Source organism: Streptomyces sp. NPDC059002 (assembly GCF_042740435.1).
In the GTDB taxonomy this organism is placed as follows: Bacteria; Actinomycetota; Actinomycetes; order Streptomycetales; family Streptomycetaceae; genus Streptomyces.
Window position 1 is genome coordinate 1 of sequence record NZ_JBHYJI010000039.1, and the last position, 89371, is coordinate 89371.

The 89371-nt window shown below is 72.2% G+C and carries 61 protein-coding genes and 1 other RNA gene; 28 read left to right on the forward strand and 34 right to left on the reverse strand.

The window, feature by feature from the left end:
* Positions 1 to 104: 104 nt before the first annotated feature.
* The 6 genes from ACFWZ2_RS28940 to ACFWZ2_RS28965 all read right to left on the reverse strand — a co-directional run bounded on the left by ACFWZ2_RS28940 (position 105) and on the right by ACFWZ2_RS28965 (position 7004).
* Positions 105 to 386 (reverse strand): HU family DNA-binding protein, encoded by a 282-nt coding sequence (locus ACFWZ2_RS28940; protein ID WP_016645140.1) that lies wholly within the window; start codon positions 384 to 386, stop codon positions 105 to 107.
* Positions 387 to 618: 232 nt separating this feature from the next.
* Positions 619 to 2052, reverse strand: coding sequence for an NAD-dependent malic enzyme (locus tag ACFWZ2_RS28945; RefSeq protein ID WP_384550559.1), 1434 nt, complete (start codon positions 2050 to 2052; stop codon positions 619 to 621).
* Positions 2053 to 2441: 389 nt separating this feature from the next.
* Entirely contained in the window at positions 2442 to 4835 is a 2394-nt protein-coding gene (locus tag ACFWZ2_RS28950) for a HelD family protein (protein WP_384550561.1), read from the reverse strand.
* Between the two features lie 112 nt (positions 4836 to 4947).
* A complete protein-coding gene (locus ACFWZ2_RS28955) occupies positions 4948 to 5742 on the reverse strand; it encodes an anti-sigma factor family protein (protein ID WP_384550563.1) in 795 nt (264 codons plus the stop codon).
* Positions 5739 to 6314 (reverse strand): sigma-70 family RNA polymerase sigma factor, encoded by a 576-nt coding sequence (locus ACFWZ2_RS28960; RefSeq protein ID WP_384550565.1) that lies wholly within the window; start codon positions 6312 to 6314, stop codon positions 5739 to 5741. Before ACFWZ2_RS28960 ends, ACFWZ2_RS28955 begins: the two co-directional genes overlap by 4 nt.
* A gap of 102 nt (positions 6315 to 6416) precedes the next feature.
* Positions 6417 to 7004, reverse strand: a complete 588-nt coding sequence (locus ACFWZ2_RS28965) for a CGNR zinc finger domain-containing protein (RefSeq protein ID WP_384550567.1) — start codon at positions 7002 to 7004, stop codon at positions 6417 to 6419.
* 190 nt (positions 7005 to 7194) lie between these two features.
* On the opposite strand from ACFWZ2_RS28965, the gene ACFWZ2_RS28970 reads away from it, so the two are divergent.
* Positions 7195 to 7764, forward strand: coding sequence for a DUF1772 domain-containing protein (locus tag ACFWZ2_RS28970; protein WP_384550569.1), 570 nt, complete (start codon positions 7195 to 7197; stop codon positions 7762 to 7764).
* Here the strand turns inward: ACFWZ2_RS28970 and ACFWZ2_RS28975 are convergent.
* The 3 genes from ACFWZ2_RS28975 to ACFWZ2_RS28985 all read right to left on the reverse strand — a co-directional run bounded on the left by ACFWZ2_RS28975 (position 7716) and on the right by ACFWZ2_RS28985 (position 11144).
* Positions 7716 to 8858 (reverse strand): uroporphyrinogen-III synthase, encoded by a 1143-nt coding sequence (locus ACFWZ2_RS28975; RefSeq protein WP_384550571.1) that lies wholly within the window; start codon positions 8856 to 8858, stop codon positions 7716 to 7718. The two genes, ACFWZ2_RS28970 and ACFWZ2_RS28975, sit on opposite strands and share 49 nt — an antisense overlap.
* Positions 8859 to 9036: 178 nt before the next feature.
* Positions 9037 to 10380: a nitrate/nitrite transporter gene (locus ACFWZ2_RS28980; RefSeq protein ID WP_384550573.1), complete on the reverse strand. Its 1344-nt coding sequence runs from the start codon at positions 10378 to 10380 to the stop codon at positions 9037 to 9039.
* A gap of 152 nt (positions 10381 to 10532) precedes the next feature.
* Positions 10533 to 11144: a MarR family winged helix-turn-helix transcriptional regulator gene (locus tag ACFWZ2_RS28985; RefSeq protein ID WP_384550575.1), complete on the reverse strand. Its 612-nt coding sequence runs from the start codon at positions 11142 to 11144 to the stop codon at positions 10533 to 10535.
* A gap of 159 nt (positions 11145 to 11303) precedes the next feature.
* Between ACFWZ2_RS28985 and ACFWZ2_RS28990 the strand changes: the two genes are divergently transcribed.
* Positions 11304 to 12266 (forward strand): EamA family transporter, encoded by a 963-nt coding sequence (locus ACFWZ2_RS28990; protein ID WP_384550577.1) that lies wholly within the window; start codon positions 11304 to 11306, stop codon positions 12264 to 12266.
* A 67-nt stretch (positions 12267 to 12333) separates the two neighbouring features.
* Positions 12334 to 12978, forward strand: a complete 645-nt coding sequence (locus ACFWZ2_RS28995; RefSeq protein ID WP_384550579.1) for an NAD(P)-dependent oxidoreductase — start codon at positions 12334 to 12336, stop codon at positions 12976 to 12978.
* A 116-nt stretch (positions 12979 to 13094) separates the two neighbouring features.
* Here ACFWZ2_RS28995 and ACFWZ2_RS29000 read toward each other — a convergent pair whose 3' ends face one another.
* The 5 genes from ACFWZ2_RS29000 to ACFWZ2_RS29020 form a co-directional block, all read right to left on the reverse strand.
* On the reverse strand, positions 13095 to 13691 hold the full coding sequence (locus ACFWZ2_RS29000; protein ID WP_384550580.1) for a hypothetical protein: 597 nt from the start codon (positions 13689 to 13691) through the stop codon (positions 13095 to 13097).
* A 363-nt stretch (positions 13692 to 14054) separates the two neighbouring features.
* Entirely contained in the window at positions 14055 to 15242 is a 1188-nt protein-coding gene (locus ACFWZ2_RS29005) for an acyltransferase (RefSeq protein WP_384550582.1), read from the reverse strand.
* A gap of 41 nt (positions 15243 to 15283) precedes the next feature.
* Positions 15284 to 17488: a glycosyltransferase gene (locus tag ACFWZ2_RS29010; RefSeq protein WP_384550583.1), complete on the reverse strand. Its 2205-nt coding sequence runs from the start codon at positions 17486 to 17488 to the stop codon at positions 15284 to 15286.
* The gene (locus ACFWZ2_RS29015) at positions 17485 to 18180 is read right to left on the reverse strand and encodes a hypothetical protein (RefSeq protein WP_384550584.1); all 696 of its coding nucleotides are present in this window, start codon (positions 18178 to 18180) and stop codon (positions 17485 to 17487) included. Before ACFWZ2_RS29015 ends, ACFWZ2_RS29010 begins: the two co-directional genes overlap by 4 nt.
* 243 nt (positions 18181 to 18423) lie before the next feature.
* Complete coding sequence (locus tag ACFWZ2_RS29020; protein ID WP_384550586.1) at positions 18424 to 19407, reverse strand: LysR family transcriptional regulator; 984 nt, start codon at positions 19405 to 19407, stop codon at positions 18424 to 18426.
* Positions 19408 to 19490: 83 nt separating this feature from the next.
* Here ACFWZ2_RS29020 and ACFWZ2_RS29025 point away from each other — a divergent pair, with 83 nt between their 5' ends.
* On the forward strand, positions 19491 to 20756 hold the full coding sequence (locus ACFWZ2_RS29025) for an MFS transporter (RefSeq protein WP_384550588.1): 1266 nt from the start codon (positions 19491 to 19493) through the stop codon (positions 20754 to 20756).
* On the opposite strand, the gene dacB is transcribed toward ACFWZ2_RS29025, so the two are convergent.
* From dacB to ftsE, 6 genes are all read right to left on the reverse strand, one after another.
* Positions 20680 to 22281, reverse strand: coding sequence for a D-alanyl-D-alanine carboxypeptidase/D-alanyl-D-alanine-endopeptidase (gene dacB / locus ACFWZ2_RS29030; protein ID WP_384550590.1), 1602 nt, complete (start codon positions 22279 to 22281; stop codon positions 20680 to 20682). The genes ACFWZ2_RS29025 and dacB overlap by 77 nt on opposite strands.
* A 121-nt stretch (positions 22282 to 22402) precedes the next feature.
* Positions 22403 to 22772, reverse strand: a transfer-messenger RNA (tmRNA) gene (ssrA, locus tag ACFWZ2_RS29035).
* Positions 22773 to 22876: 104 nt separating this feature from the next.
* Positions 22877 to 23398 carry an SsrA-binding protein SmpB gene (gene smpB, locus ACFWZ2_RS29040; protein ID WP_384550592.1) on the reverse strand — a complete coding sequence of 174 codons (522 nt, stop codon included), beginning with the start codon at positions 23396 to 23398 and terminating at the stop codon, positions 22877 to 22879.
* An 18-nt stretch (positions 23399 to 23416) separates the two neighbouring features.
* Positions 23417 to 24613: a S41 family peptidase gene (locus ACFWZ2_RS29045; RefSeq protein WP_384550594.1), complete on the reverse strand. Its 1197-nt coding sequence runs from the start codon at positions 24611 to 24613 to the stop codon at positions 23417 to 23419.
* Between the two features lie 78 nt (positions 24614 to 24691).
* Entirely contained in the window at positions 24692 to 25609 is a 918-nt protein-coding gene (gene ftsX / locus ACFWZ2_RS29050) for a permease-like cell division protein FtsX (protein WP_384550596.1), read from the reverse strand.
* Positions 25610 to 25662: 53 nt separating this feature from the next.
* Positions 25663 to 26352, reverse strand: a complete 690-nt coding sequence (gene ftsE / locus ACFWZ2_RS29055) for a cell division ATP-binding protein FtsE (RefSeq protein WP_055699327.1) — start codon at positions 26350 to 26352, stop codon at positions 25663 to 25665.
* Between the two features lie 240 nt (positions 26353 to 26592).
* Here ftsE and ACFWZ2_RS29060 point away from each other — a divergent pair, with 240 nt between their 5' ends.
* Entirely contained in the window at positions 26593 to 26787 is a 195-nt protein-coding gene (locus ACFWZ2_RS29060; protein WP_384550598.1) for a hypothetical protein, read from the forward strand.
* Between the two features lie 146 nt (positions 26788 to 26933).
* Here the strand turns inward: ACFWZ2_RS29060 and ACFWZ2_RS29065 are convergent, their stop codons facing one another.
* The 4 genes from ACFWZ2_RS29065 to ACFWZ2_RS29080 form a co-directional block, all read right to left on the reverse strand.
* Positions 26934 to 27587 (reverse strand): LPXTG cell wall anchor domain-containing protein, encoded by a 654-nt coding sequence (locus ACFWZ2_RS29065; RefSeq protein WP_384550600.1) that lies wholly within the window; start codon positions 27585 to 27587, stop codon positions 26934 to 26936.
* Positions 27588 to 27876: 289 nt separating this feature from the next.
* On the reverse strand, positions 27877 to 28983 hold the full coding sequence (gene prfB / locus ACFWZ2_RS29070) for a peptide chain release factor 2 (protein WP_384550602.1): 1107 nt from the start codon (positions 28981 to 28983) through the stop codon (positions 27877 to 27879).
* A gap of 405 nt (positions 28984 to 29388) precedes the next feature.
* Entirely contained in the window at positions 29389 to 30630 is a 1242-nt protein-coding gene (locus ACFWZ2_RS29075; protein ID WP_384550605.1) for a serine/threonine-protein kinase, read from the reverse strand.
* Between the two features lie 153 nt (positions 30631 to 30783).
* On the reverse strand, positions 30784 to 32463 hold the full coding sequence (locus ACFWZ2_RS29080) for a protein kinase (protein ID WP_384550607.1): 1680 nt from the start codon (positions 32461 to 32463) through the stop codon (positions 30784 to 30786).
* Positions 32464 to 32899: 436 nt separating this feature from the next.
* Here ACFWZ2_RS29080 and ACFWZ2_RS29085 point away from each other — a divergent pair, with 436 nt between their 5' ends.
* The 12 genes from ACFWZ2_RS29085 to ACFWZ2_RS29140 all read left to right on the forward strand — a co-directional run bounded on the left by ACFWZ2_RS29085 (position 32900) and on the right by ACFWZ2_RS29140 (position 55694).
* Positions 32900 to 36280: an FHA domain-containing protein gene (locus ACFWZ2_RS29085; RefSeq protein ID WP_384550609.1), complete on the forward strand. Its 3381-nt coding sequence runs from the start codon at positions 32900 to 32902 to the stop codon at positions 36278 to 36280.
* 241 nt (positions 36281 to 36521) lie between these two features.
* Positions 36522 to 37913, forward strand: coding sequence for an ABC transporter substrate-binding protein (locus tag ACFWZ2_RS29090; protein ID WP_384550611.1), 1392 nt, complete (start codon positions 36522 to 36524; stop codon positions 37911 to 37913).
* Positions 37914 to 37917: 4 nt separating this feature from the next.
* A complete protein-coding gene (locus tag ACFWZ2_RS29095; protein ID WP_384550613.1) occupies positions 37918 to 39267 on the forward strand; it encodes a carbohydrate ABC transporter permease in 1350 nt (449 codons plus the stop codon).
* On the forward strand, positions 39264 to 40145 hold the full coding sequence (locus tag ACFWZ2_RS29100; protein WP_384550615.1) for a carbohydrate ABC transporter permease: 882 nt from the start codon (positions 39264 to 39266) through the stop codon (positions 40143 to 40145). The genes ACFWZ2_RS29095 and ACFWZ2_RS29100 overlap by 4 nt, the downstream gene beginning before the upstream one ends.
* 141 nt (positions 40146 to 40286) lie before the next feature.
* Complete coding sequence (locus tag ACFWZ2_RS29105; protein ID WP_384550617.1) at positions 40287 to 42533, forward strand: CDP-glycerol glycerophosphotransferase family protein; 2247 nt, start codon at positions 40287 to 40289, stop codon at positions 42531 to 42533.
* 46 nt (positions 42534 to 42579) lie between these two features.
* Positions 42580 to 44838, forward strand: coding sequence for a CDP-glycerol glycerophosphotransferase family protein (locus ACFWZ2_RS29110; protein ID WP_384550619.1), 2259 nt, complete (start codon positions 42580 to 42582; stop codon positions 44836 to 44838).
* A gap of 38 nt (positions 44839 to 44876) precedes the next feature.
* Positions 44877 to 46709 carry a hypothetical protein gene (locus ACFWZ2_RS29115; RefSeq protein WP_384550621.1) on the forward strand — a complete coding sequence of 611 codons (1833 nt, stop codon included), beginning with the start codon at positions 44877 to 44879 and terminating at the stop codon, positions 46707 to 46709.
* A gap of 47 nt (positions 46710 to 46756) precedes the next feature.
* The gene (locus ACFWZ2_RS29120) at positions 46757 to 48997 is read left to right on the forward strand and encodes a CDP-glycerol glycerophosphotransferase family protein (RefSeq protein WP_384550623.1); all 2241 of its coding nucleotides are present in this window, start codon (positions 46757 to 46759) and stop codon (positions 48995 to 48997) included.
* Entirely contained in the window at positions 48994 to 50748 is a 1755-nt protein-coding gene (locus tag ACFWZ2_RS29125) for a hypothetical protein (RefSeq protein ID WP_384550625.1), read from the forward strand. Before ACFWZ2_RS29120 ends, ACFWZ2_RS29125 begins: the two co-directional genes overlap by 4 nt.
* A 53-nt stretch (positions 50749 to 50801) precedes the next feature.
* The gene (locus ACFWZ2_RS29130; protein WP_384550627.1) at positions 50802 to 51731 is read left to right on the forward strand and encodes a class I SAM-dependent methyltransferase; all 930 of its coding nucleotides are present in this window, start codon (positions 50802 to 50804) and stop codon (positions 51729 to 51731) included.
* Positions 51732 to 51915: 184 nt separating this feature from the next.
* Entirely contained in the window at positions 51916 to 52878 is a 963-nt protein-coding gene (locus ACFWZ2_RS29135) for a hypothetical protein (protein ID WP_384550629.1), read from the forward strand.
* Positions 52875 to 55694, forward strand: a complete 2820-nt coding sequence (locus ACFWZ2_RS29140; RefSeq protein WP_384550631.1) for a stealth conserved region 3 domain-containing protein — start codon at positions 52875 to 52877, stop codon at positions 55692 to 55694. The genes ACFWZ2_RS29135 and ACFWZ2_RS29140 overlap by 4 nt, the downstream gene beginning before the upstream one ends.
* Here the strand turns inward: ACFWZ2_RS29140 and ACFWZ2_RS29145 are convergent.
* Positions 55682 to 57805: a CDP-glycerol glycerophosphotransferase family protein gene (locus ACFWZ2_RS29145; protein WP_384550633.1), complete on the reverse strand. Its 2124-nt coding sequence runs from the start codon at positions 57803 to 57805 to the stop codon at positions 55682 to 55684. The two genes, ACFWZ2_RS29140 and ACFWZ2_RS29145, sit on opposite strands and share 13 nt — an antisense overlap.
* Positions 57806 to 57954: 149 nt before the next feature.
* Here ACFWZ2_RS29145 and ACFWZ2_RS29150 point away from each other — a divergent pair, with 149 nt between their 5' ends.
* Positions 57955 to 61458, forward strand: a complete 3504-nt coding sequence (locus ACFWZ2_RS29150) for a CDP-glycerol glycerophosphotransferase family protein (RefSeq protein ID WP_384550635.1) — start codon at positions 57955 to 57957, stop codon at positions 61456 to 61458.
* A complete protein-coding gene (locus tag ACFWZ2_RS29155; protein WP_384550637.1) occupies positions 61455 to 62984 on the forward strand; it encodes a hypothetical protein in 1530 nt (509 codons plus the stop codon). The genes ACFWZ2_RS29150 and ACFWZ2_RS29155 overlap by 4 nt, the downstream gene beginning before the upstream one ends.
* Here the strand turns inward: ACFWZ2_RS29155 and ACFWZ2_RS29160 are convergent.
* Positions 62969 to 64603: a glycosyltransferase family 39 protein gene (locus ACFWZ2_RS29160; protein ID WP_384550639.1), complete on the reverse strand. Its 1635-nt coding sequence runs from the start codon at positions 64601 to 64603 to the stop codon at positions 62969 to 62971. The two genes, ACFWZ2_RS29155 and ACFWZ2_RS29160, sit on opposite strands and share 16 nt — an antisense overlap.
* 111 nt (positions 64604 to 64714) lie before the next feature.
* Between ACFWZ2_RS29160 and ACFWZ2_RS29165 the strand changes: the two genes are divergently transcribed.
* From ACFWZ2_RS29165 to ACFWZ2_RS29180, 4 genes are all read left to right on the forward strand, one after another.
* Positions 64715 to 66391, forward strand: a complete 1677-nt coding sequence (locus ACFWZ2_RS29165) for a glycosyltransferase family 2 protein (protein ID WP_384550641.1) — start codon at positions 64715 to 64717, stop codon at positions 66389 to 66391.
* Between the two features lie 74 nt (positions 66392 to 66465).
* The gene (galE, locus tag ACFWZ2_RS29170) at positions 66466 to 67440 is read left to right on the forward strand and encodes a UDP-glucose 4-epimerase GalE (protein ID WP_384550642.1); all 975 of its coding nucleotides are present in this window, start codon (positions 66466 to 66468) and stop codon (positions 67438 to 67440) included.
* A gap of 100 nt (positions 67441 to 67540) precedes the next feature.
* On the forward strand, positions 67541 to 68314 hold the full coding sequence (locus tag ACFWZ2_RS29175; protein ID WP_384550644.1) for an ABC transporter ATP-binding protein: 774 nt from the start codon (positions 67541 to 67543) through the stop codon (positions 68312 to 68314).
* Positions 68311 to 70914, forward strand: a complete 2604-nt coding sequence (locus tag ACFWZ2_RS29180; RefSeq protein ID WP_384550646.1) for an FtsX-like permease family protein — start codon at positions 68311 to 68313, stop codon at positions 70912 to 70914. Before ACFWZ2_RS29175 ends, ACFWZ2_RS29180 begins: the two co-directional genes overlap by 4 nt.
* A gap of 57 nt (positions 70915 to 70971) precedes the next feature.
* Here the strand turns inward: ACFWZ2_RS29180 and ACFWZ2_RS29185 are convergent, their stop codons facing one another.
* Entirely contained in the window at positions 70972 to 71616 is a 645-nt protein-coding gene (locus ACFWZ2_RS29185) for a response regulator transcription factor (RefSeq protein WP_384550648.1), read from the reverse strand.
* Positions 71604 to 72770, reverse strand: a complete 1167-nt coding sequence (locus ACFWZ2_RS29190) for a histidine kinase (protein ID WP_384550650.1) — start codon at positions 72768 to 72770, stop codon at positions 71604 to 71606. The genes ACFWZ2_RS29185 and ACFWZ2_RS29190 overlap by 13 nt, the downstream gene beginning before the upstream one ends.
* 195 nt (positions 72771 to 72965) lie before the next feature.
* Between ACFWZ2_RS29190 and ACFWZ2_RS29195 the strand changes: the two genes are divergently transcribed.
* The gene (locus ACFWZ2_RS29195) at positions 72966 to 73130 is read left to right on the forward strand and encodes a hypothetical protein (protein WP_384550652.1); all 165 of its coding nucleotides are present in this window, start codon (positions 72966 to 72968) and stop codon (positions 73128 to 73130) included.
* 37 nt (positions 73131 to 73167) lie between these two features.
* On the opposite strand, the gene ACFWZ2_RS29200 is transcribed toward ACFWZ2_RS29195, so the two are convergent.
* Entirely contained in the window at positions 73168 to 73800 is a 633-nt protein-coding gene (locus tag ACFWZ2_RS29200; RefSeq protein WP_384550654.1) for a TetR/AcrR family transcriptional regulator, read from the reverse strand.
* A gap of 116 nt (positions 73801 to 73916) precedes the next feature.
* Here ACFWZ2_RS29200 and ACFWZ2_RS29205 point away from each other — a divergent pair, with 116 nt between their 5' ends.
* A complete protein-coding gene (locus ACFWZ2_RS29205; protein ID WP_384550656.1) occupies positions 73917 to 74846 on the forward strand; it encodes an ABC transporter permease in 930 nt (309 codons plus the stop codon).
* A complete protein-coding gene (locus ACFWZ2_RS29210; protein WP_384550658.1) occupies positions 74839 to 75633 on the forward strand; it encodes an ABC transporter ATP-binding protein in 795 nt (264 codons plus the stop codon). Before ACFWZ2_RS29205 ends, ACFWZ2_RS29210 begins: the two co-directional genes overlap by 8 nt.
* A gap of 18 nt (positions 75634 to 75651) precedes the next feature.
* On the opposite strand, the gene ACFWZ2_RS29215 is transcribed toward ACFWZ2_RS29210, so the two are convergent.
* Together ACFWZ2_RS29215 and ACFWZ2_RS29220 are read right to left on the reverse strand one after the other, a co-directional pair.
* Entirely contained in the window at positions 75652 to 77934 is a 2283-nt protein-coding gene (locus ACFWZ2_RS29215) for a CDP-glycerol glycerophosphotransferase family protein (protein WP_384550660.1), read from the reverse strand.
* Between the two features lie 266 nt (positions 77935 to 78200).
* Complete coding sequence (locus tag ACFWZ2_RS29220) at positions 78201 to 83141, reverse strand: NAD-glutamate dehydrogenase (RefSeq protein ID WP_384550662.1); 4941 nt, start codon at positions 83139 to 83141, stop codon at positions 78201 to 78203.
* Positions 83142 to 83621: 480 nt separating this feature from the next.
* Here ACFWZ2_RS29220 and ACFWZ2_RS29225 point away from each other — a divergent pair, with 480 nt between their 5' ends.
* Positions 83622 to 84188 (forward strand): DJ-1/PfpI family protein, encoded by a 567-nt coding sequence (locus ACFWZ2_RS29225; RefSeq protein WP_384550663.1) that lies wholly within the window; start codon positions 83622 to 83624, stop codon positions 84186 to 84188.
* A gap of 361 nt (positions 84189 to 84549) precedes the next feature.
* Here ACFWZ2_RS29225 and ACFWZ2_RS29230 read toward each other — a convergent pair whose 3' ends face one another.
* The 3 genes from ACFWZ2_RS29230 to ACFWZ2_RS29240 form a co-directional block, all read right to left on the reverse strand.
* Positions 84550 to 86838 (reverse strand): ATP-binding protein, encoded by a 2289-nt coding sequence (locus ACFWZ2_RS29230; protein WP_384550664.1) that lies wholly within the window; start codon positions 86836 to 86838, stop codon positions 84550 to 84552.
* Between the two features lie 120 nt (positions 86839 to 86958).
* On the reverse strand, positions 86959 to 87630 hold the full coding sequence (locus tag ACFWZ2_RS29235) for an HAD family hydrolase (RefSeq protein WP_384550666.1): 672 nt from the start codon (positions 87628 to 87630) through the stop codon (positions 86959 to 86961).
* 320 nt (positions 87631 to 87950) lie between these two features.
* On the reverse strand, positions 87951 to 88457 hold the full coding sequence (locus ACFWZ2_RS29240; RefSeq protein ID WP_384550667.1) for a DUF6912 family protein: 507 nt from the start codon (positions 88455 to 88457) through the stop codon (positions 87951 to 87953).
* A gap of 348 nt (positions 88458 to 88805) precedes the next feature.
* On the opposite strand from ACFWZ2_RS29240, the gene ACFWZ2_RS29245 reads away from it, so the two are divergent.
* Positions 88806 to 89288, forward strand: coding sequence for an Rv3235 family protein (locus tag ACFWZ2_RS29245; protein WP_384550669.1), 483 nt, complete (start codon positions 88806 to 88808; stop codon positions 89286 to 89288).
* Positions 89289 to 89371 lie beyond the last annotated feature (83 nt).

Genomic DNA, 89371 nt, shown 5'->3' on the forward strand with positions numbered 1-89371 from the left:
CACGGGGGGGCTGTTGTCGCCTTCTTGGGGGTTTTGTCGCTTTGGGCCCCCCGCCGAGGGGGCGGCCCCCCCCCGGGTGACCGCCCCTTCCAGCTGCTAAAGGGTTACTTCCCCTTCGCCGCTTCCTTCAGCTTGGAACCAGCCGAAACCTTGACGCTGTAACCGGCCGGAATGTTGATCGGCTCGCCGGTCTGCGGGTTGCGGGCGGTGCGAGCGGCACGGTGGGTGCGCTCGAAGGTCAGGAAGCCGGGGATGGTGACCTTCTCGTCGCCCTTGGCAACGATCTCGCCGACGGTCTCGGCGAACGCGGCCAGCACGGCGTCGGCGTCCTTGCGGGTCACCTCGGCGCGGTCGGCCAGCGCGGCCACCAGCTCACTGCGGTTCATGTTTGTACTCCCGTGTTCTTTTGCCGTTGAGGCGTGATCGAAGCCGATGCTGCCAGGGTCCTCGGACAGTCCCCGGACCCGGGTCTTGCGTCAGACCCTCGCGCCCGATTACGCATCCTGCCCCCACCTGCGGCGGGAAAGCCAATCCAGCACCCTCCGAAGGGCCGCAAGGCTCATGGTCCGCCACCCTAAAGGGGCGTTTATGGCGTCGCGTCACACGACGCGCCGAGGGTCAGGCGGACGTGGGACCCGTCACAGCGGCCCCCGCGGCCTTCGCGGCGGTGCGCACGGCACCGGCGACGGCACCCGCGACCTTGTCGTTGAAGACGCTGGGGATGATGTAGTTCCGGTTCAGCTCGTCCTCGGCGACGACGTCCGCGAGGGCGCCCGCCGCGGCCAGCATCATCTCCGTGTTGACCGTACGCGACTGGGCGTCGAGCAGGCCGCGGAAGACGCCGGGGAAGACCAGGACGTTGTTGATCTGGTTCGGGAAGTCCGAGCGTCCGGTGGCCACAACTGCCGCTGTCTGGCGGGCGATTGCGGGGTCGACCTCGGGGTCCGGGTTCGCGAGCGCGAACACGATCGCGCCGTCCGCCATGGCCGCCACGTCGTCGCCGTTCAGCACGTTCGGGGCCGAGACGCCGATGAAGACGTCGGCGCCGACGACGGCCTCCTTGAGGGTGCCGGTGAGGCCCTCGGGGTTGGTGTTGTCGGCGATCCAGCGCAGCGGCGAGTCCGCGTCGGCGCCGACCAGGTCCTCGCGGTCGGCGTGCACGACGCCGTGGATGTCGGCCACGACGGCGTTCTTGACGCCCGCGGCGAGGAGCAGCTTGAGGATGGCCGTACCGGCCGCGCCGGCGCCCGACATGACCACGCGGACGTCCCCGATTCCCTTGCCCACCACGCGCAGGGCGTTGGTGAGGGCGGCCAGGACGACGATCGCGGTGCCGTGCTGGTCGTCGTGGAAGACGGGGATGTCGAGGGCCTCGCGCAGGCGTGCCTCGATCTCGAAGCAGCGGGGCGCGGAGATGTCCTCCAGGTTGATGCCCGCGAAGCCGGGGGCGATGGCCTTGACGATCTCGACGATGGCGTCGGTGTCCTGGGTGTCCAGGCAGAGCGGCCAGGCGTCGATGCCGGCGAAGCGCTTGAAGAGGGCCGCCTTGCCCTCCATGACCGGCAGCGCGGCCTTCGGGCCGATATTGCCGAGGCCGAGAACGGCCGATCCGTCCGTTACGACCGCAACGGAGTTGCGCTTGATGGTGAGGCGGCGTGCGTCCTCGGGGTTCTCGGCGATCGCCATGCAGACCCGGGCGACACCCGGGGTGTAGATCATGGAGAGGTCGTCACGGTTCCTGATGGGGTGCTTGGACGCCATCTCGATCTTGCCGCCGAGGTGCATCAGGAACGTACGGTCGGAGACCTTGCCGAGGGTGACGCCCTCGATGCCGCGCAGCTGCTCGACGATCTCGTCGGCGTGCGTCGTGGAGGTCGCCGCGATCGTGACGTCGATCCGGAGCTTCTCGTGGCCGGATGCCGTGACGTCGAGGCCGGTCACCGAGCCTCCGTGGGACTCGACGGCCGTGGTGATCTGGGAGACCGCGGTGCCGCTCGCGGGCACCTCCAACCGGACCGTGTTCGAGTAGGAGACGCTGGGCGCCGTTGCCATGGCCGACTTCCTCTGCTTTCACCTTGTAGCTCTTGCCGTCCGATGGTCGCACCTACCGCCGAGTACGTGGTAGCCGCCCCGGATTGAGAACGTTTTGTTCATCGGCCAGTGCGCTGCGTTTTTGGAAACTTGTTTCCACCATACGAGAAGTTGGGGCTTCGCGGAAGGGGCCTCCGGAAACACGGAAGAGGCCCACGTCACGGGGTGACGTGGGCCTCTCTCGTACGTTGATGACACCGACCCGCCATGCTCGCCTCGCGGCAAGTGGTCGCTCGTAGCGACGAAGGTTGGGCCCGGGGGCTTGGATCGGGCCGGTGCCACATCCAAGGTAACAAACGATCCCCGTAAGGCAATTCCCGTCCCTGCGGGCAAAAGTGTTCTCTCGACCGTCAGTCGCGCAGCAGGTCCGGGACGCCGTCCGCGTCGGGCTCGTCGCGCTCCCCGGAGAGGACCGTGAGCTGCTGCGTCGCGCGCGTCAGCGCCACGTACAGGACGCGCAGGCCCGCCGGGGACTCGTCCGCGATCTCCGCGGGCGAGACGACGACCGTCGCGTCGTACTCCAGGCCCTTGGCCTCCAGGCTGCCGAGCGCCACCACGCGCTCGCCGAGCCCGGCCAGCCAGCGCGCCGCCTGCTCGCGGCGGTTCATCGCCACCACGACGCCGACCGTGCCGTCGACCCGGTCGAGCAGCAGCGCCGCCTCCTCGCGCACCGAACGGCCGAGATCCCCCTCGCGTACGACGGAGAAACGGGGCTCCACACCGGTGGAGCGCACGGCCGATGGCGACACCGAACCGGGCATCGCGAGCGCCAGGACCTTGGCGGCCAGCTCCGCGATCTCGGCGGGATTGCGGTAGTTGACGGTCAGGGTGAAGCGGCGGCGCGGGCGGGTGCCGAGCGCCTCGTCGCGGGCCTCGCCCGCCTCGTCCGGGTCGGACCAGGAGGACTGGGCCGGGTCGCCCACCACGGTCCAGGTGGCGTGCCGGCCGCGGCGGCCGACCATGCGCCACTGCATGGGCGTGAGGTCCTGCGCCTCGTCGACGATGACGTGGGCGTACTCGGTGCGCTCGGCGGCGAGCCGTTCGGCGCGCTCGCGCTGGGACTCCTCGCGCTGCGGCATCAGCTCTTCGAGGCCCGTGAGCAGGTCGAGGGGGTCGAGGTCGCGCTTCTTCTTGGGGCGGTGCGGCGTGCCGAGGATCGCCTGCAGCTCGTCGAGCAGCGCCACGTCGTGCACGGAGAGGGCGTCGCGCTTGAGCGAGCGGGCGACCTTGCGGACCTCGCCGGGGTTCAGGACCCGGCGGGCCCAGCGGCCGAGGCGCTTCTCGTCGGCCATCGCCGAGAGCACGCCGCGCGGGGTGAGCTCGGGCCACCAGGCGTCCAGGAAGTGGATGAAGTCGTCCTCGGACGTGATGTCGTCGTCGAAGGAGGAGCGGAGCTCGGCGGCGAGTTCGGGGTCCGTGTGGCGGCCCGCGGATCCCGACTGGGACCACAGGGCGTCCAGGAGGAGCTTGCGGGCGCGCGGGCGCAGCAGGTTGACGGGGGCGGTGCCGCTGAGCGCGTTGCGGCGGATGCGGTTCAGGTGGTCGGCGTCGAGTTCCAGACGGCGCCCGAACGCGACGACGCGTAGGCGCGTGGGAACGGGGTTTTTCGCCTCGCCTTCGGCCTCGGGCTCGTCCTCGCCGAAGGCCAGTTGCTGCGTGCTCGCCATGCGCGGGTGCGGGTTCGCTGTGCCCACCCGTTCCGCCCCAGCGGAACTGCTGCCCACAGCGCTGTCGGTTCCCGCTTCCAGCGCGCCCCGTGCCGCCTTCCTCAGTACCTTCAGCATCCGCGAGGAACCCTTGGCGCGGGCCACCGCCGGGGAGTCGTAGACCGTGGCCTCCACGCCGTCGACCAGGGAGCCGACCGCGCGGATGGCGACCTGGCCCTCCTCGCCGAGGGAGGGGAGCACGCCTTCGGTGTAGGCGACCAGGAGCGGGGTGGGCGAGACGATGAGGATGCCGCCCGCGTACCGGCGGCGGTCCTGGTAGAGGAGGTAGGCCGCGCGGTGCAGCGCGACGGCGGTCTTGCCGGTGCCGGGGCCGCCCTCCACGTAGGTCACCGAGGCGGCGGGCGCGCGGATCACCATGTCCTGCTCGGCCTGGATGGACGCGACGATGTCCCGCATCGAGTGGCTGCGGGCCTGGCCGAGCGCGGCCATCAGCGCGCCGTCGCCGATCACCGGGAGCGTCTCGCCGTCGAGGAAGGCGGTGATCTCCGGGCGCATCAGGTCGTCCTCTACGCCGAGGACCTTGCGGCCCTTGGAGCGGATGACGCGGCGGCGCACGACCCGGCCGGGGTCGACCGGGGTCGAGCGGTAGAAGGGCGCGGCCGCGGGGGCCCGCCAGTCGATGACCAGCGGCGAGTAGTCCGCGTCGAGCACGCCGATGCGGCCGATGTGCAGGGTCTCGGCGATGTCGGCGGTGTTGTTCTCGCGGACGGCGCCCTCGGCGGGCTCGGTCGCGGTGTACGCGCCGTCGGGGCCCTTCTTGCCGTCCTTGCCCTGGAGCAGGTCGATGCGTCCGAAGAGGAAGTCCTCGAACTCGTTGTTGAGCCGGTTGAGATGGACCCCGGCGCGGAAGACCTGCGCGTCGCGCTCGGCGAGCGCGCCCGGCGTACCGACCTGGGAGCGCTTGGCAGCGTCGTTCATCAGGAACTCGGCCTCGTGGATCTTCTCCTCGAGACGTCGGTAGACCTGGTCGAGATGTTCCTGTTCGACGCTGATCTCGCGGTCGCGTACGTCGGCCACCGAGGCCCCTTTCAAGACGTGCTGCTCGCCCGTACTGAGCAGCCGTCCACCGTACGCGAAAGGGGCCCTTCTTGTGCACTTGTCGGGCGCGGCCGATTCCGCCCCGCGCCCGCTACACGTCCACCTTGACCAGCCGGTCGCCGTCGAAGGTGGTCACCTCGAAGTGGTCGATGTCGTTGCGGTCCATGGCCGCGCCCCCATGGACGTACAGGGGACTGCGCGCCCACTTGTTCGGGCTGTCCTTGATGCCGTAGCCCCACTTCGGCACCGACCAGGTGGACACGGTCTCCTTCTCGCCGTCCTTGCCGACCGCGATCAGCGAGCACTTGAGGGGGCCCTTGACGTTCTTCAGCTCCAGGACGGCGTGCGTGCCCCAGGCCTTCCGCTCCGTGCCGACCGTGGCGGTGACCTTCGTCGTCCGGTCGGTGGCCCGCGACTTCTCCTCCATGTGGTGGAAGAAGGCGTCCTCGGCGGGGCTCGACGGGTGCGGGTCGGCCGCGACCTCCTTGGTGGCGCCGTCGTCGGTCACCGCGAGGACCGTGAGCGGGCCCCCGACGATCAGCGCGGCCGCCGCGGCGACCAGGTACAGGCCGCGCCTGCGCCGGTGGTCGCGCTTGAGCGCCACCTCGTCGACGAGGCGTTCGGCAAGCCGCGGGCTCGGCCGCGCGGCGAGCTGTTCGCCGATCGCGGGTACGCCGCGCGGTCCGGGGAAGTCCGCGAGCGCGGCCAGCATCGGTTCCATGCCGGAGAACTCCTCCAGCTGGTGCTGGCAGACCTCGCACGTGGCGAGATGCACCTCGAACCGTGTCGCATCGGCGTCGTCCAGGATGCCGAGGGCGTAGGCGCCGACGGTCTCGTGGATGCTGTCGTCCTGCCGCGCGCCATGGCGGCCGTAGGACTCGGTCATGCCGTCACCCCCCGCTCCTCGAGCGCCAGCTTCATCGAGCGAAGCGCGTAGAAGACCCGCGAACGGACCGTGCCGCTGGGGATGCCCAGCGTCTCGGCCGCCTCATTGACCGTACGCCCTTTGAAGTAGGTCTCGACAAGTACCTCTCGGTGAGCGGGAGTCAGGTCCTCCAGCGCGTCCGAGAGCGTCATCAGCCACAGCGCCTTATCGATCTCGTCCTCCGCGGGGATGACCTCCAGCGGCGACGGATCGACCTCCTGCGGCCGGGCCTGCCGACTGCGGTGGCCGTCGATGACGATGCGCCGGGCGACCGTCACCAGCCAGGGGCGTACCGAACCGGTCGCCCGGTTGAGCTGACCGGCGTTCTTCCAGGCACGGATGAGCGTTTCCTGTACGACATCTTCGGCGCGCTGCCGGTCCCCCGCCACCAGGCGGAGCACATAGGCGAGAAGTGGACCCGCGTGCTCGCGATAGAGCGCACGCATCAACTCCTCGTCCGGGCCCGTGGGTTGACCGAGACGATGTCGGGGCGGCTGCGGGCGTTCATCGGCCACGGCGGAATCCTTGCGCACGCGTACCTCCGGTGTCCGCGCTTCGGGCGCGTCGGGCGGGTCTCACGACGGAGGTACGTAGCCGGGACGAGCCGTGTTCAACGCGCGGGAACGTCACTGCGGCTACGTCCGTGCGAGCGCCGCCCTGCGACGGTGCCGCGCCACCCGTTCCCGGTTGCCGCACACCTCGCTCGAACACCAGCGGCGGCGCCGCCCGCGCGACGAATCGAGGTACACGATGGGGCAGTTGTCGCCCTCGCACTGGCGCAGCAGCGCGCGGGACGCCGGGTCGGTGAGCAGCTCGACGGCGTCCCTGGCGACGGCGGCGACCAGCGCCGCGCAGCCGGGTTCCGCGCCGAGGACCCGGACCAGGGTGCCGTCCGCGGAGCGCACCGCGCGCGGGGCCGGCGGGGCGGTCGCGGCCAGCGCGTTGACCCGGTCGAGCGCGGCGTCGGCGGGCCGCCCCTCGATCTCGCCGTGCACCAACTGGGCTATGTGGTCGCGCAGTTCGCGGAAGGCGGCGAGCCACTGCGGGCCCGCGTCGGGCAGCCGCGCGGTCGCGGGGACCAGGCCCGCGCCGGTGAGCCAGGCGCGCAGCCGCGCCACCGAGTCGAGCCGTTCCACGGGGTGGTTCGTCGCCACGAGATCCAGGCAGCTACGCCCGGAGTCGAATCGGAGCTCGTACGGAGCCGGGGCCGTGCCCAACGCCATGCGCCTGTCACCGCCTTGGGGGTCACCGGTGAGTGAGTGCCGTTGCGTACCCCCTACAGTGCCCTTCCCCGGGCGGGTCCGGAACCCCTGCCACCGGCGAGACGGCCGCTTATGGCGGTGCGACGCGCGGCCATGGCCGGTGCCGCGCCCGGCCTGTTGACTCCTTCCCATGACACAGGAACGAGTTCCCATGACGCAGGAACGAGCGACGGCACGTCGGGGACGCGGCTCCGCCGGGGCGGTCCTGGGCATCGCGACGGTGGCCATGGGACTGATGGCGGGGACCTTCTACGCCTTCGCGTGCGCCGTGCTGCCCGCGCTCGCCCGCAGCGGGGACCGCGTCTACATCGAGGTCATGCAGCACATCAACGACGTCATCCAGAACCCCGTCTTCTTCGCGGGCTTCTTCGGGGCGCTCGTGTGCACCGCGCTGTCCGCGTGGCAGCTGCGCCGGACGCCGATGCGCCGGTGGGTGTTCGCGGCGCTGCTCGTGTACGCCGCCGCGTTCGTCCTCACATCGAGCGTGAACGTGCCCCTCAACGACGAACTCGCCGCCGCGGGCGACCCGGCGAGGATCGCCGATCCGGGCGCCGTGCGCGAGCGGTTCGAGGACGCGTGGGTGGCGTGGAACGCGGTGCGGGCCGTGCTCTGCACCGTCGCGTCCGGGCTCCTCGTGCGGGCGCTGGTACTGCTCGGCAGGGGCGGCGCGGGTCAGTCGGCGTACTTGGACCCGGCCGCCGGGTCGATCGCGAGCCGGTAGCCGCGCTTGACCACCGTCTGGATCAGATTGGGCGCGCCGAGTGCCGTACGCAGCCGGGCCATCGCCGTCTCCACCGCGTGCTCGTCGCTGCCCGACCCCGGCAGCGCGCGCAGCAGTTCGGCGCGGGCCACGACCCAGCCGGGGCGGCGCGCGAGGGCCCGCAGCAGCGCCATGCCCGCGGGCGGCACCGCCCGCAGCCCGTCGTCGACGAGGACCGCATGGCCGCGGATCTCCAGGCGGCGCCCGGCGATCGGCAACACCCGTGCGCGGGACGGCAGTTCCTGGCAGAGCAGCTGTACGAGCGGGCCGATCCTGAACCGCTCCGGCTGCACGGTGTCCACCCCGAGGGACTGCAACGGCAGCGCGGTGACGGGCCCCACGCACGCGGCGAGCACCTCGCGGCCCAGGGCGGCGAGCAGCTCGTCCTTCATGCCCCGGTCCTCGGCGCGGGCGAGCAGCGAGGCGGCGGCGGGCGCGCTGGTGAACGTCAACGCGTCCACGCCACGGCCGACCGTCGCGTCAAGGAGCCGGTCTACCGGCGCGAGGTCCTCCGGCGGCAGCCACCGGTAGACCGGCACCACCACGACCTCCGCTCCCCCGGCCCGCAGCGCCTCGACGAAGCCGGGCAGCGGCTCCCCGTGCAGCTGGAGCGCGACGCGCCGGCCGGCCACGCCCTGCCCGAGCAGCCGGTCGAGCACCTCCGCCATGGACTCCGACGAGGGCGACCACTCCTCGGTGAGCCCGGCGGCGCGCACGGCGCCCTTCACCTTCGGCCCGCGCGCGAGGAGTTCGACCCCGCGCAGACAGCGGAGCAGCGCCTCGCCGAGGCCCCAGCCGTCGGCGGCCGCCAGCCAGCCGCGGAAGCCGATCGCGGTGGTGGCGACCACGACGTCGGGCGCGTGGTCGATCAACTCCTTCGTCGCGGCGAGGAGTTCGCTGTCGTCGGCGAGCTGCACGATGCGCAGCGCGGGTGCGTGCAGGACGGTGGCGCCGCGCCGCTGGAGGAGCGCGCCGAGCTCGTCGGCGCGCCGGGCGGCGGTCACGCCGACGGTGAACCCGGCGAGCGGGTCGTTCGATGGAGTGGTCGCGTGCATGCTCTGCTCTCGTCCCGCCCGTAGTCCGTGGTGTGTCCGTCCCGCCCGTGGCTCGTGGTCGGCCCGCCCGCGGCCGGTCGCCCGGCGGACGTCCGAGCCTGTCAACGGCGCGTGACGGGCCCGGATCATGCCGATGTCCACGGTGTTACGTCACACCTCTTGCGTCCCACCTCCCATGTCACACCTCGGCGTAGCTGAGCTGCGGCTTCGCCTCCGTGCCCGCCTCGCCCCGCGCGGGGACCACGCCCCGGCGGCGAAGGTATACGGCCCATGTCACCACGGAGCACACGGCGTAGAAAACGAGGAAGGAGACGAACGCCCCGGTTCCCGAGCCCACCGTCTGGAAGGACTGCCGCAGCGCGAGGTTGATGCCGAGCCCGCCGAGCGCCCCGACGGCCCCGATGAGCCCCATCGACGCCCCGGAGAGCCGCCGCCCGTAGGCCGCGGCCGCTTCCCCCGCCAGCCCCTTGCTCTCGGCCTTCGCCTGGAAGATTCCCGGGATCATCTTGTACGTCGAGCCGTTGCCGAGCCCCGTGAGGACGAACAGCGCGATGAACGCGCCGACGAACAGGGGCAACGACTCCCGTACGGACGCGACCACCACCGCACCGGTGGCGGCCCCCATCCCCACGAAGTTCCACAGCGTGATGCGCGCCCCGCCGAGCCGGTCGGCGAGCCGCCCGCCCACCGGCCTGATCAGCGAGCCGAGCAGCGGCCCGATGAAGGTGACCTGCGCGGCCTCCAGCGGCGTGCGCCCGAACTGCGTCTGCAGCACGAGGCCGAAGGCGAAGCTGTACCCGATGAACGACCCGAACGTCCCCACATACAGAAGGGCCATGACCCAGGTGTGCGGGTCGCGCGCGGCGGCCTTGGCGGCACCCGTGTCATTGCGCACGGACGAAATGCTGTCCATGTACCGGAAGGCGCAGACGACGGAGACGAGGATGAACGGGATGTAGATCCCGAGCACCACCCGCGGCCCCCCGCTCGCCCCGATCACGGCAAGCCCCACGAGCTGCACCACCGGCACCCCGATGTTGCCGCCGCCCGCGTTGAGCCCCAGCGCCCACCCCTTCTCCCGCAGCGGGAAGAACGAGTTGATGTTGGTCATGCTGGACGCGAAGTTCCCCCCGCCGACCCCGGTCAGCAGGGCACACACCATGAACGTGGCGTACGACGTCCCCGGCTCCATGACGACGAAGGCGGCGACGGTGGGAAGCAGCAGCAGCGACGCGGCGACGACGGTCCAGTTGCGCCCCCCGAACCGGGCGACGGCAAACGTGTAGGGCACCCGCACGACGGCCCCCACCAGCGTCGCCATCGACACCAGGAAGAACTTCCCGGCCGGATCGATCCCGTACTCGGGCCCCATGAACAGGACCATCACCGACCACAGGCTCCAGACGGAGAACCCGATGTGCTCGGAAAGCACGGAGAACGCCAGATTCCGCCGGGCGACCCGCTCCCCTCCCTCCTCCTTCCAGAACCGCTCGTCCTCGGGGTCCCACCGCTCGATCCACATCACATGCCTCCACGGATAGTCCACGGGTAGCGGCTGATGTGCCCGAAGGTAGGGAGGGCGGGTTTCAGGGCTGTGGCGGGGAGTGACTGGCGGGGAACGTTGCTCTCACCCCGGAGGGGCGGGGGCGGTGAGGGGTCTCTCAGCCGCTCCGCTCACCCCAGGTGCGTGTCCCCCAACGACACCAGCAACCGCCGCAGCGCCCCGTCGAGTGCCGCGCGGTCGCCGGGGGTCAGGGCCGCCAGCATGCGTTCCTCGTTCGTGACGTGGGCGACGACCGCGCGGTCGACGAGGTCGAGGCCCGCATCGGTGAGGCGGACGCGGATGGCGCGGCGGTCGGTGGGGTCGGGGCGGCGTTCGATGAGGCCCTTGCGTTCCAGTTTGTCGAGGCGGTTGGTGATGGCGCCGGAGGTGACCATCGCCGTCTTGATGAGGCCGCCCGCGGTCAGCTCGTGCGGGGCGCCGACGCGGCGGAGCGTGGCGAGGACGTCGAACTCCGCGAACTCCAGGCCGTATTCGACGAAGACCTTCTTCATGCCCTTGCTCAGCAGGTGGTCGGCCCGCTTGATGCGGCCGACCAGGGCCATCGCGTCCAGGTGCGCGAGGTCGAGGTCCGGGCGCTCGCGGCGCCACTGACCGCGCAGCTCGTCTATGGCGTCGGATGCGTCGGATGCGTCGGTCGCGTCCGTGGCGTGCTCGGCGCCCACCACGCACACGACGTCCTCCGTACTCGTATCGGGCCGCTCTGCCGTCCCCTGCTCAGCCATTCCTGCACCTCTTCCTCGCCGGACTTCGCCGGACTTCACCGGACTTCACCGGAGCCAGATCTCTCAACGTTCAGATACTTGACGTTCGCAGATCTGGGGTCCATATTTATCTCAACGTTGAGAATAACAGCGTTCAGGGGAACAGCGAGGGGAAGCGTCATGTCCAGCAGTGCGAGCACCGGCACCAGCACCGGCACCACCTCCGTGGAGCGACCGGCCTCGGGACCGGCTCCGGCCCCCGGCCCCCGCACCTCCGTCAAGGCCGCCGCCGGCATCGCCGCGCTCGCCGCCATCGGCCCGGCGACCTGGGGCACCACCTACGTCACGACCACCGAACTGCTGCCCCCCGACCGGCCGTTGCTCGCCGCCGCCCTGCGCGCGCTGCCCGCGGGCCTCATCCTGCTCGCGCTCACCCGGCGCCTGCCGCGCGGCGACTGGTGGTGGAAGGCGGCCGTCCTCGGAGTGCTCAACTTCGGCGCGTTCTTCCCGCTCCTCTTCTTCGGCGCGTACCGCCTGCCCGGCGGCGTCGCCTCGACGATCAGCGCGGTCATGCCCCTGCTCGTGGCGGGCTTCGGGATCGGCGTGCTGAAGGTGCGGCCCACCCGCCGCACGCTGCTCGCGGGACTCGTCGGCGTCGCCGGTGTCGCCCTGCTCGTGCTGCGCGGCAGCGCGGCGGTCGACCTCGCGGGCATCGTGGCGATGCTGACCGCGACCACCCTGATGGCACTCGCCGTGGTCCTCAGCAAGCGCTGGGGCCGCCCCGAAGGGGTCTCGCTGCTGACGCTGACGGGCTGGCAACTGACCGCGGGCGGACTCGTGCTGGCCCCCATCGCCCTCACCGCGGAGGGCCTGCCCGACCACTTCACCGGCGCCAACATCGCCGGGTACGCCTACCTCGGCATCATCGGCACGGCCATCGCGTACGCCCTCTGGTTCCGCGGCATCGAACGCCTCCCCGCCTCCTCGGTCGCCTTCCTCGGCCTGACGAACCCGGTCGTCGCCACGCTCGCGGGCCTGGTGTTCCTGGGACAGACGCTGACCGTGTGGCAGCTGGGCGGCCTGGTCCTGGTCCTCGCGAGCGTGCTGCTCGGGCAGCAGCGCCGCGCGGCACAGCGCGCGTGACTCCGCCCGCTCCCCCTCTTCAACCCCACCGCCCCACCGCCCCGTTCACCCAGAAGGAGCCCACCCCATGCGCATCACCGTCTTCGGAGCAGCCGGAAACGCAGGCAGCCGCGTCGTCGCCGAGGCACTGTCCCGCGGTCACGAGGTCACGGCCGTGGTCCGCGACGCGGCCCGCTTCACGGAGCTGCACCCCGACGCCATGCACCGCACGGGGGACGCCGGGATCCCGGACGACGTAAGGAAGGTGAGCGAAGGACAGGACCTCGTCGTCAACGCCACAAGACCGGCCCCGGGCCGCGAGCACGAGCACCCCGTCATCACCACGTCGCTCCTCACCGGCCTCGCGGGCACGGGAATCCGCCTGCTGGTCATCGGCGGCGCGGGCAGCCTGACGGTCCCCGGCACGGCGGGGCGCGCGGCCATCGACGACCCGCGGTACGTCCCCGCGGCCTGGCGCCACATCGCCGCGGCGTCCAACGCCCAGTACGACGCCGTACGCACGACGGAGACGGACGTCCCCTGGACCTATCTGAGCCCCTCCGCCCTCTTCGAACCGGGCGCCCGCACCGGCACGTTCCGCCTCGGCAAGGACGAACTCCTGGTGGACGCGGCGGGCAACTCGTCGATCTCCATGGAGGACCTGGCGATCGCGCTCCTGGACGAGGCGGAGCGTCCGGCGCATCACCGGGGACGGTTCACGGTCGGGTACTGAGTCCCGCTCGCGCCCCGGACGCCCACGCCCCCGACCCTCGTGCCCCGGACGAGGAAGGGGGCGGTCGCGCGCCCGCCGGCGCACGACCGCCCCCTCACCCTGCTGGTGGCTGCCGCCTACTTCGCAGCGAACTTCCAGACGACCGGCTCGCCGTCCTCCTTCGCGGCCCAGTGGACCTCGAGGGACTTCGAACCCGCCGGGATCAGGTACGTCTCGCACAGGACGTGGCTCTCGCCCTGCTTCCAGCCCTCGAGGTCCAGCTTGTCCTCGCAGCCGGGCGCGTCCTCGGCCGCACCGATGAGGAGGCCGCCGCGGGTGCCGTCCGCGTAGATCTCCGTGGTGTCCGCGACGTCCGGGGTGTCCTTGAGCGGGGCGCCGCCCTTGTGCGTGTACTTCAGGTGGGCGACCGCGGGGACCATGCCCTTGGCCTTGCTCGGGTCCTGGACCAGCTTCTTGGTCTCGGCCTCGGTGCCGACGTCGATCTTCTGGGCGGCGACGTCGTAGGTGACGACGGCGTCGCCCTCCTTCACCTTCCCGGTGGTGCTGTCACCGGCCGCGAGGGCGGGGGCTTCCTTGGGCTTGGTCTGGGACTTGGGGGCGTCGGCCTTCTTGTCCTCGGACTTGTCGTCGTCACCGCCGCCGCAGGCGGTCAGCGCGAGGGCGAGCACGGCGACGGGCGCGGCGACGCGCAGCGCGGTCTTCTTGCAGAGCAAAACGATCTCCCGGCAGGTGTGGGGCCCCGCCGCATGACGTGCGGTGTTCCCACGCGTGCGGCCGGATGAGATCGCCAGCCTAGGAGGGGGCTGTGTATCGCGTCGAGGCCGTTACAGCCGCCAACCGCATGCACATTAGCGATAGTTACGTACGTCGCAGATATCGCCGAAGGGTTAGGGAGGTCGCGGTTCGCCTGAGCGAATCGAGCATCAAGGCACCGTCAGGCGCGGTCGAACCGCAACCACCCCTCACGCCCGAACTGCCGCCCATCCGCGGATATTTCCCCTCACCCCGCACCTCCTCCACCCCTCGTAACAGTTGCGCAACGCGTCGGTACGGTCACCACCCGCCACACACATCCTTCAGCGTGCGCGGAACCCCTTGCCCGCCTGCCCCGCCCCGTTCGGCCACAGCCGCGGCCCCCGCTTCGCCGCCAGGTCCTCGACCCAGCCCACGGCCACCACCATCAGGCCGGTCAACGGCCAGACCAGCAGCGTCATCCACAGCATGTACGTCGTGTCGAGCGCCGAGCTCCAGCGTTCGTCCCCCATGAACGGCAGGTCGTACGCCATGTCGATGACCGGCACCGTCGCCATGATGAGGACGTTGTGCCAGAGGTAGATCGTGACCGCCCTGTTGTTGGAGAGCGTCACCAGCTTGTCCCACCTGGCGAGCTTCCCCGGCAGCTCCTGCCACGACGGGGCGTAGGTGAGCAGGATGACCACGAAGCCGAGCGACCAGGTCGCCTGGGCCAGCGGAATGTCGTTCAAGTCCCAGCCGTCCGGACCGAGATGGCCCGAGGCCCACCACAGGCCGAACGCCATGATCAGGGCCGAGACCGACACCGCGAGATAGCGCGGGACACGGGCGAGCAGGCCGTCCTGGTGGGCGAAGCCGAGGACCCAGCAGCTGCCGTACACCGCGAAGTCCGAGACCGCGTTGCCCGTCTCGCCGGGGATCGTGACGAGGCCCGTGCCGACCACCGCGGTCAGCGCGAGCGGCGCGAGCAGCGTCGCCCACGGGAACCTGCGGAACGCCCGGAGGAGGAGGGGCGAGGCGATCACGAACCACAGGTACGCGCGGATGTACCAGAGCGGACCCGCCGCCTGCGCGGGCCAGGTGTCCTCCAGGAGGCCCGCCTTGTCGCCCAGGTGCCAGGGGAACGGCGGCGCGCCCACCGGGAACACGTAGGTGAGCAGGGACACCAGACCCCAGGTGCCGCCGTGGTCGGGGTCGTCGCCCACGCTCCAGCCGCCCGCGAAGAGCAGGAGGAGCACCGCGGCGCTGAACACCCACAGGGGAGGCAGGAGCCTGCGGATGCGTCCCCTGATCACTCCCCACGCGGGGCGCTTCAGGGAACGCGCCATCAGCGAGCCCGCCAGCGCGAACATCACGCCCATGGAAGGGAAGACGATCGTCAGCCAGGCCCACCCGAAGAGGTGGTAGACGACGACGCGGACGAGCGCGAGCGAGCGCAGGAGGTCCAGGTAGCGGTCCCTGCCGGGCTTCTTGGGAGCGGCGGCCCGGGCCGCGGGAGCTTCCGTCGGCATCTGCGGCAGCGGCCGCGTCCCACCGGGTACGTAACCGTGGCTCATGCGACGGGCCTCCGGTCATGGCCGCCCGTCCGCTGCCGCGGGATGGCACCGGGCGCCTCCACCACTCCCGTGCGCCGGAGCTTCTGCCAGCGAAGACGGCCTCCGGTGAGCGCGGTGATCCAGGACTGCAGCAGCACGACGTACATCAGCTGCCGGTAGAGGATCTGCTGGAGGGGCAGCGAGATCAGATGGGTCATCCGTTCGCGGTCGAGGCGGAAGGCGTACGCGGCGCACACCGCCTGGATCGCGAGGACGCCGAGCCACGCGGCGACGGTCTTCTGGGTGGGGCCGAAGACCAGGCCGTAGAGCAGGAACACGTCGATGAGCGGTGCCAGGAGCGGGGCGAGCACCATGAAGAGGGAGACCAGCGGCAGGCCGACCCGGCCGAAGCGGCCGGAAGGGCCGCCCTCGACCAGCGCGCGGCGGTGCTTCCAGATCGCCTGCATCGTGCCGTACGACCAGCGGTAGCGCTGGGACCACAGCTGCTGGACCGACTCCGGGGCCTCGGTCCACGCGCGCGCGTTCTCCGCGTACACGACCCGCCAGCCGTCCCGGTGCAGGGCCATCGTGATGTCGGTGTCCTCGGCGAGCGTGTCGTCGCTCATGCCGCCGACCCGTTCGAGGGCCGAGCGCCGGAACGCGCCGACCGCGCCGGGGATGGTCGGCATGCAGCGCAGCAGGTCGTACATCCGGCGGTCGAGGTTGAAGCCCATCACGTACTCGATGTGCTGCCAGGCGCCGATGAGCGAATCGCGGTTGCCCACCTTCGCGTTGCCCGCGACGGCGCCCACGCGCGGGTCGCCGAAGGGCTGCACCAGTTCGCGTACGGTCGACTGCTCGAAGACGGTGTCGCCGTCCATCATCACGACGATGTCGAAACGGGCGTTCATCAGGCCCCTGTTGAGGGCCGCGGGCTTGCCCGCGTTGTGCTGGCGCACGACGCGTACGTTCGGCAGGTGCAGGCCCTCCACGATGCGGGCGGTGCCGTCCGACGAGCCGTCGTCGATGACGATCACCTCGATGGGGTGGTCGCCCGCCATCAGTGAACGGACCGTCGCCTCGATGCACTTGGCCTCGTTGTACGCCGGGACGAGGACGGAGACCGGCTCCGTGACCTGCGGGCCCCACCGGAAGTCCCGCCTGCGCACCCGGCGGGCGTGCACCGCGGAGAGCAGCAGCATCAGGCCGAAGCGGGTGAAGACCAGGACGCCGATGACGGCGAGCGCCACGACGAGGCCGTCGGTGATGTGCTCCGAAGCGCCGACGAGGAAGATCCAGGCCTTGCCCTTCCACAGGTCGACGCCGGTGACCGGGGTGTGCGCGCTGGGTGCGTCGAGTGCCTCGGTGAGGTTCCCGAACTCGTAGCCCTTCTTCTGGAGTTGGGGCACGAAGCGGTCGAGCGCGGCGACGGTCTGCGAGCGGTCGCCGCCGGAGTCGTGCATGAGGACGACGGCGCCCTTGCCGCCCTGGGGCGTGGCCCTGCGGATGATCTCGTCGACGCCGGGGCGCTGCCAGTCCTCGCTGTCGGTGGTGTTGACGACGGTGAGGTAGCCGCGACCGCCGACGTACTTCGTCACCGGGTACGACTTGTCGTCCATCGCGTCCGCGAAGGACGAGTACGGCGGCCGGAACAGCGAGGTCCGGATGCCCGCGGCGCCCGCGAGCGCGAGCTGGTTCTGCGAGAGCTCCCAGTCGATGCGGCTCGTGGACTGGTAGGAGAGATCGGGGTGGTTGAAGGTGTGCAGGCCCACCTCGTGCCCCTCGTCGACCATGCGCCGGACGAGGTCGGGGTGGCGCGATGCCATGGTGCCGGTGACGAAGAAGACGCCGTGCGCGTGGTGTTCCTTCAGGACGTCGAGAACCTTGGGCGTCCACTCCGGGTCGGGCCCGTCGTCGAAGGTCAGGACGGCCTTGTGGTCGGGCACGCTCAGCGTGGTCTCGCGGCCGCCCCTGGTGTCGATGACCGGGCCGCCTTCAAGGATCTTCTCCGGTACGTGTGCGGTGGGCGCGGGCGGCCGGACGCGGTGGTCGGCGAGGATCTCGCTGTGCACGTACCCGCGCAGCATCAGCATCGCGAGCAGCGCGACGAGGAGCAGCGAGGGCAGCAGATACCGCATGGGCAGGCGGCGGCGCCGGGAAGCACTCGGGGCGTGACTGTTCCGGGAGCGGCCGGAACGGCCCCTGTTGGTACGGGAGTTCATCGCCGGGCGTCCCCCGACGAGGACTGGGCGCCCGAGGCGGACTGCGTGGCGGGAGAGGTGTATCCGACGGGGACCTCACCGCCACCACCGCCACCGCCGCCGTCGCCATTGCCGCCGTTGCCGCCCGGCTCCGGGCTCTGCGTGGGCGGGCCGGTGGGCGGGTCGGTCGGGGTGGTGGGATCCGGGTCCGGGTCCGTGGTGGCGCCGGTCGGGTCCGGGTCGGGACCGCCGTCGCCCGTCGGGCCGGGGCCGGGGTCGGGCCTGCCGTCGTCCGTGGGGTCGGGGTCGGCCGATGTGCCGGGCCTGCCGCCGGTGTCGCCGTCGGCCGAGGGGTCGGGACCGCCCGTGGCACCGGGCTCGGCCGTGCCTCCGGCCTCGTCCGTCCCGCCCGGCGAGGGTGTCGTACCGGACGACACGGACGGCGCGATGGCGTCCGCGGGGCGGTCGGGCGTGTCCACCTTGCTCGCGGGGCGGTCGTCGTCGGGGCCCTGCACCGGCAGCCAGGGAGCGCTGGAGTTCCCCGAGAGCAGGGTGCCGACGATGATCACGGCATAGACCGCGCAGGCGATGCCGACCACCATCCCGACGCGGCGGTATCTGCGGCCGCGGCGCCCCGTCTCGTCCACGAACACGGGACCCTCGGCGGCCGCGCCCGCCCCGTCCTGACCGGGTTCGGCGGGCAGGTCCGCCACCTGCCGTCCCAGTCCGTCGATCTGAACGGTGACCTCGTTCGGATCATGAGTGTGACCTGGAAGGTCATCTTCTCGCCACGTTTGCATGCGTACGCACAACCCCCCACATAACCGGCTTGGGTGCGCATACGACCCCGGGCGCCTGCCGTCCGAACCGGGCCCCCACCCGGTCCGAGCGCTCCCCTCATCACGCTGCGCCCGCGCCATGAACGTAGCGCCGACGGTGACAGGAGGAGCCCTCCGTCAGGTGCGACTCATCATGATGAGTGCATCCTTGGCGGGAACCCATCCATCCGAGGGCTTCTCCAGCCATCCTTCCTCCGCGGCAAGCTCCGCGGCAGCGGCGCGCAAAGCGGTAACTCCCGGATGAACCAGACTCTTTCGCCACACGAGCGACACGGGTGACAGCGGAACGGGGTCGACCAGCGGCCGCAGCACGGCGCCCGGCATGGCCGGAAAGCCCACCACGGCCAGGACCGGATTCCGCTTTTTGGCCATCAGCCGCCCGAACTCCTCGGCGCCGACGGCGAGCGGCGCGGGTGGCGCGATCTCGATGCCCCGCCCCTCGAAGAGCAGGGCCGCGAGATCGGTCCACTCCGGAGTACGGGGATTGCCCGCCCCCGCGTACACGCTCTCGCCCGCGAGCGCGGCCAGCGGCACCGCGTCGAGCGCCGTCAGCGGATGCCCGTCGGGCAGCAGCACCGCCATCGGCTCGTACCGCACGGGCTGCTGGTCGAGTCCGGCCCGCAGCGCCGGGTCGAGCCCCGCGAACCGCCCGAAGGAGACGTCGAGACGCCCGGCCGCCATCTCGGCGGCGGCGCCGGTGAGTCCGCTCTCGAACCGGGCCATCAGCTCGCAGTCCGGGGCGAGTTCACGGGCCCGCTCCAGGACGCGCCCCGAGATCAGCCCCGGGCTGTTCAGATCGACGAGCAGCGGCCGCGCCGCGCCCGTGAAGGCGGCGACCAGGTCCTCCTGCGCCGCGAGGACCCGGCGCGCGTACGGCAGCAGCCGCTCGCCGTCGGCGGTCGGCGTGACCTGCCGTGTCGTACGGACGAACAGCGCGACGCCCAACTCCCTCTCCAGGCGCCGCACATCACGGCTCAGCGCCTGCTGTGCGACATACAGCCGCCCGGCGGCCCGGGTGAAGTGCAGCTCCTCCGCGACCGCGACGAAGGCGCGCAGGAGTCGGGGGTCCACGTCACGGCGTACGACTGGCTCTGCGGTCATCGCAGGAACCTACAACGGAGGCGCGTGAATGGGCACCCAGAAGGTGTTGGACCCCGCCGAACACCCCAGGTGAGGCTGGGTCCATGCCCCGCGACACCTCCGGCCGCCCCCTCCGCAACCCCTACGCCCGGCTCTTCGCGATACCCGGCGCCACCGCGTTCACCGTCGGCAACCTCATCGCCCGCCTGCCCATGGGCATGTTCAGCGTGAGCGCCGTGATCATGATCTCCGGGGCCCGCGGTTCGTACGCCCTCGCAGGCGCCGTCACCGCGACGGGCCTCGCGGCGACCGCCGTCGTCGCGCCGTGGACCGCGCGGCTCGTGGACCGGCACGGGCAGGCGCGCGTCGCCGTCCCCGCCACCGCCTTCGCCGCGCTCGGCTCCCTCTCGCTGCTGCTCTGCGTGCGATACGGGGCACCCGACTGGACCCTGTTCGCCTCGTACGCCGCCACCGCCACGACACCCAACACGGGCGGCATGTCCCGGGCCCGCTGGGCGCATCTGCTCAAGGGGGACGACCAGGCGGTGCACACCGCCAACTGCTTCGAACAGGCCGCGGACGAGCTCTGCTTCATGCTCGGCCCGGTCCTCGCCGCCTTCCTCTGCGGCGCCCTCTTCCCCCAGGCGGGCACCCTGATCGGGGTGGTCCTGCTGCTGACCGGCGTGCTGGTCTTCGCCGCCCAGCGCGCGACGGAACCCCCGCCCCATGGACGTACGCACACGTCCTCCAAGGCGGCATCGCCCCTCCGCGCGCGCGGGATGCCCGCTCTCCTTGTCGCCTTCCTCGCCACCGGTGCCGTCTTCGGCTCCCTCGAAGTCGTCACGATCGCCTTCGCCGACGCACAGGGGCACAAGTCGGCGGCGGGCGCGGTGCTCGCCCTGCAGGCCGCCGGTTCCTGCGCGGCGGGCCTCGTCTACGGGGCCGCGAAACCACGTGGTCCGCTGGTCCGCCGCCATCTGCTGTGCGGGGCCGCGATGGCCGTCCTGATGACGCTGCCGCTGCTCGCCGTGACGGTCACCGACTCGCTGATCGCCCTCTCCGGAGCGCTGCTCGTCGCCGGGATGGCGACGGCGCCCACGATGGTCACCGGCATGACGCTCGTACAGCGGCGCACCCCCGAGGACCGGCTGAACGAGGGCATGACGCTCGCCGTGACCGGGCTCCTCGGGGGCATCGCGTGCGGCGCGGCGGGCGGCGGCTGGGCGGTGGAGCACCTGGGCACCGCCGCGGGCTACGGGGTGCCGGTGGCCGCCGCCTGCTGCGCCCTGCTGGTCAACAGCGTGCAGGCTTGCGCCACGCGCACTCGAGCGCGCCGTCCCGCTCGGCCCCGCGCGTCCAGCGGGGTCTGACCGGTACGGCCCTGTCCTCGGTCGAGGACGCGAGGGTCACCACGATCGCGTCCTCGACGGCCTTCACCGAAGAAGGCAGGTAGTTGTTGAGGATGATGCTGAAGACCAGTTCACGGCCGTTCTTGTCCTTCACGTAGCCGGACAGCGCGGACACGCCCGTCAACGACCCGACCTTCGCCCGGGCGTTGAGCGCCGCGGGGGTCCCGCACATCCGCGAACGCAGCGAGCCGCCGACGAGCTTGTCGGGGACGCAGGCCACCGACAGCGACGCGTACCAGTCGGCGAACCACGGCTCGCCCCGCACCGCGCGCAGCAGCTTCACGTACTGGTCGGCGGGGGCGAGGTTCTTGCGCGAAAGACCCGAACCGTCGACCTGGCGCAGCGTGCCCGGATCGACGCCGACGCTCTTCAGATAGCCGCCGATCGCCGTGATCCCGTCGCCCCAACTCCCGGGCCTGCCCGTCGCCTTGTACCCCATCGCCTTGGTCAGGGACTCCGCGTGCATGTTGTTCGACAGCTTCATGAACGGGATCAGGAGGTCCTTGAGCGCCATGGAGTCATGGCTCGCGAGCCGCCGCGCGCTCTTCGGCGCGGCGATCCCGGCCCGGGTCGGCCCCGCCACCCGCACGCCGTGCGCGGCCAGCGCGTCACGGAAGACGGCGGCCGCGTACCCGGTCGGCTCCCATACGGTGACCCACTCCTTGGTGGCGTCCCCGCCGACCGGGACGGTGCCGCTGACGGTGATGGTGTTCTCGCCGTGCCGCCGCTCCACGGCGATGGTGTCGTCGCCGCCCGCCGCGACGGTGCTCGCCCGCAGATCGATGTCCACGTAGTCGGTCTTCGGCGTCACGCTCACCCGCGGCGCGTCCCCGGCCCGCCGCCCGGGCGCGACCTCGACGATGACCGTCCCGGTGTCGTAGTCGGTGTCCGGCGCGACGCTCAGGGCGCTGATCTGCGCCGCGTAGTAGGACGACTCGTCGTCGCCGCCCCAGGTGTCGCCGATGCGCCGGTCGTCGAAGCGCGTGTCGTCGGCGACCAGCCGCCCCGAGACCTTCCTGATCCCCGACTCGGCGATCTCCGCGGCGAGTTGGTCGTAGTCCTTGGCGAGCGTCGTCGGATCCCCCGTGCCCCGCAGATACAGATCCCCCCGCAGCACCCGCCCCTGCCGCTCGCCGTCGGCCAGGACGTCCGTGGTGAACCGGTGCCCGGGACCGAGGAGTTCCATGGCCGCGGCCGAGGTCAGCATCTTGGTGCTGGAAGCGGGCACGAGCCGCCCGCTGGGCTGACGCCGGTAGAGCACCTCACCGGACCCGGCCTCGGCGATCACCACACTCGTCGCCGCACCGTCGAGGCGGGGATCCCCGAGAATGCCGTCGACGGCCTCGGGCAGCCCGCTGCGATCAGCGTCCGCCCCGGCCGGCGAACTCCACGAAAGAGTGGCCGCGACCACCCCGGCCACCACGGGCCAGATCCAGCGTCGACGCACGCGGACAGGAACAGGGACGCGTCTCACGGGTCTTCTCATGGCCCTGGAGCATCCCGGAAGACGGGCGAACACAACAGAGGCCCGAAGGTCGTTTCGACCTTCGGGCCTCTGTCTCACATGGGATGACGGTGTCCGGGGGCCAGGCCCCCGGAGTGACGCCTGGTGGAGATGGCGGGAATCGAACCCGCGTCCAACGGTGCGGAATCAGGGCTTCTCCGTGTGCAGTTCGCTGCGATTTTCTCGGCCCCGGTGATCACGCGAACAAGTCGCCGACGGGCCCAGTCACTGTTTGATTTCCTCCTAGGCCCCGTGACCGGGTCTAGAAGTTTAGTTCCCTAGCTGATGCCAGGATCCGGGTCGGGAACAGCCCCGGGCTGACACTTCGCAAGTCGCTACTTAGGCAGCGAGGGCGAAGGAATCGCGCTTGGTATCGGCGATTATTGGTTGCGACATATGGTTTACGAGATCATTGCCGCTTCCTCGACACGCTTCCCCTGCTTCGACATCCGCTGTCGAAACCGATCATCCCCATGTTGATTTTTCAAAGTGGGTCTTCGACCCGGCGCCCCTGCGGTGAGGGACGTCGTCCATCGTACGTGACCAACGCTGGACCATGCCAGCGTATTCCTGGCGGCTAGGCGATCCCCTGCCTGCGCCGTGCCGCCGAGATCGCGCGGTTCGTCTCGCGGGTGTCCTGCTTCTCGCGCAGCGTCTGCCGCTTGTCGTACTCCTTCTTGCCCTTCGCGAGGGCGATCTCGACCTTGACCCGGCTGTCCTTGAAGTACAGGGAGAGGGGCACGATCGTGTGACCCGTCTCCTGGGACTTCGACTCCAGCTTGTCGATCTCCGCCCGGTGCAGCAGGAGCTTGCGCTTCCGCGTGGCCGAGTGGTTGGTCCAGGTGCCCTGCACGTACTCCGGGACGTGGATGTTGTGCAGCCACGCCTCGCCGCCGTCGATGTGCACGAAGCCGTCCACCAGGGAGGCCCGGCCCATCCTCAGCGACTTGACCTCGGTGCCCATCAGGACGAGGCCGCACTCGTACGTGTCCAGGATGTGGTAGTCGTGCCGCGCCTTCTTGTTCTGCGCGATCATCTTCCGAGCGGGGGCCTTCTCATTGGCCTTGGCCGCCTTGCGCTTTACCTTTTCCTTCGCCATAGTGCGGCCATTTTCGCACTACGAGGGGGGTCCGAGGCCAGTCAATACTGTCTCGGCCCGGGCCTCGGCACCGTCCTCGACCTCCAGGTCGGGGGTGATGCCCTGCCCGTCGACCGCCCGCCCCGAAGGGGTGCGGTAGTGCCCGACGGTCAGCTCGGCGACCGAGCCGTCGGGGAGGCGGGTCGGCATCTGGACCGAGCCCTTGCCGAAGGTCCTCGATCCGACCACGACCGCGCGGCCGCGGTCCTGCAGGGCGCCCGTGAGGAGCTCGGCCGCGCTCATCGTCCCGCCGTCGACGAGCACGACCACGGGTCTGGCCGTGTCACCGCCCCGCTCGGCGTGCAGGGCCTTCTGCTCCCCGCGTACGTCGTACGTCGCCACGAGCCCGCCGTCGACCAGGGCGGACGCCGCGGTGACCGCTTCGGAGACCAGGCCGCCGGAGTTCCCCCGCAGGTCGAGCAGGACTCCGGCGCCCTCGGGGGCCGCACGGACCGCGGTCCGCACGGCCTCTCCGGAGCCCTTGGTGAACGCGGCGACCTTGATCAGGACGGCACCGCCCGCCAGCCCGGTGACCGTGACGGAGTCCGTGGAGAGCCGCGCCCTGTGCACCGTCCTGCTCCACGCGCGCGTGCCCCGCTCCATGCCGAGGACCACCGGAGTGCCCGCGCGGTCGCCGCGCAGCAGGGCGACGACCTCCGTGACGGGGCGGCCCGCGACGCGCTCGCCGTCGACGGAGCGCAGCCGGTCGCCCTCGCGGACACCGGCCTGGGCGGCGGGCCCGTCCTTCTGCACCCGGGAGACCTCGATCTGCCCGTCCGCCGCGCGCCGGGTCCACAGCCCGACGCCCGTGTACGCGCCGTCGAGGGCCTGCTCGAACTCCTGGTACTCGCCCGGGGAGTAGACCGATCCCCAGCGGTCCCCGCTGCGGCTGACGGCGTCCTCGGCGGCCTTCTTGCCGGACTTGCCGTCGGCCATCGCCTCCGCGGCGGCGTCGGTGGCTTCCTTCGCCGCGTCGGGGTCGCCCTCCGGGGGGCCCGCGACGTCCGAACGTACGGAAGGAGGGGAGGATTTCCGGCCTTCGTCCGCCGCGTCGCTCCAGGATCCGGTGGCCGCACCGGTGGCGAGGACGCTCGCGAAGACCAATGTCAGGGTCGCCCCGCGGCGGATGCGGCGGGGACGGGAGAACCGGTCGGCGAACCGGTCGGGGCCTGACATGACGGTGAGTCTAGGACAACGAAGGGCGCCGTACGGCTCGTTGAACCGTACGGCGCCCTGACGTGCTGGGGTCTCTTGTCACACCTTGAGGTACTTGCGCAACGCGAAGAACGCGGCGAGCGCGGGCATGAGGAGGCCGATCGCGAGGACCAGCGGCAGCTTCGCGAGCACGGCGTCCCAGCCGATGAAGTTGATCAGGTTGATCTTCTCGGACAGTTCGAGACCGTGGTCGATCATGAAGTACCGCCCGATGAGCAGCATTCCGCAGGCGACGGCGCCACCGATGAGGCCGGCGACGGCGGCCTCCATGATGAACGGCATCTGGATGTAGAAGCTGGACGCGCCGACGAGCCGCATGATGCCGGTTTCACGTCTGCGGCTGAACGCCGAGACGCGCACGGTGTTGACGATCAGCATCAGCGCGACGACGAGCATCAGCGCCATCACCGCCACGGCCGCCCAGTTCATGCCGTTGAGGAGCCCGAAGAGGTTGTCCAGATAGCCCTTCTGGTCCTGCACGGACTGCACACCGTCACGTCCGGAGAAGGCGGTCGCGACCACCTGGTACTTCTCCGGGTCCTTCAGCTTGATGCGGTACGACTCCTGCATCTGGTCCGGCGTGAGCGAGCTGGACAGCGGGGAGTCGCCGAACTGCTCCTTGTAGTGCTTGTACGCCTCGTCCGCCGACTCGTGCGTGACCGTGTCCACGACGGGCATCTTCTTCAGATCGCCGAGGATCTGGTCCTTCTGCTCGTTCGTGACGGCGCCCTTGGCGCACTTGGGGTCCTGCTCGGCGTCGGCCTTGTTGCACAGGAAGATCGAGACGTTGACCTTGTCGTACCAGTAGCCCTTCATCGTGCTCACCTGGTCACGCATGAGCAGCGAGCCGCCGAACAGGGCGAGTGAGAGCGCTACGGAGACGATGACCGCGAAGGTCATCGTGAGATTGCGGCGGAGACCGACGCCGATCTCCGACAGGACGAACTGGGCGCGCATGGCGGCCTTTCAGTGGATCAGGTGGAACAGACAGCGGTGCGGAATACGGGTCGTCAGTGCTGGTAGCCGTACACGCCGCGCGACTGGTCGCGGACGAGACGGCCCTTCTCCAGCTCGATGACCCGCTTGCGCATCTGGTCCACGATCTGCTGGTCGTGGGTGGCCATCACGACGGTGGTACCGGTCCGGTTGATCCGGTCGAGCAGCTTCATGATGCCGACGGAGGTCTGCGGGTCGAGGTTGCCGGTCGGCTCGTCGGCGATGAGCAGCTTCGGGCGGTTGACGAACGCGCGGGCGATCGCCACGCGTTGCTGCTCACCGCCGGAGAGCTCGCCGGGCATCCGGTCCTCCTTGCCGCCCAGGCCCACGAGATCGAGGACCTGGGGCACGGACTTGCGGATCTCACCGCGGGACTTGCCGATGACCTCCTGCGCGAAGGCCACGTTCTCGCCGACGGTCTTGTTGGGCAGGAGACGGAAGTCCTGGAAGACGGTGCCCAGCTGGCGACGCATGTGCGGCACCTTGAAGTTGGACAGGCGCGCGAGGTCCTTGCCCAGAACGTGCACCTGGCCGTGGCTGGTGCGCTCCTCGCGCAGGATCAGCCGCAGGAAAGTGGACTTTCCGGAGCCGGAGGATCCCACCAGGAAGACGAACTCGCCCTTCTCGATCTCGAGGGAGACGTCCCTGAGCGCGGGGCGGGTCTGCTTCGGGTAGGCCTTGGAGACGTTGTCGAATCGGATCACGGATGCACCACGGGTTGCCGGGGGTAGGTGTGCGTGACCATACGCGAAGCCGGTACGCCAGCGCAGTCGGCGTCCGGAGTTGCGCGGATTGTCTCGGAAGTGCCGGGGCATGTACCTGTCGGAAACCGTCGAGAGGGGGCGGGCCGCGCCGAAATCCGCGGAAGCTGGCACAGTGGTAGGGGGAACGATTGAGTTCCCCGTAGCGTTGGGCAGGCTGAGACTGTGCGGGAGGAGAAGCGCATGACCCTAGACCGGTTGGTATGCGCGAACTGCGCAGCGCCCGTGAGTGAAGGCCGCTGCCCCGTGTGCCGGGCCAATCGCGAGCGCCTGCAGCAGCAGGAAGGGCCCTTCGCGGGGCTCAATCCCGCGACATTGATAGCGCTGCTCGTGGTGCTGATCGCGGCGGTCGCGCTGCTCGCGCACCAGACCGCCTAGGAGCGGCACACAGAGAGTCACGCAGTCGGCACGCATCGTCGGCACAGGCACACGAAAGGGCCCGGAGCTTCGGAAAGCTCCGGGCCCTTCGTCGTACGTCGGTCACGTCGCGTACGCCGGGTACGCGACGCACGCCGTCACCCTTGTCAGGCAGCGGCGCCGCGGTTGCCGACGAGGCGCGGCAGGATGCGGAAGCCGATGCCGCCGGCGATCATCGTCGCGGCGCCGATCAGCAGGAAGGTGGTCTCGGCGGCACCGGTCTCGGCCAGCTCGCCCTTCTCACCCTTGTTGCCGCCCTGCTCGACCGGCTTGGAGCCGGTGTCGGTCAGGCTGTCCTTGCCCTTGCCCTGCTCGACGGGGGTGGAGCCGCCGCCGTCGGGGTCGGTGTCGTTGCCGCCGTTCCCGTTGCCCGGGTCACTCGGCTCCGAGGTGGGCGGGTTGGTCGGGTCCTCGGTGGGGTCCGTGGGGTCCGTCGGGTCCTCGGTCGGCTCCGTGGGCTCCTCGGTGGGCTCCGTCGGCTCCTCCGTGGGCTCGGTGGGCTCCTCGGTGGGCTCCGTCGGCTCGTCCGTGGGCTCGTCCGTCGGGATCACCGTGGGCTCGTCGGTGGGCTCGTCCTCGCCCGGAACGCCCACGTCCACACCGACACCGCTGTCGTCGGCGTGGGCACCGACGCCCACACCGCCGAGGTCCACGCCGACGTCGAGGGCCGAGGCGGCACCCGCGGCGGTCAGCGAGGCACCGGCGGCGATCACCGCACCGGCGGCTATCCGCGCGACACGGATCCGCGTCTTCTTGGTCATCTGGCTGCTACCCCCAGTAGCTGAATCGTCAGTGAGGCAGCGCCCGGGGCGGAATTCTGCGCGGTCGCCGGGGACGATCGATCGGCCCCCACCGCTCACACGCGCCCCAGAAATACGCATGCCGCGCGCTAGCCTTTCCACTTTTCACAGCAGCGTCAAGGTCGTTGCGTGCGCGATGTCCGATATCGGGGTAGTTGACCGTCGTACGGAGATGTGACTGTGACGTAAAAGGCAACTGCCGCCCAATGGGCGGCAGTTGCCTTGTCGATAAAGCCGCTCAGGGCGGTATTTACTTCTCCTGCTGCTTGCGCCAGCGAATTCCGGCTTCCAGGAAGCCGTCGATCTCGCCGTTGAAGACGGACTCCGGGTTGCCGACCTCGAACTCCGTACGGAGGTCCTTGACCATCTGGTACGGGTGCAGGACGTACGAACGCATCTGGTTGCCCCAGGAGTTGCCGCCGTCGCCCTTCAGGGCGTTCATCTTCTCCTGCTCCTCCTGGCGGCGGCGCTCGAGGAGCTTCGCCTGGAGGACGTTCATCGCGGTCGCCTTGTTCTGGATCTGCGAGCGCTCGTTCTGACAGGAGACGACGATGCCGGTCGGCAGGTGGGTCAGACGGACCGCGGAGTCCGTCGTGTTGACGCCCTGGCCGCCAGGGCCCGACGAGCGGTACACGTCGACGCGCAGCTCGCTCTCGTCGATCTCGATGTGGTCGGTCTGCTCGACGACCGGGAGGATCTCGACACCGGCGAACGACGTCTGACGGCGCCCCTGGTTGTCGAACGGCGAGATGCGCACGAGGCGGTGCGTGCCCTGCTCCACCGAGAGCGTGCCGTACGCGTACGGGGCCTGGACGGCGAAGGTGGTCGACTTGATGCCGGCCTCTTCCGCGTACGACGTCTCGTACAGCTCCGTCTTGTAGCCGTGCCGCTCCGCCCAGCGCAGATACATGCGCTGCAGCTTCTCCGCGAAGTCCGAGGCGTCGACGCCGCCGGCCTCCGCGCGAATGGTGACGACCGCCTCGCGGGAGTCGTACTCACCGGAGAGCAGCGTGCGTACTTCCATCTCGTCCAGCGCCTTCTTGACCGCCGTGAGCTCGGACTCCGCCTCGGCGCGGGTGTCCGGGTCGTCCTCCTCCTCGGCCATCTCGAACAGCACACCGAGGTCGTCGATACGTCCTCGCAGCGCCTCGGCCTTCCGCACCTCCGCCTGGAGGTGGCTCAGCTTGCTGGTGATCTTCTGCGCCGCCTCCGGGTCGTCCCACAGGGACGGCGCGGCCGCCTGCTCCTCGAGCACGGCGATATCGGCCCTCATCTTGTCGAGGTCCAGGACGGCCTCGATCGACTCCATGGTCGAGGAGAGGGACTTGAGCTCTTCGGAAACATCGACGACTGCCACGCCTCCAGCGTAACGGCTGCCGCAAGCGGGGCGGTCCCTGCGGGGCTGGGGCGGGGGCCTGGCTGGTCCGGTGCGGGCCGGTGGGTGCGTACCCTGTCCCGCCGCTTCGCGCCGGATGCTTCCCCAACCGCCCGCCCGATTGCCCGGCACCGGGCGGCACTGTAGGGACAGTGGGGCATCCGCCCCACCCGCCGGGGGTACCGGGAAGGACGGTGCGGGGCAACACGCACCAGCGAGCCGCAGACGAAGAGAGCGTCCGGTGCGGAGCAATCGGGCACCGACGGGCCGCAGGCGGAGAAAAGGGCCGGTGCCGGGCAATCGGGCGGGCGGGTGGGTGGGGGAGCATCCGGCGCGAAGCGGCGGGACGGGGTGCCCGTCGGCAGGCCGCAGGCGGGGGCAGGGAGGTTACGGGGCCGGAGGGGCCGAGTTGCCGCTGTCTGCGGGGGGCGCGTCCGCGTCGTCGCCGCTGGTGGCGGCCCACGTACCGATCCCCGCCGCGGCGACGAGCACGACCCCCGCGACCCCGAGCGTGACCCGGCGGCGCCGGGCCGAGGAGCGGTGCTTGGCGGAGCCGGGGCGGGCCGCCCCGGCGGCGCGCGGGGCGCGGGCCGTGCCGCGGGCGCCCCCGGCGAGCTCGTCGGGCCCGGGGACCCGCATGGAGGTGTGGGTGTCGCGGTTGGAGTCGGCGGACGCCGACCCCGGCACGAGGGGCACCGCACCCCGCCGGGGAGCGGCCTCGCGCGGCTCGGGTGCGGACTCCTCGTACGCCTCGTCGGCGGCCGCAGGCTCCGTGTCGGGTTCGTCGACGTCCAGCGGCGGCAGGCCCGCGACGAGCGGCAGCAGCTCCCGCAGGCGCGCGCCGAGCTCGGAGGCGCGCAGCCGGGACGCGGGGGCCTTGGCGAGGCACTGGACGAGGAGCTGCCACAGCTCCTCGGGGATGCCGGGGAGCGGGACCACCGTCTCGGTGACGTGACGGCGGAGAACCGCTCCCGGGTGGCCCCCGCCGAACGGCGTGAAGCCCGCGAGGAGTTCGTACAGGACCGTGGCGAGGGCGTAGATGTCGACGGCCGCGCGCGGCGGCAGGCCCTCGATGATCTCGGGGGCGAGATAGTCCGGGGTGCCGATGATCTTCGTGGCGCGGGTGCGGCGCGGGGAGTCGATGAGCTTGGCGACCCCGAAGTCCGTGAGGAGGGCGGGGTGCGCGCCGCCGGGGCCGAGGGGGCCCTGCATGTCCAGGAGTACGTTCTCGGGCTTGACGTCGCGGTGGACGATGCCCGCGGCGTGCGCGGCGGCGAGGCCGTCGGCGACGTCCGCGACGATGGCGACCGCGGCCTCGGGGGCGAGGCGGCGCTCGCGGTCGAGGCGGGTGCGCAGGTCCGTGCCGCGGACGAGGTCCATGACCAGGGCGAGGTCGTTGCCGTCGACGACGAGGTCGTGGACGCCCACCACGCGCGCGTGGTCGAGGCTGAGGAGCGCGGTGCGCTCCTGGACGAAGCGGCCGACGAGTTCCTGGTCGGAGGCCAGGTCCTCGCGCAGCAGCTTGATGGCGACGGGGCCCTCGGGTCCCTCGCCCAGCCACACCGTGCCGGCGCTGCCACGGCCCAGGATCTGGTGGGCGGTGTACCGGCTGCCGATCTTGCGCGTCAAGACTGCTCCTACGGATGCGTGTTGGCGACAAAACTACGCGGCCTTGCCGCCAACCTTCACTCCGGGAGCAGAAATCACTCTGCAGATGTCGACAAATCCCCAGAGCGGTCCGGGGATTGTCCGCCCCGATGCCCGCTCCGGGCCGAACGGGGCCTAGTTGCCGCCGATCCTGCCCATCCAGCCGCTGACCGTGTCGTACCAGTCCGTCAGCTGCTCCCAGTACCCCTTGGTCGTGCCGATCCAGTCCTGGAGCGGGCTGAATTCCCACACCAGCCAGCTCGCGACGAAGAGGATGACGATCACGAACAGGCAGCCCTTGAGGCAGCCGAGGCCCGGGATCTTCATCCGGTTGGCACTGCGCTGCCGCGGTTCGCGCGCGGGGCGCGGGGCGGGCTGCTGGGGCGGCTGCTGCTGCGGGGGCGCCGCGTAGTGCTGCGGCTGTGGCTGCTGCTGCGGGTGGTGGGGCTGTTGGGGCTGCTGGGGCGCGTACCCCTGCGGCGGGCGCTGCTGCCCGCGCGGCTGCTGCTGCGCGTACTGCTGCGGGCGCGGCGGCTGCTGCTGGGGGCGGGCGACCTGGCGCTGGGGGCGGCGGCGCAGCGGGTCCTGGTCGGGGTCCAGGTAGGCCTGGTACTGGGTCTGTTCGTTGCGGTCGCGGGCCGCCCGCATCTGGTTCTGCCAGGGGTGCGGGTCGTTCGGGTCGCCGCCGGGCGCGTTCTGCGGGACGGGCGGCATGACGGCCGTCGGGTCGGCGGCACCGCGGTTGTTCGGCAGTACGGAGGTGGGGTCGGCGTCGCCGGGACCGCCGGTGCTCTGCATGACGCTGGTCGCCGCGTTCGGGTCGTACGAACCCGCGTTGTTCGGGAGGACCTGGGTGGGGTCGGCGGCGCCCGGGGTCTCCGGGACGTGGGCGGGCGCCGGGTCCGGCATGAGCAGCGCGCCCACGCCCTCCGCGGCGGCGATCTGCGCCGGGGTGGAGTGCACGCCGACGCCCTCGGCGACGGCGCGCAGGCCGCGGGCGAGGTTCTCGGCGCTGGGGCGGCGGTCCGGGTTCTTGTCGAGGCAGCGCTCGATGACGGTCCACAGCGGGTCGGGGACGGTCGAGGGGCGGCGCGGCTCGGCGCTGAGGTGCTGGTGCAGGACTTCGAGCGCGGAGCCGCCGGCGAACGGCGGGCGCCCGGTGACCAGCTCGTACAGCAGGATGCCCGCGCCGTAGATGTCGACGGCGCTGGTCTGCGGACGGCCTTCGGCGGACTCCGGCGCGACGTACGCGGGCGTGCCGACGAATTCGTGGGTGCGGGTCAGGCCCGGGGAGTCCGCGAGGCGCGCGATGCCGAAGTCGGTGAGCATCGGGTGCATGCCCGCTGCTTCGTCGGAGTCCCACTTCAGCAGGACGTTCGCGGGCTTGAGGTCGCGGTGCACGACGCCGTCCGCGTGGCTCGCCGCGAGCGCGTCGGCGATCTGGGCGGTGAGCAGGGCGGCGGCGACCGGCGTGAACGGGCCGTTCTCGCGCAGGTAGCGGTGCAGGTCGGGGCCCTCGACGAGGTCCATGACCAGGGCGAGCAGATCGCCTTCGACGACCAGGTCACGCGTTCTGACGATGTTCTCGTGCGTCAGCCTGAGCAGGACGGACCGCTCCCTGAGGAAGCGCATCACGACGTCCGCGTCGTTGGCGAGCTCTTCCTTGAGGACCTTGATCGCGACGGTCTCGCCGGGCTGGCCCGGAACGGCCGCCTCGGCACCCGCGGTCTCCCGCTGGCGGGCTCGCCAGACGGTGCCCGTGGCGCCGCGCCCGAGCGGCTCCTCGAGCAGGTACTTGCTGCCTACCGGCCGCACGTCATGCGCTCCCTGCTGGTTCCTGGTGGTCCTTGGCGCTCCGGCCTCCGGCCGAAGGTGTTCCGACCCACTGTAGTGCCGCCGAACGGGGCACCGGCGGGTCGGATTCCGCCCGGCTGTTTCCTGCCGGAATCGTTCCGGATTCTTCCGGACGGCTGTTCGCAGGGAAGACGCTCAGCCGTGGCCATTGGTTGCCGAGTGGTCCCGAATTGACCTTCGCACGAGACCTCCGTCGAATATCCACAACGGTCCAAGCAGGCACTTTTCCGAGCAGAGGCGACCAATCAAGATCACTTACGGGTGGCCGCCGGGCGTGTTGTCAGTGGCAGGTGCGAGGATGCCTCCAGTACTGGCCGACGTGCCCGTGTGCGGTGGGGGGAATCACAGCGCGAGTCCCCGTGCCGGGCGCCCAGCGCAGAAGGGACCGCTGACGGCGATGCAGATCCGGCTGACCGTCCTCGGGCCGCGCAGCGGCCAGACCGAGCAGCAAGGCCGCCCCATGGCGGCGAGCGGGGTTCATGGCGCCTGTGACGTCCTGGTCACCGCGCCCGCGGGGACCGCGCTCGCGGCGGTGGCCTCGGGCCTCGCCACGGCCGTCGCGGGCAGCGACGCCCCCCTTGTGCTGTACGCGGACGCGGAGCGCCTCGACGCCCAGCGCTGCACGATCGGCGAGCCCCCCTTGATCGACGGCGCGGTGCTCTCCCTCGGCGCCCCCGCCGAGCCGGGTCCCGAACTGGCCGGTGCGGCCGCCCAGTTGCATGTGGTCGCGGGCCCGGACGCGGGCGGCGTCCATCTGCTGCACGGCGGCCAGATCCGCGTCGGCCGCTCCATGGAGGCCGACGTCCCGCTGGACGACCCCGACGTCTCCCGGCTGCACTGTGCGGTCACGCTCGCCGACGACGGCCGCGTCACGGTCACGGACCTCGGCTCCACGAACGGCACATCGGTGGACGGCAGGGAGGTCACGGGCCGCCCGGTCCGCCTCGCGCCCGGCTCCCTGCTGCGCATCGGCGAGTCCGCGCTCCGCCTCGCGGACGGCTGCCTGGACACGGGCCGCGGCACGGGCACCGGCGGCGCGCTCCCGACCGCCCCGGACGGCGAGGGGCACGTGCGCGTGCGGACCGCGGGAGCACCGGAGCGCGTCTCCCTGGAGCCGGTGCGCGCACCCGAGGGGCCCACCCACCACGCGTACGGCTCGGCGAGCTGGGGCGCGCCGGGCGAGGCGGGCCGGAGCGGGGCGTACGACGTCCAGGGGCCGCAGGGCATCCAGGGGGCACCCGGAGCGCACGGCGCACTTGGGGCGTACGGAAACCAGGCGTACGGAATCCAGGGGACTCAAGCGGCGCAGGGCGCCCACGAAGGACAGGGCGCGAGGGGCGTCCACGATGCGTACGGAGCCGTCGGTGCCCCCGGCCCCGGCGTCGTACCGCAGCAGGGCAGCGCGCCCGACGCCGAGCGCACCCGCACCGGGACCCCCGCGCGCGGGACGACCGTGCCGCGCGGACTGCGCAAGCGCGGCGGCCTCTCCGCCTGGGCCCGCCGCCTGACCGGAGGCCGCGAGACCGGTCAGGAACCGGACGTGTACGAGGAGTACGCGACGGAGGACGACGACCGCGCCGCCCCGCCCGCGCCCACCCCCGAAGAGCTCGCCGTGGCCGCCGCCGCGCGGACCCCCGAGTCCTGGCCCGACCCCGCCGCCCTGCTGCTCACGGCGCTCGGCCCGGGCCCTCGCCTCTGGGAGCGCGGCCCCGGCCACCCGGAGGCCCTCGCGGTCCGGCTCGGCACGGTCGACCGGGCCGCGCCCACCGACGGCGGCACCGGCGGCCTGCTGCCCGCCGTGCCCGTGACGGTCGGCCTGCGGGAGGCAGGGGCGCTCGGCCTCGCCGGGCCGAGGGAGCGGCTCACCGGCCTGGCCAGGGCCGTCGTCGCCCAGCTCGCCGCGCTGCACTCCCCCGACGCCCTGGAGATCGTGCTGATCAGCACGGACCGCGCGCGTGCCGCGGCGGAGCGGACCGCCGAGTGGGCCTGGCTCGGCTGGCTCCCCCATCTGCGGCCCACGCACGGCCAGGACTGCCGCCTCCTCCTCGCCTACGACCGCGACCAGGCCGCGGCGCGCACGGGCGAGCTGCTGCGCCGCCTGGACGACCGCATCGCCGACCAGCGGGCCGGTGCCGACGCCGCCTCCCCGGGGCCGTACACGGTGGTCGTCGTCGACGGCGACCCCGGTTCCGCCGGCCTGCGCGAGGCCACCGTGCGGCTCGCCGGTGAAGGCGCGCGGGCCGGGATCCATGTCGTGTGTCTCGCCGAGACCGTGGCCGCGTCCCCCGCCTCGCCGATCGCGGAGACCTACGAAGCGGCCTGCGCGGTGTCCCCCGCCTTCCGCGCGTGCGGTGCGATCGCGCTGCTCAGCGGCGATGTGGCGACCGCGCTGCGGCTGATGCGGACGGCCGGCGGGCGCCCCGCGGGGCACGGCACGGTCGCCGCCGTGGACGCGGTGTCCGCGGCCTGGGCCGAGCGGTTCGCGCGGGCCCTCGCCCCCCTGCGGACGGACGGCACGACCGGCGAGGGGCACGCGCGCGTGTCCGCGCCGCTGCCCCAAGCGGCCAGGCTGCTCGACGAGTTGGGGCTCGCGCGGGCCACGCCCGCCTCGCTGATGGCCCGGTGGGCCGCGGCCGCCGACGACCCCGAGGCGCTGGGCGGACGGGCCGTCGCCGTGCTCGGCGCCGGGCCGCGCGGTCCCGTCGTGGCCGACCTCGTATCGGACGGGCCGCATCTGCTCGCCGAGGGCCCCGGGGGCAGCGGACGCACCGAGCTGCTGCGCTCCGTCGCCGCGTCCCTGGCCGCCGCCGAGCGCCCCGACCGGCTCGGCATCGTGCTCGTCGACGGGCGGGACAGCGGCGGTGGCGGGGCCGAGCGGCAGGCCGCGGGGCTCGGTGTCTGCACGGACCTGCCGCATGTCACCACGCATCTGGTCGCCAACGACCCCGTACGGATGCGGGAGTTCGCACAGTCCCTGGCCGCCGAGCTGAAGCGCAGGGCCGAGCTGCTCGGCAGGCTCGGGTTCGCCGAGTGGCACACGCAGCGCGAGGTGTCGGGGCGGATGGTGGCGCAGCGGGCGTCGTCCGGCGGGGCGGCCGGTGGCGCGGGCGCGCCTGGTGCGACCAGCGCGTCCGGTGCGACCAACACGTCCGGCGCAGGCGTCGTCGTGCCCGCCCAGGTCTCCGACGGGGACCTCGACCCGCCCTCCAGTTCCACGCTGCGGCTGCGGCCCGCCGCCGCGCGGCAGCGAATCGAGCCGGGGCCGCCGCTGCCCCGGCTCGTGGTGCTCGTCGACGACTTCGACGCGCTCCTGTCGCCCGCGCTCGGCTCCCCCGGGCGGCCCGCCGCCGGGTCGGTCGTCCGCGCCCTGGAAGCGGTCGCGCGGGACGGGGAGCGGCTCGGCGTACATCTCGTGGTGGCCACGGGGCGCAGCGAGCGGATGCCGGAGACCGAGTTGGGGCGGCGGGCGTCGCTCCGTGTCGTCCTCGACACGGTGGCCGCCGGGCCCGAGGAGCCCGCGCCGGGGCGGGGCGAGCTGCTGTCGCCGGACGGGCGCGGCACCGCCTTCCAGGCCGGGCGGGTGACCGGGCGGATTCCCCGTACGGCGACGCTGCGGCCCACGGTCGTACCCCTGGAGTGGGAGCGGATGGGCGATCCACCCGCGCGGCGGCCCGTGCGGGAACTGGGCAATGGGCCCACGGACCTGGCCCTGCTGGCCAGCGCGTTGGAGCGGGCCGCGCGGTCCGTCTCGGCCGACCAGGTGCCGTCTCTGCTCTGAGCCGGCACCGCGCCGCGCCCATGCCGCGTGCCCCTGTCCACCACGGCCGCGTGCCCCCCTGTCCGCAACGGGGCGGCACGCCCGCCCGCAACAGGGGCAACCCGCCCATCACCGCACATGACGCCACGTCACAACGCCATCACGATCGACGAGTTGACAGCGCAGGCCATCTTGCCGCCCCTCCCCGCGCGGGCGTAGACCAGACCGCACGGGACTCGCCAGGGAAGAGAACGGGGCAGTGATGCGCAGCACTCTTCGTACACGCAGGGCACCGCACCACAGGCGTACCACCGCCAGGATCGCCGCAGCCGTCGTCGCGGGAGCGCTCGCGCTCACCGTCACCGCGTGCGGAGGGGATGACGACGACGGGGGCAAGGGGGACAAGGGCGGCGACGAGGGAGGCGGGTCCGCGCTCCAACTGCCCAAGCTGGACGGGCAGAACGTGTCCGTGGCCGCCGTGTGGGGCGGCGCGGAACGCAAGGTGTTCCTGAAGGTCCTCGACGAGTTCGAGAAGCGGACGGGCGCCAGCGTCTCGTTCGTGCCCGCGCAGGACCCCATCATCAGCTTCCTGGAGTCGAAGGTCGCGGGCGGGCAGCCGCCGGACGTCGCGATGCTGCCGCAGGTCGGCGCGATCGAGCAGGCCGTGGCGAACAAGTGGGCCAAGCCGGTCGGCGCGGAGGCGCAGAAGCAGCTGGAGAAGAACTACGCGCAGGGCTGGCAGGACCTCGGTGCGGTCGACGGCAAGCAGTACGGCGTGTACTTCAAGGCCGCCAACAAGTCCCTCGTCTGGTACAACACCAAGGTCTTCGAGAACGCGGGCGTCTCGGTCCCCAAGACCTGGGACGACTTCATGAAGACCGCGCAGACGGTCTACGACTCCGGTGTCCCGCCGATGTCGGTGGCGGGCGCCGAGGCGTGGACGCTGACCGACTGGTTCGAGAACATCTATCTCTCGCAGGCGGGCCCCGAGAAGTACGACCAGCTCGCCCAGCACAAGATCAAGTGGACGGATCCCTCCGTCAAGGAGGCGCTGACCACGCTCGGTGAGCTCTTCGGGAAGAAGGGCTTCGTCGCGGGCGGCGCGGACGGCGCGCTGCAGACCGAGTTCCCCGCGTCGGTGAAGCAGACCTTCAAGGGCGGCGACCAGCCGGCCGCGGGCATGGTCTTCGAGGGCGACATGGTCTCGCTCTCGATCGCGGAGACCAAGGCCAAGGTGGGCACGGACGCCAAGGTGTTCCCCTTCCCTGCGGTCGGCGACGAGTCCCCCGCCGTGGTCGGCGGTGACGCCGCCGTCGCGCTGAAGGACAGCAAGGGCGCGCAGGCGCTGCTCACGTTCCTGGCCTCGCCGGAGTCGGCGAAGATCTGGGCGGAGGCGGGCGGCTTCATCTCGCCGAACAAGAACCTGGACCTGTCGGCGTACCCGAACGACGTGCAGCGGGGCATCGCCAAGAACCTGATCGCGGCCGGTGACGACATCCGCTTCGACATGTCCGACCAGGCCCCGCAGTCGTTCGGCGGCACGCCGGGCAAGGGCGAGTGGAAGGCGCTGCAGGACTTCCTGAAGAACCCGAAGGACGTCGCGGGCACGCAGAAGGTGCTCGAGACCGCCGCCGCCAAGGCCTACAAGGACTGACGCGGTGGCGTCCGCGAACGCCGGAGGTGTGCCGGAGACGGCGCCGCCCCCGGCCCCGACCTCGCGCAAGAGCGTGACCGGTACCCGCAGGACCGTGGCGGCGCTGTTCCTGCTGCCCGCCCTGGTGCTGCTCGGCGCGCTCGTCCTCTACCCCATCGGGTACTCGTTCTTCCGCAGCTTCCTCGACGAGTCGGGCGACTTCACCGCGTTCGGCAACTACAAGACGCTGTTCACCGACGACAGCATCCGTACCGCCATCAAGAACAACGCGATCTGGGTCGTGGTGGCCCCCACCCTCGCGACCATCCTCGGCCTGATCTTCGCGGTGCTCACCGAACGGGTGCGCTGGGGCACGGCGTTCAAGCTCATCATCTTCATGCCGATGGCGATCTCGATGCTCGCGGCGGGCATCATCTTCCGGCTCGTGTACGAGTCGGACCCCGACCGCGGTGTCGCCAACGCCGTCATGGTGAGCGTGCACGACACGTTCACCGAGTCCTCGGCGTTCCCGCAGGCGCATCCGAGCACGCTCTCGCCCCTGAAGAACGCGGACGGCGGCGCCTTCATCACCAAGAAGCCGGTGCGGGCGGGCACGCCCGTGGTGCTGCCGCTGACGGGTGTGCCGCCGGCCGAGATGCCGGACGACGCGAAGGCCGCGGCGCCCGCGAAGGCCGACCCCGACCGGGTCACCGGCACGGCCTGGCAGGACTTCACGCGCGGCAAGGGCCGGGGCAAGGTCAACGCCCCCGACCGTACGGAGTTCGGCTACTCCGGCATCAAGATCGAGGCCGTCAAGAACGGCGAGGTGGTGGCGTCCACCAAGGCGTCCGCCGACGGCACCTTCGCGCTGCCGAAGGAGGCCGACGGGGCCCAACTGCGCTATCCGGCATCGAACTTCCGCGAGGCGTACAACGGCGTCGACTGGCTCGGCCCCACCCTGATCACGCCCTCGATCATCGGTTCCTATCTGTGGATGTGGGCGGGGTTCGCGATGGTCCTCATCGCGGCGGGCCTGGCGAGCGTGCCGCGCGAGCTCCTGGAGGCGGCGCGGGTGGACGGCGCCAACGAATGGCAGGTGTTCCGCCGTGTGACGGTGCCGCTGCTCGCCCCGGTCCTCGCGGTGGTCCTGGTCACGCTCATGATCAACGTACTGAAGATCTTCGACCTGGTCTTCGTGATCGCGCCGGGCTCGTCGAAGGACGAGTCGAACGTCCTCGCGGTCCAGCTCTACAACTCGGCGTTCCTCGACAAGGACTCGGGAGTGGCCAGCGCCATCGCGATGCTGCTCTTCCTGCTCGTGATCCCCGTGATGCTGTTCAATATTCGGCGCATGCGGCGGGAGGCCAGGCGATGACCGCCCAGACCGAGATCGTGAAGGCCGAACAGTCGCTGGGCGCCCGGGTCGCCGCGCTGCTCGGGAGCACCGCGCTGCGGGTGTTCCTGGTCCTGGTGGGCCTGTTCTGGCTGGTGCCGACCGTCGGCCTGCTGATCGGCTCGTTCCGCACGCCCGCGGACATGAGCGAGAGCGGCTGGTGGAAGGTGTTCAGCGCGCCCTCGCAGATGACGCTGGACAACTACACCAACCTCCTCAAGGACGAGACGATCACCGACTCGATCCTGTCCAGCGTGATGATCACGGTGCCCGCGACGCTGCTCGTCGTGGTCATCGGCTCGCTCGCCGGATACGCCTTCGCGTGGATGGAGTTCCCCGGGCGCGACTGGTGGTTCCTCGGCGTGGTGAGCCTGCTCGTGGTGCCGGTGCAGGTGGCGCTGGTGCCGATCGCCGATCTCTTCGGCAAGATCGGCATCTTCGCGACCACGATCGGCGTGATCACCTTCCATGTCGCCTTCGGCCTGCCGTTCGCGATCTTCCTGCTGCGGAACTTCTTCGCGGAGATCCCGCGCGAACTCCTGGAGGCGGCACGGCTCGACGGCGCCGGTGAACTGCGGCTCTTCGTCCGCGTCGTGATGCCGCTCGGGGCGCCCGCGATCGCCTCGCTCGGCATCTTCCAGTTCCTGTGGGTCTGGAACGACATGCTGATCGCGCTGATCTTCGCGGACGCCAAGAACCCGCCGATCACGGTCGCGCTCCAGCAGCAGGTGCGGTTCTTCGGCGACAACGTGCAGATCCTCGCGCCCGGCGCGTTCATCTCGATGGTGATCCCGCTGGCCGTGTTCTTCGCCTTCCAGCGGCAGTTCGTGTCCGGCGTGATGGCGGGCGCGGTCAAGTAGCGCGCCCGTTCGGGCACCTGGAGGCGGTCCTTCACCGGGCCGCCTCCTTCCGTCTATCCCCCGTATGCCACATCCGGCGTAACTCACTCACCCCTTCAGGCGTTTCCGGGCAGTATGCCCGCGCCGACCCATGGATGTGCCTTGCCCCGGTTCAGTGTCATCGTCCCCGCGTACAAGGTGCAGGCGTACCTGCACGAGTGCTTGGAGTCCGTGCTGGAGCAATCCTTCACTGATCTTGAGCTGATCGCGGTCGATGACTGCTCGCCGGACGCGAGCGGCGCGCTCATCGACGAGTTCGCGGCCCGCGACCCCCGGGTGAAGGCCGTGCACCTCAAGGAGAACGTCGGCCTCGGCCAGGCCCGCAACGCCGGCATGCGGCGGGCCTCGGGCGACTACCTGATCTTCCTGGACAGCGACGACAGCCTCACCCCCGGCGCCCTGCACGCGATCTCCGACCGGATCAAGGAGACCGACGAGCCCGACGTCCTCGTCTACGACTACGCGCGCACGTACTGGTCGGGCGAGGCCGTGCGCAACCAGTTCGCGGGCCAGCTCACCGAGGAGGGCCCCGCGCCCTTCGAACTGGCCGACCGGCCCGGCCTGTTGAAGGTCCTGATGGTCGCCTGGAACAAGGCGCACCGCCGCGAGTTCATCGAACGCGAGGGCTTCACCTTCCCGACCGGGTACTACGAGGACACGCCCTGGACCTACCCGATCCTGATGGCGGCCGACTCGCTCGCCACGCTCGACCGGGTCTGCGTGCACTACCGCCAGCGCCGCCAGGGCAACATCCTCGGCACCACGAGCCGCAAGCACTTCGACATCTTCGACCAGTACGACAGGGTCTTCGCCTTCCTCGACCAGCACCCCGACCTCTCCGCGGCCTGGCGCGGCGTGCTGTTCCGGCGGATGGTCGACCACCTCTCGACGATCTTCACCAAGCGGGACCGGCTGCCGCGCGGCAGCCGCGCCGAGTTCCTGCGCAAGGCCCGCGCCCACTACCGCCGTTACCGCGTCCCCGGCGCCCGGGTGCGGACCAGGACCCGGCTGCGGCACGGCCTGGTGCGGCTCGGCTCGCACCGGACCTACCGCGGCCTGTGGACGGCGCTGCGCGTGCGGGCCCGCGCCAGGCGGTACGCGGCCGCCGCCCGCCGCCGCCTGCGGGGCGGCCTGCTCCAGCTGCACTACCGCGTCCAGCTGCGCCTGCCGGTCCGCGCCGACCACGCCGTCTTCTCCTCGTACTGGGGGCGCGGCCACGGCTGCAACCCCGGCGCCCTGGAGGCCGCGATGCGCGAGCATGTGCCGGGCATGAAGACGGCGTGGATCGCCGACCCCGAGCACCACCACACCATCCCGACGGCCACCCGCAGGCTGCGCCCCGGCACGGCCGCGTACTGGACGGCGCTCGCCCGCTCCAAGTACCTGGTGAACAACGTCAACTTCGACCGCAGGCTGGTCAAGCGCCCCGGCCAGATCCTCGTCCAGACCCAGCACGGCACCCCGCTCAAGCAGATGGGCCTCGACCTCCAGGACCGTCCCGCGGCCGCGCGCGGCACGGACTTCGCCGCGCTCCTGCGCAACGCCGACAAGTGGGACTACGTCCTGTCGGCCAACCGCCACTCCACGCTGGTCTGGGAGCGCGTCTTCCCCTCGGCGTACACCACGCTCGAATACGGCTACCCCCGCAACGACCGCTTCCAGCAGGCCACTTCGGCCGAGGTCGGACGGCTGCGCGAGGCGCTCGGCATCCCGCAGGGCGCGATCGCCGTGCTGTACGCGCCGACCCACCGCGACTACCGCCGCACCCAGCGCCTCACCCTGGACCTGGAGCGGATGCTGCACACGCTCGGTCCCCGCTTCGTCGTCCTGACCCGCGCCCACCACTTCTACGAGGCACCGCTCACCGGCTCGTCGGGTCGGCTCATCGACGTGTCGGACCACCCGAGCGTCGAGTCGCTCTGCCTCGCCTCCGACGCGCTGGTCACGGACTACTCGTCGCTGATGTTCGACTACGCCAACCTCGACCGGCCCATCGTGCTGCACGCCGACGACTGGGAGGCCTACGAGGCGGCCCGCGGCACCTACTTCGACGTACGGGAGTTCCCGCCGGGCGCGGTCGCGCGCAGCGAGGACGAGCTCACCGACATCTTCGCCACCGGGCACTGGGCGGGCTCGCGCTCGGCGCAGCTGCGGCGCGCGTTCCGTGAGCGGTTCTGCGCCTACGACGACGGGCGCGCGGCGGAGCGCGTCGTACGCCATGTGGTGCTCGGCGAGCGCGGCGGGCTGCCGTCCGTGGTGCCCCTGGACGAGCGGCACCCCGCGCCGTCGGCCGCGGCCCGGCAGGACCGGGCGGCCTTCGCGGGCCTGCAGCACAGCACCCGTACGTGACCCATGCCGGGCGAACCCGTGTGAACCACCATCGAGAGAGGCTGTCTTGTCGCGCTTCAGCATCATCGTCCCCACCCATGGCGTACCGGGGCGGCTCGCCGACTGCCTCGCCTCGGTGCTCGGGCAGTCCTTCACCGACTTCGAGCTGATCGCCGTCGTCGACGACCCGAAGGGGCGTGAAGCACCCGACGCTTCCGGGGAGTTGTGTGCGGCGATCGTCGCCGAGCACACGGCGCGCGACGGGCGGGTGCGCCGCGCCGATTCGCCCGTCGACGCGGGCCTGCCGGGCGCGCGGGGCGCGGGGATCGGCGCGGCGGGCGGCGAGTACCTGCTGTTCCTCGACGGCGACGACACCCTCGCCCCCGACGCGCTCGCCGCGATCGACGCGCGGCTCACCGAGACCGGCGGCCCCGACCTGCTGCTCTTCGACCACGAGCGCGTGCACTGGTTCGAGGGCGGCCAGGGTCCCGTGCTCACCCGGCTGTGGCGGGGCGCCCCCGCGGGGACCTTCACCGCCGCCGAGCACGCCGCGCTGCCCGATCCGCTGGTGCCCGCGTTCTCGGCCGCCTACCGGCGCGGCTTCCTGCGGGACCACCGGCTCTCCTTCGCCCCCGGCATGTTCACGGACACGGTGTGGAGCGTGCTGACCGCGCTGCGGGCCGAGCGGATCGCGGTGCTCGACCGGGTCTGCGTACGCCATCTGCAGCGCCGCCAGGGGTCGCGGCTCCGGGTTCCCGGCCGCCACCACCTGGATCTGCTCGACCAGTTCGACCTCGCGATGACCGAGGCGTCGGTGCTCGCGCCGCCCGCCCCTGTCCTCGCCGGGATCTTCCGCAGGCTCACGCACGAGCTGCTGAAGACCGCGTCGACGCCCGCGCGGCTGCCGTCGGGCGCGGACCGCAGGCACTTCTTCCGGCGGGCCGCGAAGCTGTACCGGCTGCACCGGCCCGCGGGGTTCCGGCGGCCTTCGGGCAGCCTCGGGGTGCAGCACCGGCTGCTCGCGTCCGGCAGGTACGCCGCGTTCTGTCTGCTGCGCGGCGCGAAGAACCGGCTGCCCGGGCTCGTCGGGCCGACCCTGCAGCGGCTGCGGCGCGGCGTGCAGCGCTACCGGCACCCCTACCGGGCGTTCCTCAAGCGGCCCGTGGACGCCGACCTCGCCGTCTTCTCCGCGTACTGGGGCCGCGGCTACGCCTGCAACCCCGCCGCCATCCACGCCGCGGCCCGGCGTCTGGCCCCGCACATCAGGACGGTGTTCCTGGTCGGCGACGCGAGCGGCGCGGCACAGCTGCCGGACGGCGTGGAGGGCGTGGTGATCGGCAGCCGCCGCTACTGGGAGGTGATGGCCACCGCCAAGTACACCTTCAACAACGTCAACTTCGAGATGGCGGTCAAGAAGCGGCCCGGCACCGTCCACGTGCAGACCCAGCACGGCACCCCGCTCAAGCGGATGGGCGTGGACCAGGTCGAGTACCCGGCCGCCGCGGCCGCCGCGGGCCCGCTCGGCAAACTCCTGCAGCGCGTGGACCGCTGGGACTTCAACATCTCCTCCAACCACCACTCGACCGAGGTGTGGGAGCGCGCGTACCCGGGGGCGTACGAGAGTCTCGACGTCGGCTATCCGCGCAACGACGCGTTCTACAGCGCGACGGCCGACGACGTGGCCGCGATCCGCAAGCGGCTCGGCGTCCCCGACCACCGCATCGCCGTCCTGTACGCGCCGACCCACCGCGACTACCGCACGGACTTCGCCACCCAGCTCGACCTGCCGGCGTTCTGCGACGCGCTCGGCGAGGAGTACGTGGTGCTGCTGCGCGCCCACCACTTCTACGAGGGCTCGGCGGGGCTCGAAGAGGTCGTGCGCTCCGGCAAGTTGATCGACGTCACCGAGCACCGCTCGCCCGAGGAGGTCTGTCTGGCATCGGACGCGCTGATCACGGACTACTCGTCGATCATGTTCGACTACGCCAACCTCGACCGGCCCATCGTCGTGTACGCCGACGACTGGGACATCTACCGGGAAACCCGCGGCGTCTACTTCGACCTCCTCGCCGAGCCGCCGGGCGCCGTCGCCCGCACCCAGGACGAGCTGACCCGGATCTTCCGCGGCGGCGCCTGGGAAGGGGCGCGGGCGGCCCGGTTGCGCAGGACGTTCCGCGAGCGGTTCTGCGACCTGGACGACGGGCTTGCGGCGGAGCGCGTGGTGCGCCGTGTGCTGCTCGGCGAGTCCGTGGCGCAGCTGCCGCCGGTCGTCCCGCTGCGCGAGCGCATCCCCGCGCCCGCCGCGCCCCGCGTCCCGCAGCACTGACCCACCGCCCGACCGCCCCCTACCGAGGACGTCCCGCCATGCCCCTCCCGAGCGACCAGCGGCAGGCGCGGCGCGCGCCGAGCGTGCCGCGCGTCGTCGCCCAGCGCACGGCGGCCACCGCCGTACGGGGCGCCGGGGAGCCGCCGGGGCCGCCGGGGCCGCCGGGGCCGCCAAGGACATGGAACGCGCTGGTCGTTGCGGTGCCCGCGGCGGCCGTCGGGGTGCTCGGGTACCGGCACCGCTGGGTGGGCGACGACGCGCTCATCTACACCCGAGCGGTGCGGCAGATCCTCGCCGGGAACGGGCCCCTCCTCAACATCGGCGAGCGGGCCGAGGCGTCCACCGGCACGCTGTGGCAGTGGCTCCTCGCCCTGGGCGGCCTCGTCACCGGGGCCGACCCGGCGGTGCTCGCGGTCGCGCTCGGCCTGCTCAGCACGGCGGCGGGCTGGCTCGTCGCCGGGGACGCCGCGCGCCGGCTGCACGGCCGCACGGCGCCGCTCGTGCCCGCCGGGGTCCTGGTGCTGCTGCCCGTCTGCGCCGTCTGGGACTACGCCACGTCCGGCCTGGAGACCGGGCTCGTCACCTGCTGGCTCGCGGCCTGCTGGTGGCTGCTCGCCGGGGAGGCGCACCGCCACCGGGTGGTCACCGCCGTGGTGCTGGGCCTCGGCCCGCTGGTGCGGCCCGACATGGGTCTGGTCAGCGTCGTCTTCCTCGGGGTCTGGTGCGTGCTCCTGCGCGCCGGGTGGCGTACGACGGCGGGGCTTGTGGCGGTCGCGTGCGTGCTGCCGGGCGCGTACGAGGCCTTCCGTGCCGGGTACTACGGCGTCCTCGTGCCGCTGCCGGGGATCACCAAGGAGGCGTCGGGCACCAATTGGGGGCGCGGGCTGCTGTACGCGGAGAACTTCGTGCTGCCCTACCGGCTGTGGTTCCCGCTGCTCGTGCTCGCCGCGCTCGGCTCCTTCCTCGTGGTGCGCAGGACCCGGCGGGGGGCAGGAGGATCGGTGCGCGCGATCGTGCGGCTGCCGCGCCGCCCGGTCCTGCTCGCCGCCGCGCCGCTGGTCTCCGGGACGCTCTCGCTGCTGTACGTGGTGCGGGTCGGCGGGGACTTCATGCATGGGCGGATGCTGCTGCCGGGGCTCTTCCTGCTCCTGCTCCCGGTGTGGGCGCTGCCCCGCGGGCGTGCCGTCGTCGCCGCGGGGACGGCTCTCGCCGTCTGGGCGGGCTGCTGTCTGCTGCTGTGGCGGCCGCCCGTCGTCTCCGGCTCGGGCGAGATCTGGGACACCCACGTCGGCTACCAGCGGGCCACCCGGAACCCGTACCCCGTCACCCAGCAGCTGCACGGGGCGCGCCCGACCCGCTACCGCGCCGAGATCGCCCGTGCCCTGCGCGCGGACCGTCCTCAACTGGTCCTTGAGACCGTCTACAACCGCCCCCACCTCATGTTCCCCCTGGCCCGCAACCGTCATGCGCCCGTCGCCGGGGCCATGGGCTTCCTCGGGCACAACGGGATCGTCGTCCCGCTGGACGGGCTCGCCGTCGACCCGCTGAGCCTCGCCCATCCCCTCGGCGCGCACATGGAACGCTCGGCGACCGCGCGCGCCGGGCACGAGAAGCCGGTGGCCGTCGCCTGGCTCGTCGCCGAGTACACCGACCCCGGCACCCCGCTGCCGCGCGGCGTCGACCCGCGCGCGGTCGCCGCCGCCCGCCACGCCCTGACCTGCGGCCCGCTGCCCGAACTCCGCGACTCCGTACGGCAGTCCATGGGTCCTGGCCGCTTCTGGAGGAACCTCACCGGGTCTTGGCGGCGCACGGCCTTCCGCTTCCCCGCGGAGCCGCGCGCCGCCGAAGCCGCCCTGTGTCCCAGACCCTGAGCCGATCCCGGCCTTCGCCCCATCCGTCACGACCCGTGGAAGAGCCCGTGCCCCGTTTCAGCATCATCGTCCCCGTCTACAAGGTGCAGGGCTTCCTGCGCGAGTGCCTCGACTCGGTCCTGACGCAGTCGTACACCGACATCGAGGTCATCGCGGTCGACGACTGCTCGCCCGACCACTGCGGCACGATCATCGACGAGTACGCCGCGGCCGATCCCCGGGTCCGCGCCGTCCATCTGCCCGAGAACGCCGGCCTCGGCGGGGCGCGCAACGCGGGCGTCGGCCACGCCACCGGCGACTATCTCCTCTTCCTCGACAGCGACGACAGCTACACCCCCGGCGCGCTCACGGCGATCGACGAGCGGCTGCGCGCGACCGCGGACCCGGACGTGCTGGTCTTCGACCACGTGCGCACCCACTGGTGGGGCCGGGGCGGCCGGAGCCTGACGGCGGACCTGCTGGCCTCGGCGGGCACCGACACCTTCGACATCCTCACCAGCCCGCAGTACCTGCACCTGTTCCTGGTCGCCTGGAACAAGGCGTACCGCCGCGACTTCTTCACCGCGCACGGATTCACGTACAAGAAGGGGCTCTACGAGGACGCTCCCATCACCTACGAGGCGCTGGTCTCCGCCCGCCGCATCGGCTGTCTGGACCGGGTCTGCGTGGAGTACCGCCAGCGCAGGCAGGGCGCGATCACCCGCACGCCCGGGCGCAAGCACTTCGACATCTTTCCGCAGTACGCCGGGTTGTTCGCGTTCCTCGACGAGCACCCGGAGCTGGACGAGGCGCGGCCGCTGCTCTTCGAGCGGATGATCAACCACTTCCTGGCGACGCTGCCGCTGACCGCGCGCGTGCTGCCCGAGGACCGCGCGGACTTCTACCGCACCACCGTGGAGTTCTACCGCCGCTACAAGCCCGCCGGGTTCACCCCGCCCGCGGACAGCTACCGCTTCCAGTGGCGGCTCGCCGCGACCAGCCCGTACGCCGTGTACCGGGTCTGCGCGAGCGCCGAGGCCCTGCGCGCCGCCGCGGTGCGCAAGAAGCGCAAGCTGCGCAAGACGGCGTCGAAGAAGGTGAAGCGGACCCTGACCCGCATCGAGCGCAGCCGTCCGCTCGACCCCAACCTCGCGGTGTACTCGGCCTTCTCGCACCGCGGGCTGCTCGGCGACCCGGCGGCCGTCCACCAGGCGGCGGGCGCGATCGCCCCGCACGTCAGGGCGGTGTGGGTGGTGCGCCCCGACGCGGTCGACCAGGTGCCGGAGGGCGTCGAGTTCGTCACCCCGGAGACTCCGGCCTACCACCGGGTGACGAGCCGGGCGACGTACTTCTTCAACAACGTCAACTGGGCGCCGGGCCTGGTCAAGCGCGAGGGCCAGATCCACGTCCACACCCACCGTGGCACCCCGCTCAAGTACCTGGGCGCCGATCTGACCGGCCGTCCCGCGGCGACCTACCACCTCAACGTCCGCGCCCAGCTGTGGCGTTCGGACCGCTGGGACTACAGCCTGGTGTCGGGGCGGCACGCGCAGCTCGCCTACGACCGCGCCTATCCCTGCCGCTACACCTCGCTGCCGACCGGCGCCCCCCGCAACGACGTCCTGGTCAAGGGCGACCCGCTGCGCGGCGTGGCCGTGCGGCGCCGGCTCGGGGTGCCCGACGGCGGCACCGTGGTCCTGTACGCGCCCACCCCGCGCGACCACCGCAAGTGGTACGAGCCGCGCGTCGACTTCGAGCGGCTCGCGCGCGACGTCGGCCCCGGCGTCACCCTGCTGGTGCGCCTGCACCGCAAGTACGCGGGCGCCGCCGTGCGCGGCCTCCAGCTGCGCGACCTGGAGCGGCGCGGACTGCTCGTCGACGTGACCGACGAGCCGTCCGTGGAGGACCTGATGCTCGCGTCCGACGCGCTGGTGACGGACTACTCGTCGCTGATGTTCGACTTCGCCTGCCTGGACCGGCCCATCGTCGTGCACGCGGACGACTGGGAGGTCTTCCGGACCACCCGCGGCGCCTACTTCGATCTGCTCGCCACGCCGCCCGGCCATGTCACCACGAGCACCGACCAGTTGGCGGGCCTGTTCGTCACCGGGGCTTGGCACGACGCCCGCTCGGCCGCGCTGCGCGCCGACTTCCGCGCCCGGTTCTGCGAGTACGAGGACGGGAACGCGGCGGCCCGCGTGGTGTCCCTGGTCATGCTGGGCCAGGAGTACCCGCTGCCCATCCCCCAGCAGGACTCGGGACGCCACCAGGACACCCCGCTCTTCGCCCGCCCGAACGGCACCCGATGAGCGGCACGACGACCTCCGCCCCCGGCATCCCGGAGCAGACGACGCGCCCCGCGGCCGCCCACGCGCCGAAGGACGCCGACCGCCCCTCGCCCGGGTCCCGTTGGTGGGCCGACGGGATCGCCGTCGCCGCGGGCGGCGCCCTGATCGCCGCGCACGGCTCGCTGCTGGGCCGGTGGGTGGTCGACGACGCGGCGATCACCTTCGCGTACGCGCGCAGCATCGACGAGGGGTTCGGCCCCGTCCAGCAGCCGGGCGCCGCGCCGGTCGAGGGCTACTCCAACCCCGCCTGGCTCGCCCTCCTCGTCGTCGGCAGACGGCTCGGCCTCTTCGACCACCGGGCCGTGGCCGGGGTGCCCGACCTGGTCCTCTACCCCAAGGCGCTCGGCCTGCTGTGCGCCCTGGGGATCCTGGTCGCGACGGCCTGCGCGGCCCGGCGCCTGGTGGTCCGCTCCTGGCTGGTGACGGGCGCGGCCGGACTGCTGCTCGGCGCCAATGTCTCCTTCGTGGCCTGGATGTTCTCGGGCCTGGAGAATCCGCTGTACGCCTGTGTGGCCACGGTCCTCGCCGCGGTGCTCGTCCGGGCGGTCACCACCCGGAACCTGCTCGGCACCGGACCCGCCGTGACATCCGGGCTGCTCGCCCTGGTGGCGGCGCTGACCAGGCCGGACGGCGCGGTGCTCGCGGGCGTCTACCCGCTGCTGCTCCTGGTGACCGCGCGGCGCGCGCGACTGGGCGCGCGGGCCCGGGCGGCGGCCATCGGCGTCGCCGCCTTCGCCGTGCCGTACGCCCTGTTCATCGGCTGGCGTTACGCGGTCTTCGGGCGGCTCGTGCCCAACACGGCGGTCGCCAAGGCGCAGGAGCTGCCGGACGCCGCGCTGTTCACCGGGACCACCGGGGAACTCCTCTCCTTCGCGGGCTGGCCCGCGGTCCTCGTGGCCGCCGCACTCATCGGCATCGCGCTCACCCGCCGCGGGATGCCGCGCGCCGCCCTCGGCGCCGTCGTCCTGCCGCTCGCCCTGACGCTGTGCGCGTTCGGCATCCTGGAGCCGGACTGGATGGGCATGTACCGGTTCGCGACTCCCGTGTGGCCCCTGGGAGTTCTGGCCCTCACGCTCGCCGCGGTGGGGCTCGCCGAGCGGGGCGGTGCGCGGCCCCGGGCCGCCGTCGCGCTCGCGCTCAGCGGGACGCTGCTCCTGTCCTGGTCCGCGCAGCGCGAGCGGGCCGCCGAGTTCCGCGCCGAGCCGACGCTGCCGATGTGCCTGATCGTCAACCGCGACGGGGTCGTCTTCAACGAGTACGCGGACCGGCTCGGCATCAAGAACGCCTCCGTGCTGCTGCCCAGCCTCGGCGGCACCCTGCTCACCAGCGACCTGAAGGTGTACGACCTCGCGGGCCTCACCGAGCCGCGGATCGCCGACGCGCTGGCCGCGAAGGACGCCGAGGGCCTGCGGACGTACGCCTTCGACGAGTTGCGGCCCACCTTCGTGCACGCCGTGGGCGTCTGGGCGCGCAAGAGCGGCATGAAGGCGCCCCGGCTGACCGCCGAGGGATATCTGCCGCTGTACCGCACGGCTGACGGCGGCGGTGACTGGGTGCGGGCCGACGCCGTTGAACACCCCGAGCGGCTGAAGCGGTTGCGCGCGTGGGCCGACCGCGTCGTACCCGCCGCGTTCGAGAGCGGCCGCGATCAATGCGGTGACGTGCTCAGACCCGGACAGCGCGGCCCGGCATCCGCACCGGAGCCCCGGTGACCCACCGACCCGAACGACCGACCGATGGACCGACCCTGATGGAGACCCCCACCATGACCACGACCAGCAGCGAAGCAACCCCCGGCCAGGACGCGGACAGCGAACTGCCTCGACCGTCCTGCCTGGAGGACGTACCGGGCTGGTTCTGGCCCCTCGACCAGCGCCTGTTCGCCTGGTTCCTGGGCGCGGGCGCCGCGGACACCCCGCCGGGCGACCTCCTCGAGATGGGCTGCTACCTCGGCAAGAGCACCGTCGTCATGGGTGAATTCCTGCGCACCGGCGAGAAGATGACCGTCTGCGACCTGTTCGGCTCGGACGACGGCTACACCAAGGAGGCCACCAAGGCCTTCTACCAGAAGTCGCTGACCCGGCGGGCGTTCGAGGCCAACTACTCGGCGTTCCACGACACCCTGCCCGAGCTGGTGGAGGGCCGCACGGACGTGCTGCCCGAGCTGATCGCCGAGGACTCGTGCCGGTTCATCCACATCGACGCCTCGCACATGTACGACGACGTGGCCGACGACATCCTCACGGCGAAGAGCGCGCTGCGCGAGGGCGGCATCCTCGTCCTCGACGACTACCGCACCGAGCACACCCCGGGCGTCGCAGCCGCCACCTGGGAGGCGGTGTTCCGGCACGGCCTGCGGCCCGTGATGCTCTCCTCCAACAAGCTGTACGGCACGTGGGGCGACCCGGCGCCGCTGCGGGACGCGCTCCTGAAGGAGCTGCGCGGGGTGCCGCACTGCAACCCGGAGATCCAGCGCATCGCGGGCCTCGACGTGCTGCGCGCCTCGCGGGCGAAGATCCCCGCGCCCGAACTCGTCACGTCCCGGCACCCGGCGCCCGCGAAGTCCGGTGCGGTGCCCGCGCCGCGCGCGGCGGGTGCGGGGACGCCCGCGCGCAGGCCCTCGGCGGTGCGCAGGCTCGCCGTCGATCTGCTTCCGCCGCTCGTCACGCGGGCGGTCCGCAGGGCGCGCCGCTGACCCTGTGCGGGATCCCGACCGGGCAAAGTAGCCCAATGCACCACATTGGGTTCACGTCATCCCGCCGGTCCTGGCCCACGTGCACACGCCGCCCGGGCCACTCGTCCGCGTACGGCCCGGAGCCCCTGCCCGCCCCCGGCTCCGGGCCCACGCCCGCCCCCGCGCATCCCGCGGGCCGCGCCTCATGACGCCGCCCCCGGCCCTGCGGCGGCTGCTCGCCACCGCCCGCACCACCCGGTTCCGCGTCGAGCGGGCCGCCGCGGGGCGAGGCGGCGGGGCGCTCCCCGCACCCGTGCACCTCTCGCTGCGCGACAGCAGGACCCTCAACGTCGCCCTCGCCCCCGATCCCGCGGCGGGGGACGTGACACGGGCCCGGCTGCTGATCACCCGGGGGCCGCGGCGGCACGCCGTACCGCTCACCCTGGAGGCGCACCCGCACGGCCGCCCCCTGCTGACGGCGACGGCCACCCTGCGCGACGCGGGCGACGAAGGGCGTGCCGGGGTGCCGTTGAGCGACGGCGTGTGGCGGCTGACCGTCGAGACGCGCGGGTCCCGCGGCCGCGTGCGGCGCCACGGGATCGGCATCGAGGGGAACCCCGCGCCGCCGCCCACCCCGACCGTGCCGCACGCCCCCGACCCCCGCACGGGTCTGCTCGTGCGGATCGTCAGGACCCGGGGCGGGCGGGCCGTGCTGCAGGCGACGCGGTCCCTGCCGCGTGCGGAGCTGGTGCGGTTCGTGCCGCGCGGGGACGGGATCACCGTGCACGGGCGGCTCGTCGCGGCGGCGGGGGTGCCCGCGGGGGGCAGGGCCGTGCGGCGCAGGGACGGCGTCGTCGTACCCGTCGAAGTGGCCTGGCGGGACACCGAGTTCACGCTGCGGGTGCCGCTCGGCGCGATGGCGCAGGCCGGTCCTGGGCAGTGGGTGTGGGACTTCCACGTGGGCGGACTGCCGCTCGGCCGCTGGCTGTCCGACGTGCGCGACCCCGCCGCCTCCTGCCCCACCCCCTTCCGCGTCTTCGCGCTGCCGGGCGGCGGGCTGACCCGGGCCCACGCCCACTTCACAAGCTCCGGGGCGTTCGCGGTGACCTGCCTCGACATCACGGACGTCACGGACCCGACACAGGAGCCCGCGAAGGAGACCTCATGAAGATCACCTACCTCCTCGGCTGGGGCGACGAGATGGGCGGCACCGAGCTCGCCACGTACACCCAGGCCCAGCATCTCGCCGAGCGCCCCGGCATCGAGGTCGAGGTCGTCTCCGTCTTCAGGACCCGCGCCGAGCCCTTCTTCCCCGAGGCGCGCGGCCTCCCCGTCCGCCACCTCGTGGACCGCACCACGACTCCCGAACGGCCCGTGCGGGACACCGAGTTGGACGACGCCGCCTGCCGGACGCTCGCCGCGCTGCCCAGCGAGCTGATCAGGCCCGCCTGGGAGGACGCGTTCGACCGGCTCTCCGACATCGAGATGACCGCCGCGCTCGGCAGCCTCGACACGGACGTCCTGGTCACCACCACTCCCGCGCTGCTCGCCGCCGCCGTGGCGCTGGCGCCCGCGCGGGTCGTCACCGTCCACCAGGAGCACCGGCCCACCCAGCGGCGCGGCCCCTCCGGCGAGCCGCTGCTGCTGCACGCGCCGCGCCTCGACGCGCTCGTCACGCTCACCGGCCGGACCAGGGACTGGATCGCGGAGTCACTCGGCGCCACCGCGCCCGAGCTCGCCGTGATCCCGAACGCCGTGCCGGACGGCTTCAGGCCGCGCGCGGACGGCGAGAGCAAGGTCATCGTGATGGCCGCGCGGCTCACCGGCGAGAAGCGCGTCGACCACGCCGTGCAGGCCTTCGCGCAGGTCGCCGACGCGCACCCCGACTGGTCGCTGCGGATCTTCGGCGGCGGCCACCGCGAGCAGCAGCTGCGCCGCCTGGTGGACGGCTTCGGGCTGCAGGACCGGGTCGAACTGCTGGGCCCCTGCCAGGACATGGCGGCCGAGTGGGCCAAGGCCGGGCTCAGCGTGATGACGGCGGGCCACAACGAGGCGTTCCCGCTGGTCCTCCTGGAGGCCATGGCCGCGGGGGTGCCCGTCATCGCGTACGACGTGGTGACCGGGCCCGCCGAGATCGTGCGCCACCGCGCGGACGGGCTGCTCGTGCCGCCCGGCGAGATCGGTGAACTCGCCGTGGCGATGGACGAGTTGATGGGCGACGACGAAGCCAGACGCGGCTATGCCCGCGCCGCCCGCGAAGGCGTCTACGCCCGCTTCTCCTCCGCCGGTGTCACCGCGCTCTGGGAGGAGCTGTACACGCGCCTGGTGGCGGGCCGGGACCGCCCCGAGCGGCTCGGCGGGCGCGCGGACCGCGTGGCGCTCGGTGTGGCGTCCGGCGGCTGCGGGTTCCGGCCGACCGCCCCGCACACCTACGAGGCGGCGGCGGGCGCCGACGAGCACGCCCGCGAGGACGAGATCCTCGCCGCCGACACCGAGGGCCGCGTGATCCGCTCGGTGGGCCGTCTCGCCGAGCGCCGCGACGACGTCCTGACGCCCCGGATGGCCGACTGGAACCTCGAACTCGCCGCGTCCGCCCTGGAGTCACGCGACGTACCGCATGTCCTCGTCCGCACCCCGGGCGCCACCTCGCACACCCTGGCGGTGGACGCCGACGACCGGGACCGCGCCCTCAAGGCCCTCGCGGGGGCGCTGCACGGGCAGCCCGTCTACGCGGAGCTGGTCAACCCGCGCGACGCGGCCCCGGGCACCGTGCTCGCCGAACGGCTCGACGGCATCGGCGAGTTGGCGGGCGTCAGGCTGTTCAGGCCGGTCACCACCACGACCCTGTCGCTGCGGCACGGCGCGGGCCAGGCCTGCACGGTGGCGTTCTGGAACCGGGACGACGCGGCGGGCTTCCGGGCCCCGTTCGGCACGACGCTGGCGGGCGCCGAGCTGCCCTCGCTCACCCCGACGACGACGCTGCGCGTGGCCGGACGCGACTACCCGACCCTCGGCGTCTTCGCCGAACTCCTCGTCAAGGACGTGGACTTCCCCATCGACGCGGTCTACACCTGGGTCGACGACTCCGACCCCGCCTGGCGCGCCCGCCGTGACGCGGCGCTCGGCGGCAGCGGCCCCACGTCCGCCGACAACGGCGCGGTCCGCTTCCGCAACCGCGACGAACTGCGCTTCAGCCTGCGCTCGATCGCGATGTACGCGCCGTGGATCCGGCACGTGTACCTGGTCACGGCGGGCCAGTCCCCCGCCTGGCTCGCGGCCGACCACCCCGGCCTGACGGTGGTCGACCACCGGGACCTCTTCGCCGACCCGGACGGCTGCCTGCCGACCTTCAACTCGCACGCCATCGAGAGCCAACTGCACCGCATCGAGGGCCTCTCCGAGCACTTCCTCTACTTCAACGACGACATGTTCCTCGGCCGCCCCACCACCCCGGAGACCTTCTTCCTCAGCAACGGCCTCGCCCGCTTCTTCTGGTCCTCGGCATCCGTGCCCGCGCTGCCGGTCTCCCCCGACGACGAGGGCTATCTCGCGGCGGCGAAGAACAACCGCGAGCTGCTGCGCGCCGCGTTCGGCCGCACCACGACGCACAGCTTCTTCCATGTGCCGTACGCGCTGCGCCGCAGCGTCCTCGCGGAGATCACCGAGCGCTTCCCGGCGGAGACGGCGGCCACCGCCCGCAGCCGCTTCCGCTCGCACGGCGACCTGGCCCTCGTCTCCTCGCTGCACCACCACTACGCGTACCTCACCGGACGGGCCGTGCCCGGCGGCATCGCGTACGACTTCGTGGACATCGGCGACCGCCACGACCACGCCCGCCTCGGCCGGCTCCTGCAGAGCCGCGACAAGTCGGCGTTCTGCATCGGCGAGTCCCCCGACAGCGCCGTGGCGGACGAGGAGATGGCGCTTGCCATCCGCTCGTTCCTGACGGCGTACTTCCCGGTGCGCTCGCCCTACGAGGCCTGAGCGCCGCCGCCCGGGGCACCGCCCAGGAAGAGCCGCCGTACGACGCGTTCGGCGGCTCTTCCGTCGTCGTAGGGGCAGAACCGCGCCCGGAAGGCGGACCGCAGCTCCGTCGTCCCCGCCGTGTCCCAGCCCCCGTCCCTGAACAGCCGGGCCAGCTCCGCCTCGTCCGTGGCGACCGCCCCCGGCGTCTCGCCCGGGCGGCCCGAGAGCAGATCGAAGTAGGTGCCCCTGGCCAGCCGGTACGCCTGCCAGTCCGGTGCGTACGTCACGATCGGCCGGTCCAGGCACGCGTAGTCGAACATCAGCGACGAGTAGTCCGTGACGAGGGCGTCGGCGGCGAGGCACAGGTCCTCCACGCGCGCGTGCCCGGTGACGTCGACGAGCTGCGGGTGTGCCGTGAGGCCGGAAAGGCCCGCGTCCGCCCCGTAGAAGTAGTGGGCGCGCACCAGCACGACGTACGACGGGCCGATCTCCGCCACGAAGCGGCGCAGGTCGAGGCGGGGCAGGAAGCCCTTCTGGTAGTCGCGGTGCGTCGGCGCGTACAGCAGCACGGTGCGGCCGTCGCCGACCCCCAACTCCGCGCGGATGCGGGTGACTTCGTCGCCCTTGACGTCGAAGTAGACGTCGTTGCGCGGGTATCCGGCCTCCAGGGCCTGGTAGGCCGCCGACGGGTACACGCGCTCCCAGACCTCGGTGGAGTGCGGGTTCGAGGAGAGGCTGAAGTCCCACTGGTCGGTGTGGTCGAGGACCTTCTGGAAGCTGATGCCGTGCGTGCCCGCCGGGTAGCGGCGCTGGTCGAGGCCCATCTTCTTGAGCGGTGTGCCGTGGTGGGTCTGGAGGTAGAGCTGGCCGGGGCGCTTGGTGAACCCGCCGGGGAAGCTGGAGTTGTTGATCAGGTAGGTCGCCCTGGCCATCGTCTGCCAGTAGCGCCGCGAGCCTTCGATGACGTACTCGACGCCCGCGGGCACCTTGTGCTGGTGGAGGCTCGAGACCACCCACACGCCCCGGATGTGCGGGGCGAGTTCGCGGGCCTTGGCGTGGATCGCGGCCGGGTTGCAGGAGACGCCGCGGTTCCAGTAGGCGCCGTAGACCGCGAGGGAGGGGTCGAGGCCGCGGCGCAGGTCGGTGCGGTAGGCGGCCTTCATGGCGCGGGCGCGGAGCTTCTTCTTCTGCCGCTTCAGCCTGCGGGCCAGGCGAAGCCGCCGGGTCTCGGCCTTGCGCAGGCCCTCGTACGTGCCCCAGGAGGCGGCGGCCAGCGCCTTCTCCTCGGGGGTGCGGGGCGCGGCGCCCGGCGGGGCGTACGCGCGGTGGACGCGGGCCGCCTCCCGGAAGAAGTCCCGCCGGTCGGCCTCCTTGATCCGCCCCGGGTCCTCCAGGACGGCGAGCAGGTGCGCGACGGCGTGCGGGAAGAGCCGGGCCCGCTGCGCCGGGTCGGCCCCGGCGAGGAGTTCCTCGTACCGTTCGGTGACCGCGAAGTGCGTGCGGCCCGGCGTCTTGGCGAAGCTGCCCGCCCGCCGCTCGCGCCAGCGCACACAGGCCCGGTCGAGGACGGCGACGCGCTCCCCGGCGTCCAGGGTGGCCCGCTGGACCGGCACCACGTCCTCGTACGCCCCCTGCGGGAAGGTCAGTCGGCGCTCGTGCCAGAAGGCGCGGCGGAAGACACGGTTCCAGACGGCGGGGGTGGCCGCGAGGGGGTCGCCCGTGAGGTCGTCGCCGCCCGCGCGGACGTTCTCCCACCAGTCGGTCCGCTCGTGCGCGAAGAGCAGCACGTCCGGATCGCCGTGCGCGCGCAGCGCCGCGTCGACGGCTTCGAGGGCGCCCGGCAGGAGCAGGTCGTCGCCGTCGAGGAAGAGGAGGTAGTCGCCGGTGGCCCGGTCGGCGCCGACGGCGCGGGCCGGGCCGGGGCCCGCCGTGGCGGGGATCCTGACGAGTTGCGCGCGCCCGTCGCGCTCCGCATACTCCCCGGCGATCGCGGCGCAGGCGTCGGGTGACGCGTCGTCGACGACGATCAGTTCGAGGTCGCCGGAGGACTGTGCGAGCACCGAGTCCAGGCATTCGCGCAGGTAGCCCTGGACGCGGTGGGCGGGGACGACAACCGAGAAGCGCGACATGGACACCGACCGTAGTCAGCCGGACACCGCCTGTCGAAGACCATTCATCACTCGTTGGGGTGATCCATGGCAAAGAAGTTGACGTTCGGGACGCATGAACGGGCAAAGGGGATGAATACGCCCGAACTACGCCCGAAAGGTCGGTCGCCGTGCAGCCCCGTCTCAGCGTCGTCGTACCCATCTACAACGTCGAGGAGTTCCTGGAGGAATGCCTGGAGTCGATCGCCGGGCAGACCATCGACGGCCGTGACCGCAGGGAAGGACGCGACGGACCCGGCGGCCTCGAATGCATCCTCGTCGACGACGGCTCCACGGACGCCAGCCCCCGCATCGCCCGCGAATTCGCCGCCAAGGACCCCCGCTTCGTCTACGTCCGCCAGCGCAACGCCGGCCTGAGCGCGGCCCGCAACACCGGCGTGCGCAAGGCGTCCCCCACCGCCGAGTTCCTGACCTTCGTCGACAGCGACGACGTCGTGCCGCACGACGCGTACGAGCGGATGATCGCGAGCCTGGACGCGACCGGATCCGACTTCGCGAGCGGCAACGTCTGGCGCCTGAACGACCGCGGCCGCTCCCAGGCCTGGCAGTACAAGTGGCTCACCGCACCGCGCACGCGCACGCACATCGCGCGCGACCTCGACCTGCTCTCCGACCGCGTCGCCTGGAACAAGGTGTTCCGCAGGTCCTTCTGGGACCGCCACAAGTTCGCCTTCCCCGAGGGCAAGCTCTACGAGGACACCCCCGTGATGATCCCGGCGCACTTCCTCGCCGGATCCGTGGACGTGCTCAGCGACCACGTCTACTACTGGCGGGTCCGCGAGGGCTCCATCACCCGGCGCCGCACCGACGTCAAGGGCGTGCGCGACCGCATCGCGGCCTGCGCGCACGTCAGCGCCTTCCTCGCCGAGCACGCGCCCGGGATGAAGAAGACGTACGACATCTCCTGCCTGCGCGACGACTTCGTCTACTTCCTCGAAGGGCTGCCGATGGGGGGCCCCGAGTACCGCGCCGCCTTCATGACGGACACCGCGGCCTTCCTGCGCCGCGCCGACCCCGCCGTCGTCGCGGCGCTCCCCGTCGACCTGCGCGTCAAATGGCAGCTCGTCCGCGAGGCCCGCACCGCCGAACTCATCGAGCTGCTCTCCTTCGAACGCGCCAACGGCACCGCCTTCCACGTGCGCGGCGTGCTACGGCGCAGCGCCTCCTACCCGGGGGTCGGCCGCCTGCCCGACGGCATCGCGCGGCTCGGGCGGCGCGAACTGCCCATGGTGGCCCGGGTCGACGAGGCCCGGTGGGACGCCGAGGGCAAGCTGCGGATCAGCGGCTCCGCATATGTACGCAACCTGGGGGCGACCCGGCCGGGGCACTCCGTCAAGACGGGCCTCCTCAAGTCGGCCCACAGCAAGGGGCAGTTCCGCCGCGTGCCGACGAAGACGGTCGCCGCGCCGCAGGCCACCGAGAAGTCCCGGCAGCGGCTGCACTGCTACGACCTGTCCGGCTTCGAGATGACCGTCGACCCCGCACAGCTGAAGACCGGCGGCCGCTGGCGGCCGGGCAACTGGCTGCTCGGCGTGGTCGTCGCGGGCCACGGCACGGTGCGCCGCGCGGCCGTGCGGGCCGCCGAAGGGGCGTCCGCCCAGTCCGTGGTCCGCGAACTCGGCGACGGGCTGCGCCTCACGCTCGGCTTCAGCAAGGGCCGCCTCGTCCTGCGCGTCCAGGAGTACGCGGCGCGCGTGGACGCCCACCGGCGCGACGGCGGCGACGTGGTCCTGAGCGGACATCTGCCGGGGCGCGTGCGGCCCAAGGCGCTGCGGCTCACCCACCGGCACACCAAGACGGAGTTCGACTACCCGGTCTCGCTCGCCGACGACCGCTTCGAAGTACGCGTACGCCTCGCCGACCTGGAAGGCGTCGCGCCCACCCCGCACCGCGCGCCCAAGGAGGTCGAGCCCCCGCACGGCGACCGCTGGCAGGCCAACCTCGTCCTGCCCGACGGCAAGCTGAAGTCCCTCGCGGCCGCGCTCGCCCTGCCGCCGGGGCGGTACGCGTCCCGCCCGGGCCGCGAACTGTGCGCCACCGCCAACGACCAGGGCCAGCTGGTCGTCGAGCTGACCCGCCAGCCGATCGCCGACCGCGTCGCGTGGGGCGCGGACGGCACGCTCACCGTCGAGGGCGAGGCGGCCTCCGCCAGCTGGGGCGAGGCCGAACTGGTGCTGCGGCACAGCGGCCGCGACGAGGAACTGACGGCGCCCGTGCGGCGCGGCGGCGACCGCTTCAGCGCGGTGGTCGCGCCGGGCGGCGGGGCGCTGCGGGAGGGCCGCTGGTACGCGTTCCTGCGGGAGGTGGCGGCCGGTGCGGGCGGGGACGCCGCGCCGCGCGCCGCGGACGGCATGCCGGTGCGGCTGCTCGCGTCCGTGTCCGCCGCCTTCCCGCTCCACCGGACCGTCCAGGGGCGGGAGTTCACCGTCGACCGGCGGTTCGGCGACCGGCTGCTCGTCGAGGCGGGCCCGGTCCTCGCCCGGTCCGAGCGCGGCGCCTACCGGCAGCACCGGCTGCGCACCGCCCGCTACCCGGAGCTGCGCACCCGGCCGCTGACCGACGCCGTCCTCTACTTCGACGGGGACTCGCCGCGCGCCGTCCACGAGGAGCTGGTGCGCCGCGGCGCCGACGTCGAACACCTGTGGGTGACGCACGACCAGCAGACCGACGTGCCGTCCGGCGCGCGCGGCGTCGAGGAGCACAGCGCCGCCTGGTACGAGGCGCTCGCCCGCTGCCGCCGCATCGTGACGGCGGGACACCTGCCGGACTTCTTCGAACGACGGGCGGGCCAGACCGTCGTACAGACCTGGAACGGCGCGCCCCTCAAGCGCATCGGCACCGATCTGACCGGCACCCTCTACGCCGACCACGGCCACCTCGACGCCCTGCCCGCGCTCTCCCGCCAGTGGGACGTCCTGGTCTCCCCGAACCGTTTCTCCACCCCGCACCTGGGGCGCGCGCTCGCCTACGACGGCGAGATCCTGGAGGCCGGATCGCCCCGCAACGACATGCTGTTCGCGGACGACCGCCGCAAGGTCGCCGAGCGGGTCCGCCGCGAACTCGGCCTCGATCCCGGCAAGCGGATCGTGCTGTACGCGCCGACGTACCGGGACCATCTCGCCTACTCCCCCGGCCGGTTCCGCTACGACGGCGCCCTCGACTTCGGCTCGGCCGAGTCCGTGCTCGGCGACGACCACGTCCTGCTCGTGCGCAAGCACCCGCTGACGGCGGGCCGCCTCACCGGCGCCCGCGCACCCTTCGTCCGCGATGTGTCGGGACACCCGCGCACCGCCGAACTCCTGCTGATCGCCGACGTGCTGGTGACGGACTACTCCTCGCTGATGTTCGACTTCGCGCACACCGGACGCCCCATGCTCTTCCACGCGTACGACCTGGAGCACTACCGCGACACCGTGCGCGGCTTCTACCTCGACTTCGAGACCCGCGCCCCGGGACCGCTGCTCGCCTCCACCGGCGAGGTCGTCGAGGCGCTGCGCGACCTGGACGCCATCGCGGCCCGGCACGCGGAGGCGTACGCGGCGTTCCGCGAGGCCTACTGCGACCTGGACGACGGCCGGGCGTCGGCCCGCGTCGCCCAGAGGCTGATGCGGTGAGCGGCGCGCTCCTCACCCGCAGGGCCGCGCACGGCGCGACGGCGCTGGGCCGCGGGCGGCGGTGGCGGCCCTCGCCCTACGCCGTCTTCGGCGGACTCTTCTGGCTCGTGATGTCCCTCGCCTTCTGGCGGGTCCCGATGTGCTGCGACTTCGGCCAGCACGCGGCGGTCGTCGAGCGCCTGAAGGAGAACCTCCTCCACCCCGCGCACCCGATGGCGGACCTGCCGGGCGAGGGCAGCCCGTACTACTCGCCGTACGCCGTGGCGCAGGGCCTCTTCGCCCGGGCGACCGGCCTCGCGGGCTGGGAGGTCGTGAAGCTCTCCGGGCCGCTCAACCTCATCGCCCTGCTGACCGGCATCGGCCGCTTCGTCCGCGGCCTGACGTCCCGTCAATGGGCCCCGGTCATCGCGCTGTTCGCCATGGTGCTGCTCTGGGGCACGCGGATGGCGTGGTGGAGCGGCTATCTGGGCCTGATGTCGATGACGGGGAACCTCGGCTACCCGTCGACGTTCGCGATCGGCCTGGCGTTCTGGGCGTGGGCCTGGGCGGGCGCGCTCGCCCGCGGGCCGAAGCGGGGGCCCCTGCCGTACGCGGGGCTCGGCGCCCTGTGCGGACTGATCCTGCTCATCCACCCGATCTCCTCGGTGGCCGCGGTGATCGGCGTCGTCGCGTTCGCCGCGTCCGGACACCGGCTGCGGATCTGGGCGGCAACCGCCCTCTCCGCCCTGGCGGTTGCCGCCTGCTGGCCGTACTACAGCGTCCTCTCGCTGGTCGGCGACGAATCCGTCGACTGGATCCACCGGCAGCTCTACACCGAGATGCCCCAGCGCTTCTGGCTCGCCGCGCTCGGCGTCCCCGCCCTCTGGCTGCGCCTGCGCAGGGACCGCAGGGACCCGCTGGTCCTCATGTTCGCCCTGGACTGCGCGGTCGTCGCGTACGGCTGGGTCAGCGGCCACTACACGTACGGCCGCATCCTCGGACTCACCCTGGTCCCCCTCCAGTTCGCCCTCGCCATCGAGCTGGCGGCGCCCCGGCCCTGGGGCTGGCGGCGCGGCGCCCTCGCGGGGGCCACCGCGCTCGGCGCCTGCGTCGGCTTCTTCCAGATCCAGGCGGGCGCCGTGGTGCCGCGGGCCCTCGACCCCATCGGCTTCGACCAGCCGCCGCGCTGGCCCGGCTACGCCTGGGCGAGGGACCACATGCGCGCGGGCGACGTCGTCCTGACCGACGGCTACCGCCCCACCCGCTCCGTCCCCGGCTACGGCGTCAACCTCGTCGCACCCGCCTGGCCCGACCCCGCGCTCGACGAGACGGTGCGCAACCGCCGCCTGCAGGACGTGCGTTCCTACCTCTCCCCCGGCTCCACCCGCACCGAACGCGCCGCGGTGGTCCGCCGCTACCACGTGCGCTGGCTGCTCCTCTCGCCCGAGCAGAAGGCGCCGCCGGAGGCCGTCGTGGTGGACTGGAGTCCGCGCACCGGCGAGGTCCTCGCCCGGGTGAACGGCGCCCGGGATCAGCGGCGGACGTAGAGACGCAGGGCCGCACCCGGCACCGCGTACGTGGCGCGCGGCGTGAACTCCCTCTTCAGTACGTCGAGTTTGGCCTCGTCAGCGGCCGCCTCCACGCTCCCCTTCTCGGCCAGCTCCCGCACGGCCCTGCGCAGCGCGGGCGGCTCCGTCATGACCCAGACCCGCTCCACGCCCGCGAGCCTGCGCCGCAGTTCGACGGGGTCGACCTCCACACCGTAGAGCGTGCCGGAAGCCGCGGGCGAGACGCCCAGGGCGATGTCCCTGACCCCGCGGAAGTCCTCCGGGTAGGCCAGTGAGACCCGCCGTGCGATCACCGGCAGGAACAGCACCGGCTCACCGGGCCGCACCTCACGGGCGGCGAAGGCGGCGGCCCCCGCGGGATTCTCCCGCCCGTGCCCCACCACGCGATCGGCCCGGTGCAGCGGCAACTGCCACCACAGACTGAACCCGACGACCGCGGCCCCGAGTGCGGCGACGGCCGTGCGGCGGCGGTGCGGGAGCCACCCCCCGCGCCCCCGGAGCCGGCCCGCCGCGGCGGCCGCCCGCACGACCCGGTCCGCGCCCGCCGCCACAAGCAGGGGCAGGCCCGCGAGGGCGAACAGGACGTAGCGGTCGTGGTACAGGGGCCAGCGCTGCGAGACCGCGAAGAGCACGACGGGGGGCAGGACCAGGAGGGGCAGCGCCACCGCGGGCAGCGAAAGCCCGCCCCGTCCGCCGCGCGACCAGGGCGGGCGCAGCGCGATCACGGCGAGCAGCACCTGCCCGACCAGCACGAGCTGTGTCGGCCCCGCGAACGCGCGGAACAGCTCGTCCGCGGCCTCCGCGTCCGGTGGCACGAGCCATGACACCTGGGCGGACTGCCCGCCGGAGACGACGAGCAGGGGCAGGAGCAGGACGCAGGTGGCGCCCGCGGCGGCCGTCCAGCCGCGCCGGGCGGGGCGCGGCACCCGGGCGAGCAGCAGGGTCGCCGCATGGGCGAGGAGCAGCAGCGCGGCGAGTTCGTGGAGCAGCGCGGTGCCGGTGGCGGCGGCCGCGTAGGCACACCAGGCGCGCCGGTCGGCGCCGTGCCGTGAACGCTCGACCGCCCGCACGAGGAGCAGCGTGGTGAGCGCGGCACCGGCGGCGACGAGCGCGTACGAACGCCCTTCCTGCGCGTAGTGCCCGGCGATCGGCGTCACCGCGTACAACAGGCCCGCCCACAGCCCGACGCGCGGCCGCGCCAGCCGGGTGCCGATGACGGCGACGAGCGCGGCGGCGGCGGACGCGGCGAGCACCGAGGGCAGCCGCAGCGCGACCTCGCCGGGGTCGGCGGGGAGCACGGCGTGCATGAGGAGGTAGTAGAGGCCGTGCACCGCGTCGACCTGGTGCAGCAGATGCCAGATCTCGGGGAGCGAGCGCCGCGCGACCTGGAGGGTGGCTCCTTCGTCGCGCCACACGGTGCCGCGGTCCAGGCCCCACAGGCCGATGGCGAGCATGACGAGGGCGGGCAGGAGCGCGGCGAGGACGGGGGCGGGCGCGGGGGCGGAGGGGGGCGCCGGGGCGGGGCGGGGTGGCGTGGTGCGGGGGGCGGAGCTGCGAGAAGGGGTGCTCCGGGGAGCGGGAAGCGGCGTGGCCTGCATGAAGCCGAGCTTGTGCTATTAACCCACTTTTAGCGAGGATTGACACTCCTTGCCTGCCCCTCAAATGGCTCCCTAATCGGATAATTGGCGGCAACCACTAAAATTTCCTCTGTGGACCGCACCCTGCCTCAACAGCCCTCTCCCGCCCCGGACAACGGCACCGGCGTCTCGATCGTCGTGATCGGCTACAACGACGCGGCGCATGTCGCGGACGCCGTGCGCTCGGCGCTCGCCCAGGGGCCCGCGGTCCACGAGGTGATCGCCGTCGACGACTGCTCCACGGACCACAGCGCCGAGGTGCTCGCCGCGCTCGCGGCCGAGGACCGGCGGGTGCGGGTGATCCGCCGCGCCACCAACAGCGGCGGCTGCGGCGCGCCCCGCAACGACGGGATCGACGCCGCCACCTCCGCGTACGTGATGTTCCTCGACAGCGACGACGTGCTGCCGTCCGGCGCGGTCGACGCCCTGCTCGCCGCGGCGGACCGGCACGGCGTGCAGGTCGCGTCCGGACTCTGCGTACGCCGCGAGCTGCCGTCCGGCCGCGAGGTGCCCTGGCAGCCGGAGCTCTACCGCAAGGAGCGGCTCGTCGGCAGCCCCGACCTGCGGCCGCGCCTCGTCCACGACACGCTCTGCGTCAACAAGCTCTACCGCACCGACTTCCTGCGCGAGCACGGCATCCGCTTCCCCGAAGGCCGCTTCATCTACGAGGACTTCGTGTTCACCGCGCGCATGCTCGCCGCCGCGCCGCGCATCGCGCTCGTCCCCGACACCGTCTACGTCTGGCACGTGCGCCGCACCGCCGCCAAGCTCTCGATATCCCTCGACCGCTCGGGCATAGCCAACTGGCAGGCCCGCATGGAGGCGCACCGCCAGTCCGTCGAGATCCTGCAGGACGCGCACGGCCCCGGCGGCAAGCGGCTCGCCCGGGCGGCCCGCGCCAAGTTCATCGAGCACAGCCTGCGGATGTACACCCGTGAACTCACCGCGCGCGGCCCCGAGTACCGGCGCGAGTGGTGGGCCGCCACGCGCGCGTACCTGGAGACCTTCGACGCCGCCGACCTGGACGCGGCGCCCGCCCCCGGCCGTGTCATCGCGCGCGTCGTCCTCGCCTCCGAGAAACCGCGCGACCTGAACCGCCTCAAGCAGGTGGCGGCCCGCCCCGCCCGGCTCGCGCCGCCGTACCCGCAGGACGCCGAAGGCACCCCCGTCTGGGCGGCCGACCTGCCCGAGGTCACCCTGGAACACCTCCTCGTACGCCCCCTGCGCCTGCTGCCCCTGGCCGTGGACGGCGAACTGCGGCCGCGCGCGGGCGGGGCGCGGCTCACGCTGCGGCTGCACGAGCTGTACGGGCGGGTGGCGGACGCCGGGCCCGCCACGGTCGACGTGGAGCTCATCCACCGGGAGAGCGGCAGGACCGGGCTGCGGCGGACGGCCGAGCTGCGCCCCGCCGCGGAGCGGGAGACACCGGCGGACGAGGTGTCCGGCGGGACCTGGGCCGCCACGGTCCTGCTCGACCTCGGCTCGCTCGACGGCGGCGTGTGGGACATCCGCCTGCGGCTCGGCTTCGCCGACGGGACCGCGCGCGACAGCACCGCGCACGCGCTCGCCGGGCCCGGCCTGCTGCGCCGCACGGTGGTGCCGGGCGGGCGGCGCGGCGTCCTGCTCGTCCAGCCGTACGCCACCCAGGCCGGCAACCTCGCGGTGCGCATCGCCCCCGGGGTGCGGGGCGTCGCGGGGGTCGCCAAGCGGCGCCTGGCCCGCGTGGCCCACCGCGTCGGCGGCCGCTGACACGTCCCGTACGCCGCCTCTGCGACACTGCACCACGGCACGACACGTCACACACACGAGGGAACAGGGCGACCATGACCTGGCTGATCACCGGCGGCGCCGGATACATCGGGGCGCACGTCGTCCGCGCCATGACGGCGGCGGGCGAGCAGGCCGTGGTCTACGACGACCTGTCGACGGGCATCGCGGGGCGCGTGCCCGACGGGGTGCCCCTGGTGGTCGGCTCGGTCCTCGACGGCGAGCGGCTCGCGCGCGCCTTCGAGGAGCACGCGGTCACCGGCGTCGTGCACCTGGCGGGCAAGAAGCGGGTCGGCGAGTCCGTGGAGCGGCCGCTGCACTACTACCGCGAGAACGTGGAGGGCCTGCGGGTGCTCCTGGACGCGATGGTCACGACGGGCGTCGCCCACATCGTCTTCTCCTCCTCCGCCTCGGTCTACGGCATGCCCGATGTGGACCTGGTGACGGAGCAGACCCCCTGCCTGCCGATGAGCCCGTACGGCGAGACGAAGCTGGCCGGCGAGTGGCTGGTCCGCGCGACGGGCCGCGCGCACGGCCTGACGACGGCGTCCCTGCGCTACTTCAACGTGGCGGGCGCAGCATCGCCCGACCTCGCCGACACCGGCGTCTTCAACCTCGTCCCGATGGTCTTCGAGAAGCTCACGGACGGCGCGGCCCCCCTCATCTTCGGCGCGGACTACGCCACCCCCGACGGCACGTGCGTACGCGACTACATCCACGTCGTCGACCTGGCGGAGGCCCATGTCGCCGCGGCCCGCAAGCTGGCCGCCTCGCCCCGGGGCACGGACCTGACGCTCAACATCGGCCGTGGCGAAGGCGTTTCGGTCCGCGAGATGACGGACCTCATCAACGAGGTCACCGGCCACACCACCCCCGCCGAGATCACCGCCCGCCGCCCCGGCGACCCGGCCCGCGTGGTCGCCGCCGCCGACCGCATCGCCACGGAACTCGGCTGGTCGGCCAAGCACGACGTACGCGACATGATCGCCTCGGCCTGGGCGGGCTGGCTGCGCGACCACCCGAGGGTGTAGCAGGCTCCACCCCCAAACAGGGACCACGCTCTCTCGCCCCTTTGACCTGCGATTTCTAGCGTTCTCAGTGGAAGCGGCGACCACTGGGAGGGCGTACACGATGTTCAGGCGAAGGGGTTCGGGGGCCACGGCGGTGGCGGAGGCGGTCGAGCCCGACGCGCTCGTGCTCGACGGGGTCGGCAGGTCCTACCGGCGCGGCGCCGTCGCACTCGAACCCGTCGACCTCGCCGTGCCGCGCGGCCGGTTCCTCGCCGTCATGGGCCCCTCCGGGTCCGGGAAGTCGACGCTGCTCCAGTGCGCGGCGGGCCTCGACCGGCCGACGTCGGGGACCGTGCGCATCGGGGGCGTCGCGATCGCCCCGCTCGGTGAGGCGGCGCTGACCAGGCTGCGGCGCGAGCGGGTCGGCTTCGTGTTCCAGGCGCACAATCTCGTGCCGTCCCTGAGCGTCCTGGAGAACGTCGCCCTGCCGCTGCTGCTCGGCGGCGTCACCGACGACGCCGGGCGGGCGCTGCGCGCGCTGGACTCCGTCGGCCTCGGCGAGCGCGGCACCGACCGTCCCGCGGAACTCTCCGGCGGGCAGCAGCAGCGCGTCGCGATCGCCCGCGCCCTGGTGACATCACCAGAGGTGGTCTTCGCCGACGAGCCGACGGGCGCCCTCGACCCGGCCACCGCGCAGGACGTGCTCGCGCTGCTGCGGCAGGCCGTCGACCGGGACGGCCACACGGTGGTGATGGTGACGCACGACCCGGCCGCGGCGGCCTGGGCGGACGAGGCGCTGTTCCTCGCCGAGGGACGCATCGCCACCCGCCTCACGCGGCCGGACAGCGCCCAAGTGCACGGCATCATGCGGAACTTGGGGCGGCGGGCGGCATGAGCGACCCGACGTCTCCGTACACGACACCCTCCGCACGCACGCGTACGCACCGCACCCGGAAGGCCGACGCCGTCGGTCTGCTCGCCGCGCGCGCCGCACGGACGCACCGCAAGGCGTGGGCCGCGGTCTTCGCCGCGCTCGCCCTGACCTCCCTCCTGCTCGGCACCTTCGGCCTCGCGCTCGCCTCGGCCGGACTCGGGCACGCGCGCGTGGAGCGCTACGCGGCGGCCGACCTCGTCGTCACCGGCGACCAGAACACCCGGTACACGGCCACGCCGTGGGGCAGCGACCCCGAGACGGCGACGGCCGGACTCACCGAACGCGTACGGGTGCCGGAAGCGGCGGCCGACGCCGTGCGCAAGGTCCCCGGGGTGCGTGCGGTGATCGCCGACGAGGTGTTCCACGTCGGCGTCCGGGGCGAGGAGGCCACCGGACGCCCCTGGCCCGCGGCCCGGCTGGCGCCCTACGCGCTGCGCGAAGGGACCGCCCCCAAGCGCCCTTCCGAGATCGTCGTGGGCGCGGGAACGGCCCGCGTCGGCGCCACCGTGACCGTCCGCACGGCCGGGTCCGGCGCCGCGTACCAGGTCGTCGGAACCGCCGAAGGCCCGCGCGCGAGCGTCTACTTCACCTCCGGCGAGGCCCACCGCCTGGCCGGCCGCCCCGGCTCGGTGGCCGCGCTCGGCGTGACGGCCGCCCCCGGGACCAGCACGTCGGACCTGTACGCGCGCGTGCGGCACGCCCTGGACGCGAAGGGCCTGCACGCCGTGGGGCACCGGGCGGACGGGGACGGCGCGGGACTGCGCGTACTGACGGGGAACGGGCGCGGCGGCGCCGAGTTCCTCGCGGTGGCGCCCGCCCGGTCGGGCCTCCTGGCCATGCTCGCCTCCGTGGCCGCGACGGTCGTCCTCATCGCGCTGCTCGTCGTGTCGTCGACGGTGGTGCAGGCGCTGCAGCAACGGGGCCGCGAACTGGGCCTGTTGCGGGCGGTCGGCGCGACACCGCGGCAGCTGCGGGGCGCGGTGGGCCGCGAGGTCGGGCGGGTCGCGGCGCGGGCGGCACTGACGGGAGCGGCGGCCGCCGTCCCCGCCTACCTGGGCCTGCGCGCCCTCCTCGACGCCCGGGGCGCGCTCCCGCCCGGCCTCGAACTCCCCCTGCCGCCCTGGCTGTTGCCCGCTCCCCTGGTGACGGCGGCGCTCACCCTCCTGGTGGCGCGCGTCGCCGCACTGATCGCGTGCGCGCGGACGGCGAAGGTGCGCCCCGCGGAGGCGCTGCGCGAGACGGCGCCGGGCAACGCGCGCCGGATCACCGGCCTCGTCCTGCTGTTCCTCGGCATGAGCTCGGCGGGGACGGCGACACTGCAGCACGGCGAGGCCGCGGCAGCGGCGGCCGGTGCGGCCGCGGTGGTCCTGGTGATCGGATGCGCGGTGCTCGGCCCGTGGATCGCCGAGGGCGCCCTGCGGATACTCGGCACCCCGCTGCGCCGCATCGGCGGCCCGGCGGGCCGTCTGGCGGCGGCCAACTCCCTTGCCATGGCCCGCCGTTCAGGTGCGGCCATCACACCAATCATCCTGGTGACGGCGTTCATCGCGGTGCAGCTGTCGGCGGGCGCGACCCTCACGCACGCCGCGGGCACCCAGGCCGACGACGCGGCCCGCGCGACCTTCGCCCTGACCACACCGGGCGGCCTGTCCGCGCAGGACCTGAAACGCGTGCGCGAGACCCCCGGCGTGACCGCCGCGACCGGCGTCACCCGGAGCACCGTGGTCCTGGCCCGCCGCGAAACGGGCTCGCCCCGCCTGGACCGCCTCCCGGTGCTCGGTGTCACCCCGAAGGGCCTGACGCACACGCTGGACCCCGGCATCCGCAGCGGCGACATCGGCGCGCTGCGCCCCGGCACGGTGGCGGTGGGCAGGGATCAGGCGCGTTCCCTGGACGTACGCCCCGGATCAAAGGTGACACTCCGCTTCGGCGACGGAGTCGAGGCACGACTGACCGTGGTGGCCGTCTACGACCGCCAACTGGCCCTGGGCGCCTTCCTGTTCTCCCACGAACAGCTCACCCGCCACCTCTCCTCACCCGCCCACGGCCGGATCCTGGTGACCTCGAAAGGCACCACCCCCCGGACACTGCGGGCGGCGGCACCCGGGGCCCGGATCACGCCGCGCCCCGGCCCCGAACGGACCGAACCGGAGGACCAGGCGCTGGGCGAAGTCGTGACCATGGCGGCGGTCGGCGCGATCGGCGGCTTCACCGCGATCGCCGTCCTGAGCACCCTGTCCCTCATCGCGATCGGACGACGCCCCGAACTGTCCCTGCTGCGCCTGGCCGGTGCGGGACGCCGTCAACTGCGCCGCATGCTGCGCCTGGAAGCGGCAGCCATGGCCCTCACCGGCCTCACGGTCGGCGCGGCCGTGGCCTCGGTCCCCCTCCTGGCCTTCAGCATGACGGCGGCCCACTCCCTGCCCCACCTCCCACCGACCCAGGCGGCCCTGCTCACCACACTGGTCGCGGCAACGACCTACGCAGGCACCCTGCTCCCCTCCCGCCCGCCCCTACGGGACCGCTACCCCCACCCATCGAGTGCGAGGCGAGACGAGTGAGGCGGAACGCACCCGGACCCGCGGCCCCAACCGACCCCCGGTACCTACCCCCAGTACCTAACCCCGGTTCAAATACGCAAGAACCGCCAGCACCCGCCGATGCCCACTGTCGCTGGGCGGCAGCCCCAACTTCGCAAAGACGTTCCCGATGTGCTTGCTGACGGCCCGATCCGACACCACAAGGAGCGAAGCGATCGTCGCGTTGTCCCGCCCCTCCGCCATCAGCTGCAGCACCTCCCTCTCCCGCGGCGTCAACGAATCCAGCGGATCATCCCGCCGCCGCGTCAGCAACTCCGTCACCACCTCCGGATCGAGCGCCGTCCCACCCCCCGCCACCCTCTCCAGCGCGTCCAGGAACTCATCGACCCGCCCCACCCGGTCCTTCAGCAGATACCCGACCCCGCTCGCACCCCCGCCCAACAACTCGGCGGCATACGTCTCCTCCACGTACTGCGACAGCACAAGCACCGGAAGCCCGGGAATCTCCGCCCGCGCCGCAAGCGCCGCCCGCAGTCCCTCGTCGCGGAACCCGGGCGGCATCCGCACGTCCAGCACCGCGACGTCCGGCCGGTGTTCGAGGAGGGCGGGCAGCACCTCGGGCCCGCTGGAGGCGACCGCCACCACCTCGTGCCCCGCGGAGGTGAGCAGCAGCACAACCCCTTCCCGCAGCAAGGCGTTGTCCTCGGCGATCACCACGCGCACGGCAGCTCCACTTCGATCACGGTCGGCCCCCCGACGGGACTCGTCACCTCAACTTTCCCATCGAGCGCGGCGACCCGCCGCCGCATCCCGAGCAGCCCGCTCCCGGCCCCCTCGTCGGCCCCGCCCCGCCCCTCGTCCCGCACCGCGATCCGCAGCACCCGCTCGACCCGGGCGAGTTCCACGCAGGCCCGCTCGGCCCCGCTGTGCTTGGCGGCGTTGGTCAGCGCCTCGGCGACGACGAAGTACGCGGCGGCCTCCACGGCGGCGGGCGCCCGCGGCCCCTCCTCGACGCCGTCCTCGCGCACGGCCACCTCGAGCCCGCTGCCCGCGGCAAGCGCCCGCACCGCCCCCACGAGCCCCCGGTCGGTGAGGATCGGCGGATGGATGCCGCGCACGACGTGCCGGAGTTCCGTGAGCGCCTCCTCGGCCTGGTCCTGGGCGTCGGCGAGGAGTTTCTTCGCCGCTTCGGGGTCCTTGTCGTACGCGCGCCTGGCCAGCCCGACCCGCATCGAGAGGGAGACGAGGCGGGCCTGCGTGCCGTCGTGCAAGTCCCGTTCGATGCGCCGCAGTTCGGCGCCGTGCGCGGCGACGGCACCGGCGCGTGTGACGGTGAGCTCCTCGACGCGCTCGGCGAGTGCGGCGCTGCGCCGCGCGTCGGGCGAGGGGGTGAGCAGGGCCCGCGACCACACCGCGTCGAGGTCGGCGAGGCGCGGGACGAGCGGCAGCACGACGGCCTTGCGCCGGGCCAGTCCGCACCACACGCCGTCGACGATCAGCCCGATGACGAACAGCGGCAGGGCGACGTACAGCAGGAGCCAGCCGTACACGAAGTGGACGCCGAGCCAGCGCAGATCGCGCCAGGTGCCGGGGTCCTTGAGGGCGGTGCTCACGCGTTCACGGACACCGCCGGTCAGCGGGAGGTACGCCTCGGGGACGGGCTCCCCCGTCCACCGGCCGACGACGCGCCGCTTGAACCCGGCGGTCCTGCGGAGCAGTTGCACGGTTTCGGGCAGTACGGCCGCACCGACCACGAGGGCGGTGACGAAGGCGGTGAACAGGATGAGCGCGAGGAAGAGGTACGAGACGAGGGCGAGCCCGGCACCCTTGGCCAGCTGGAGCAGGGCGAGCGCGGTGCGCCGTATCGTCTCCTTCATGCAGGTCAGGCTAGGCCACTGGGCACGCGCACGACGGTGGGCGGTCTCCCGGAGGATGGTGGAGTGCGCTACACCATGGGTTCGGGAGGGCACTCCATCGCCCTCGCGGTGCGCGGCAGGCAGAGTTGATCCCAGGTCGCCGCGTCGCACGGCACGGCGGCCGCCCCGTACCGCACCTCCCGGAAGGAAACCCCCATGAAGGCCCTGCTCTGGCTGATCCTCCTCGCCGCTCTCGCCGTCAACATCTCGACGAGCTTCGCCTTCGACGGCGCGAAGCAGGCACTGATCAGCGTCGCCACGGGCGTCGTGGCGCTCGGCTCGGGCATCACCCTGGTCGTGACCCGCCGCCGCGAGGCCTGAGCGGCGCCCCGGCGCCGGTCCCTGGGGCAGGGGCCGCTCAGAGCGCCCGCAGCCCCGCAGCCGTAGCCGTGGCGAGCCTGCCCAGATACCCCTTGGGCAGCTCGGCCCGCACCACCACGGACCGCCAGTAGAGCGGCCCGGAGACCAGATCGAGCGCGAGGTCCTCGTCGGCCCCGTCCCGCACCTCGCCCCGCTCGACGGCGGCCCGCACGATGCCGCTCGCGACCCCGTGCTGCCCTTCCCGCAGCGCCTTCTGCAGCGCCTGAGCGATCTCGGGATTGCGCGCGGCCTCGGCCTGCAGGTCGGGGATGATCTGGGACGCGACGGGGTGCCGCAGCGCCCGCGACGTCACCTCGTACAGCAGCCGCAGATCGCCCTCCAGGGACCCGGTGTCGGGCGCGGGCAGGCCCTGTACCGCTATGGCCGACATGAGGTCGAGCACGAGGTGCAGCTTGGAGCGCCACCGGCGGTAGACGGCGGTCTTGCCGACGCCCGCGCGGCGGGCGATGCCTTCGATGGACATGCGCGCGTAGCCGACGGCGGCGAGTTCCGCGAAGACGGCAGCCCTGATGGCCTCGGTCACGTCCTCGCGGAGCACGGCGGCCCCGGCGGGGGCCCTGCGGCGCGGTTGTTCACCTGGTGGCCTGCTCGTCGTCATACCGGACAGCATAAAGCGTCACGACGATACGGTTGCGTTCCGACGTAACGGCGCCCTACTCTCGACGTTGCGACGATACGGGTCCGTCCCGACGTTCGCCTCAGCTTCCCCGAGCGAAAGCAACGGACGTGAGCCAGGTCCTCGACGCATCTCCCCCCGCAGCAGCCCAGGCCGACCCCGCCGATCAGGGCCTGACCCCCGCCGAACTCGCCGCCCGGTACGGCCTGACCGTCAGCGGCGCCCGGCCGTCCCTGCCCGCCTACGTCCGGCAGCTGTGGCAGCGCCGCCACTTCATCACCGCCTTCGCCACCGCCAAGCTCACCGCCCAGTACAGCCAGGCGAAGCTCGGCCAGCTCTGGCAGATCATGACCCCGCTCCTGAACGCGGCGGTCTACTACTTCATCTTCGGCGTCCTGATGAACACCAAGCGCGACGTCGAGGACTACGTCCCGTTCCTGGTCACCGGCGTCTTCGTGTTCACGTTCACGCAGCAGTCCGTGCTCGCGGGCACCCGCGCCATCTCCGGCAGCCTCGGCCTGGTGCGCGCCCTGCACTTCCCGCGGGCCTCGCTGCCCATCTCGTACTGCCTGCAACAGCTCCAGCAGCTGCTCTTCTCGATGGCCGCGCTGCTGGTGATCCTGCTCTGCTTCGGCGTGCCGCCCACGCCCGCCTGGCTGCTTGTGGTCCCGGCCCTCGCGCTGCAGTTCACGTTCAACACGGGCCTGGCGATGGTGATGGCGCGGATCGGCAGCAAGACGCCGGACATCGCGCAGCTGATGCCGTTCGTCCTGCGGACCTGGATGTACGCGTCCGGGGTGATGTGGAGCATCGACGCGGTCCTCAAGGGGCGCGACCTGCCGCACATCGTCAAGGTGCTCCTGGAGTGCAACCCCGCGGCCGTCTACATCGACCTGATGCGGTTCGCGCTGATCGACACCTTCCACCACGACCAGCTCCCGCACCACGTGTGGGCCTGGGCCCTCGGCTGGGCCCTGCTCGCCGGGATCGGCGGGTTCATCTACTTCTGGAAGGCAGAGGAGACCTACGGCCGTGGCTGACACCCCGGCGGGCGCCGCCCCCACCGTCATCGTCGACCAGGTCGACATCGTCTACCGCGTGCACGGCGCGGGCGCCACCGCGGGCCGCGGCAGCGCGACCGCCGCGCTCGGCCGCATCCTCAAGCGCGGCAAGGGCGAATCCCCCGGCGTACGCAAGGTGCACGCCGTCAAGAAGGTGTCGTTCACCGCGTACAAGGGCGAGGCCATCGGCCTGATCGGCACCAATGGCTCGGGCAAGTCCACCCTGCTCAAGGCCGTCGCGGGCCTGCTGCCCGTGGAGAGCGGCCGGATCTTCACCGACGGCCAGCCCTCGCTGCTCGGCGTGAACGCGGCGCTGATGAACGACCTCACCGGCGAGCGCAACGTCCGGCTCGGCGGCCTCGCGATGGGCATGTCCCGCGAGCAGGTCCAGGAGCGCTACCAGGAGATCGTCGACTTCTCCGGCATCAACGAGAAGGGCGACTTCATCACGCTGCCGATGCGCACCTACTCCTCGGGCATGTCGGCCAGGCTCCGCTTCTCCATCGGCTCCGCCAAGGACCACGACGTCCTGCTCATCGACGAGGCGCTCGCGACCGGCGACCGGTCCTTCCAGAAGCGCTCCGAGGCCCGCATCCGCGAGCTGCGCAAGCGCGCGGGCACGGTGTTCCTGGTCAGCCACAACAACAAGTCCATCCGCGACACCTGCGACCGGGTGCTCTGGCTGGAGCGCGGCGAGCTGCGGATGGACGGTCCCACCGGTGAAGTCCTCGCGGCGTACGAGGACTTCACCGGCGGCAAGAAGTAGCCGGGAGCCGGGCAGGCCCTAACCGGCCAGCAGCTTCCCCGGGTCGTCGCCGTCGGCCACCAGGTGCAGACCGGCGGCGGCCGCCTCGCCCGGCGCCGGAGCGGGCACGCGCTCGGCGAGCGGCACGGACGGCGGCGCCATCTCCTTGCCGAGCAGGACCCGGCGTACGACACGCTCCGCCGCGTTCCCGTCGTCCCACTGGCAGAACCGCTCGCGGAAGGCGGCCCGCAGCGCGGTGGCCTCCGCGCCGCGCCAACTGCCGCTCCTGAACAGCTCGATGAGCTCGTCCTCGTCGGTGGCGATGACGCCCGGCGTCTCGCCCGGCTTGCCCGACAGCAGGTCGAAGGTGACGCCGCGCGACTTGACGTAGACGTCCCAGTCGTCGGCGTACGTGATGATCGGGCGGTCGAGGTTGGCGAAGTCGAACATGATCGACGAGTAGTCCGTGATCAGCGCGTCGGCGGCCAGGTTCAGCTCCTCGACGACCGGGTACGCCGACACGTCGATCAGCGCGCCCTCCTCCTCCAGGCGCTTGAGCTGCGGGTCGGCGCCGTAGAAGTAGTGGGTGCGCACGAGCAGCACGACGTCGGGGCCGAGCTCCTGGGCGACCTTCGCGAGGTCCAGGCGGGGGATGAACCCGGCCTGGTAGTCGCGCACGGTCGGCGCGTACAGGACGGCCGTCCTGCCGGGCTCGATCCCGAGCTTCTCGCGGATCGCGGCCACGTCGGCGGCGCCCGCCGTGTAGTACACGTCGTTGCGCGGGTAGCCGGAGTTGACCGACTCGAAGGCGCAGGGGTAGACGCGCTCCCACTCCTCGGTGGTGTGCTGGTTCGAGGAGATGCTGAAGTCCCAGCGGTCCGCGCGCTCAAGGAGCTTGCGGAAGCTCATGCCCTTGGCGGCCGCGGGGTAGCGCTGCTGGTCGATGCCCATGCGCTTGAGCGGCGTGCCGTGGTGGGTCTGGAGGTAGACCTGCCCGGGGCGCTTGACCACGCGGTCGGGGAAGTTGACGTTGTTCACGAAGTACTTGGCGCGGGCCATCACCTCCCAGTAGCGGGGGGTGTTGGCGACCACGTAGTCGATACCCTCGGGGACCTGGTCCTCGAGCGACTTCTTGACGACCCACACCCCGTGCACGTTCGGGGCCAGCTCCTTGGCCTTCTCGTAGACGGCCAGCGGGTTGCAGGACGGCAGGCGGTACCAGTACGCCGCGTACACCGCGAGGTTCTCGTCGATGGGGCGCTGGCGCTGCAGCTGGTAGTACGTCGCGTAGGCGCGCTTGCCGACCTTGTTCTTGGTCTTGCGCGCCTTGGCACGGCCCTTCACATAGCCGCTGTTGACCAGCTTGAGGCCCTGGAAGGCGCGGTACGAACCGCGGCCCACCGCATGGAACTTGGCGCCGAGGATGCCCTCGGGGACCTCGAAGCCGGCCGGCAGGTAGCGGCGGTAGTGCGCGGCGGCCTTGCCGAAGAACTCGGCGCGGGCGTTCGGCGGCACCCGGTCCGGGCGGCTGAGGATGAAGAGGTAGTGGTCGACCATGTGCTGGAACATGAACGCGCGCCACCGGTGCAGCTCGGGCCGCTCCTCGATGAAGCGGAAGAGACGCTCGTACGTCGCGAACACGGCGAAGTGCTCACGGCTCGGCGTGCGCAGCGCGTTGCCCTGGCGGCGCTGGCGGTAGTGCACGCAGACGCGGTCGAGCAGGGAGATGCTGGCGGCCGTGAAGAGCGACTCGTAGACGACGACCGCGTCCTCGTAGAAGCCCTCGGGGAAGCTGAAGCCGCCTTCCAGGTAGAACTCCCTGCGGTACGCCTTGTTCCACACGACCGTGAACAGGTCGAGCAGCTCGGGGCGTTCGGCGATCGTGAAGACGTCCGGGCCCGGTTCGGCGAACAGGTCGGCGTCGCGGTTGCGCCGCTCGCCGTTCCACCAGAACGTGCGCGCGTAGTCGTACAGGACCATGTCGGGGCGGCCGGTCGCGTCGATCCGCTCGACGATCGCCTCCAGGGCGCCCGGCACGAGGGTGTCGTCGCTGTCCAGGAAGAGCAGGTACTCACCCTTGGCGCGCGCGACACCCGTGTTCCGGGCGTGGCCTATCCCGCCGTTCTCCTCCTGGTGCACCGCGACGACGCGCAGATCGCGCTCCGCGTACTCGTCGAGGATCGCTCCGGAGCCGTCGGGCGACAGGTCGTCGACCGCGATCAGTTCGAAGTCCCCGTAGCTCTGCGTAAGCACCGAGTCGAGGCACTCGCGGAGATACCCCTGAACTTTGTAGACAGGGACGACAATGCTGATCCGTGGCATTCGGGCTGAGCTCCTCGGGCAGGTGGGGCCGGAGTACAGGGCAGTGTGGAGATTTACTAATAGGTACCTCCTTTCGAGTCTATGACCGTTTAACGAACTTCGCTGCACGCCAAAGGTCCCGAAACGGACAGGACCAAGGTCCTCGATCGCCCGAACCAGGACATACGCGAAGGGGGCGCCCCGGACCATCAGGCCCGGAACACCCCCTTCCGCACACGGCGGAGAACTGCGCGGAGCCACAAGGGGCTACGCGTAGTTACGAAGAGCTACGAGTGCGTGCGCAGCAGCGTCCGCATCGTCCGCATCGCCACGGACAGGTTCGCCAGGTCGAACGCGTCCGAGCTCTGGATCTCCTCCAGGGTCGTCCGCGCCCGGGTCAGGATCGGCGCGTTCTTCTCCTCCCACGCCTTGAAGCGCTGGTCCGGCGTGGCCGCGCCGTTGCCCGCGGCGAGGACGTCCGCCGTCAGCGCGGCGTGCGCCGCGTACAGGTCCTCGCGGATGGAGGCACGCGCCATGGACTGCCAGCGGTCGGCCCGCGGCAGCTCGATGATGCGGTCCATGAGCTGGGTGATGCGCAGCCGGTCGGCGAGGTCGTAGTACACCTCGGCGACGGCCATCGGCTCCTTGCCCGTCCGGTCGGCGACCGCGACGATGTCGAGCGCCGGGAAGGCGGAGGAGAACCCGGCGACGCGCTGGGCGAGTTCGTCGGGGACGCCCGCGCCGGTCAGCTCGTCGCGGATGCTCTGGTACCACTCCTGGTCGGAGCCGCGCAGCAGCTTCGGCAGCTCGGCCCAGACCTCGCTGACGCCCTGGCTGAAGAAGGCGATGGTCTCGGCGAGCTGCAGCGGCTGCGGCCGGTTGTTGAGCAGCCAGCGCGAGCCGCGCTCGACGAGGCGGCGCGAGTGCAGCCTGATCCGGGTCTGCACATCGGCGGCGACGACATTGTCGAGCGCCTCGACGGCGTCCCACACCTCGCCGAGCCCGAAGATCTCGCGGGCCGCCAGCTGCGCCCGCACGATCTCCTCGAGCGAGGCGCCCGTCTCCTCCCGCAGCCGGTGCAGGAAGGTCGAACCGCCCGTGTTGACCGTGTCGTTGACCAGGACGGTCGTCACGATCTCGCGGCGCAGCGCGTGCCCGTCGACCTGCTCGGGGAACCTCTCGTGCAGCGCCTTCGGGAAGTACGCGTGCAGAAGACGCCGCAGATACGGGTCGTCGGGCAGCGTCGTCTGGATCAGCTCGTCGGCGGCCGTGATCTTCGTGTACGCGAGGAGGACGGCGAGTTCGGGCTGCGAAAGACCGCGCGAGGAGTTGAGCAGCTCGCGGATCTGCCGGTCGTTCGGCAGGAACTCCAGGCCTCGGTCGAGGTGGCCCTGCTTGCCGAGCCTGCGCATGAAGCGCTGGTGGGCGTGGAGCAGGGACGGCGCCTGGACGACGGCGTTGGCCAGGGCGGTGTTCTGCGCGTAGTTGTTGCGCAGCACCAACTGGCCGACCTCGTCGGTCATCTCGGCGAGCAGCTTGTTGCGCTGCTTGACGGTCATGTCGCCGTTCGCGACGACCGCGTTGAGCAGGATCTTGATGTTCACCTCGTGGTCGGAGGTGTCCACGCCCGCGCTGTTGTCGATCGCGTCGGTGTTGATGCGGCCGCCGGTGCGCGCGAACTCGATGCGGCCCAGCTGGGTCAGACCGAGGTTGCCGCCCTCGCCGACGACCTTGACGCGCAGGTCGGCGCCGTTGACGCGGATGGCGTCGTTGGCCTTGTCGCCGACGTCCGCGTTCGACTCGGCCGACGACTTCACGTACGTACCGATGCCGCCGTTCCACAGCAGGTCGACCGGCGCCTGCAGGATCGTCTTCATCAGGTCGGCCGGGGTCATCTTGGCGACGCCGGTCTCGATGCCGAGCGCCTCGCGGATGTGCGCGTTGAGCTGGATCGACTTGGCGCTGCGCGGGAAGATCCCGCCGCCCGAGGAGAGCAGCTCCTTCTCGTAGTCGGCCCAGGAGGAACGCGGCAGCTCGAAGAGGCGGCGGCGCTCGGCGTACGAGGTGGCCGCGTCCGGGTTCGGGTCGATGAAGATGTGCCGGTGGTCGAAGGCGGCGACCAGGCGGATGTGCTCGGAGAGCAGCATGCCGTTGCCGAACACGTCACCGCTCATGTCGCCGACGCCGACGACCGTGAAGTCCTCGGACTGGGTGTCGGTGCCCAGCTCCCTGAAGTGCCGCTTGACGGACTCCCAGGCGCCGCGGGCGGTGATGCCCATGCCCTTGTGGTCGTAGCCGGCCGAGCCGCCGGATGCGAAGGCGTCGCCGAGCCAGAAGTTGTAGTCCTCGGCGACCTTGTTGGCGATGTCCGAGAAGGTCGCGGTGCCCTTGTCGGCGGCGACGACGAGGTAGGTGTCGTCCTCGTCGTGACGCACCACGTCCGCCGGGGGCACGACCTCGCCGGCCACCAGGTTGTCGGTGATGTCGAGCAGCGCCGAGATGAAGGTCTTGTAGCAGGCGACGCCCTCCGCCAGCCACGCGTCGCGGTCCACCGACGGGTCGGGCAGCTGCTTGGCGACGAAGCCGCCCTTGGCGCCGACCGGCACGATGACGGTGTTCTTCACCATCTGCGCCTTCACGAGACCCAGGATCTCGGTCCGGAAGTCTTCCTTCCGGTCGGACCAGCGCAGACCGCCGCGCGCGACCTTGCCGAAGCGCAGGTGCACGCCCTCGACGCGGGGCGAGTACACCCAGATCTCGTACGCGGGACGGGGCGCGGGCAGATCGGGGATGGCCTGCGGGTCGAACTTCATGGAGACGTAGTTGTGCGGCGTGCCGCCCCCCGCCTCCTGGAAGAAGTTGGTGCGCAGGGTCGCCTTGATGACGGTGAGGAAGGACCGCAGGATCCGGTCCTCGTCCAGCGAGGCCACCTGGTCGAGCGCCCCGTCCAGCTCTTCGAGGAGCCCGTCGGTCAGCTCGGTCCCGGCCCGCTGGTGGTCCGGCGACATCCGGGCCTCGAAGAGCGAGACGAGCAGCCGCGTGGTGTGGACGTTGTTGCGGAGGGTGTCCTCCATGTAGTCCTGGCTGAAGGTGGCCCCGGCCTGGCGCAGGTACTTGGCGTACGCCCGCAGGACCATCGCCTGACGCCAGTTGAGCCCGGCGCGCAGGACCAGCGAGTTGAACCCGTCGACCTCGGCGGCACCGGTCCAGGCGGCGGCGAAGGCCTCCTGGAAGCGCTCGCGGCCGTCGTCGCCGAGGTAGTCGCCGTTGCCGTTCGGGGACTTGGGCATGCGCAGGCCGAAGTCGTAGATCCACGCGTGCGTACGGTCCGTGCAGCGCAGCTCGTACGGACGCTCGTCGGTGACCTCGACGCCGAGGCGCTGCAGGACCGGCAGGACCGCGGAGAGGGAGACCTGGGCGCCGGAGCGGTAGATCTTGAAGCGGCGCTCGCCGGGGGCCGCGCCCACCGGCTCGTACAGGCTGAGCGCGAAGTCCTGGTGCCCCTCGACGAGCTGCTCCAGGTGGACCAGGTCGGCGACGGCGGCGCGCGGCGTGTGGTCGGCCTTGTAGCCCTCGGGGAAGGCGCCCGAGTAGCGGCGGAGCAGTTCGGCGGCGCGCTCCTCGCCGCACTCGGCGGTCAGCGCCTCGGCGAAGCCGTCGGCCCAGGAGCGGGCGGCCTCGACGAGCCGTCCCTCGATGCGCTCGATGTCCGCGTCGGAGAGGTCGGGGACCTCGGCGCCCTTGGGCACCCTGACCACGAAGTGGATGCGGGAGAGGATCGACTCCGTGTTCCAGGCGGTGAAGTCGACGCTGGCGCCGTTCAGCTCCTCCTTGAGGATGTCGATGATCCGCAGCCGGACGCCCGTGGTGTAGCGGTCGCGCGGCAGGTAGACGAGCGCGGAGTAGTAGCGCCCGTACTCGTCCTTGCGCAGGTAGAGCCGCAGCCTGCGGCGCTCCTGGAGGTAGAGCACGCTGGTCACGATCGACCGGAGCTCGTCGGCGGGCGTCTGGAAGAGCTCGTCGCGGGGGTACGTCTCCAGGATCTGCAGCAGGTCGCGCCCGTCGTGGCTGTTGGCCGAGAACCCGGCGCCCTTCAGGACCTCGGCGACCTTGCGGCGGATGACCGGCACGCGACGCACCGACTCGGTGTACGCGGCGGACGAGAAGAGACCGAGGAAGCGCCGCTCACCGACGACGTTCCCCGCGGCGTCGAACTTCTTCACGCCGACGTAGTCGAGGTAGCTGGGCCGGTGCACGGTGGCCCGGCTGTTGGCCTTGGTCAGCACGAGGAGCTTGTGCTCGCGGGCCTTGGCGCGCGCGTCGGCGGGCAGCCGGTTGAAGGACGGGCTCACCGGGTGGTGGTCGTCGCCGTCGTGCTGCGGGTCGGCGCGCAGGATGCCGAGGCCGGTGCCGGGGACGGCGGCCAGCGAGTCGTCGTCCGTGAGGGTGTACTCGCGAAAGCCCAGGAACGTGAAGTGGTTGTCGGCGAGCCACCTGAGCAGCTCGCGGGCCTCCTCGACCTCCTGTCCCGGCAGGTCGCCCGCGGTGGGCTCGGAGGGCAGCTCGTCCGCGATGCGCAGCGCGGAGTCACGCATCTTCTCCCAGTCCTCGACCGTCTCGCGCACGTCGGACAGGATCCGGAGCAGATCGGCGGTGATCTGCTTCAGGTCGGCGCGGTCGGTCTCGCGGTCCATCTCGACGTGGATCCACGACTCGGTCACGGCGTCGTGCGGACGCTCGTCGGCGACGTCGGTCAGCACGTCGAGGAGCTTGCCGGTGACATCGCGGCGCACGACGACCTGCGGGTGGATCACCACGTGGATGCCGCGGCCCTGGCGGGAGAGCTCGTTGGTGACGGAGTCGACGAGGAAGGGCATGTCGTCGGTGACCACCTCGACGACGGAGTGGCTGCAGGTCCAGCCGTTCTCCTCGACCGTCGGGGTGTGGACCCGCACGTTGGCCGTCCCCTGGGGGCGGTTCTCGGCGAGCCGGTAGTGGGAGAAGGCGGCACCGAAGACGTCGACCGGGTCGCGGTCGGCCAGGTCCTCGGGGGCGGTGTGCAGGTAGTAGCGCTGGAGGAACGCGAGGGCCGTGTCCTGGTCCGGCGTGGCCCCATTCGTCCCGGTCGGTGCGCCGCTCGGTAGGCGCCCTCCGACCGGGCTGTTCTCAGCTACCCGGGCGGCCCGCGCGAGCAGCTCGGCCTTGGCTTCGTCCAGCTTGGTCTGCATTGTCCTCTGACTCCTGTCGCGCGCCGTTGCGTGACGTAGAAGGAAGTGATGTGACGTAACGCCGGGGCGCGGGGTCTCCGGCCGGAATCGACGTTATGCCGCGGTGAGAGATGAGTGGGCGGTTATCCGCCATCTTCAGCGCTTTCGCCGACAGATGGGTTGCTAGGCCGGATCGGCCGCACCACGAAGAAGCGTCAGCGATGGCCCGGGCACGGATGTCCTCCGTGTGCCCCGGGCGAAGGGCGGGGGCGTTCGCGCCCCCGCGGGATATCGCGCTGATCACGGGTCAAGGCTATCGCCCCGCACCGGGGAGCCGTCATGAGCCGTATGTGTACAAAAGCGGGGGTCGAACTTTGACAGTCTGCACAGTCCCGCCGGGCACGCGGCACGCTACGGCCCTCTTGGCAAACCGGACGCGGGGAGGCACGTTGAGCAGGACGGGCAACGGACACGCGCGACGGACTCGGGGAGCGAGCACCGATGGCAGCCAAGATCCTGATAGTGACCGGTGACGCGGCGGAGTCGCTGGAGGTCCTCTACCCCTACCAGCGGCTGCGCGAGGAGGGCTACGACGTCCACATCGCCGCCCCGGCCCGCAAGAAGCTGCAGTTCGTGGTGCACGACTTCGAGCCGGGCTTCGACACCTACACGGAGAAGCCGGGCTACACCTGGCCCGCGGACCTCGCCTTCTCGGAGGTGGATCCCGGCCAGTACGCCGCCCTGGTGATCCCCGGCGGCCGGGCCCCGGAGTATCTGCGCAACGACCCGGAACTCCGCAAGCTCCTCAAGTCCTTCTTCGACGCGGACAAGCCGGTCGCGCAGATCTGCCACGGCCCGCTCCTGACCGCGGCGATCGGCGGCCTCAGCGGCCGCAGGGTCACGGCGTACCCGGCCCTGGAGATGGACATGCAGGCGGCGGGCGCGACCTTCCAGGACGCGGAGGCGGTGGTGGACGGCACCCTGGTCTCGGCCCGCGCGTGGCCCGACCACTCCGGCTGGATGCGGGAGTTCCTCACGGTGCTGCGGGCGAAGGCTCCGGTGACGTAGGGACTGGAGAGCGGAGCCGGATTCTCACCTCCCGCTAGGTATACGGATCCCCGTATCCCGCCCCACATCGGTATGCCGATCCTCACGCATACCGATGGCGGGACGCCACCCCGGAAGGCAGTGTTCGTGATGCGCCGCCTCGCCTGAGGCTGCGGCAACGGGCGGCGGGGTGTGGCATGCCTGGTCAACTCCCCCACGGCTGTCATGGCAAGGCACCCCGCCCCACCGCCGCACCGCGAAACGGCCGACGCGGCCGCCTGCCCTTGTCGGCGAGGGCAGGCGGAGCGCGTGTCACGGCGGGGAGGCTCCTACGGGGACGGCCCGGTACGGGCTGCGGGAACAGCTCGGCGCCGCGGGAGGACTACCCCGCCCCCGTGAGCCCCGCGATCTCCGTCCGCGACCCCACCCCCAGCTTCGCCAGAATGTGCTCGACATGCGCGTCCGCGGTCCGCTTGGAGATGACGAGCCGCTCGGCGATCTCCCGGTTCGACAGCCCCTGCGCCACGAGCACCGCCACCTCCCGCTCCCGCCGGGTCAGCACATCGGCCCCCACGGCCCGCTGCCCGGACCGCTGGGCGGGCGGCCTGCACGGGGTGTCCGCGTCGGCCCGCACCGCGTCGAGTACCTGCTGCCCGGACAGCCGCGCCCCCACCGCGTGCCAGCGGTCGAACTGCTTGCCGCCCAGCGCCTCCCGCACGGACTTGCGCGTGGCCTCCTGCTGTTCCAGGAGCGTGGGCAGCATCCCGATGGGATCACCGCCGAGACGCCGCGCGTTCTCCGCGTACCCGAAGAGCCAGGCGGCCCGCACCGGGCGGCCGCCCCGCGCCGCCGCCCACGCCAGACCGTGGCAGCACATCGCGGCCACCAGGACCTCGTCGACCTCGCTCGCCGCCTCAAGAGCCCGGCACAGCGAGGCGACGCCCGCGTCCCACTCCCCCGCGAGCCACTGCACGAGCCCCTGCGCCATGAGCGTGGACCCGTAGATCTGGCGTTCACCGGTGCCCTCGAGCCGGGCGAGCCCCTGCCCGCACAGGTCGAGCGCCCCCTCGGTGTCCCCGAGGACGGCCCGCAGCAGCGCGCCTTCGTACCCCATCACCACCAGGCCGAGCAGGGTGTCACTGCTCGTCATCCGCCGCCGTACGTCCTCCAGGCCCGCGAGCCCCGTCTCCTCGCCGCACAGCGCCGCGAGCCCGCTGACGTACCCCTCGGCGAACAGCGCCACCTCCTCGTCGCCCGCGCGCACCGCGCACTCCAGGGCGAGCGCCATCCGCTCGACGGCCGTCGCGAGATCCGCGGTCCACACGGCGAAGGCACCGGTCCCCAGCAGCCCCCAGGCCCGCGCCGCGCAGTCCTCGGGGACGAGCTCCAGGCCCTTCTCCATCCAGTACCCGCCTTCGGAGAGCGCCCCCGAGGCCCGCCAGTGCGGCCAGAGCCGGGCCGCGAGCCTGAGCCCTTCCGCCGCCCGCCCCTCGGTCGCGTACGCGTACTCCAGGGCGGCCCGCAGATCGGCGATCTCCGCACGGACCGCGCGGTGCAGCGCGGGCTGCCGGTCGCTGAAGAACCCTTCCTCGAAGCGCCGGCCCAGATCCCGGTAGTACGCGAAGTGCCGCGCCCGCAGCGCCGCGCCCCCGTCCCCCTCCACCGCGCCGAGCCGCTCGGCGCCGTACTCCCGCAGGGTGTCGAGCAGCCGATAGCGGTTCCCCGACTCGCCGAACCGCTGCACCACGGACTTGTCGACGAGCCCGATGAGCTGCCCGAGCACCTCACCCACGGGCAACTCGCCGCCCCCGCAGACCTGTTCGGCGGCCGACAGCTCGAAGGACCCGGCGAAGACGGACAGCCGCGCCCACAGCAACTGCTCGGCAGGCGTGCACAGTTCGTGCGACCAGTCGATGGCCGTACGCAGGGTCTGATGCCGCGACAGCGCGGTGCGGCGCCCCCCGGTGAGCACCTGGAACCGGTCGTCGAGCCGCGCGACCAGCTCCTCGACGGACACCGCCCGCAACCGCACGGCGGCCAGCTCCAGGGCCAGCGGAATGCAGTCGAGCCGCCGCGTCAGCGCAAGCAGCCGCTCCCGGTTCCCGTCGTGCACCGCGAAGCCCGGCACCACCGACGCCGCCCGCTGCGCGAAGAGCTCCACGGCATCCTCGGGCGCCAACGGCGACACCGGGCAGCAGTGCTCACCCGGCACATCCAGCGGCTGCCTGCTGGTCGCGAGCACACACACGTCCGCGGCCTCGCGCAGCACGATGTCGGAGAGCATCGCGCACGCGTCGACGAGATGCTCACAGGTGTCGAGCACGATGAGCAGCCGCCGCCCCTGCAGATGCGCCACGACCGCGTCGAGCGGCGCCATCCCGGACTGCTCCGGCAGTTCGAGGACGGCGGCGAGCGTCGCGGGGATCAACTCCGGGTCCCTCAGCGCGGACAGCTCGGCCAGCCACACCCCATCAGGAAACCGCTCCCCGAGCCCGGCCGCGGCCCGCAGCGCGGTACGGCTCTTGCCCACGCCCCCCGGCCCGACCAGCGTGACGAGCCGCGCGTACTCGAACGCCGCCCGCACCTGCGCCAGTTCATCCGCCCGCCCGACGAACGAGGTCAATTCCGCGGGCAGTTGCCCACCCCGCCGCTGCCCGAAGCCGAAACCCATAGCGCTACCGCCCCCGTCACGTCGTCCCGCAAGGCTCACCCCGCCGAGGATCCCACCACAGCGTACGCAGAACGATGCGGAGCGTGAACGGAGTCCCCGAAACCACCCACCGGGATCCCGTCAGGCCGCGAGCCGCTCCGCCTCCGCCACTGCCTCCGCGAGACTGTCGACCACCGGCACCCCGGCCTCCTCCAGGCTCCGCCTGCTGTGCGACCCACCGGTGTAGAGCACGGCCCGGGCCCCCACATGCGCGGCGGCCACGGCGTCATCAACGGCGTCCCCCACGACGACGACCCGCTCCACGGCAGCCACCCCGCCGAGCGCCTCCAGATGCCGCACCATCCGCTCGGCCTTTCCGGCATGCGAATCGTCCATGCGCCCGTCGATGCGTACGAAGTGCTCCTCGATCCCGTGCCTGCGCACGATCGGCACCAGGTGCTCATGCGGAGCCAGCGACAACAACGACTGCGTACGCCCGTCGGCCCGCCGCTCGGCCAACAACTGCGCGGCCCCCTCGGTCAGCCCGCAGTTCTCCACCCGGGCCCAGTAGTGCTTGTGGAAGACGGCGTCCATGACCCGCCACTCCGCCTCACTCGGCAACCGCCCGATCAACCGCTCGTAGAACCTGGGAATCGGCACGCAGTACAGATCGCGATACCTCTCCAGCGTGATCGCCTCAAGCCCGATCTCCGCGAACGAGGCGTTCGTGGCCTCGATCACGGTGTGTATGTCATGCAGGAGGGTCCCGTTCCAGTCCCACACAATATGCGCCCCGCGCAACGTCTTCCCCATACCCAAACGCTACCCGCCCCCCACCCACCTGCACCGCGCCCGGCACTGGGGCGGGGGAGCACACCCACCCCCGGGCCTGCGGGGAAGTCGGCGGCGCACCCACTCCCAGGGCTGCGAGGGCCCCCACCGGCCCGCAGCCGCAAACGCTCGCGAGGGGACGTGGGGGTATGTGCGCACGGAGCACCTCGACCCACCCTGACGGCAAACACTGACCGAGGCATCAACCACGGGATAGCGAGTACGCACATACCCCCACGGCCCCGCCCCACAGCCAAGCCCAAGGCGAGACGCCAGCCCAGGCGCCCCCGCCAGCAACAACCTCAGTCGATCAACCCAGGAATCTCCTGCGTAGCAAACCAAAGCAGCTCATGATCCTCCGCCCCATCCACCACGAACCGCGCATCATCATCCCCAAGATCCGCCGCCCCGAGAGCCGCAGCCGCAGCCCCCACGTCCCCCTCCGCGTCCCCCGCATCCACATGCACCGCCGCAGCCTTCCCCAAGGAAAGCCCCGCAGCGATCCGCACCTCCCCGAGCGCCCCCTGATCCAGCCCCCGGTCCGGATCCGCCACCGCCACCCCGTCCGGCACATCCGCCGCCAGCACGACCCGCCGCCGCGCAGCCCCCGGATCCCCCGCCACGAGCCGCAACGACGCCGACGCCGCCCGGCTCAACGCCGCGTACTCGAGCTCCTCGATGTCATCGGAGACGTACCACTCCCGCAGCGCGGGCGTCACGGCATAAGCGACCAGCGGCCCGGGCCCCAACTCCCCGGCCTTGTACGCCTCGGCCAGCCGGGGCAGTGTCAGGGGAACGTAGACGCGCATGGCTGATGACCGCTTTCGTTCGTGGCCACGGAGGGCCTTCGTGGCCGTTGAGAGGCCCAGGATACGTGCGGGAGTCCCCCTTCGAGGTGCCCCCACCACGGCCGGAAGCGTCGACCCGCGTCCCGAAATTCACCCGGTACACCCCCGTACCCACCGCGCTCCCGCCCCCTCCCGTCCACCGGATAGGTGAACCCCGGGCCCCCTTCCCGCACCCGCACCGTTCCCTTGCGGCTTCCCCCGCCACCGCCGTACAAGATCCCCAACAAAAAGTTACTTACGGGTACCGGCGACCGGCACCGGCCCACCCACCAGCACCACCACTCACCCGCACCACCGGAGGAGAGCCCCATGCGCAAGGTGATGACAAGGCCACGCCCCCGCCCCACCGCCACACGCCCACCCGCAGGCCGCCCACCCACCCGCAAGGACGCCCGCCGCCCCACGCCTCCCGGCCCGGGTCCGGGTCCGGGTCCGGGCCCGTCCCGCCGCCAACCCCCCGCCACGATCCCCGCACAGCCACCCCCGCACCCCACGGAACTCTTCGCGGAACGCCTCGTCCTGGTCCTCAGCGGCCAGCGCCCCCTGCACTGGGTGGCCCGCCACATCGCGAACACGGCCTTCGACGACCTGGCCCGCCTTGCCGAACTCCGCCCGCTCGGCACGGACGGCGGCCACCGCCCCACGATCCACCGCATCGGCCACTACCAGCCGCACCCCGAGACGTACGAGGTGTTCGCCCGCATCGCGACGGGCCCCAGGCTCAGGGCACTGGCCTTCAGGCTGCACCGCGGAGCGGACAGAAGGTGGCGATGCACAGCGGTAGAAGCCTGAAAAACGCCCCAGGAGCCCTCTCTCTCCCCCCCCCCATTACTTTCTACGTAGCCCCGCAACGGGGTTACCGGCCTTCGGAGTTG

Bases quoted from the DNA above. Each gene is read 5' to 3' on its own strand.
- ACFWZ2_RS28940 (WP_016645140.1), bottom strand. From the start codon at position 386: ATGAACCGCAGTGAGCTGGTGGCCGCGCTGGCCGACCGCGCCGAGGTG.
- ACFWZ2_RS28945 (WP_384550559.1), bottom strand. From the start codon at position 2,052: ATGGCAACGGCGCCCAGCGTCTCCTACTCGAACACGGTCCGGTTGGAG.
- ACFWZ2_RS28955 (WP_384550563.1), bottom strand. From the start codon at position 5,742: ATGACCGAGTCCTACGGCCGCCATGGCGCGCGGCAGGACGACAGCATC.
- ACFWZ2_RS28965 (WP_384550567.1), bottom strand. From the start codon at position 7,004: ATGGCGTTGGGCACGGCCCCGGCTCCGTACGAGCTCCGATTCGACTCC.
- ACFWZ2_RS28970 (WP_384550569.1), top strand. From the start codon at position 7,195: ATGACGCAGGAACGAGCGACGGCACGTCGGGGACGCGGCTCCGCCGGG.
- ACFWZ2_RS28975 (WP_384550571.1), bottom strand. From the start codon at position 8,858: ATGCACGCGACCACTCCATCGAACGACCCGCTCGCCGGGTTCACCGTC.
- ACFWZ2_RS28980 (WP_384550573.1), bottom strand. From the start codon at position 10,380: ATGTGGATCGAGCGGTGGGACCCCGAGGACGAGCGGTTCTGGAAGGAG.
- ACFWZ2_RS28985 (WP_384550575.1), bottom strand. From the start codon at position 11,144: ATGGCTGAGCAGGGGACGGCAGAGCGGCCCGATACGAGTACGGAGGAC.
- ACFWZ2_RS28990 (WP_384550577.1), top strand. From the start codon at position 11,304: ATGTCCAGCAGTGCGAGCACCGGCACCAGCACCGGCACCACCTCCGTG.
- ACFWZ2_RS28995 (WP_384550579.1), top strand. From the start codon at position 12,334: ATGCGCATCACCGTCTTCGGAGCAGCCGGAAACGCAGGCAGCCGCGTC.
- ACFWZ2_RS29005 (WP_384550582.1), bottom strand. From the start codon at position 15,242: ATGCCGACGGAAGCTCCCGCGGCCCGGGCCGCCGCTCCCAAGAAGCCC.
- ACFWZ2_RS29010 (WP_384550583.1), bottom strand. From the start codon at position 17,488: ATGAACTCCCGTACCAACAGGGGCCGTTCCGGCCGCTCCCGGAACAGT.
- ACFWZ2_RS29020 (WP_384550586.1), bottom strand. From the start codon at position 19,407: ATGACCGCAGAGCCAGTCGTACGCCGTGACGTGGACCCCCGACTCCTG.
- ACFWZ2_RS29025 (WP_384550588.1), top strand. From the start codon at position 19,491: ATGCCCCGCGACACCTCCGGCCGCCCCCTCCGCAACCCCTACGCCCGG.
- dacB (WP_384550590.1), bottom strand. From the start codon at position 22,281: ATGAGAAGACCCGTGAGACGCGTCCCTGTTCCTGTCCGCGTGCGTCGA.
- smpB (WP_384550592.1), bottom strand. From the start codon at position 23,398: ATGGCGAAGGAAAAGGTAAAGCGCAAGGCGGCCAAGGCCAATGAGAAG.
- ACFWZ2_RS29045 (WP_384550594.1), bottom strand. From the start codon at position 24,613: ATGTCAGGCCCCGACCGGTTCGCCGACCGGTTCTCCCGTCCCCGCCGC.
- ftsX (WP_384550596.1), bottom strand. From the start codon at position 25,609: ATGCGCGCCCAGTTCGTCCTGTCGGAGATCGGCGTCGGTCTCCGCCGC.
- ACFWZ2_RS29060 (WP_384550598.1), top strand. From the start codon at position 26,593: ATGACCCTAGACCGGTTGGTATGCGCGAACTGCGCAGCGCCCGTGAGT.
- ACFWZ2_RS29065 (WP_384550600.1), bottom strand. From the start codon at position 27,587: ATGACCAAGAAGACGCGGATCCGTGTCGCGCGGATAGCCGCCGGTGCG.
- ACFWZ2_RS29085 (WP_384550609.1), top strand. From the start codon at position 32,900: ATGCAGATCCGGCTGACCGTCCTCGGGCCGCGCAGCGGCCAGACCGAG.
- ACFWZ2_RS29090 (WP_384550611.1), top strand. From the start codon at position 36,522: ATGCGCAGCACTCTTCGTACACGCAGGGCACCGCACCACAGGCGTACC.
- ACFWZ2_RS29100 (WP_384550615.1), top strand. From the start codon at position 39,264: ATGACCGCCCAGACCGAGATCGTGAAGGCCGAACAGTCGCTGGGCGCC.
- ACFWZ2_RS29115 (WP_384550621.1), top strand. From the start codon at position 44,877: ATGCCCCTCCCGAGCGACCAGCGGCAGGCGCGGCGCGCGCCGAGCGTG.
- ACFWZ2_RS29125 (WP_384550625.1), top strand. From the start codon at position 48,994: ATGAGCGGCACGACGACCTCCGCCCCCGGCATCCCGGAGCAGACGACG.
- ACFWZ2_RS29130 (WP_384550627.1), top strand. From the start codon at position 50,802: ATGACCACGACCAGCAGCGAAGCAACCCCCGGCCAGGACGCGGACAGC.
- ACFWZ2_RS29135 (WP_384550629.1), top strand. From the start codon at position 51,916: ATGACGCCGCCCCCGGCCCTGCGGCGGCTGCTCGCCACCGCCCGCACC.
- ACFWZ2_RS29140 (WP_384550631.1), top strand. From the start codon at position 52,875: ATGAAGATCACCTACCTCCTCGGCTGGGGCGACGAGATGGGCGGCACC.
- ACFWZ2_RS29145 (WP_384550633.1), bottom strand. From the start codon at position 57,805: ATGTCGCGCTTCTCGGTTGTCGTCCCCGCCCACCGCGTCCAGGGCTAC.
- ACFWZ2_RS29160 (WP_384550639.1), bottom strand. From the start codon at position 64,603: ATGCAGGCCACGCCGCTTCCCGCTCCCCGGAGCACCCCTTCTCGCAGC.
- galE (WP_384550642.1), top strand. From the start codon at position 66,466: ATGACCTGGCTGATCACCGGCGGCGCCGGATACATCGGGGCGCACGTC.
- ACFWZ2_RS29175 (WP_384550644.1), top strand. From the start codon at position 67,541: ATGTTCAGGCGAAGGGGTTCGGGGGCCACGGCGGTGGCGGAGGCGGTC.
- ACFWZ2_RS29180 (WP_384550646.1), top strand. From the start codon at position 68,311: ATGAGCGACCCGACGTCTCCGTACACGACACCCTCCGCACGCACGCGT.
- ACFWZ2_RS29190 (WP_384550650.1), bottom strand. From the start codon at position 72,770: ATGAAGGAGACGATACGGCGCACCGCGCTCGCCCTGCTCCAGCTGGCC.
- ACFWZ2_RS29195 (WP_384550652.1), top strand. From the start codon at position 72,966: ATGAAGGCCCTGCTCTGGCTGATCCTCCTCGCCGCTCTCGCCGTCAAC.
- ACFWZ2_RS29200 (WP_384550654.1), bottom strand. From the start codon at position 73,800: ATGCTGTCCGGTATGACGACGAGCAGGCCACCAGGTGAACAACCGCGC.
- ACFWZ2_RS29215 (WP_384550660.1), bottom strand. From the start codon at position 77,934: ATGCCACGGATCAGCATTGTCGTCCCTGTCTACAAAGTTCAGGGGTAT.
- ACFWZ2_RS29220 (WP_384550662.1), bottom strand. From the start codon at position 83,141: ATGCAGACCAAGCTGGACGAAGCCAAGGCCGAGCTGCTCGCGCGGGCC.
- ACFWZ2_RS29225 (WP_384550663.1), top strand. From the start codon at position 83,622: ATGGCAGCCAAGATCCTGATAGTGACCGGTGACGCGGCGGAGTCGCTG.
- ACFWZ2_RS29230 (WP_384550664.1), bottom strand. From the start codon at position 86,838: ATGGGTTTCGGCTTCGGGCAGCGGCGGGGTGGGCAACTGCCCGCGGAA.
- ACFWZ2_RS29235 (WP_384550666.1), bottom strand. From the start codon at position 87,630: ATGGGGAAGACGTTGCGCGGGGCGCATATTGTGTGGGACTGGAACGGG.
- ACFWZ2_RS29240 (WP_384550667.1), bottom strand. From the start codon at position 88,457: ATGCGCGTCTACGTTCCCCTGACACTGCCCCGGCTGGCCGAGGCGTAC.
- ACFWZ2_RS29245 (WP_384550669.1), top strand. From the start codon at position 88,806: ATGCGCAAGGTGATGACAAGGCCACGCCCCCGCCCCACCGCCACACGC.